Origin of the sequence: Bradyrhizobium sp. WSM1417 (assembly GCF_000515415.1) — a bacterium.
Classification (GTDB): Bacteria; Pseudomonadota; Alphaproteobacteria; order Rhizobiales; family Xanthobacteraceae; genus Bradyrhizobium.
The window spans coordinates 668,375-781,713 of record NZ_KI911783.1; the positions used below are offsets into that span (position 1 = coordinate 668,375).

The window sequence follows — 113,339 nt, forward strand, 5'->3', positions numbered from 1 at the left end:
AGCGAGATGCCGCGATGGAGGGAGGAATCAATCATGGCCGCTCCGGGATCTGCACGCACCTCATTGCGAGGAGCCCTTGCGACGAAGCAATCCAGAATTCTTCCGCGGAGAGATTCTGGATTGCTTCGCTTCGCTCGCAATGACGAAGGAAGCGCCCCGGCCTTCTCATCGTGCCGCCTCCTGCGCGCCGTTCACCCTTCCGCGCGCGACGTCCAGAAACACCTCTTCCAGCGTGGTGCGGTTATAGCGCGCCATGATGGCTTCGGGCGTATCGTCGTCCTCGATACGGCCGCGCTTCATGATGATGACGCGGTCGCAGAGCCGCTCGACCTCGAGCATGTTGTGCGAGGCCAGGAGGATGGTGGCGTTGTTCGCCTTGCGATAACGCTCCAGATGGCCTCGGACCCAGTCGGCGGTGTCGGGATCGAGCGAGGCGGTCGGCTCGTCCAGCAACAGCAGCTCGGGCTGGTTGATCAGCGCCTTGGCAAGCGCAACGCGCGTCTTTTGTCCTGCGGAGAGCTTGCCGTTGGCGCGGTCGATGAACTCGGTGAGATCGAGGTCGCAGGCCAGCTCAGCGATGCGGTCGGAGAGGTTCTTCACCGCATAGAGCTTGCCGAACACGGTGAGGTTCTGACGCACCGTGAGCCGCATGGGCATGTCGACATAGGGGCTCTCGAAATTCATCCGCCCCAGCACGGAGGCGCTGTCCTCCGGCATTCGATGCCCGAGCACCTGCACGCGGCCGGAGGTCGGCAGCACCAGGCCCATGATCGTCGCGATTGTCGTGGTCTTGCCGGCGCCGTTACCGCCAAGCAGCCCGGTGATGCTGCCGCGCGGAAGCGAAAAGGAGATGTCGTCGACAGCGCGGGTCTGCTTGTACACCTTGACGAGGTGATCGACCGCGATTGCCGCGGAGAGGCTGCGATCCGCGACAGTCGGCCAGCTTGAAGCCTTGTCATTCTCGGTCATGCTGGGCGTTCTTCTGCTATTGCAGCGGAGAGCGCAAGGCTTGTAATCCGGTGGTTCCGTGAGCCGCGCGCTTGTGATCGAGAAGGCACCGCCCCATTGGCCGAAATGACCGAACTTGCCGCTTCCGACTTTCGCCCCGCGCAGCGGCATATCCGCCTGGATACCATCCTGCGGCTGCGCTGGCTCGCGGTGCTGGGCCAGCTCGCCGCGATCTTCATCGTGGCGCAGGGGCTGGAATTCAACGTCGAGATCGTCCCCTGCGTCAGCATCATCGCGCTGTCGGCGGCGCTCAATCTGGGGCTCCAGACCGTGTCCAATCCGCTGCAGCGGCTGGAGCCAATGCAGGCGGCCGGACTGCTCGCGCTCAACATCGTGGAGTTGGCGGGTCTCCTGTTCTTCACCGGTGGACTCCAGAACCCGTTCTCGTTCCTGTTCCTCGCGCCCGTGCTGATCTCGGCGACCGCGCTGCCGGCCCGCTTCACCTTCGGCCTCGGCGTGCTGGCTGTCGCCTGCGCCTCGGTGCTGTTCTTTTTCCATCTGCCGCTGCCCTGGGATTCCGACGATCCGCTGGTGCTGCCGCCGGTCTATCTCGTCGGCGTCTGGCTTTCGATCGCGCTCGCGATCGGGGTCACCAGCCTCTACTCGTTCCAGGTCACCGAAGAGGCGCGCAAGCTCGCCGACGCGCTGGCCGCGACCGAGCTGGTGCTGACGCGGGAGCAGCATCTGACCCAGCTCGACGGCCTGGCTGCGGCCGCAGCGCACGAGCTCGGCACGCCGCTCGCGACGATCTTCCTGATCTCGCGCGAGCTGGAGAAGACGGTGAAGGAGCCGAACTTTGCCGCCGACCTGAAGACCTTGCGCGAGCAGACGCAGCGTTGCCGCGACATATTGAGCAAGATCACCCAGCTCTCCGCCACCGGCGCGCCGTTCGACCGCATGAAGCTGTCGGAGCTGATCGAGGAAGTGGTGGCGCCGCACCGCGATTTCGGCGTGGATATCAAGGTGCGTATCGCCGTCGCCATCGTGGCCGAGCCGGTCGGCTCGCGCAATCCGGCGATCCTCTACGGGGTCGGCAACATCGTCGAGAACGCGGTCGATTTCGCCCGCACCACCGTCGAGGTGAATGCGTGGTGGAACAAGGACACGATCGAGCTCGTGATTTCCGACGATGGTCCCGGTATTCCGCCTGACATCCTGAACCGGATCGGCGAGCCCTATTTGTCGCGGCGGCGCAGCCAGGACGAAGGCGGCGGCCTCGGGCTCGGCGTGTTCATCGCGCGCACTTTGCTGGAGCGCACCGGCGCCAAGGTCTCGTTTACCAACCGCACCTTTCCGGACCATGGCGCAGTGGTCCAGATCACGTGGCCGAGAGAGCGTTTTGAGGCTATCGAGACCTTCGAAGAAACAATAGGATAGCCGCGACCTTGCGTCGCACAACGGGGCCGATCGACTATTGGCGCCCTTGGCACCGCCCGATTGCGCCGCCATATGTAGAAGCGCTGGAGAGAGGACGAAACCTTGAACGCCATCGCCGAACTGAACGAACAGACCGACCGCTCGCTCCTGATCGTGGAGGACGACAAGCCGTTTCTGGAGCGGCTGTCGCGCGCCATGGAAACGCGCGGCTTTGCGGTGACGTCATGCGACACAGTCTCGGACGGTCTGGCGCAGATCGGCAAGGCGGCTCCCGCATTCGCCGTGGTCGATCTGCGGCTCGGCGACGGCAACGGTCTCGACGTGGTCTCGGCACTGAAGAAGAAGCGCCCCGACGCCCGCGCAATCGTGCTGACCGGCTATGGCAACATCGCCACCGCCGTCACCGCGGTGAAGATGGGCGCGGTCGATTATCTCTCAAAGCCCGCGGATGCCGACGACGTCGTCGCGGCGCTGCTGTCGACCGGCTCGGACAAGTCCGAATTGCCGGCGAACCCGATGTCGGCCGACCGCGTGCGCTGGGAACACATCCAGCGCATCTATGAGATGTGCAACCGCAACGTTTCGGAGACGGCGCGGCGGCTGAACATGCACCGGCGTACGTTGCAGCGGATTTTGGCGAAGCGCGCGCCGCGATAATCCAGGTCATTACCCATGGCGCGCAGAGGTCGGCCTCGAGGCTAAGACGGCGGTATTCTGCTCGGTCAACGCATTGCTGCGTTTGACCCCGGAACAGCCAATTGCCGGAGCAGCCTGCAACGTCGCTTTTACACGCTGTGAATGTAACCGAGACCACGCGCCGAATCTGGCAACATCGCCGTTCGGCAGAAAGCGCGGGCGGTCTATTCGTGACCATAGTAGCGCTGGTTGCACTGGTGGCGGCCCCGCTCGTAACTCGCCTCTCGGTACGCGGGCCCTTTCATGACGCTACTTACGTCGGCGAGCATCCGCGCGTTCTTAAGGCACTCCACGTAGGGTTTGTTTGAAAGCCAATCGAGGCCGAGTCCGCCAGCATAGGATGACTGCGTCGAGGTCACGAACGAAGTCAGTCCGGCTAGTGCGGCAAAGGTAAAGAGAGCGGTGCGGAAGATCTTCATGGCACATTCCTTGTGGCCGGTTAGTTGCGGAACAAGGGGTACCGTGCCGTAGGCCTGAAGTATGTGCGGCCCGTCACGTCCGCTGCCGCTCATAAAAGAACGAAGCGTCCACGTCGCTGCTTGATCTTCATGTTGCCGAACAAGAGTTCGGGGTGGTGGCGTGGGGAGAGACATCCGGACGGAGCCTACTCCCAAAGCTCCGCATGCCCCTGCGGATCGACCAGCCGGTTGATCCGCAATGCCGCCGCCATGCCAAATCGCACCGTCATCTGCTTGCGCGTGGCCGCAGCGAGCTTGTGCTCGGGCGCCTCACACTGCAGGTGCGCGCCATAGGCGTCCGCGATGATCAGGCCGGTATCTTGCGGAAAGATCTCGCAAGGCAGGTCCTGCGTGAAGGCGAAGAACAGCCGATCACAATGCGCCCGGTATTCGTGCCATTTCTGATCGGCGCGCAAATCCTCCACCGACGATTTGATCTCGACGATCCAGATCTCGCCCCGCTCGTTCAGCGCGACGAGATCGGCGCGCCGCCCGGAGGGCAGCGGCAATTCGCTGATGCAGGTGAAGCCGAGCGAGCGCAACAACCGCGCCGTGCCGCGCGAGATCGCCAGCGCCGTCTCGGATTGACGGCGGTCCGGCGGTGGCACGAGGGCAATGCGGGCGGTGTTGTCCATGGGGGGAGGATAGCCGATTCCGTCATCACTGTCGTCCCGGCGTAGGCCGGGACGACCCGTAGCGCGGAACCTCCCCTCCCTTACGCACTTATCACGCAGCCGCCGCACCTCGGCGGAACCACCGAGGCTGCGCGCGCATGATCGACGATCTCTGGTACAAGAACGCCATCATCTATTGCCTGTCCGTCGGCACCTATATGGATGCCAATGGCGACGGTATCGGCGATTTCAAGGGCCTGCTGCGCCGGCTCGATTATCTGCACGGCCTCGGCATCACCACGATCTGGCTGATGCCGTTCCAGACCTCGCCCGGCCGCGACGACGGCTACGATGTCGCGGATTATTACAGCGTCGATGCCCGCTACGGCACGCTCGGCGATTTCGTCGAGTTCACCCATGGCTGCAAGCAGCGCGGCATTCGCGTCATCATCGATCTCGTCGTCAACCACACCTCCGACCAGCATCCCTGGTTCAAGGCGGCGCGGAGCGACAGGAATTCGCCCTACCGCGACTGGTATGTCTGGTCCGACAAGAAGCCGGCCAACGCCAATCAGGGCATGGTGTTTCCCGGCGTTCAGAAATCGACCTGGACGCGCGACAAGGAAGCCGGCGCCTGGTACTTCCACCGCTTCTACGATTTCCAGCCCGATCTCAACACCTCGAACCCGCGCGTGCAGGCCGAGATTCTGAAGATCATGGGCTTCTGGATCCAACTCGGCGTCTCAGGCTTCCGCATGGATGCCGTGCCTTTCGTCATCGCGACCAAAGGCGCCAAGGTGAAAAAGCCGGCCGAGCAGTACGACATGCTGCGGACGTTTCGTGAATTCCTGCAATGGCGGCAGGGCGATGCCATCATCCTCGCCGAGGCCAACGTGCTGCCAAAGACGGACATGGAATATTTCGGCCGCGATGCCGACCGCATGCATATGATGTTCAATTTCCAGGTGAACCAGCATCTGTTCTATGCGCTGGCCTCATCCGATTCCCGCCCGCTGGCGAAAGCGCTGAAGGCGACCAAGCCGCGGCCCGCCTCGGCACAATGGGGCCTGTTCCTGCGCAATCACGACGAGCTCGATCTCGGCCGATTGACCAAAGCGCAGCGCGACACCGTGTTCAAGAGCTTCGGTCCTGACAAGGACATGCAGCTCTACGACCGCGGCATTCGTCGTCGGCTGGCACCGATGCTGGGCGGCGACCGCCGGCGGCTCGAGCTCGCCTACAGCCTGATGTGCACACTGCCGGGAACGCCGGTGATCCGCTATGGCGACGAGATCGCGATGGGCGATGATCTTTCGCTGCCGGAACGCAATTGCGCGCGCACGCCGATGCAATGGTCGACCGAGCCGCATGGCGGCTTCACCACCAGCGACAAGCCGGCCTTGCCCGTCATCGACGAAGGACCGTACGGCTATCCGCACGTCAACGTCGCCAAGCAGCGGCGCGATCCCAACTCGATGCTGAACTGGACCGAGCGCATCGTCCGCATGCGCAAGGAGGTGCCGGAGATCGGCTGGGGCGATTTTTCGATCATCGCGACGCGCGATCCCGCCGTGTTCATCATGCGCTACGACTGGCGCAACAATTCCGTGCTGTTCGTGCACAATCTCGACGAGAAGCCGCGCGAGATCGCGTTCTCGACGGGGCTGCCGGGCGAGGCCGGCGCGCATCTGATCAATCTGCTCGCGGAGGACCACAGCCACGCCGACAAGCGCGGCCAGCACCGCGTCGTGCTGGAGCCCTACGGCTATCGCTGGTACCGCGTCGGCGGATTGGACTATCTGCTGAAGCGCAGTGATATCGACAAGACGGTGCGGGGCAACAAGCATCCGGGGTGATGTCGTCCCGGCGAAGGCCGGGACCCATAACCCCAGGAGGTAGTTTGGCGAAGACTTGTCGTTCGGTACGCCTTCCGACCACAGCTGCTAGATCACGCGGTATGGGTCCCGGCCTTCGCCGGGACGACAGCTAAGGCGGCATCACCACCACCCCCTCGTTGCCGCGCAGATCCAGCACGCCTTCGATCCGCTCTCCTTCGCGATCCAGGAATGTCGACAGCAGAATCTCGCTGCCGAACCTGATCGCGCTCGTGGTGACCGCGATCGGCTCGGGGCCGAGATTAAGCACCACAACCACCGCCCTGCCCTCGGCCTCGCGGCGATAGATCAGGAGATCGCCTTGTGCGGCGACCGGATGATAGTCGCCCGCAACCAGCGGCGGACAGCCCTTGCGCAACGCGATCAGGCGCTTGTAGAGCGTCAGGATCGAACGTGAATCGGCGTCGAGATCGACGACGTTGTTGCGGATGTGATCCTCCGGCAGCGGCAGCCATGGCCTGACGTCCGAGAAGCCGGCGAAGTTGGAGGAATCCCACTGCATCGGCGTGCGGCAGCCGTCGCGGCCGACACCGATGCCGGGCACATTCTTCTCGAAGGGGTCGCGCACGTCCTCAGGTGCGATCGCGAGCTGATGCATGCCGATCTCGTCGCCATAATAGAGCGTCGGCGTGCCGCGCAGCGTCAGCAGCAGCATCGCGGCGATGCGGGCCTGCTCCGGCCCGACGCGGCTTGCGACGCGCGGGCGATCGTGATTGCCGAGCACCCAGTTCGGCCAGGCGCCCTTCGGCAGCGCCTTCTCGTAATCCTCGACGATCTTCTCGATCGAGCGCGCGCTCCAGAAGGTCTGGAGCAGCGCAAAATTGAACGGCATCTGCGCACCGGTGAGGTCGTTGCCGTAATAGGCCATCAGGCGATGCAGCGGCAGATAGATCTCGCCGATCAGGACGCGGGCATCATAGGCATCCGTGACGCGCCGCATCTCGGCAATGACGTCGTGCACCTCCGGCTGGTCGGTGGAATATTGCGTCAGTATCTTTTCGTTCGGCGGCCGGCTCTCGATATAATGCGGATTGGGCGGGTTGTCGCGGAACTCGGCGTCCTTGATCAGGTGCCAGATCACGTCGACGCGAAAGCCGTCGACGCCTTTCTCCAGCCAGAACCGCATCACGTCGTAGATCGCCGCGCGGACATCGGGATTGCGCCAGTTGAGATCCGGCTGCTGGGCGAGGAAGGCGTGATAGTAGTATTGACCGGTGGTCTCGTCGAACTGCCACGCACTGCCGCCGAACTCGGACAGCCAATTGTTCGGCACGCCGCCACCCTCGGCCGGGTCGCGCCAGATGTACCAATCGCGTTTGGGATTGTCGCGCGAGGAACGGCTCTCGACGAACCAGGGATGCTGGTCCGAGGTGTGGTTCGGCACGAGGTCGAGGATCAACTTGAGGCCGTTGTCATGCGTGGCGGCAAGCAGCGCATCGAAATCCGCCATCGTGCCGAACAGCGGCTCGATGCCGGTGTAGTCGGAAATGTCGTAGCCGAAATCGGCCATTGGCGATGGGAAGATCGGCGACAGCCAGATCGCGTCGACGCCGAGCGATTTCACATAAGGCAGCCGCTGTAAAATGCCGGCGAGATCGCCGACACCGTCACCGTTTGAATCCTGAAAGGAGCGCGGATAGACCTGATAGAAGATGCCGTCGCGCCACCAATTGCTGCCGCTCTGAGCCATGCGGGAAATCCATCCAAAAACTGCTTGTCGCGCGGGAGAACGCGGAAGGAGCGCCCCGGTTCAAAACAGCAGGCGAATTGGGACGGCCGTGTGACGATGTCCGCGGCTGTTCCCGAACCCCGAGGACAAATCTTTTGCTTGGCGGCATGGCAAAAATCGGCATTGTGGCGCCATGACAGAGCAAAACGAGACACAAGCCCAGGCAGGCGCGAAGGCGGGCGCGATCATCGTTCCCGTGACGCTGTTCGAGCAGAATTGCACCATTATCTGGGACGAGCCTTCCAAGAAGGCCGTGGTGATCGATCCCGGCGGCGACGTGCCGAAGATCCTGGACGCCATCAAGCAGACCGGCGTCACCGTGGAGAAGATCTGGCTCACTCACGGTCATATCGACCATGTCGGCGGCGCGGACGAACTGCGCGACGCGCTGAGGGTGCCGATCGAGGGCCCGCACGTCGCGGACAAATTCCTGCTCGACAACGTGGTCGAGAGCGGCGCCCGCTTCGGCATGACGGGGGTGCGCAATTTCGAGCCGGACCGCTGGCTCGACGAAGGCGACAGCGTGGCTATCGGCGATCTCCAGTTCGAGATCTATCATTGCCCCGGCCACTCGCCCGGCAGCGTGGTGTTCTTCAACAAGGACCTGCGCTTCGCCCATGTCGGCGACGTCCTGTTCGCCGGCTCGGTCGGGCGCACCGATCTGCCCGGCGGCAGTCATGCGACCCTGATCGACTCGATCAAGACCAAGCTGCTGCCGCTCGGCGACGATGTCGGCTTCATTTGCGGCCACGGCGCCGGCTCGAGCATCGGCCAGGAGCGGATGACCAATCCGTTCATCACCGGCGAGATGTAGGCCCTACTCGGCGGCGTCCGCCAGCACTTGGGGCACACTCAGATTGCGGTCGCCCCAGTCGCGGATCGCGGCGACGACCGGCACGAAGCTCTTGCCCTTGCGGGTGAGGCGATACTCGACTTTCGGCGGCACCTCGCCGAAATCCTTGCGATCAATCAGGCCGCTCGCCGTCAGCGCCTTCAATTCGCGGCTCAGCACGCGCGGGGTGATCTCGGCGCTGCCTTCCGTGCCGCGCAGCAGGCCGCTGCGGATTTCACCATAGCGGCGCGGGCCGTCCTTGAGGTCCCAGACGATGCGCAGCTTGTACTTGCCGCTGATCATCTTCTGAAACGCCGCGACCGGGCAGTTGCGCGCGGGGACTGGCTTTGTCCTTTCCTTCGCCACGTCGTTTCCTCCATGTGCGGGATGAAGAATAGGAGCGACGTCGAAAAAGTCCATACTATCAATTTTGTCCATACTTGCAGGATCGCATCCAGCACGCAGATGATGACGCACAACGCCAACAGGGAGCGTCACATGAAGCATTTCATGATCCGGTACGAATTCAAGAACGGCACGACGGAGGCCTGGCACCAGGAGGTCGGCCGCTTCATCAAGGCGATCGACGGCGATCCGGAACTCAAAGGACGGATCGGCTATCGCGTCCTGAAAAACCGCGACAATGGCAGCTATTTCCATCTCGCCAGCGTCAGCGACGAAGCCGCGCAAAAGGCGCTGCAATCGCGCGACTTCTTCAAGGCCTATCAGGAGATGACGCGCAAGGTCGCCGGCGGCGAGGTGACGGCGACGCCGATCGAATGGATCGGCGCGACGGCCTGAGTTACTTCATCAATCCCGCGGCCGTGAGCGCGCGCGTGATGATCTGGCCGAGATCGAAGCCGCGGGCCTCCTCGCGCTTCGGCTCGGCCGTCGCTTCGGCGACCGCAGCGCGGATCGAGCGTGCCAGATGCGGGGCGGGCGAGCGGGCCGGCGTCGGCTTTGCCTCGGCCTTCTTCGCCGCGTCGGGAATCCAGCCGGTGAGGCCGAAGAATTTGGCAATGTGATAGGACGAGGAGATGCCGGCCTCGATCAGGAACGCGCCTTCCACGCCATAGCGCTGGTCGTTGTCGGCAAGGCCGAGCGGCGTGCCGTGGGCCATGTCGGTGATGGCGTAGGATTCGACGAGGGTCTCGCCGTCCTTGTTCCACCAGGCCTGGCGCGGATAGCCGTCGATGTCAGTTTCCGCCATCGGCGCCTCGGGCAGATCGTGCAGGTCGAGCCATTGCTTGACGATCTCGTTGGCATTGCCGGGATTGACGGTGCGATCGGCGCTGCCGTGCCACACCGAGATCCTCGGCCACGGTCCGCGATGATTCGAGGCCCGCCGCACCAGATCGCCAAGTTCGCGCGCCGGCCGCTCCGGGGAATGAAACATGCCGTCGAGCGCCTCGCGCAGATTGGTCGCGATGCCGTAGGGAAGTCCCGCGATGACCGCGCCGGCCGCGAAGACTTCAGGGTAGGTCGCGAGCATCACCGACGTCATGCCGCCGCCGGCCGACAGGCCCGTGATGAAGATGCGCTTGGGATCGACGCGATGCGTCTCGGTCATATGCGCGATCATCTCGCGAATCGAACACGCCTCGCCGCTGTCCCGCGCCGTGTCTTCCGGATTGAACCAGTTGAAGCAGGTGTTGCTGTTGTTGACGCGCTGCTGCTCGGGCATCAACAGCGCGAAGCCGTAGTGCTCGGCGAGCGTCGACCATCCGGCACCGAGGTCGTAGCTTGCCGCCGTCTGGCCGCAGCCGTGCAGAACGACGACGAGCGCGCGCGGCTTCTGCAGTTGCGGCGGCACGAACGCGAACAGGCGCAGATTGCCGGGATTGTCGCCGAAGCCCGTGACCTCTTGCAACGGACTGGATGCATCGGCGCTCCGGCCAAAGTCGGCGAAGCGCAATCCGTCCAGCTTTGGCAGACGTCTCAAGAGGTCGACATTTCTGGTTAACGACACGGCAGCTCCTGGCAGGCGACGTTCAACGTCCAGCCAAACCAAATAGTTGCTGCAGCGCAAAATAAAAAGACCGTGTGCTGTCGATGAGGTGCTAAATCTCAGGAAAACCTGCAGAAATCCGCACGTATTAACCCCAATGCCTCAACTTCGTGCAGATACGCGGCGCATCCACGCCAGGAATGCGGCGCAGATCATGATTAATGTTGCGAACAGCGCGAGCGAGACGAGAAATCCTGCGCGCGCTGATTGCACCGCTTCGACGGCAAAGAAAACGGCGCCGATTGCGGCCACTCCGGCCGCATTTCCGATCTGCGCCGTGGTGCCGTAAATGCCGGAGGCAGAACCTGCGGCCACAGGCTTCACCGTCGAGAGCACCGCGCCGGACAGCGGAGCCATCACCAGCCCCTGACCGTAGCCGAAGATGATCATGGTGAGCGCGAGCAGGAGCGCGGACGGCGCATCGACAGAGAACGCGACAAGCGCAAGCGCCGCGAGGCCCGCGATCTGAAGCGCGCAGCCTTCGATCAAGACCCTGGTGCCGCGATGGCGCGCCCGTGCGCCGCTATGGCGCGAGGCCACGACGAAAGCGAGCGCGAGCGGAATGAAGGCCATGCCGGCCGCGAGCGGCGGGATGTTGAGGCCTCGCTGCATGAACAGCGTCATGACCAGATAGAACGAGAGATTGGCAGAGAAGAAAAAGAACGCCGCGCCAAGGCCGCGCAAGAAAGCGGCGTCCGCCAGCAGCGAGAGATCGATCAGCGGCATGCCGCCGGCGCGCGCGACCACATGCTCCAGTTTCGGGAATGCCAGGAGAATCATGGCGCCGATCGCCATCACCAGCCACAGCCACGGTGCCCAGCCGACATCGTGACCGAGCAGCAGCGGACCGATCATGCAGAGCAATCCGGCGAACAGGACGATGCTGCCCGCGATATCGAGCCGCGTGCCGGCGCGATGCGGCACCGAGGGCATGATGCGCCAGGCCGCAGCCGCGATGACGAGACCGCACGGCACATTGACGAAGAACAGCGAGCGCCAACCGGTGCCGGCGAGATCAATCGTGACCAGGAGACCGCCGAGCAGAAAGCCCGCGGCACCCGCGAGTCCCAGCACGATGCCGTAGATGGCGAAGGCGCGGTTGCGCTGTTCGTCGGTGAACAGGAGATGCAGCGTCGCCAGCACCTGCGGCACCATCAGCGCGGCGGAGGCACCCTGCGTCAGCCGCGCCACGATCAATTCCGCACCGGATCGCGCCAGTCCGCACCACAGCGACGTCAGGGTGAAGCCGAGCAGGCCAGCCAGGAACACGTTCCTGGTGCCGTGAATGTCACCAAGCCGGCCGCCGGTGACCACCAGCGTGGCATAGGCGATCAGGTAGATCGCGACGACGGATTCGATCTGTGCAGGCGACGCCTTCAACTCGACGGCGATGGTCGGAATGGCGACGTTGACCACGAAAGCGTCGACGCCGAACATGAACTGGGCGGCCACGACGATCGCCAGCACCCACCAGCGACGCGACGTATCGAGAGGCTTTGTGACGGTTTGATGCATCGGCGCGCGATCCTTCGGATGTCGTTGCCGATCATCGCAGGCCTCATGCGGCGCCGCGATTACCTCGGAGGTAGGATCCTCGCGCGTTCCGCCACTCTCTGCGTGCCACGGAGAGGGAGACGACACACGCATGGCTGCATTCCGCCGCGCGGGACATCGCGCGATTGCGTTCGCTGCCTCCAGCACGTAGCTTCGCGCCACAAACAAACAAAAAATGTAAGCTGGAGAGAACGCCATGGCGCGCCTGAAGTTCGGAGCCTTCCTTGCCCCGCATCATCCGATCGGGGAGCATCCGATGCTCCAGTTCCGGCGCGATCTCGACCTGGTGGAGCAGCTCGATGCGCTGGGCTATGACGAGTTCTGGTGCGGCGAGCATCATTCCTCCGGCTGGGAGATGATCGCCTCGCCGGAGATGTTCCTGGCTGCGGCCGGTGAGCGCACCAAGCGGATCAGGCTCGGGACCGGCGTGGTGTCGCTGCCCTATCACCATCCCTACAACGTCGCGCAGCGCATGGTGCAGCTCGATCACATGACCGGCGGCCGCGCCATCTTCGGCTCCGGTCCTGGCGCGCTCGCCTCCGACGCGCATACGCTCGGCATCGATCCGATGACGCAGCGCGACCGTCAGGACGAGGCGATTGGGGTGATCCGCCGTCTCTTCAACGGCGAGCGCGTCACCGCGAAGAGCGACTGGTTCACCATGAACGACGCCGCGCTGCAGCTCCTGCCGTTGCAGGAGGAGATGCCGTTCGTGGTGGCCTCGCAGATCTCGCCCTCCGGCATGACGCTCGCCGGAAAATACGGCATCGGCATCATCTCGCTGGGTTCGATGACGACGCAGGGGCTGATGTCGTTGCAGCAACAATGGCAGTTCGCCGAGGACGCGGCGAAAAAGCACGGCACCAAAGTCGATCGCGCGAACTGGCGCGTGCTGCTGACCTGGCACATCGCCGAGACCCGCGAGCAAGCCCGCCGCGAGGCCGGCGCCGGGCTGATGCGCTGGCACAACGAATATAATGTCGGCACGCTGCAACGGCCCGGGTTGACCGCGTTCGCCTCGCTGGACGAGGCCGTGGATAAGACCGCTTTCGTCGACGGCGCGGCCTCGGTCATCGGCACACCCGACGACCTCGTCAAGATGATCAAGAACGTGATGCAGGTCTCCGGCGGCATCGGCGCCGTCATCGGCTTCGTGCACGACTGGGCCAATCCGGAGAACACGCGCCGGAGCTGGGACATGGTCGCGCGCTACGTCGTGCCGGAGATCAACGGCTACATCGACGGCTTGCGCAAGTCGCAAAAATTCGTGATCGAGAACCGCGCGATCTTCGAACGCGCGGGACAGGCCGTGATGGCCAAGATCATGGAAAACGAGAAGGCCGCCGAGGCCTTGAAGGTGACCGGCGCCGGCCGCGTCGCGATTCCGGCCGTCAACGCGCCGGATTTGCAGAAAGAAGCGGCGAAACGGTAAGCGCAGAGTCATCCTAGCCGGATTGTGCTATGTTGGCGGCAAGCCAACCGGAGCAATCGTCATGTCGATGCAGAATGTGGCCGCCCCTGCGCTCGGCTTCACTCCGCCCAAGCGCAATGAGCTGACCCACATCCCCGGCGACGAAGGCTGGCCGATCATCGGCAAGACCTTTCAGGTGCTCGCCGACCCCAAGGGGCATATCGAGGCGAACGGCGCCAAATACGGTCTGGTCTATCGCACGCATTTCTTCGGCGAGACCAATGTCGTGCTGCTGGGCCCCGAGGCCAACGAGCTCGTGCTGTTCGACCAGCAAAAGCTGTTCTCCTCGACCCATGGCTGGAACAAGGTGCTCGGCCTGTTGTTTCCGCGCGGATTGATGCTGCTGGATTTCGAGGAGCACCGGCTGCACCGCAAGGCGCTGTCGGTCGCATTCAAGTCCGGACCGATGAAATCGTATCTGAGCGATCTCGACCGCGGCATCGCCGCCCGCGTCGCGCAGTGGAAGGCAAAGCCCGGCGAGATGCAGCTTTATCCGGCGATGAAGCAGCTCACGCTCGATCTCGCCGCCGCGTCCTTTCTCGGCGCCGATATCGGGCCGGAGGTCGACGAGATCAACCGCGCCTTCGTCGACATGGTCGCCGCCGCCGTCGCCCCGATCCGCCGGCCGCTGCCCGGCACGCAGATGGCGGCCGGCGTCAGGGGGCGCAAGCGCATCGTCGCTTACTTCCGCGAGCAGATTCCGCTGCGGCGCGGCAACCATGGCGGCGATGATCTGTTCTCGCAGCTCTGCCGCGCCACTCACGAGGACGGCGCGCTGCTCTCGGAACAGGACATCATCGACCACATGAGCTTCCTGATGATGGCGGCGCACGATACGTTGACCTCGTCGCTGACATCGTTCATCGGCGAACTCGCCGCAAATCCCGACTGGCAGGAGAAGCTTCGCGCGGAGGTGATGGCGCTAGGGCTCGCCCCTGGTGCGCCAAGCAGCTTCGACGACCTCGAAAAGATGCCGCTGTCGGAGATGGCGTTCAAGGAAGCGCTGCGGATCAAGCCGCCGGTGCCCTCAATGCCGCGCCGCGCCATGCGCGATTTCACCTTCAAGGGTTTTTCGATTCCGGCCGGCACCGCGATCGGTGTCAATCCGCTCTACACCCACCACATGAAGGAGATCTGGCCGGAGCCGGACCGCTTCGATCCGCTGCGTTTCACCGAGGAGGCCCAGCGCAACCGCCACCGCTTCGCCTGGGTGCCGTTCGGCGGTGGCGCACATATGTGCCTCGGCCTGCACTTCGCCTACATGCAGGCCAAATGCTTCGCGCGGCACTTCTTGCAGAACATCGAGGTATCGCTGGAGCCCGGCTACAAGCCGGACTGGCAGATGTGGCCGATCCCGAAACCGCGCGACGGATTGCGGGTGCGGGTGAAGGCGGTGTGAGCATCGCTCTCGTCATTGCGAGCGAAGCGAAGCAATCCAGACTGCGTCCGCGGAAGCAGCCTGGATTGCTTCGTCGCTCCGCTCCTCGCAATGACGAAAACTACCCGGCCCCCTGATCGAACGCCTTGCGCAGCGCCACGTAGCCCTGCTGCTGCTGGCTCCAATTGCGGCCGCCGGTCATCGCGCCGTCGATGACGAGGTCATGGCCGTTGATGAAGCTGGATTCGTCGCTGGCCAGGAACACCGCTGCATGGGCGATGTCATCGGGCAGGCCGGCGCGCGGAATCGGCTGCGCGGTCTTGTAGACCTCGCGCATCACCGCCGGCGTCTTCTCCGCCGCGTCGGTCGAAAGCCCGAGCGCCTTGCCGAAAATGCCGGTCGCGATGGCGCCGGGCGAGATCGAGTTGACGCGGACGTTGGATTCGCCGAGCTCCATCGCCACGCATTTGGTGAGGTGGATCACCGCCGCCTTCGCCGCACCATAGACCATCGAGGACGAGAACCCGGCGAGACGGCCGGCGATGCTGCCATTGTTGATGATGCTGCCAAAGCCCTGCTTCTTCATGTGGGGCGCGACGTGCTTCATGCCGAGCATGACGCTGCGCACCAGGGTCGCCATCGCCGCGTCGAAGCGCTCGACCTCGAGGCCTTCGATGCCGCCGGTCTGCGCCGGGCCGCCAGCATTGTTGAACAGGCAGTCGATGCGGCCGAATTTGTCCACCGCGAGCGCGATCAGCGCCTGCATCTGCGCTTCGACCGTCACATCCGTCTGGCGGAAGACGCAATTCTCCCCGAGCTGCTTCGCCAGAGCCTCGCCTTCCGGTATGCGCCGGCCCGCGATCACAATTTTGGCACCTTCGGCAACGAAGACTTCAGCAGTCCGCAACCCGATCCCGCTCGTCGCGCCCGTGATCACCGCGACCTTGCCATCCAGCCTGCCCATGGAATGTCCCTGTTTTCGAACCACTTGACGCCAAATGGCGGACCCGATCAACGACGGCGCCGCGACGGTTGGCGCCGCAGCAGGCACTATTCCTGCCGGCTTCCGACAAGGCAAGCTTTGCTTGGGGCCTGCGACATGCGTAACATTCCTGGCGACCGCTCGATTGTCGAACGCATCTCGCGACCGGACTGCGTATGGGGAAGCTGATCGACGAATTCCGCAAAGGCTGGCAGGGAGTGGCACCGCCATCGCTCGGCCTGAGCCTTGCGTTTGCGGTCGCCTGCCTGCTGGTTGCGACGCTGGCGCGCTGGGCCCTCGCCCATGTGCGGCCCGACGTCTATTTCACGCCGTATTTCCCCGCCGTGTTCTTTGCGGCCGCGTTCGGCGGCTTCCGCATCGGCATCATCACGGCGCTGGTCGGCGGCGTGCTCGGCGTCGTCGTGAATTTCGGGGATGCGCTTGCCGATAACGCGCGATTCGCCCTGCTGGCGCTCTATTGGGCGGTCTGCGCGCTCACCATCTGGGGCGTCGAGCACTATCGCACGCTCCTCGTCGAGCAGCGCCGGATTTCCAGGCGCCTGATCGAGGAAGAAGACTACCGCAAGCTGCTGGTCGACGAGCTCCAGCACCGGCTCAAGAACAAGCTGTCGACGGTGCATGCGGTGCTTCATCAGGTGCTGCACGATCAGCCGCAAATCTGGGCCCGGATCGATCCGCGGCTGCGGTCGCTTGCCGCGACCGACGATTTGATCTCGCGGATCGACAAGGCGGGCTGCGATATTCGCGACCTCCTGATCTCCGAGCTCGGCCCTTACGGCCATGTCCGCTTCACGCTCAACGGCGACCGGCTGTTCCTGCCGCCGAAGCTTGCGGTCACGCTGTCCCTGATGTTTCACGAACTCGCCACCAACGCGGGCAAATATGGCGCGTTCTCCGCGCCACGCGGGTTGTTGCAGGTATCATGGACCGTCAGCGACGACCGTCTGACCGTGACCTGGGATGAGACCGAGGGCCCGAGCGTCGACAAGGTCTCCGAGCCGGGTTTCGGCACCAAGCTGTTGAAGTCGGCGCTGTCGGCCTTCGACGGCAAGACGGAGGTCTCCTATCTCAGGACCGGACTCCATTGCACCATGCAATGCCGCATCCCCAAGGACGGTTAGAGACGGCGCAAACGAAACCCGTTCGCATGCGTCGTTCGCGGTTTCGCCAAGCGCGTTGACGCCCTGTTAATGACGATGGGCTGCGCGCGTCGCATCGCCGCAAAACACCACCGTAATTCTCCGGACCCCTTAACCAAACTTAAGAGGGAACCGCGCAAGATCGCGGCCATTGCAAAAAGCGCGCTGAAACAACAAGATTCATGACTTCTATGAACGACAACAAATATTCCGGCGCGAGTGAAGCCGAACTCGGATTTCTCAAGGAAATCGTTAGAATGCTGCCTGCCGGCCTGACCGTGCAGGACGCGCAAGGCGAACTTCTCCTGGTCAACGATGTCGCGGCCGCCCAGCTCGGCATGGACGGCAGCCGCCCCTCGCGCGATCTCGCGCCCCGCCAGGAAGCCTGCCGACAGGCTCTGATCTCCGGCCGTGCGGTCGTCGCCGAGGAAGCGCTCCACGACGGAGCCGCACGCCAGGTGCTGCTGACCACCCACCGGCCGGTCCGCTTCGACGGACGCGAGCTGCTGATCTCGGCCTCGTCCGACATCACCGAGCAGAAGAATTTCGAGGACCAGCTGTTCCGCTCGGCCTATTTCGACGAGCTGACCGGCCTGCCCTCGCGGCGCGTGATCGAGCATCGCGCCACCGGCCTGCTCGCGCAGGGTCGCGCCAGCGAGCGCTTTGCGCTCGCCTTTCTCGACGTCGACAATTTCAAGCACATCAACGACTATTACGGCCACGCGGTGGGCGATGCCCTGCTGGTCGAGCTGTCGAAGCGGCTTGGACGCGGCTTGCGCGAGTCGGACATGCTGTCGCGCATCTCCGGCGACGAATTCCTGCTGCTGCTGTCGCCGATCCAGAGCCAGGAGGAAGTCGCCGAATTCATGCAATCGACGCTGGAGCGGCTGACGGCGCCGTTCTTCATCGACAATTCGGAAGTGTTCGCCTCGACCTCCGTCGGCATCAGCCTCTATCCCGATCACGGAAGCAGCTTCGAGACCCTGCGTCAGAACGCCGACATCGCGATGTACCGCATCAAGAACGACGGCAAGGGATCGGCGGCCTTCTTCGATTCCAGCATGGAGCGCGAGGCCCTGGCGCGCATGAAGATCGAGCAGTCGCTGCGGCAGGCCATCCTGGAGAAGCGCTTCTGCTGCGCCTTCCAGCCCAAGGTCGACATCCGCACGCAGGATGTGAAGGGCATCGAGGCCCTGGTGCGGCTGCGCGACGACGAGGGCGTGATCCAGGCGCCCGGATCGTTCATCAATCTTGCCACCGAACTCGGGCTGATCGACGAGCTGACCCATCTCGTGCTCGCCGAGATCGTCAAGTCGATCGATCTGATCAACGAGACGTTCGGTGCGGAAGCGACCATCAGCATCAACGTCGCGGCCAAGCAGGCCGGAAACCCCGAATTCATGCGCAGCTTCGCCCAGGCGCTCGACGACACCGGCTTTCCGCAGCGCTTCATGATCGAGGTGACGGAAGACGCCTTCGTCGCCAAGAATCATTTCCAGGCCGAGATCCTGCCGATGTTCCGCAAGCTCGGCGTCGCCATCTCGATCGACGATTTCGGCACCGGCTATTCCTCGCTCTCGGCGCTGGCCGACATCACCGCGGACGAGATCAAGATCGACCGCTCCTTCATCACCGATATCCATAAGCGTCCGCGCAACCAGGGCATCCTGCGCGCGATCGAATCCCTGAGCGAAGCGCTCGGCATGACCGTCATCGCCGAAGGCATCGAATCCTACGAGGAGCTCGCCTACCTCCAGGCTGCGACCAAGATCCGTTACGCGCAGGGCTATTATTTCTCTCGGCCGATCTTCCTGGAGGAGCTGAAGCTCGCAACGCCCATCTCCAGCGAAGCACGCGCCAGCGTCACAAACCGCTCGACGCAACAGAACCGGCAGGGCTATTCCCGCGCGAACGGATACCGGCGATAACCCGGGCCTGATCGTTACTTTGCAAAGCCTGAGTAACCCGTTCCACGGGTGAGGTCACAATTGCATCTGCCGATTTCCTCGGCAGAAGCGATCCGGCGCGGCCGGGCCGGGACAATGTCACACATGCCCGCCGCGTGGTCCGCCGGAAGGTGGAATTGCAATGTCCGCACGGTTGTGCAAATCGCTAGGGCCAAAGCATTTCATCAGGAGGGACCACCGTGCGTCGATCACTCGTCATGGCAACCACCATCCTCGCCCTCGCCGCGGGCACCTCCGCACAGGCCGACGATCTCAAGGTCGCGCTGATCTATGGCAAGACCGGCCCGCTCGAGGCCTATGCCAAGCAGACCGAGACCGGCCTGCAAATGGGTTTTGAATACGCCACCAAGGGCACCATGACGCTCGACGGGCGCAAGATCGTCGTCATCACCAAGGACGACCAGGGCAAGCCCGATCTCTCCAAGACCGCGCTGGCGGAAGCCTATCAGGACGACAAGGCGGATATCGCGATCGGCACGACCTCGTCGGCCGCGGCACTCGCGATCCTGCCCGTCGCCGAGGAGAACAAGAAGATCCTGATCGTCGAGCCCGCGGTCGCGGACCAGATTACCGGCGAGAAGTGGAATCGCTACATCTTCCGCACCGCGCGCAACTCGTCGCAGGACGCGATCTCGAACGCGGTCGCGATCGGCAAGCAGGGCGTCACCGTCGCGACGCTGGCGCAGGACTACGCCTTCGGCCGTGACGGCGTCGCCGCCTTCAAGGAGGCGCTCGGCAAGACCGGCGCGACGCTCGCCGCCGAAGAATATGCCCCGACTTCGACCACGGACTTCACCGCGGTCGGCCAGCGCCTGTTCGACGCACTGAAGGACAAGCCGGGCCGCAAGGTGATCTGGGTGATCTGGGCCGGCGCCGGCAATCCGCTGGCAAAACTCCAGGACATGGATCCGAAGCGCTACGGCATCGAACTGTCCACCGGCGGCAACATCCTGCCGGCCCTCGCCGCCTATAAGGGCCTGCCCGGCATGGAAGGCGCGACCTATTATTTCTACACGATCCCGAAGAACCCGGTGAATGACTGGTTGGTCGCCGAGCACCAGAAGCGCTTCAACGCGCCGCCGGACTTCTTCACCGCGGGCGGGTTCGCCGCCGCGATGTCCGTCGTCGCCGCCGTCACCAAGGCGAAGTCGACCGACACCGAGAAGCTGATCACGGCCATGGAAGGCCTGGAGTTCGACACGCCGAAGGGCAAGATGATGTTCCGCAAGGAAGACCATCAGGCGCTCCAGAGCATGTATCACTTCAAGGTCAAGGTCGATCCGAATGTCGCCTGGGCCGTGCTCGAGCCGGTGCGCGAGCTGAAGATCGAGGACATGGACGTTCCGATCAAGAACAAGCGCTGATCTGTCTTCCTTCACCTCTCCCGCTTGCGGGAGAGGCCGGGAGAGGGCTCTGTCCTCTTGGGGGTTCTCGATTGCTGAGACACCCTCTCCCCAACCCTCCCCCGCAAGCGGGGGAGGGAGCCCAGCGTGATCGCGGAAATACTCTCTCTCATTATTTGCCAGACCCATGACGCTCACCCTCGAAACCCGCGACCTCACCATCCGCTTCGGCGGCCATGTCGCGGTCAACAGCGTCACCTGCAGCTTCCGCCCGGGCGAACTCACGGCCATCGTCGGCCCAAACGGCGCCGGCAAGACCACTTATTTCAACCTGATCTCCGGCCAGCTCCGCGCATCGAGCGGCAGCATTCTGTTCGATGGCATCGACATCACCCAGCATTCCGCGCCGATGCGGACGCGCGCGGGCCTGGGACGCGCCTTCCAGCTCACAAACCTCTTCCCGAACCTGTCGGTGGAGGAAAACATCCGCCTCGCCGTACAGGCCGCCGCCGGCACTCACTATGACATGCTGCGGCCCTGGATGGTCCGCCGCGACCTGATCGCCCGCGCCGATGCTATCCTGGATCAGGTCGCGCTCGGCAGCCGCCGCGGCGTCGCCGCGACCGCACTGTCGCATGGCGACCAGCGCAAGCTCGAGGTCGCGCTGATGATAGCGCTCGAACCGAAGGTTTTCATGTTCGACGAGCCTACTGCGGGCATGAGCATCGACGAGGTGCCGGTCGTGCTGAACCTGATCGCGCAGCTCAAGCAGGACAAGAGCAGGATCATTCTCCTGGTCGAGCACAAGATGGACGTGGTGCGATCGCTCGCCGACCGCATCATCGTGCTGCATAACGGGCAGCTTGTTGCGGACGGTCCGCCTGCCGAGGTGATTGCGTCACCGATCGTGCAGGAAGCCTATCTCGGCGTCGCGCCCAAGACATCTGAAGGGAATAAAGTTGCAGGGGGCGCAGCATGACCGATCTGTTGAAGCTCTCCGGGGTGCACACCCATATCGGCCGCTATCACATCCTCCAGGGCATCGATCTCGCTGTCGCACAGGGGCAGACCACGATGCTGCTCGGCCGCAATGGCGCCGGCAAGACCACGACGTTGCGCACCATCATGGGGCTCTGGCAGGCCTCCTCCGGCGAGATCAGCCTCGCCGGCGAGCGCATCCAGAACCGTGCGACGCCCGACATCGCGCGGCTCGGCGTCGGCTACGTGCCGGAGAGCATGGCGGTGTTCTCGGATCTCACGGTGAAGGAAAACCTGGTGCTGGCGGCGCGCGACGGGCCGCTCGACGACGTGCAGCTCGACTGGATTTTTGGCTTCTTCCCGGCGCTGCGCCGGTTCTGGTTATCGCGCGCGGGAAGTCTCTCGGGCGGACAGAAGCAGATGTTGTCGATTGCCCGCGCCATCGTCGAACCGCGCAAACTCCTGCTGATCGACGAGCCGACCAAGGGGCTGGCGCCCGCGATCGTGATGGCGCTGATCGAGTGCCTGAAGGAGATCAAGCGCAAGGGCGCCACCATCCTGATGGTCGAGCAGAATTTCTTTGCCGCCCGCGAGCTCGGCGACAACGTGCTGGTGATGGACAACGGCACCATCGTTCATCGCGGCGAGATGGCGGCCTTGGCCTCCGACGTGCCGCTGCAGGAGCGGCTGCTCGGCCTGAGCCTGGAGACGCATCAATGACCGAGCTCGCCGCAACCGATCCGCTGCCGAAGCCCAAGCGCGACATCGCGCCGATCCTGCTGCCGATCGCGGTCGCGCTCGTGATGATCCCGCTGATCGGCTCGCCCAGCACCTGGCTGACCCTGACGGCCGCGAGCCTCGCGATGGGCATGATGATCTTCATCATGGCCTCCGGCCTTACGCTCGTGTTCGGCCTGATGGACGTGCTCAATTTCGGCCACGGCGCCTTCATCGCGGTCGGGGCCTATGTCGCGACCCTCGTGCTGGCGCCGTTCGCGGCCTCGCTCCAGGTGGATTCGCTGTGGATCAACCTCGCGGTGCTGGCGCCGGCGGCACTGCTGTCGATGGCGGTGTCCGGCGCGCTCGGCCTCATCGTCGAGCGGGTGCTGATCCTGCCCGTCTACGGCCAGCATCTGAAGCAGATCCTGATGACGACGGGCGGCCTGATCGTCGCCGAGCAGACGCTCTATGCGGTGTGGGGGCCGCAGATCATCCCGACGCCGCTGCCGACGTCGTTGCGCGGCTCCTTCATCCTCGGCGACGTCGCGATCGCGAAATACCGCGTGCTGGCGACGCTGATCGGCCTTGCCGTCTTCATCGCGATCCAGCTCGTGCTCAACCGAACCAAGCTCGGGCTTCTGATCCGCGCTGGCGTCGAGAACCGCGAGATGGTCGAGGCGCTCGGCTATCGCATCCGCCGTCTGTTCCTCGGCGTGTTCATGACGGGATCGGCGCTGGCCGGCCTCGGCGGCGTGATGTGGGCGCTGTATCGCGAGCAGGTCCACGCCTCCATGAGCGACGACCTCACCGTCCTGATCTTCATCGTCGTCATCATCGGCGGCCTCGGCTCGATCGGCGGCTGCTTCATCGGCGCGATCCTGGTGGCGATGATTGCCAATTACGGTGGCTTCCTGGTGCCGAAGCTCGCCCTCGTCTCCAATATCCTGCTGATGGTCGCCATTCTGATGTGGCGGCCGCGCGGCCTTTATGCGGTGACCAGCCGATGATGATCCTGTCAGGCGATCCGCCGCGCAGCCGCGTGCTCACGCTCGTTCTCGTCCTCATCATCCTGGCGCTGGTGGCGACGCCGTTCCTGTTCCCCGGGGCGAAGGCGCTGAACGTCGCGGCCAAGATCTGCGTCTTCGCCGCACTGGTCGCCTCCTACGATTTGCTGCTCGGCTACACCGGCTCGGTGTCGTTCGCTCACACCATGTTCTACGGGATCGGCAGCTACGCGATCGCGATCGCGCTGTACGGGATGGGCCCGCATTGGAGTGCGGTTGCAACCGGCATCGTGATCGGCCTGCCGCTTGCCGCGCTGCTTGCGCTTGCGATCGGATTGTTCTCGCTGCGGGTCGCCGCGATCTTCTTTGCCATGATCACGCTCGCGGTCGCATCCGCCTTCCAGGTGCTGGCCTCGCAACTGTCCTGGCTGACCGGCGGCGAAGATGGCCGCAGCTTTCAGCTGCCCGAGCTGCTCAGGCCCGGCACGGTGCTGATCTCCAGGAACGTGCTCGGATTCGAGTTCAACGGCCGCATCCTGACCTACTATCTGGTGTTCGCCGTCTCGGCCCTGATGATCCTCGCTTTGCTGCGGGTGGTGAATTCGCCGTTTGGGCGCGTGCTGCAGGCGATCCGCGAAAACCGCTTCCGCGCCGAGGCGCTCGGCTTCCGCACCGTCTTCCACCTGAGCTACGCCAACTGCATCGCCGCACTGGTCGCCGCCGGCGCCGGCATTCTCAATGCACTGTGGCTGCGCTATGCTGGCCCCGACACCTCGCTCAGCTTCTCGATCATGCTGGACATTCTCCTGATGGTCGTGATCGGCGGCATGGGCACAATCTACGGCGCGATCATCGGCGCCACCATCTTCATCCTCGCGCAGAACTATCTGCAGGCGCTGATGGGCGTCGCCTCCAAGGCTGCGTCGGAAGCCGGCCTGCCGCTGCTGCCGGGGCTGTTGCATCCGGATCGCTGGCTGCTGTGGCTCGGGCTGCTCTTCATCGCCAGCGTCTACTTCTTTCCGACCGGCGTGGTCGGACGGCTGCGCAATCTCGGCGGCGACAAGAGCGCGGGCAGTTCGCATTAACGCGCGACTCATGATGCGGCGCGGCGGCTCGCTGGACACGACCGCGATCACGCAACGAGATTAACGCTCAGGTAACTGGCTTTCCTAAGCTTTACGCCATTTGTGTGGTGTATCCCTGTCCCTTCAGGGAGGGGGAATGCGCCAGGTCTTTGCAAGGATTGCAGCCGGAATGTTCCTAGCCGCGAAGCACGGCTGGGAGGCAGCGATTCGGCGCGGACCGGTGCTGTGGCTCACCTTGTGCGGCGTGTTGCTGGTCGCCGGCATTTTCGCGGTGACCGCGATGGCCGTCGGCGAATTTCGCGAACGTACCCTGGCCAACCGCGAGCGCGAGCTGGAAAACACGGTACAGCTGATCGCGCGGCACTTCGATCAGCAATTCGAAGATTCCGACGTCGTCGCCGCCGATGTGATCGGGCAGATGAATCTGCCGGAGATCAGTTCGGCCGCGATGTTTCGCGAGCGCATGTCCGGACCCGCGACGAACCAGATGCTGCGGAGCAAGATCAGCTCCGTGTCTTACCTCGGCGACATCGCGATCTACGATGCCGACGGCGAACTGATCAACTGGTCGCGGGCCCAGCCGCTGCCCAAGATCAACATCACCTCGCGCGGATACTTTCAGACGTTCAAATCCAATCCGACGGCCGAACCAGTGATTCTGGAGTCGGTCCGCAGCTTCATCATCGGAAAATGGACCACGGTCGTCGCGCGCCGGCTGAACGGCGCGGACGGCAGCTTCTATGGCGCACTGGTCCGCCGGATCGATCCGGACAGCTACCAGAACTATTTCGCGTCCGTCGCGCTTGCTGAGGGTACGGCGATCTCGCTGTTCGACCGCAATGGCAAGATGCTGTCGCGCTACCCGCATGTCGAAGAGCTGATCGGCAGGGACTTCAAGGACGCGCCGCTGATGCGCAAGATGCTGACCGAAGGTGGCCGGCACACCCTGCGCGTCAAGGGCCCGATCGACGGCGACGAGCGCCTCGGCTCCGGGGCCTCGCTGTCGCATTTCCCGCTGGTCATCGTCGCGACCAACACCACGAAAGCCGCGCTGGCCGACTGGCGGCAGCAGACCGGTTTCATGGTCACCACCGCCGCGCTTTCGGCCACCGTGATTGCGCTGATCCTGTTCCTGATCGTTCGCCAGATCAACCGGCAGAACCGCGAGGCGCAGCAGCGGCTGGAAGCGGAGCGAGGGCGGCTCGACACCGCCTTGAACAACATGTCGCAAGGGCTGATCCTGTACGATGCCGCGGGCTACATCGTCACCTGCAACCGCCGCTACGCCGACATGTTCGGCCTCTCTCACGACGTCATCAAGCCCGGCTGTCACATCCGTGAGGCGATGTATCACCGCAAGGAGCGCGGCGCGTTCGACGGCGATGTCGAGGCATTTTGCGCCGACGTCATGAGGGTCGTCGCGGAGGGCACGGTCTCCACCAGAAGCCATCACTTGCCGAGCGGCCGCGCTTTCCAGGTCATCAACACCCCGCTCGCGCAGGGCGGATGGGTGGCCACGATCGAAGACATCACCGAGCGCCGCAAGCTGGAGCAGGAACGCGATCGCAATTACATGTTCCTGCGCGAGATCATCGACCACATCCCGTCGCAGATCACGGTGAAGGATGCCCAAACGCGGCGATATCTGCTGGTCAACCGGACCGCCGAAGAGCAATTCGGTCAATTGAGTGAAGACATCGTCGGCAAGACTCCCTTCGACATCTACCCGGATGTCTCCGCCAGGATCGTCACCGAGGACGACAGCAAGGCGCTGAAGTCGGGCGGGGGATTGTTCAAGGACGAGCATGCCTGGCAGAGCCAGGCCAAGGGGATGCGCTACATCACCTCGACCCGGATCGGAATCCGCGACGAATCCGGCGAGCCGCGTTACCTGATCAATGTCGTCGAGGATGTCACCGAACGGCGGCGCGCCGACGAGAAGATCGCGCATATGGCGCATTACGATGCGCTCACCGACCTCCCCAACCGGACGCTGTTCCGCGAGCAGATCGAGCGCGAACTTGAGAAGGTCGGCGGCGGCAATCAGTTCGCGCTGCTCTATATCGACGTCGACGAGTTCAAGGGCATCAACGATTCGCTCGGTCATCACGTCGGCGACGAGCTGTTGAAGGGCATCGCGGCGCGCATCCGCGGCTGCCTCGGGCCGGGCGACCTGATCGCGCGGCTCGGCGGCGACGAATTCGCGGTGATCCAGACCGGGATCGAGTCATCCGCCGACGTGGTGTCATTCGTGATGCGGATCTTCGAGGCGATCCGCCGGCCCTATCATTGCTTCGGCCATCAGCTCTCCACCGACGCCAGCATCGGCATCGCGATGGCGCCGCAGGACGGCACCGATCTCGACCAGCTCATCAAGAATGCCGATCTCGCGATGTACGGCGCCAAGGCCGAGGGACGCCGCACCCACCGCTTCTTCGAACCGGAGATGGATGCGAGCGCCAAGGCGCGCCTGAGCCTGGAGCAGGATTTGCGGCAGGCCCTGGTGAACGGCGGCTTCGAGATCCACTATCAGCCGCTGGTGGACCTGCGCACCAACGAGGTCACGGGCTGCGAGGCGCTGCTGCGCTGGCGGCATCCCGAGCGCGGCATGGTGTCGCCGGCAGAGTTCATCCCGATTGCCGAGGACACCGGCCTGATCAACGAGCTCGGCGACTGGGTGCTGCGCATGGCCTGCAACGAGGCCGCGACCTGGCCGGCGCATGTGCGCGTCGCGGTCAACGTCTCGCCGGTGCAGCTCAAATGCGAGACGCTGGCACTGCGGATCGCCGGCGCGCTCGCGGATTCCGGACTTGCCCCGTGCCGGCTCGAGCTCGAAATCACGGAGGCCGTGCTGATCCGCGACGACGAGGCGGCGCTCTCGATCCTGCACCAGCTCCGCGCCATCGGCGTGCGCATCGCGCTCGACGATTTCGGCACCGGCTACTCCTCGCTCAGCTATCTCAAGCGCTTCCCGTTCGACAAGATCAAGATCGACCGCTGCTTCGTCGCTGATATCGCCGAGGCGAGCGGCGCGCCCGTGATCGTGCAGGCCGTGGTGAACATCGCCGCCGCCAGCAACATGACCACGGTTGCGGAAGGCGTCGAGACCGAGGCGCAGCGCGAGATGCTGCGCGCGCTCGGCTGCACGGAGATGCAGGGCTATCTTTTCAGCAGACCGAAGCCGGCCAGCGAAGTGCGACAGCTGTTCGGTCCGAGCCATGCCTTGCCGGTGGCGGCGGTGGCCTGAGATGGCGAAGCCGGGGAAAGCGTCAGCCAAGACGGTCGACGTTGCGGATTCCTACGCCGTGCGGCTGATGCAGCATTTGGTGGTGCCGACCTTCGTGATCGACCCCAAGCGCCGCGTGGTGATCTGGAACAGAGCCTGCGAGCGGCTGACCGGCGTCGCCGCCTCCGAGGTGATCGGTACCAATAAGCACTGGCAGGCCTTCTACGAGACCAGGCGCCCTTGCCTCGCCGACCTCGTGGCGCTCGACCGCCCGGAGCAGCTGCCGGAGTTCTATTCCGAATATGCCGCGCGCGGCCATAACGGGCTCGGCTTCAGCGCCGAGAACTGGTGCGTGATGCCGAAGCTCGGCAGCCAGCTCTATCTGGCCATCGACGCCGGCCCGATCCACGACGAGGCCGGCCATCTGATCGCGGTGGTGGAGACGCTGCGCGACCTCACCGACCAGAAGCGCGCCGAGATGGCCCTGAAGGAGCTTGCCACCAAGGACGGGCTGACCGGCCTGTCGAACCGTCGCGCGTTCGACCAGATGCTGATGAGCGAATGGGCCCGCGCCCAGCGGACGCAGAAGCCGATGGCGCTGCTGTTCGTCGACGTCGATCATTTCAAGCTGTTCAACGACCGCCACGGCCACCAGAGCGGCGACGAATGCCTGCGCGCGGTCGCGTCCGTCGTCAGCCGCTATGCCGTGCGCCCGCTCGATCTCGCCAGCCGTTATGGCGGGGAGGAATTCGCGCTGATCCTGCCGGACATGGATTGCGATACCGCCTGCGTCATCGCCGACGAGATCCGCTGCGCCGTGATGGCCTTGCGGATCACCCACGGCGACATCGGGGCCGGCGACCACGTCACTCTCAGCGTCGGCGTCGCCAGCCACATTCCCGGCGAAACCGACGGCAGCCCCGACCGGCTGCTGGGCGCCGCCGACCAGGCGCTCTATGCGGCCAAACGGCTCGGCCGCAACCGCGTCATATGTGCCGAACGGCTGCTCGCCGAGTTCGCCAAGCTCGGGCGGGACGGCGTACCGGTTCCTGGCCGCGCGGCCCGAAAATCAGCCTAGCCCAAATCAGCCTGGCAGGAGACGGTGGAAGCGGTTGCCCGCCCCTCGCCAATCGGCTAAATGAACCTCGACTAGCACCCGTAGCTCAGCTGGATAGAGCGTTGCCCTCCGAAGGCAAAGGTCACACGTTCGAATCGTGTCGGGTGCGCCAGCGAAATCAAGCACTTGGGCCAATTTCAACGCCGCAATGACTTCGTCGGGTAAGCGCCGGGTAAGCGGCGCGCGAGGAATGATGACGCCGGCGCAGATTTTTTCGAGCTGCAAGATCGGAGCGAGCCCGCTCTACTCTATCGGGACTTTTCATACCATAAAAGGGCGAATTAGTCGTCCGTGAACAAGGCTCTAAGCGATTGAGCAGGAGTCAGTTTTCCGGTTGCGGCGGCATTTGAGATTGCAGGGATTGGGGGCTTGAGGCCGCCAAACCTTGCAATTCTCGTTTGTGGATTCCCATTCGTTGCGGACCATGATTCTGTGGTGCATCGGAGGGGCCGGATGCGACCAAAGAAGCACAGGACGACGGGATTGAACGATCTGTTCCGCGCCAGGCTGGACCAGATCATCAACATGAAGCACGAGCTGGTTCAGCTCGCCGGCAGGGTCGATTGGGATTGGATCGACGGCGAGGTCGCGCCGCTCTACAGCGAGAACGGCCGGCCCGGGATCGAGACCCGGTTCATGATCGGGCTGTTGTTGCTCAAGCACACTTACGGGCTGTCCGATGAGGGCGTTTGCGAGCGCTGGGTTCACGACCCGTATTTCCAGTTCTTCACCGGGGAAGAGTTCTTTCAGCACGCCTTCCCGCACGAACGCTCGGACCTGAGCCATTGGCGCAAGCGGCTCGGCGACAAGTTGGATCTGCTGCTGGCGGAGAGCCTGCGGGTGGCGCACGAGGCCGGCGCGCTACGCGGCCAGGACCTCAAGCGCGTCACCGTCGACACCACCGTGCAGCCGAAGGCCATCACCTTTCCGACCGATGCCAAGCTGCTGCACGCGGCGATCAAGGGGCTCAACCGCCTGGCGAGGAGGCACGGGGTCAGGCTGCGTCAGTCCTATGTTCGCATTGCCAGGACCGCGGCAATGATGGCGGGGCGCTACGCTCATGCCCAGCAATTCAAGCGGCATCAGCGGCAGTTGCGCATTCTGCGCAGCCGGCTCGGCCGGATCATTCGAGACATCCGCCGCAAGATCGAAGGTCAGCCGTGCTCGAGAACGCCTTCGCCCTCCCGCTCGGCAGGGCCTCGCAAATCCGCTCGCAGCAGCAGCGCCAGCGCGGCTGGAAGCTCTATTCCTTCCATGCCCCGGAGGTGGAATGCATCGGCAAGGGCAAGGCCGCCGCGCCTTACGAGTTCGGCGTGAAGGCCTCCATCGTCACCAACAACCGCCGGGCTCCCGGTGGCCTGTTCGTGCTGCACGCCAGGTCGCTGCCCGATAATCCCTACGACGGTCATACCCTGCGGGACGTCATTGACCGCACCGAGGCGCTCACCGGCTGCCCGATCGAACGGGCCTATGTCGACAAGGGATATCGCGGCCACAACACGCAAAATCCCCGTCGCGTCTTCATTTCGGGCCAGAAGCGCGGCGTCTTCGGCGCCATCAAGCGCGAGCTGCGCCGCCGCTCCGCCATCGAGCCCATCATCGGACACCTGAAAGCGGAAGGTCACCTTGGCCGCTGCTACCTCAAGGGCCGCGCCGGCGACGCCGCCAACGTCGTGCTCTCAGCAACCGGCCACAACTTCCGCCGTATCCTCGCCTGGCTCAGAGAACTTTTGTGCCTGTTCCTGATCCAGCTCTCGCGCACGTCCACCTGTCCGGCCCCGTTCAATTCGGGTTCTTAACGGACGACGAATTAATTTTCGCCGCTAGACGGCACGATCCCCTGATTCTGTACGGCAGAAAATCATCTTAAAAGGAACCGATTTTCGGGTTTGCGATAGCTAGTGCCGCTTGCTCACTAACGCTGTAAGTCGGAGGAAAAGCCCGACGGGTTCTAATTTCCTAGCTCAGCAAAGCCTGAATAATCAGTAAGAAGCGTTTTGCCTGACGCGCCAGCATGGATCTTGACCTCAGGCGCATAGCAATTGTGAGGGACTATTCCGTCCACGCCAAATCTCCCCGCAGAATAACAGTTGTCAGTCTGCGAATAATCGCCCTCATCGCCGCCTTTACCGGGATGACCAGGATTGCCATACTTTCCGATCTGACCTGCGTTGCCGCCATTTAAGGAAGTCACGACTTTCCCAAAATTTTGGAGTTCATCGGTAGCAACAAACATAAACAATGTTGCGCCATCGCCACCATCACCTCCGTATCCTGGCCATCCCCCCAAGCCAGCATTGCCGCCGCGTCCACCTTGCCCGGGGCCGCAGGCACAATTTCCAATGCCTAAGACGGTACCACCATCCACGGCGGGTGATCCGCGGTTGCCGTCTGTACCGTCACTTCCATCTCCTCCGTCTCCTCCATTCCCACCGTCTACACCATCTAAATTGAAGACCGCATCAATGTCGGCACCGTTTGCTCGACGCCACCCGCCGGCGCCGTCCTGAACAAACACTCTCTGTGCGATTATGACGACCTGAGGGAGAATTGATCCTCGCAGCCCTTGTCGTCCGGGTAGTCCCATCAATCCGTCGTTGCCAGAAACTCCATCACCTGCAGGTGTTGGAGACGCAGAAGGCGCATTTGCGCCATTAGCGCCATCAAGATTCGGAAGATTGGTTGTGGTGCGTCGTATCTCAAAATGGCCATTCAGATACCAGTCGTCGGCGTAAACAATCCAAAATGGATTATTAGTATCTTCAAATTCCAGGGCCGCGTTGCCTGTCAGATAAATCTCGTTTGCCTTGATGTATGGACCCTTGATTGGATAAGTCCCGAACACCCTCAACTGCGGCGTCTTGTTGGCACCGAGAAGAGTTGTCTTCACAAGATCAAATTGAGGCGGAAGAGAGGGAAGAGGAGCCATGACGCTAATGCCGAAAATATTGCCTAACTAAGAGCGCTAGTCTGGCTGAAGGTGCGTAGGAGTCAATCCTCTCCAAGGGAGTCATCCGTCTTTCTAAGGCCGGCGCTGGCGGGATCCTCGAACGAGGGTCTGCCGATCTTTGCAGTCAGCTGAGCAATCCGCCTGTTGTCCTTCGCCTTGATCGCCTTGCGAAGCTCTTTCAGGTCCTCATGGTTAAATTCAGTGCTTCGGTTCGCCCCTCTGGGGTGAGAAGCCTCGATCGCTGCCGCCAGCCGCTCGCCCAATCTCCGTTTGGGAGTCTGCGGCGGACCGAGATCCACATCATCCCAACTGGCCGCCAACCCCTTCTTCGTTAGCCGAGTTCGCGGCTTTGGCGGCAGCGATGGCCGCTTCAGCTCCTCGAGCGTCTCGATTCCCCGCTCGATCACTCTCTCCGAGAGCATGCCACCGAAGGCTGGCTCTTCGCCAAGCACCTTATGTGCTGCCAGGCGGAGGGCTCCTTGGCGTCGCTAGGCTTTAGGCCGCTCCGCGCTACGGGAGCGCGAGTTGCAGCGCGAACGGCGCGAGGCATTGGCTCTCGATGAGGCTTGCCTATTGAAGAACAATCTTCTGTAGAACCACCGAGGGGCCGCCGGCATTATTCAAAATGGTCCATCGAAAATAGCGATAGGCTCTTGGGCAATTTACGTCGAACAGTTCTGTGGGGCTCTTTTCAGCCCATTGTTGATTTTTTTGAATGTCTAGCAATGTCCAGGTTTGCCCGTCTTCTGATCCATCCAATGTCCAGTCTTTGGGTGCCCGATCAAGCCAAGCTCTAGCAGCAGTCATTTTGTAAGCTTTACATTTAAGTGGATTCCCGGTCAGTTCATAACCGACCCAGCCTTGCTGACCAGATATCTCCCATCCGCGAGAGCTGTCGGAAAACAGGTTAGCAGCTTCGTATCCCGCGACACCTTGTGTGCCTGTGATTTTACGTTCCGTTGATGACGCCGACGCATTTAGGCCTATTTGGTCTTGGCCCGAATCTCGGTCCGATCTACTCGAGATGTTGGGTCGCGATGTAGGCGCGGGTCGCGTGGGCTCCTCCACATTCAGCAGCCTTGTGTTTATAGTCCGTAGGGACTGATCGAGCTGGGGCACAACCGCGTCGAGTTGGACTATCAGGCTGTTCGTGAAGTCCGTCTGTCTTTGAACTAGCGCACGGCGCTGGACCTCTGACAAAACTATGCCGATGCAATTTAAAACGACCAAAGAAATCAAAATTGTGCGCGCGCTAAGTTTCATTGTTTTCATTCGTGTTTGATCTGTCCCGATTTGACAAGTTGATCCGGCTGCATCGAATCCAAAAGTTCGTTCCTCTTGACGGCTGCTCGAAAATCACAGGCGGGTCTTCACGCTGGCGGGCTTGTTCTCGCGTACTTTCCGGTTCTCTACAGCACGGGGGCCTGTGTCCGGTTCGTGTGTTCCATTAGCCGGGCGATCTCCGCTCGGCCTGGCCCCCGGTGATGAGGTGCCGGAGGACGTCTTCGGCATTATCGAGACTGCTTTAAGGTTGTACTATCTCGGTGCTAGATTGGAGCGACCAAAAAAGGGCCTTTAAGCTGGAGGCACGGTGCTGTCGGAGTTTGCTATCTGCTGTTGAACTCTGTCGCGTAGACCTGGGTCACTCTCTTCGAGTTGCCTAACGTACTCGCTCTTTAAGCTCTTGTAGGCGCGACTGAAGTGAGCCAGTCCGTTGATGCCTCCGTTTACTGCCCGGCGCGCTTCGCTCAGTTGGTTATCCCCGAGCGCATCTAAGATCCTCTGTCGGTTTCGCTTGTCCAATACGTAAGCAACAAGGAGCTTCGCAGCGTTGTCTGGCGTAGCTGCCAGTTCAGGGTTTACCGTCAGACCAGGTATGCCGGCCTGCGCGCCATAATGGGAATAGTTTTCTTTGCCGGTGAGCTGAACGTAACCCCGGCCGTAGTAAGTCTGTGCATCATAGAGCGATTGATTCCCGGCCGAGTTTTTGTACTTGTTGAAAGGTACTTTGACAAAATCTCCTGGATTCAAGTACTCGGATTTGAACAATGTCATATTTGCGCTTCCGGGTGATGAGGTATTCGACCAATTGGCAGTCTCATCGTTTTTGGGAGAAAACTTGTCGTTCTCCGCACGCACGGTCGCATAAGTATAATGGCGCAGAGATTCAACTTGATCGTCTGTCAGTTTTGTCCCGTTGCCGGCAAGCCGATTCACCTGTCGATCAAATTCGGCTTCGATAGTTTCGTAGCCACTCTCTACATTCTTCTGAGCTGAACTAGGAAAAATCGCCTTCACATGATTGACGTTCACGCCGGTGGGTTTGTTGTCATTCCGCAACGACCCAGCTTGACTGAAAGGTGTGGTTAGTTTCGGCGAACTGGCCATGATTGCGGTCTCCTTCTAGGAAGAACCTCCGTTCGCATAAACATTACATCTACCGCGCGCTAAAGTCACTGGTGCCGGTAACGGTCCGCGCGCAGCCCTCCGCCAAGTTGCCGAGATGAAGTGAGGTCATCTTCTCACCCTTGCGGCCTCCGGCGCCACAAAGCCGTGCATCGTGATTTATCCGCGATGTGCAAGTCTGCCGTTGTGACGCTTCTAGGCGAGCCCTCCGCTGGTAGAACTACGTCGGCCACAAGCAGGCGCAAGATGGCAGCAACCGGGGCGATGAAGCTTACGTCCCTCGCGCCATCGTAACAGGAGCAAACCCGACACCCGACCGCGATCATCAAAACAGGTGCTCCGCTGGCCGAGGGATGCAGATGCATGTTTGGAAATGGGGCGGCTGACTGAACAACCAGGTGAGCGAGTGTTCCCACGCTTGAAGCAATGCAGCGGGGGTGAAGCCTGCCAGCGAGCGGGAAATGGCAACGCTCGAAGAGATGAAGTCGCTAAACTTCGAGAACAAGTCCCGGCTTGCAGTGAACGTTATGGCGAGCTTTTGCTGTACTCTCGCACCAGAAATCCCGCGGGGGCGCATTCCGGCTAAGCCGTGCGTGCGGTACCCCTTTTTACGCTTGCCTGCCTGCACCTTTAGCAGCAAATTGATCGGATAGCACAACCAATTGGACGAGTTGGCGCCGCAGTAGAAGTTTTCTGCACTGGTTCTTTGGTGAAAATTATTAACCCAAATCACTCGCCAAGAATAGTTGCCGCAGATGAGGGCTTGGTAGATGACGACCTATACGTTCAATCCCACGCTTACCACTCAAAACGCAAACTGGAATGATCCAGCTCGCTGGGTTGGTGGCGTCGTCCCGAATAGTCCAGATGCCGACGTGGTTTTCCAAACGGTGACCCAACAAGACGGCAGCGTTTATTGGTCGAATGTACACATTCTTAATGGTCAAAGTTATGAGATTGGTTCGCTGATTCTTCGAAGCAATTATCTTACTATTGAGGGGGCTCTGACAATCGATCAGAGCGCCACTATTGAAAGCCAAACTGTTCAGCTTAGTGGAGGTTCGCTGAACGCGCAGTTGCTGACGAGTTTAGCCCAAAGCCAAATACAAGGGAGCGGCCAGATCAATGTTTCCGGATCCTACACAAATGCCGGCACAGTGGTCGGGAGCGGTTTGATCCTAAATGCGAACAGTCTCGACAATCATTCAGGGTCACTCATTGCGGCCTCCGGGGACTTGACTGTTCATGTCACATCTGGCGGCAGCTCGACGCTGAGCGATGGCTCATATCAAGCTATCGCAAACAGTCATTTGTTTTTGGACTTCGGCAATACTATCAGCAGCAGCAATGCTAACGTAACCCTTGTCAATGGCGGCGTCATACTGACGTACGATCCCGTCGCAAACAATTACGTCTCCATTCAATCGAGCCTGCATAGTATCGGAGCACTTGGAGTACTGACGCTTGAGGGCCCTCAAACGTACAACTGGGACGCGTTGACGATCGATGGCTTATTGCTTCTAGGATCGAACGAGTTCTCTGGTCCCCAATCACAAGGCGGTTTGATAAAGGCTAATCAACTACACATTCACGCTTCAGGATCCGTGGAAGGACGTGGCGAAATTTCCGGGCCCGTCACGAACGATGGGGTTATTCTTGCGGGCCGCCTTCACCCGACAAACACGAATTTTCCTGACAACAACGACAGTTTAATCATTGATGGACCAATCACCGGCGCCGGCAGTCTAAATATCGCTCCCGCGTTTATCTGGTTTGCAACAGGCGTCCACTACATCGGGTTCACCTTGGAGTTGGCAGGTCCAACTTCGCAGAACGTGGTATTCGGGGATGGGCATGGCACGCTCATTTTGGATGACTATTCGACATTCTCAGGGACGGTTTTGCCAAAGAATACTGGCGATACAGTCATCGTGAAAGGCGTCTCCCTTAATGCAGTCACCGACTATAACTATTCCGGTGATAAAGCCGGTGGCACTCTAACCGTTCACGCTGGGGCTCAGACCGTCTCGTTACACTTACAAGGGTATTTTGATGCTTCGAGCTTTAGTCTTTCTGCCGGTCCGCAGGATTTATCCATGTCGCCCCCGAGCCTCAAGATCACCAATACGACTCAGCTCGCGCCAGCTCTGCAATTCGACTCCAACGCGGTTATTGCGGATTTCACCGGGGATGGTTCGGCAGATATACTGCGCATAGACCATGGTGATGCATGGATTTCCAAATCAACGGGAGATGAATTTCAGCAAGAATACTTCTGGGGAACCGGTCTGACGTCGGCCGATAGACCTCATGACCTCAATGGCGACGGTCGAGCGGACCTTTTTCAGTTTTACAACGGTCGCGCGCTGGTTGCTCTCTCTACGGGATCAAGTTTCGGACCCTGGAAAGATTGGATAACTGGGGCGACCGCGAGCGATGGGCTAACCGATGTCAACGGAGACGGGAAAGCAGATCTCATCCAGTTCTATGGTGGTCGTGAGGTGGTCGCACTGTCGACCGGATCCAGCTTCGGTCCATGGAAAGATTGGGCAACGGGCGCGACGGCGGGCGACAGATTGGTTGATGTAAATGGGGACGGCAGAGCGGATCTTGTGCAATTCTATAGCGGGCGGGAAGTAGTTGCCTTGTCGACGGGATCAACATTCGGCCCGTGGAATGTGGGGGCAACAGGCGCGACCGCTTCAGACGCTTTTTCTGACGTCAACGGGGATGGTAAGCTTGATCTTGTTCAGCATTACAACGGCCGTGAGATTATCGCTCTCTCTACGGGCTCGATCTTCGGCCCTTGGAAGGATTGGGCAGTTGGTGCAACCGCTAATGATACCCTTGCCGACGTCAACGGAGACGGCAAAGCCGACTTAGTTCAATTCTATAACGGCCGCGAAGTTGTAGCCCTTTCGACAGGATCTAGTTTCAGCGCGTGGCAAAATTGGGCAACTGGAGCAACTGCAAGCGATAAGCTTGTCGACCTTAATGGTAATGGCAAGGTGGATCTGCTCCAACTCTATCAGGGGCATGCATATGCAGCCCTATCCAATGGAGCAAACTTTGAGGATTGGCACCTCTGGGGATAAACCAACCGCACTGCACATTGCAGCGATCCTGATGAATCTGTTCACGCCTCTCCCGTGTCTCGGAGCCGATGTTCAGTAAAGCCGCGGCTTTTGTGCCTTTTCGATATTTTGCAAGCCAAGCCCCGTTCGTTTGACACGCTCGCCCTCAGCCGGGCTCGAGACGCCTTTCAACATTCCGAAAGTCAGCAATAGAATTAGGACGCGGCTGTTTCGATCATCGTAAGCGCTGTTTCGGTCCCACCTTCCATTGAAGGCGTCGAGTGAGGAATGATCGATCTCTGATTTGGAGATCGGCTTGTGTCTAAGCTTGACCATATGCTTGAGCCTATGACCTCGGTTCTCGGGTCGAGGTCATCACGGAGATCGGCCGGCGCGCGGGCAGTTCTCGGCCGACGACAAGGCGCGCTCGTATCCATACGCTAGCGCGTTAGCTGGTGAACAGGCTGCCCTATTCAACACGATCGTGGGCGCTCGCCAGCCTTACTAGGACGTGTACTTATAAACGTCGGCTTGCCAACGCAAAGCGGAAGTCTCCCACCTTGGGCGTGATCGGCGGCTTGTGACCCAAGGCGGACCTACAAAAAAACCCCGGACGATGCCGGGGCTCTTCGATTGGCGGTCTGTAAACTGTTCAATATTTGGCGACGACCGGCCCGCCGAAGCGATAATTCACCCGAAACGTCGCCTGATTGACGCTCAACCCCACGTTTAGAGCCGCCGATGTTGTACCTCCAAATTGGTCCGGTATGACAGCATTTACGGACCTCCGGCCGAAGTCCGCATGCCGGTATTCACCGGCAAGGCTCCATTGGTTGGCAAATGCCCATTCAACTCCCGCACCCAACGTCCAGCCCCACCGCGTGCCGGAGCCGCTACTGTTGGAGGATAGATTAGGCGTCACGAGCGGGTTGGTCGTGACCGTGGTTGTGAGTCCGCCGAAATCGGCGACTGCGGCGCCACCGGTCCCGTAAATAAGGACGCGGTCCACAGCCCATCCGAGTCGGCCGCGAATAGAGGCCATCCAGTTCATACGTCCATAGTCGACTGTCACCGTCTGGGTGAGCGGTCCGTTGTAGACGCGCGTCTTAGTCTCAGAAAAACGATCGAAGTTCGTGCCCTGACCGTCTGCCTCAATGCCGAGCACAACCTGCTGAATCTGCCAATTGTAGCCTGCCTGGGCACCGCCTATGAAAGAGTTCTTGTTGCCAGGACCTGCCAACGTGTCTATTTGCCCCGGTATGAGCGTCGGAATGGCAAAAGTGGGCGGCAGAATAAAGATTGCGGGGAATACGGGCCCGTTATAGGCATCGGCGCTGCTATGACTCCAGGCACCACCGACGTTGCCGCCAATGTAAAAGCCAGTCCAGCTAAACACCGGTGCTGGTGCTGCCATCGGCGCTTTCACTGCCATATCTGCGGCCAAAGACATGCTGCCGCTCGCGAGCAACATCGCTGAAACCGAGCCAACAAACGAAATTTGTCCCATCGTACTCGCCCCCAGAATTATTACCAAAGAAAAAGACTACGACTTCGGGTGCCCAGAAGGCTGTAACCGAAAGGCCACACGATGGAACTCCTCATGCTTGCTAGACTATCTATCAGCAGCACGCCGGTTAGTGCGGTGCTCAAGCCCGGCCCGTGAAGTAGCAGCGGCCCCTTTTCGTTGCCGTGATAAGGATCGAGAAATGGGCTAGGTACGTTGCAGGGGAAACTTCGGCTTACTCGTTGAGGCGGCCTTACTGAACTTTCCCCTGCGCTCGCAACCCATCGCACCTGGCTTTCGCCTTTCAATATCGGTGACATCATCCTCGTCGGGATTCAGGGGCAGTTCGATGATCAGGTTGTTCCACGTCACTCTTGGAATGTTGGCCCTTTCCCTGCCGATGATTCCGCAGGGTCGCGCTGCTGAGCGGGTTGCGCTGGTCATCGGCAACTCTGCATATCGCAATGTGCCGGAGCTACCCAACCCGACACGAGATTCCAGCGACGTCGCGGACGCGCTAGAGCGGATGCAGTTTAAGGTTACTCGGCTCCAAAACGCGAGCGCGGCTGAATTGAAGAATGCCGTCATTGAATTGGGCAACTCGGCCGAGGGCGCCAAGATGGTCGTTGTCTTTTATGCCGGCCACGGGATCGAGACGAATGGAGAGAATTGGCTGATACCTGTTGACGCAAACTAGCGACCGAAGCCGACGCATCGAATGAAGCCGTCAGCCTTCGGCTCATCAATGCGCAGGTCGCCAAGGCGGGCCAGCTCGGTCTCGTCATTTTGGACGCCTGTCGAGACAATCCCTTTTCCACCTCGATGCAGCCGATCGAAGCCGTTTCACAGGCTGCAACCGTTGATCGGAAAGTGCTCATGCGCTCCGTGAGTAAGGGGCTGGCCCGGACGGATCCTGCAGCGAATGTACTGGTGGCCTTCTCGGCCAAGGACGGCACGGTCGCGAGCGACGGCGCCGGCCGCAACAGCCCGTTTACGAACGCCCTGCTGGCCAATATGGAGGTACAGGGGCTCGAAATTGCGTCATTGTTTCGAAAAGTGCGAGATGAGGTTATGCGAGCCACCAAGAATGCGCAGCAGCCTTATGTCTATGGATCACTGTCCAATACGTTGATCTATTTAAAGCCGCCTGCACCGGAACTGGTAAAAGCCTATGACGGATTTTGGGATACAAGAGTCGTTTGCGATCCGGTGGGCCAGCAAATGGGCTGGTCGACCCGTCTTCTAAGCACGATAAAAAATGGAGTGCTCGCCGGACAAACAGGTATTCCGGGTAAGCCCGATTCAGCGACTTACGATGGGACGATCGATGCGGACGGGACCATTCGCATCAACCAAAAAGGGTTCACCGGATCCAAAGGTCACGATGGGGGCCGTTCCTCGAGGATCTCCGTCCTTTTGGCGAGCTGCAGGAAGGCTGGAGGGCTCTAGTGGAACTGCTCTTCGCACCAGCGGCAGACGGTGTGTCGTCGAGTTCACCAAGCAAAGTTTCGGGACACACGGGCTAGGCGCACGAAGGCGTCGCTGAAGATTCGGAGCGTGGACGATAAAGGGCTTGCGGTCAGAAGGGTCGGTTTGGCAGCGCTCGCGATGTCCCGTCGTTCATCGGGAAGCGGAATTGCACCGGCAGGGGTGCACGTCAGCTACGGGTCAAAAGCTGCTGACGGAGCAGGCGCAGCTCGGCGCCAAGTACCAGCGAACCCACGGGACGTCACGGCGACTGACGGCTCTCCGGCTCTGCGCCAGAAGGGGGCGCAATAGGTTATCACGTTTTGACTTTGACCCTGCGAGTGCGCAGCCGCAGCAAATGCAGGAGATATATCTAAAGCATTGTTAACTGTGCAGCTCCACCTAAAATCAACCCGTTTGCCTCATGCTTTTGATAGTTGCGCCGGAGGGGCAGGCTGTGTTTAGCAAGGATCACCTAAAAGAAGATTTGCCAGATTGCATCAGAGTCAAGTTGCAAGAAGCTGCATTCACCGAGCCCTCCTCCTATGGAATGTTCGCCGTTGGGCTTGGTCTCGCAACACCATTATTGTGGTCGCAAACGCAGGATACGTGGCTCTTAGCCTTCGGTGTCGGCGCCACAATCCTATCGATCAACAGAATGGTTGTTGGCTTGCTCTTCGCGCGGCTTAATCGTCAGAGCGGTTGGCCGAGCTTGACCACCTGTTGGAAGGTCATATTCGTGACGGGCAGTTTCTTCACACTAGACATAGCAGCATTAGCTATTCGAGCCGCCTGCTTGAAAGACGCGATTTCAATTGAACTAACAGCAATCATCGTGGCTGCATACATGATCGGCCTGGTGACACGCGCAGGCGCGTTCCCCGAAGTGGCGATCCCTCATACTTTGATGCTTTTCATTCCGCTAATTGCAGCCGCTCTGCTAGCAGGTACTGCAGTCCACTTCCTAATTGCATTGATCTTGTCTTATTTTCTGTTCGCTGCTGTCAGGATCATTTTGGTCGTTTACGGAAGGATCAAGGCGCAGCTCCTAGCGGAGCACCGTCTTTCCGTGTTAGCTCGCACGGACCATCTAACTGGTCTCGCAAATAGGTCCGGCTTGGAAGAGCGGGCGCTGGTTGCTTTAGAGAACAGTCGTTCCGGACAGTCCCACTTCGTTATTGCGCTGATTGATCTAGACGGATTTAAGGCTGTCAACGACACGCATGGGCACGGAGCGGGCGATGATCTTTTGAAACAAGTCGGAACGCGCATCGTAAAAGTCGTCGGAGAAAAACACTTCCCCTCTCGCCTCGGAGGTGACGAGTTTGCGATTTTGTTTGATAAGGATACTCGAATCGAGAGGGCTATCTCACTAGCGAGCGAACTTGTGACTGCCCTTAAGCTTCCGTACAAGATTGGTCCGGCTTCGCTACACATTTCAGGTAGTGTGGGCCTCGCATGTTGCGAAGACGGCGCTGACACGTTCGCTGCAGTTCTTGAGCGCGCGGACAAAGCGTTGTATCGAGCCAAACACGCTGGAAAAAATCAGGTGCAGTCGCTAAGAACGAATGTTGTCGGAACGGCTCGCAAAGAAGACGTTCTTCGCTCGACGTATGTCGTCGCGTAGCGGCACGCGCGTTCGCGGCGTCAGCTCGGCGTCGGGATTACTGGCGAGAGTGGACATCGGTGGCTGAGGGCGCTCGTCGCTTCACGTGGATTGGGCTGATGCTTGACCATGGGCATGTTCGAAGAGGGATGACGCGCCAAAAACCAGGTGTCCCCATTGCTACTCTCGTAAATTAACCGGCTGCTCATCTCGAGATAATTGCTGCAAGGCCCGTACGTTCCGCTTCAGGCTTTTGGATCATGAACCCTATAACAGTCCCGCTCCGGCATGCTCTTTGAACAGCTCCGCCTCCTGGATGTACCCAGCCAGCGTGTCCACCGATTTGTGACGGCTCACGTCCTTCATTCGGAAGATGGACTTCCCCGCCGCTGCGGAGGAGGTGAGGAAGCCGCGGCGAAGCGAATGTCCTGAGAACGGGGTAGCATCGAGCCCCGCGCGGCCGGCGTAGCCCTTCACGATAAGAGCAACCGATTGGTCAGTCAGCCGCTCGGCGCCCACTACTCCCGCCTTATTGATGGGCCGGAACACCGGGCCCACTTCGATGCCGGCAGCGTCCAGCCAGTCGCGCAAGGCGACGACGGGGCAAGCTTCAGCGGATCCGGGCGCCACAGCAATAGTGGCGCCCTCCGCCTCCTGGTCCGTTTTGGACTTGGCAATGACGACCAGCAGCCCCTCTGGGGTCTCCTCGATGTTTTCAATGTCGAGTGCGACAAGCTCGGAGCGGCGAAATGCACCGCCGAACCCCAAGAGCAACAGCGCGCGGTCGCGCTTGCCGGCAATGGTCGCGGGGCACGCGGCAACCATGGCCTTCATGCGGCTCGCCACGGCCGGCGCCTTCTTGACCCTTGCCGCGCCAATGGTGCGTCGGATGCCGCGGAGCGTTGCCTTGACGGCCTCGCTGTCGGTTGGCGTCGGCAGGGACGCCAGCTTGTGCGCGTACCGGATCGCGGCAAGGCGCCGGCCGAGTGTGGACGCCTTAGAGCCCTCCTGGACGCCGTGCGCCAGATAAGCCGCCACTGTCTCAGGGAGCGCCGGCAAGGCGCTGGCAGCCTTCTCCTCGCAATAGGTGCGGAACAGCCGGAAGTCGGTCTCATAAGCTCGGCGCGTGGCTGGGGCTTTCTCGGCCTTGGCATAGGAGACGGCTGCGGCCAGTTCGGGAGCAATGGCGACGGGTAGACTGACGGCCTCGGCGAGCACGGGAACGGAAGTCATTGCTTGAGTTCCATAGGTAGTGAGAAGAAGCGTTATCACTACCTATCTGATGCTGTGCTATCACACAAGCACCAAAGCGGTGACTGCGCTCTGTCTGTTGCCGCTCTGTTTTATCAGCCGGCGTCGCGCTAGGGTCGGCGGCCCACCAACCTGCCAGCAGCCGCATCGCGCGCGCTTAGCCGGCGCTACATGAGCCCAGCGTCATGCCTCGCAAGAAAGTCGGTCGTCTGGCCTCCCGCGATCCAGGAGCGTTCAAATCATTGCTGGTCAGGATGAACCCCGAGGGTTGGCGGGCGCTGAGGATCTTGGCTGCAGAATCCGACGCCACGTTGAACGCGCTCGCAATTGAGGCCTTCAACGATTTACTGCGCAAGAGAGGCAAGCGGCCGGTTGTGGCAAACCCGCTGCTGGATGAGGCCTAGGACAGTTTGATTTTTTGATTTCGTTTCAAACCGGCTAGGTGGGTCGAGCGATCAACCTGAGAAAGGGCAATATTTTATGCCTTACATCTCTGACAAGGCTCGGCTTTCAATAACTGACTCGTCCTCACGAACCTTGCTAATTCCTACCATCGCCAAACGCGCGTACTGCGCAGAAATTACGCCAGAGGCGCACAGAAGGCATGGCGCGGCTGTCACTCTATTCACATACTAGAAACAAAGAGAAGCTTCATTGCTTCTCAGCTTCGCGCGCGTCATTGCGTCAGAGGCGCAATTGTCGCCGGGGGGAATGTTGTCATTTGTTGTCATGCCCAAGTTCACATTTGCTCACATGACACCTTGCCAATTCTAGCCTGGAAGCGCTCGCCGCTATATGGGGAAGTCAATATTGTCGATTACTGTTGGCTAGATAGGCGCCCGAGCTACTGCGCGTCCTGGGGGAGCTCTGGGATGTTGTCGCTCAGCAGCGCTGGCAAATATTCATTCTGCGTTTCAGCTGATCTTCATCCGCTTGCTGTCGGGCGTTTTCTTCTTCCCAGGTCATCGCTTTAGATACCGACGAAGATTTTTGCCCCATTGCGTTGGCACGCTTGCGGGTCCGCTGGTTGGTCAGGGAAGTCTCGGGCGGTGGTGGATATAGCCCGTCTGGCCCCGCCGCCCCCTGCTGGGCAATGCAAGCATTTCCGGATGCGCAGCAAATCGCGGCCAGCAATAGACCAGAACGGAAGTTCATGGGTACTCCAAGCGCCAACTCGCGCCGTAAATCGCTTAGTGTCCCCCCCCCGCTTTCGCCCAAACTGGCCCGCAGGTTCAACCTAGGGCGCGCGGCAAATCACGCCGCCGGACTCGAAATGTGCATCCCGGCGGCGTTTATTTCAGTCCAGCCCCGAGACGGGGATCAGCAAAAATCCCGGATACTCATGAGTATGGGGGTGGAGTGTGAAGGTTCAGTTCGCATTGAAAATCGAGGCCCGCCTCACGCTGGCGGCCCGGTTCTAGATAGCTTAGGGATACATGTCGCATCGCCCAAGGAGCTAAGTTCATTTCCCGCACACGGACGATGTCGTGTGTCTACATCTATATCAGTGCAGCAATCTTGGGCATTTACGCCGAGCTATTGGCGCTTCGGGCTGGCGGACCAACCATCAAAGATCGATGTTCCAGCGGGCTAACGCGTACCCCAGCGCCACGTCCAAAGCGATGATCCCTACGACGATCAACCCGCCGATTTCTATCGCATTCATGATCAATCTCCTCTGTTGATTGGACGGATAGAGAGGTCCGGAGGTTCAGATTGTTCCTCGGCAAGCTCGGAATAGTGCCCGACGTCGAGCACAAGGTCTGACCCTCAGCGGCTGAGGCGGTAGCCAATGGGTGCTGCCGGTTCACCCTGGCGATGTCGGATACAGGTTAGCCCGGCCGGGGACCCCCGGTCGCACAGTCCAAACAAACTCCCCGGCCAACTTCCCAACTTCGGAGGGCCTTTTCTTTCGCAATTTACAGAGGTCGCTTTCCCCGTTAGCCTAGTCGTATTGCAAACATTGATTGTGGGTTGCGTCATGTCGAGCGCTATTGAGTTGATTGTGGACGGCTACGCGAGACTAAAGGACCGACAGTCGCTTGAGGATCTGAGGATGCATCGCCGACGCTTGGCAGTTGACCTGAAGGCTAAGACTGGGTTCGATTACGGGCTCTCCATCGCGCAGATCGAGCTGGATATCGCGGCTATAGAGGCAGGCTTGCATACTCTTTCAGGTCCGGTCTGCTGAGGCGGTGCTCGGCCGTCAGGACCTCGCCGCCCAGGTACGCACAGTTCCGCGCCACGACGCGGCGGTCGTGCTAGCTCTTCGCAATACTGCAGGAGACGAAAATGGACCTAAACGGCGGCTGGACGATCTGGACAACCAGCGGCGAGAGGATTCGACAATTTTCGGTAGCCATCGGCAGTGAGGCCGCGGCTCGAGCGCGAGTACGAGCCGACAATCCAGACGTCGCGATACTGTCGTGCTATCCCGTTGCTTCTGCCACCCTCGTACAACTCGGGATGTCGAGCGGCGATATCACGGAATGGGTGCCGCTCGACTGCAAGGTGCGGGTCGTCACTGCCGGTTGGCCAAGTTCGGCTGGTGGACCAAATGGCCGGAATTTTTGAAAGGCTCGCGGCAGTTCGCCGCCCGCCCGACCCATGCGGCGCTGCGCGGGTGCTCTACCAATTGAATGCGGATTTCGCCGGCCCCCAGCTCCATCTGCCGGGCAAGTAATCAGAAGGAGCGTCCGCAGAGTTTGCCGGCTCGGCCACATTGGAAGCGGGCGGATGAGGATGGACCGTACGGGCCTGATCTGCGGCCACCTTCGTGCGGTCTTCGTTCCATTTGCGGCTCTGAGCGAAATCGGATGACATGCTGGGACCTCCGCTAACCGCGCGTGGCTTAGCAACTCCAATCGGCAAATGCTGTAACTGAAGGGCTACATCATTGAGGAATTTCGCGACTGCCGTGTGTTTGTTTCAGCCCTGTATCACAACGTGAATTGCCGCGCCGAGACCCGCTGGAATACTGGTCCCGCTATGGTGGCAGGCTTTTTGGTTGCTGGCGGAATTGCGGTTTTGGCTCTAGCCGCCACATTCGCCTCGGTCTTGTATCTCGACGCTCGGGCTGAGCGGCGGAGAGATTAGGAGCGCAACCCGTCGCTGCGGAACGCGCGCGTGCCGGTTGCCCTTCGGCGCTCCGGGAGAAGGCCCTCCGTGCATCCAACATCGCCCATTAGGCATTGCCGGCGACTGGCAGGCCCTGGCCCTTCAGATCTTCGCGCTGTCTTCGAACAAGCTGCTCCAGCTTGGCTCTAAGGACATCAGCAGGGCTACCTTCGCTCTGTCCCACCATGCGGATCGGTCCCTCGTCAGCACCGGTCAGTCTGTGGGGAGAACCTTGCCAAGAGGGTAAGCGTCGTTCCGCTGCCACCTTCTCGCGGCACATGGGATATGCGTTCGCCGACGTCGACTGGCAGAGCGCGGGGGCCTGATGACGCCGTGATACAGAGCTGAACCGTTCGGGCCGCACATGGTCAGGCCTATTTGGGGCCACCACGGCCCGTTAATCCGCTGCTTCATGCCCGGGAGCATGTCGCGACGACTATCCGCAAGCACGTGTTGGTTATGGAGACGCAGCACGCGAGCGAGGCGCGTTCCTTTCAGCGTCCATGATGCGTTGGTGTAGCTCAAACCCGGAAGCCATGGTGGGCACGGCGGCATGCATCATGCCTTTGTAGGTCAGCGTATCGGCAAAATCGACGGTGCGGCGTCGACCATTGATTTCGAGACCGCCGACGACCCGGAGCACCAATTCCGTCGCGATCGGATGGTGTCCGCCGCAAGCTCGCTGCGTTCTTCAGGCGGACTGCCGTCGTGCGTGAGCGTGCCTTTGGTAACCACATAGGCGCGCTGCTCGCGGATCGCTCTGAAGAGGTCGCATCCGGCACAAGGCACAGCCTTGTCAAACCGAATATGTTAATGCAGTATCCTCGGGTTTTAATCGCATTTTACATACTACTAACATGACTGCCTGTCATCTCCGGGAATTTGATTTCAGCAATTAGGAGCGTGCGATGGTTTCCTCATTGATCCCAAACGTAAATGGACAGACGACCTGGCAAATCTCAGGAAGCTCGGTTAGCAGTTTTACTACGGTGACAAACGCCACGGTTAACAAGCCCGAGGTCTCTTTCTCCGTTACGTTCACCAATTCCCTTCCAATCGATCTGATAGTAACCGATCTGGCGTACGGTGCAGGAGCAACGGATGCTGAGCTGAAAGCTCTGTTTGATCCGGTCATCATCAACAATAGCGGCTCCGACTGGAGTGGATTCCGGATCGACCTCGTCGACGTCGATTCCGCAACAGGAGGAGGCATACACCCCACCTGGGCCCATTTCCACGACAGTACGTTGTCCGGCTGGCTCAATCCCAGCACCGGAGTATTTCCGTACAGTCCGAACGAAGGGTTCGATCGAACTACGCATGTACAGCACACGCCACCAGGAGGCTTCTCTTCTCTTACTGGTGCCAGCGAGCTTCAATTGTCGGGTGGCGTCTTCCAGTCGGGAACATCGGAGACCTGGTCCCACATCGGAGTTCATGAGTGGGGAGCCAGCGTATCGACCGCAAACTCTTTCACCATTGAGCTTACGCCAATAGCCGCAAATCCGGCTGATGACTATCTTGCTTCTACTGCAACCAGTGGACGCCTTGTTGTAAATGGACAGGCTGCAGCAGGGAACATTGAAATTGCCGGCGATCACGATTGGTTTCGCGTATTTCTATGGAGCGACCAGACGTATGCGATCAATGAGCAGGGGACCGCGTCGGGTGTCGGCACCTTGGACGATACTCTCGTTACATTGCGGGATTCATCCGGCGCCGTGCTTACTTCGAACGACGACGGCGGCTATGGCGTAGAATCGCATCTCTTGTTCGTGCCAACAAAGTCTGGCTACTACTATGTCGACGGAGGTGCATTTTCTTCGCATACCGGAACATATAGAGTATCGGTACAAGAGCAGGCGGACGCGTTTTCGCTTGGTCACGTTTGGGAGACCGGAGCAACGAGTCACGATCGCGTTGTTGGAGACTTCAATGGTGATGGAGCTATTGATACGCTCCAAATTGGCAGCAACGGCCTTGTGAAGGTTGGGTTGTCAAGTGAAGTTGGCTTTGGTGCGTACACGCAGTGGGCCACGGGGGCCACAACCTCTGATCAGGTAGCCGATCTCAATTTCGACGGACGTTCTGATCTGCTCCAAATCTACAATGGCAGTGCGTATGTTGCCTTATCGAACGGCGCAAATGGCTTCCAACCATGGAAGCTTGCGACCAGCGGTGCGACATCTAGCGATCACTTAGTCGAGCTTTCTTCTGGGGATAATGTTCTCGCCCAGAACTATAACGGGAATCTTTACTTTGCCCATCCAAACGGTGTGGGGGGGTTCAACGCGTGGAAGCAGGTTGCGACGGGCGCTACAGCTAGCGACCAATTCGCTGACGTCAATGGTGATGGCTACAAAGACATTGTCCAGTATTACAATGGCAAGGAATATGCGGGAATTTATGACGCCGGAGCGCAGAACTTCGGAACATGGACGCAGTGGGCTAGCGGCACTACGTCTTCGGATAGGCTTGCCGATTTCAATGGCGACGGTAAGGCCGATGTGGTTCAAGTCTACAACGGCAACGCCTATGTAGCTCTATCTGACGGTGCTCACTTCGGCAACTGGAGCTTGTGGACACCTGGTGCGCAGTCGACCGACACAGTCGCTGATTTCAACGGCGATGGGAAAGCCGATCTCCTTCAGAATTACAACGGCAAGGATTATGTCGCGCTTTCCAACGGCTCATCATTCGCCTACTACGATGCCTGGGCGACCCAAACGTCAGATCAATTCCAGGTTGCGGATGTGACGCGCGATGGATTGCCCGATATAATTCACTACGAAAATAGTGCGCTGAAGGTCTACGCTTCCATCGCTGCTTCAGGTTCAGAACATATTCTGTGAGTAACGGCTGTGCCGGAAGTTGAACGCCCGTGCTGAAACCGGGCGTTTACTTCATATGCCAGATTACATTGATCGGGGTCGAGACACCGGCATGCTTCGCGATCACGCCGCTTGTCAGGCGAGGGTGTACGCGCCTGAAATGTCGCCCAAGTGGCATCAAGCCCGAGTTTGCCTCGGCTGTTGGATCTGCTCGGTGGTGAAGCGCATGCGGAGCCCGGGCATGGCGGCTTATTAATATTTGAAAGGCAGCCCGAGCTAACCGAAATGGTGCTTCGTCTGGCGTAGAAAGAACAGGTCAGCGAAGGCGCAGATGGTACGAGGTTGCGGATCGCTCTGCACAGACGCGAAGCGTAGAATGCAAGTCCAACTTTGCAAATCTATCGTTTCGAGATCATCTAACAGCTTGGGCTTCATTTATAAGGAACAGACACGATGGAAAAGGTAGTGTTCGAGAACTTTCAAGGACCGATCCCTGCGGGCTATGTTCCGGTTTCTCGGTGGTGCGACGAGAACGAGGTCAAGATCTGGAAAGCGAAGAACAATCGGATACCGCTTGAAATCGGGAGGGGGTTGCACGGAGTTTACGTGACGCTTCCCGGTGCTCCGCAGCCCGGAGGCACCGGGACTTTTAGGATCGATTTCTATGTTCATCAGGCGATGCTTGATAAGACGGCAAACCCCGAGTGGAAGCAGATATTCAAGAATACAGCCGCGAACACTCCAATTTACAATGTCAGAGCTGTAGCTACTCGTTGAGCTGGGCACAGCGGGCGACGGGTTCGAGATCGGGAGTCGCGCTGCCTGTCGCAGGGGCCTAGAGGGGCTGGTCTCGAAGCACCGCGATAAGCCTTATAGCCGCTCTTGCGCTCGCGGCGGCCAGTTTCGCAGACCAACAACTCTCCCACGGGCTAGATACCGATGGGGCACTAGCCATGCTGCGCGAGATCGAGCATTCATTCCACCGATAGCCCCGAGGCGCCGCCAGGTGTGTTCCGGCGCTAACGTCAAACGGCCCGAGGCCTGCCGAGCAGAAGACGTGGTGCCCACCGTCGAAAGGTGGGCGTCCACGTGGAGCTGCGAAACTTGACGCGCTGCTCGAAGACTGTACGGTTATCTTGAGAAAACCGTACAATCCTCAGGTAAGTCCATGTCAGACCAAGAGAAACGCCAAAGAAAGGCCGCCATTGGCTACACGCGAACCAGTTCGGCGGCGAATGTCGGGCCGGAGAAAGATAGCGTCACCCGTCAGCGCAAGGCGATCCAGGCTTACGCTAACCGAGCCGGTTACCGCATTGTCGAGTGGTTCGACGACCCGGCTATTGCCGGCAGCGACACCATCGATACGAGGCCAGGCTTTATGGCCGCCCTCGAATTGATCACCACCAATGGCGTCCGGACAATCATAGTCGAGACAGCCAACCGCTTTGCGCGAGACTTGATCGTTCAGGAGACGGGATGGAAGCGGTTGAACGCAGATGGTGTAACGTTGATCGCCGCTGACTCCCCCGATCAGTTCATGGACGATACTCCGACGGCGGTGCTGATCCGCCAGATCCTTGGGGCTGTGGCACAATTCGATAAGGCAATGACCGTTGCCAAGCTGCGCGGCGCGAGAGAGCGTAAACGTCGAAGGACCGGCGCTAAAGTGGAAGGGCGAAAGAGCTGGACTGAGCGCAAGCCCGCAATGGTCGATGTCGCGAAGCAATTGGGCAAGAACAGATCTTTGCGCGATGTAGCCGCAGAACTGGCTAAGCTCGGGCATTTGAACGAGAGGGGAGCGGCTTTTTCTGCGTCTTCGATCAGGTCAATGCTTCGCTAGTTCATCCGATTTAATCGTCTTCGAAGTGAACACGCTTTTGGACTCGCGATTCGAAATCAGCGACGGCAAATTCCCAGCGCTCCGATCGCATGAGGTTGCCTGGATTGTGTGCCATCGCCCTGGAAAAGAATGGTCGAGCGCTGGGCACCTTCGTCTTGAAAATGTGAAACGGTAGCCCCTCATAGATCCCTTCCTTGAACAACTCATGTTCTCCCAGGTCGTTCATGCTGACGTTCCACTCGACTAACCGATCGCGCGAACCATGATGCATCCATTGGAGAATCGTAAACGGGTTAATAGGAATAACCACATCAGCAAGGGACATCAGTTCGGGACTTGTCTCGTCTGTGTAGCAATGAAGGTGAACTGAAACAGGAGTATCTCGCAGTGCCTCGAACAACGGGAAAAAATCAAGATCACAAGTCATGATGTGCGCCTCGTCCATATTGCGAACTGAGGCATGCTTAAAGACATCTATCGCGAGGAGAATATCAACGCCCTTTTGCTGAAGCACGCGGCGGGTTGATCTGTTTCTAGTAATCCCTTCCCGCGTATGCATGAAAGGGGTCTGGTTTACCCGCGCAAACAGCTTTTCCTTTGCACGGAGCTTGGTTGCAAACACTAGCGGGTCTTCATCGAGTTTTACGGTTGGAGTTGCATCATAATAGAACGTTCGCGCAAAGCCTCCGGCTACGCTGCGATAGTCAATGGGGTAATTTGATAGCGAAACCTCAAAGAATCTCTCTGTTTTTGGCACCATCGATTCGAGAAATCCGCCGTCCACGAACAGATATTTGACCATCTTACGTTCCGGTTTTTGCGGGTGCGCTCGGATATTTCCGAGGCCAAGTCCCATCCCGAGCCCGATCAAGTTTTTTGCCCTCAGCCAATGTGCTGCTAGTCGCCGCCTTCAATGACGCGTACGACACGTGTAACGACGTAACCCTTCGGCTCTCCATCCACCAGCTGAACTTCGGCGTCGATGATGTACGTGGTGTCCGTCAGGGGATTTGTCTGGCCCTGCACCATTTGCTCTTTTAGCCCCGCGTCTTTGACGAAATATACCGGAAGAGCTTTCTCTGAGACCGAGGGGACGATTGCCCTATCGCCTGTACGTCCGGCGCTTTTACCCGCCGCCCTGCTGGCTTGTTGAAAAAACAGCATTGCCTCTTGAATTGTCTTCGTGGACCCAGGCTCTTGAGGCGGCGGAGCCGGCAACGCCGGAGTTGCCAATTCAGCATCGATTGTTAGCGCCGCACGGTTGATCTCCGTCTCGTCGAAGAGATATTCGACAGTAACGCGCTTGTCTCCATCTTGGCGCTCATATCGAGCGTGTGAGATCCCCAACGAAGAACCTTTGCGACCGGTCAAAGGCCTCACAAATTCCCGGATGTCACGCGCGTCGTCTCGTGAAGGTAGCTCAGTGAGCGCATCCGCGGGACTTTCCGTGCCAGAGAAAGCGCGGATTGCCTTCCCCACGCGAGTTGTGAAGTTCGCAACTACAATGGCCTGCTGCATGAATGGAACGGCTTGGCCGAGCATGACGACGTATGGCACGATCTCCGCCACGACGCTTCCGTTTTCGAGCTTGGAGATAAAAAGCCGCGGAGTCGTGTCGGCGTCCTGGGTTTGCCCATGATGCCGGGCGTAAAATCGTGCGAGGGCAGCGAAGCTCGCAGCAAGGCCCTCAAGATCGATTGGGCCGCCAGGATCGAGCCGGATAATCATCCGGTCTTTGCTATCTTCAACGGAGGTGGGGAAAGGCGCGATCATGAGGCGATACTACACGTCGCCGCAACCAATGGAAGATCAGCCGAAACTGGCCAGAACGCGGATCTAGTGCTCAATGGGCGCCCAACATGCTACGGGCGTCGCGGACCAGCGCCGATATTTCCCGCCGCCGAGCGATTGCCTCAGCGGTGTAACGGCCGTGCTTCAGCGCGTGCCGATTGCCCTTCGGGGCGCCAGGAGAAGGTCCCCCGTGCATCCAGCAACGCCCATTACGCATTGCCGGCGATTGGCAGGGCTTCCCGTTCCGACTCTTGGTCCTGGCTTCGCACCTGGGAGCGTTCTGCATATCGAGAAGCATGGGGTTGATTTTCCATAATTGCCTTACCCCCACCCCCGGCCACGTTGCCGACGATCGCCTGCCCGCCGCTGTGGACGTGGACATGCTCGACGGTGACCTTCTGCTGCCCCTTGCCGCGATGGCGGTTCAGGGCCTCCAGGAGGGCCGCATAGGTACGAGAGAGCTTGTTGGCTTGGTTGAGGGCTTCCTGACGCCCGGCAAATGACTGTTCTGGGAACATAGCCCGGCGGTAGCATTCCATGGCCGCGTTGTGAGATCCGATCATCTGAGCCGCCAACATGCCCTCAAACTCGTCCTTGGGGCTGATGCAGATCATCGCCGAAATGACACCATCGAGCTGGTTCTGAGCAGCCTCGGGGTTGCTGCTCTTCCAGATCGTCCTGATAGCTTGATCGGCGATGACCTCATTCCAGTCATCCGCCTTAGAGCCACCCACGGCACGGAGGGCGCCCTTCATCGACTCCACCATGTCGATCGTCACGGTATTGCGCTGTTGAGGGGGCTTGGCTTGAGACGCTGGAACGGCTGACTGCGGCGCGACCTTGGCCACAGCCTTCCTCGACGCTGCCTTCTGCCTGGGGTGGCTTTTCTTGGTCACTTGCCCGAGGCCTCGATACCCAGCCGATCCGCAATGGCGAGGATGAGCGCCCGGTTCTGCTGGTCCGTGGTCATCTGCTCCCATTCGCTGACATAGCGGGTGAGCTTGCTAGCCCTGGTTTCAAGATCCGTGGCGATCAATGCGGCTTCTGCATCCAGCTCGTCATAGCGGGCGAGGGTTGACGGGCCTTGTCGGGCCATCGGGGCATAGCCGCTGGCTCAAGCATCTCCGCGCTGAGCCCGTTGATGAGGTGGAGCCTCCGATTGCCGGCCAGCTTCTCCGTGGCGTCAGCGATCGTTCGCCAGGCCTTCATTGCCCGTTCACGGGTCTTAACTTGCACCATCGTGTCATAGGCTGGCCGATCGGATTTCATGGTCGTCCACCGGGCGAGAGCGCGGACGCGGGTCGATCGAAGCAGGACTAACTGCGCTTCATCGGCGGGCGCCTACAGCTATGTTGAGATTTGCGTCTCACTCGCCTGAGTTCAGCCCATTGGGAAATGGTGCTGGGCGGTCCGGCTGCACGCGCGGCCCCTGATATGGACAGGGAGAACCAATATGCTTGCAATATAGGCGTAATACCGAACGTTGTCATTTAACGTTTCAGTAAAAAAGCGTCCTTTCGCTCGCGAAGTCGTTCCGCAGCTTTGAAATAGGCCCGCTCATCGGTTTCATTCGCCTTGATAGACTCCAAATCGCTTGCAGCAAGGGCTAGCGCCGTCCGCGCTGCATCGACTCTCTCCGACTCGATTAGTCGCTGTTGGCTCGACAAGACCATCTCTAGGATCGCGACAGCATCCATACCGGCAACCTCACCGGTGTCCGCATCCTGGATTTCGTCCGAATCGACCAATTTCGCCTCCATTGTCATGGTTCAATCATCTCCGCCTGGTCGAGTGCCGTCGCCTCTTCGGGTATGAAGGGCTCCAGGATGTGCCAGCGTTCAGTCGGTCTCTGGCAAGCGCTCGCATCATGTTGCATGAACTGTGCCCCTGGTCGCCATTGCAGACTCAGAGGCTGCGTAGATTTGCGAGCGATGCAGTGTGCCCGTGGTCAGGGCACCCAATAAGCTCAGAAAGCGGTGCTTACCGATCTCGTCTGCTATGAGGTTGCCTAGTGCAGCATCCCCCGCGCCAAGCTCCGCAAGTAGCCAAGCCTCAGCAGCAAGTTCGTCCTCTATACTCAATAGAGAGTCTTCCACTGGAGGAGAGATCTTTGAAGGTGTTAGACCGAAGGTGTAACTACTAAGGTGTATGTTCGCCACGGGTGGCGATTCTGCATTGGCCACGGGTGGCGGTTCTAGATTGGCCACGCGTGGCGTATTTGACATTTTGAGATGTGCCACGGGTGGCGTTTCTTGGGGCGCTTTGCGCTTCAATCGACGCTCTTGCCGCAGTTCCTTCAGGAGGATTTGATGGTCAATGACCTGATTGATCTGCTCGCCCCTCGTCCAATAGACGTTGGCCGTTTTAGTGCGGCGCCAGTCGATCCAACCGCATGACCGAAGCGCGTTTCGCGCTCTCAAAACCCAGCGCTTGGGTATTCCCGTCTTATCGGAAATGGTGTCGTCGGACAGAATGGCGACACCATTTTGTGCATTGAGATGTTGAGCGATCTGAAAGCCGACCTCAAACGCTCTCGCGTCTAGGCGGGGGTCGGCGCTTAGGGCAGACAGCCAGTCGAGCTTGTCACCCGTGAACGATCGCAATTGCCCGCGATCCATGTCGCTCATGCTGCGGGGGCCTCGAACAGGTTGGGCTGCGCCAATCGCTCGGCAGCGCGTACAGCGTCCTGTCCGACCAGCAGCGCCGTTGCGACCCAGACGCTTGCTGTCATCGCGCTCCGGTTACGGCGCCGCTCGCTGGTCTTGCGGATCAGTCCGACCTGATGCAGATCGGAAATACGAGGGCGCGCCGAAAACGGAGAAAACTTGAGGTGCGCAGCAACCTCGTCTGCCGTGAAACCTTGCGGAAAGTTCTTGAAGAAAAATTGGGCAATTTGGCCACGCTGATCGGCGGCAACAGGAGCCTTCTGGATGCCTGCTTCCTCCGAACAGCCCCCCCTTTCTTTCGACGGAAGAACGACCTTAGAGCCCCAAAGGGAACGAACCAGTCGAAGGGGATAGTCGTCGGGATCTGGCGATCTCATTTGCCAGCCCTCCCGAAAGAACCAATTCCCAGCAGGTCACAAAGTTGATCAACGAACATTGGGATCAGATCTTGCGACACCTTGATCTGCGCATCGTCATCAGGCCAATTAACCTGCTTGAACCACAGGTCACCGGTTTGACTGTCGATGCGCGCTAGGATGGTTTCCTGGTTCGGCACCAGGCAAACTTCGCCATCGCGGTCATTGCCGGCCAATTGCTCCGCGGATCCCGGAGGCAATGCTAGTTGCTCAATCGCGGTATCCGCAGAGAGGCGCTTCGTGTGATCGCGTTCAGACGCTGTTGTGACTAGGAGGAACTGATCGGGAGTGACAGGTTTGTTCATAGGTCTCTCGAAATTGCAGTGGAAATTGCACCGCTGATTTCAGCTGTAGAGACCGCGCGAACGTTGCTTTTTCGGGAGAACACGATTAGACAGAGGTTCTTCAGGCGCTCTGCAATCAAGTTTCGGGTCCCGTGTGAGCTTCGCTCGCGCGGGCCTTTTTTATGCGGCTGCCTCGGATGTGCTGCGGACCTCTGGCCCAAACTTTGCCAATGCCCAATTATCGAGACCCTGCCGTGAGTAGAGCGGAAACCGTCCAGCCTTCCTGAAGGGAGGCCCCACGGAGCTGACGCAAGCCAGCTTTGCCAAAGTCTTCGGCGAACAGGGAATGCCGAATTTTTCGGTGATGTATTCTGCGGCCTCAGTCCGCCGTAGCGGGCGCTCGTCCATCATATTTCTCCTCGCTGGTTCATGGTCCAATGCGAGGAATATGGACGTAAGCTGGGGCGGCTTTCACGTGGTGGTTCGCGGCAACTGGCGACAGCTCGCGACGGCTAGTCGCCGCCGTCCTTTAACTCTTTAAGTGCCCGTTGGATGGTTCGCTTATGGACGGGGCGTCCGAGAATTGGTTCTATGGCGCGCTGGATCTTGTCGTTTCTAGTCTGTGAACTGGTGCCGGCGGGCAGCCCATCGGGAAACTCCGACTTAAAGGCCTGCTGAATTGCCCGCGTGACCGCCCCCCTTCCATCAGTCACGACCGGCGTTTGCGAGGACAGTTCGGCGAAGCCTGGACTTATAGCCTGTCCTTTCTTGCCTGAGAGCCAGGCTAGAAAAGCTTCCCTTTCTCCAATGCGAACATCGAACCATCTGGCGAGATGCAGGCGGTCGAACCTCACATCATCCTGTAACGGAACACTGGAGGCATCCAATTCGAGCACGTTACTGCCTCGCCCAATTCTATATTCTGCGTCGAAATAGGCCGGCGCTATAGTTTCAACCCTCTCCGAGTTTTCGCCAAGCACCCCCACAAGGGGAAAGGTGCCATCTGCCGCGGCCATGCATAGCGCCCTGCACGCCTGCAAGCGCCGCGCGGCGGCCTCCACTGCGTCCTGAGAGGGCTCGCCAGTACCAAAGGCCATCATATCAATGGCTTTCAGAAGCCAAATCGTTCGCTCTTCCTCGGCTCGCGCAACCGCATCCAGAATAGTCTCGGGCCTCGCCCACGGAGACGATGCTAAGGCTTGCCATCGTTCCAGATCCCCTCGTGCAGCGATCGTTCTTGGATCTTCAGGTGCAGCTTCAAGGGACCCGCCAAAATCGTCTGGGCCGCATGTGCCTTGAGGCAAAGTTGGGAGCTTTGATTTATCTGGCATCAGTTCCTGGCCGCGCCGATTGGCTATGCCCGCCGAAGGGGGGCCACCTTATGTGATTTCCGTCCCCACATGACATCATCAATGTGTCTGGCGATGCGATCGGCTGCCGCTAAGAGCGCCGAATCGATTTTGTGAATATAACCTTCGGTAACGCTTGCTCGAGAATGCCCGATCAGCGCCTTGATGGTTGGGATCGAATAGCCGAGATCCTCGGCCGTCGAGCTGAACGAGTGTCGCAGGCCGTGGCTAGTGATACCCGGCACCTCCTTAGTGGAGACCTTCTTCAGCCACCGGGTGAGGCCGGTGTGATGCTTCAAGTCGGTCGTCACCGAAGGGAAGACGTATTTGGATTTGGACTTTGCTATTGCTGATTTCAGGACCGCAACGACAGCCGGGCCGACCGGGCGGATGCTTTTCCCGGACTTGCTGTCTCCTAAACGAAGAGCCATCCCGACCGGATCGACCTCGGTCTTCAGAAGACCTTCTATCTCGTCCAGGCGGCAGCCAGTCATCGCGGACGTCCGGCTTGCGAGAACGCGCTGCCAGTGTTCGCCGTTTGCCTCGGCCACAGCGAGACACTTTCCAAGACGACGATAGCCGGCGTCGTCCAGGCGCCATTCCCGGGTCTGATCCTTCGGTCGCCTGATGCCATTGATCGGATTGTCCGCCCGGTAACCTTCATCGACCGCGTAGCTGAATATGCCGCCGAGAAGACCCATTGTCCTGGCGGCGGTACCTTTCCCGCCCTTCACGATCGCCCGGCCCCGGGTTTTTGTCTTCACGTCCGCGGCGGACTTACCGGCGATGATATCGCGCTGGAGACCCTTGGCGTCGGTTGAGGTGAAGCCCTTCACGGTCTTCTTGCCCACCAGCTTGATGATGTGTCGCTCGATCCGCCCCTTGTCGCTGTACAGGGTCGTCTGGCTCTTTGTTTCGCCTCGGCGCGTCAGGATCAGGCCGCGTTCGGCCTTGTCCAGGTATTCCCGGCAGAGCTCCTCGATCCTCATGGCGCCGCGGGCGAGCTTTTTGCTCTCGACGGGGTCTGAGCCCCTCACGACGTCCGCCAAGGCAAGCTTAGCGTCCCTGCGAGCTTCCTCTGGCGTCAGAACGCCATACCGGCCCAGCGTCAGCCGGCGGCTCCGGCCGTTCGCATTTCGGTACTGGACGATGAAGGACTTCGCGCCGCTCTTCTTCACCCGCACGCCAAAGCCAGGCAGCTCGTCGTCCCATACAAAGACGTCGGCTCCAGTGGTTTCGGCGGCATCGACCGTGCGTTTGGTGAGTTTTGGCAATTTGTCTTCGGGTAAGCACCGGGTAAGCAGGCGCCGGAAAACGAGGGAAATTCGGAGCGACGACCGTAGCCCCGAAACTGGGCTGATTGCAGCCTATATCTGGAGGTCATCAATTCCAAGAGATTTCGGGTAAGCAGGGGTAATTTCCCCACCTTTGCCCTCCGAAGGCAAAGGTCACACGTTCGAATCGTGTCGGGTGCGCCAGATCTTCCAATGCAGGCTGGAGTCATCGCCGGCTCAACCGAGCCCACCCTCAATTCAGCATCGAGATGATCGCCTGGACTTGGTCGGAAGCCGACGTGACCAGTCCGTCGTATGACGTCTGGCCGTGTGCGGCGGCCTTCAGGATGCATTCGGCGACGGCCGCTTTCAGGCCGAAGACCGACTGATCGGGCGGCACGCTCGCCATCACGGCCTCCAGGGCCTGACGCATCGTTCGAATGAGTTCGGAGCTGTATTGCATGGGCTGTCCTCCGCACGCTCATATTAGATCGCATGCCCATGCTTGCCACTCACAAGCCTGAGATTGCTCTGTGAATCACACATCACCTCGCGCTTCTAATCCCTCGATTGTATCATCTTGCCATGAGCGAATCCGACACGGTGGCCGGCGAGGCCTCGCCCGTCCGCAAGATCATCCATATCGACATGGATGCCTTCTACGCGTCCGTGGAACAGCGCGACAATCCGGAGCTGCGCGGAAAGCCGGTCGCGGTCGGAGGCTCCGCGGAACGTGGCGTCGTCGCGGCCGCCAGCTATGAGGCCCGCGAGTTCGGCGTTCGCTCGGCCATGCCATCGGTTACGGCGAAGCGGCAATGTCCCGATCTGGTCTTCGTCAAGCCGCGCTTCGAGGTTTACAAGGCAATCTCCAGGCAGATCCGCGACATCTTCGCGGAGCATACCCCGGTCATCGAGCCGTTGTCGCTCGACGAGGCCTATCTCGACGTGACGGAAAACCTGCAAGGCATCCCGCTGGCGCGCGACATTGCACTCAGGATCCGCGAGAGGATCAAGGCCGAGACGGGCCTCAACGCTTCGGCCGGCATCTCCTACAACAAATTTCTGGCCAAGCTCGCCTCCGATCATCGCAAGCCCAACGGTCAGTTCGTGATCTCACCGGATATGGGGCCCGCCTTCGTCGAGACGCTTCCCGTCGGAAAATTCCATGGGATAGGCCCGGCCACGGGCGCGAAGATGAACGCGCTCGGCATGTTCACCGGTCTCGATATTCGTCGTCAGACGCTGGAGTTCATGAATGCGAATTTCGGCAAATCGGGCGCCTATTACTACTGGATCTCGCGCGGTGTCGACGAACGGCCGGTCCGGGCCAACCGGGTCCGCAAGTCCATCGGCGCGGAAACCACCTTCTCAAGCGATCTCACCGAATTCGAGGCGCTGGTCGCCGAGCTCAAGCCGCTCGTCGACAAGGTGTGGCGCCATTGCGAGGCGACCGGCAGCCGTGGCCGCACCGTCACCTTGAAGATCAAGTTTGCCGACTTCGAGATCATCACGCGCAGCAGGTCCGCTCTTTCGCGGGTTGCAGGCCGGGACGAACTTGAGCGGCTGGCTTGCGGCCTGCTCGAAGTCGAGATGCCGCTGCCCAAGAGCGTCAGGCTGCTCGGGGTCTCGCTGTCTTCCCTTCAGGCTGGGGACGATGCGGAGCCGCCGCAGCTGACTCTCGGCATCTGAACCAAGCTGACGGGCTTTCGGCGGACGCAGACAGCCACCTAGAGCGCGCTCACCACGCGAATCTACGGTGGCGGGTTTTCAGACTCGCCGCCGAAGGTCGATCCGCTGGGCCCGATCAATGCCTCACGTGCTCGAACACCACGATCACGCCGGTCGGCTCGGGCTCGTGCGCCATCAGGCGTGTCAGCTCGGAATCGCCCCAATCGGCGAGGCTGACGACTTCGCCGCTCTGGCGCTCGGTGCCGGGGGGCGCCGTGGGCTCGACGACCTTCAGCCCGGTCTCATCGACGAAGAAAGTGTGCTCGCCGAACATGCTGTTGAGCTGCGGCATGGCGGGATGCTCGTCGGGCAGCACCTGAGCGCCGAGCTGGTTGACGGTCTGCTTCACCTGTTCGGATGTGAGCTTCATGAGCTGCTCCGTTTCTGTCACGTCGGTTTCATTGAGCTGAGCCAAAGCGAGCGTTCCATGCGCCGATGTTCGCCTGGCCCAATCTCCCGAACAGGTGCTACGCACAAATGTTCCGGAGAAATGCATTTCGTGATCGCGCGTCGCGTCTGCCGCGCTTGCGGCACGAGATCGCCACAGGGCGCACACGATTCGACGTTCCAAGAGCCGAATTACAAGAGCCGAATTCGCTACTCGCTTCTGTTCTCGCCGACCGACAGCGCGCAGATGCGTGACAGATATGTGTAGGACAGCCCGGTCTCCTCGGTCCAGGCGTTGAATTGCGCCTGCACTTTTGCCAGATCGCCCTTCGACTTGACCTCTTCGGCGATGTCGAGACCGGCATCGCGCAGGCACGCCACGACGTCCCTGGACGTCACAAAGCCGTCCCAGCCGACGAACCGCAGCAGCATCTGGCCGGTGTTGCCACCCAACCGGCTGCCACGCTTGCTCAGGAGATCGAGCAGGCCGATCTGGTCCGACGGCGGCCACTTCGCCAGAAACCTGCCGAAGCTGCCGTGCTCTCTTGCGATCTCCTGGACGAAGGCCGCGTTGTCGCGCACCGACATGATCTTGGCACCGTTGCGCACGATGCGCGCGTCGCGCAGCAGGCCCTCCCAATAATCCTCCGGCTGGAAGGTGAGCTTGGCGGGCTGGAAACGCAGGAAGGCGTCTTCAAATCCGTCCCATTTCGTCTCGATCACGCTCCAGGCAAAGCCCGCGCAAAACACACGCTTCGTCATCTCTGCGAGGATGCGATCGTCGCCGCGTTTGGCGAGGCCCTTCAGGTCGGGCTTTTCCGGCATCAGCTTTTCGAGCGCCTTGGGCCCGCCCTTGCGTTTTTCGGCACGCGCACGAATGGTCTTGAAGGAGGTCATGTGGACACACGCGATTGAGGGTGTGCCACGACACCAGAATTCGACGCTCGGGTCCAGCTTGCCCACGTCCGCCGACTTTCGGGTCGCGCTTGCTTGGATTCGCGGCAAGCCCGGCTACCGCCGTAGACGCTTCGCGAGGTGGACCGACTGCCAGTCTCCGAGACCGGTGTCCTCGAACCCTGCTTTCTTCGCAAGGCCGCGCATCTCGGCGTTCACGCGCGCGGTTTCGGCTGCGATCATCTCGTGGCCCAGATCGCTCGCGTGCCTCTCCATCGCTGTCATCATCCGGAGGCCGACGCCCTTGCGCTGAAAGACATCGGCAACGGAGATGGCGAAATCACCATGCCGTGCAGCCGCATTGTAGGCGTATCTGGTTTCGCCGATGATCGTGCCCTGCCCTTCCTGGCTGATCTCGGCGAGCAAGGTGAAATGATCGGGATGGCTGGTCCTGGCGACGCACTCGGCCGCGACCACGGCAATGTCCGCCCGCGCGCCCATGAAGCGCTTGTTGCGCGATGTCGCGGAGAGGCTCGTGAAATAGATTGAGAGGCTCTCGACATCGGACGCGCTGGCCGGCCTGATACGGACCGTCCTTCCTTCGACTGACTCGATATCCAGCAATAACTGTGACATGCGCGAGGCTTTCGGCAGGTTGCATCGAATGCAGACCTAGCCGAGACCGCGCGCTTAGCGCTTGGACGGGGCTGCCAATCTTGCGGCCGAAAGCGAACAGTTTCGTGCCTCAGTGCCGGGCGTCACACGCGAGAGAGTGAAGGCACGTCCTCCGGCACGATCGCCTGGAGCCCGCCGAAGCGGCGCTCGCGGCCGTGGAAGGAGACCAGGGCCGCAGCGAGATCGCCCGCGTCGAATTCGGGCCACATCCGCTCGGTGAAGTGCAGCTCGGCATAGGCGCCTTCCCAGAGCAGGAAGTCCGACAGCCGCTTCTCACCCGAGGTGCGGATGATGAGATCGACGTCGCGCAAACCGGCTTCTCCGGTGACGAGCTGCGAGAACGCCTCGCGTGTGAGAGTCGTCAGCGCCGCCGCCTTCGCCGCCGCGTTGAGGATGGCGTCGCGCGCGGAATAGTCGACGGCAATGCGTAGATGAAGCGTGCTGCCGTGCGCGGTGGCGTCTTCCGCACGCGAAATCGCATTGGCAATGCCGTCGGGCAGACGGTCGCGGCGGCCGATCACTTTGAGGCGCACGCCGTTCTTGACCAGACTCTGCACCTCGTTGGCAAGGTAGAATCTCAGAAGCGTCATCAGCGCGGCGACCTCGGCCTTCGGCCTTCGCCAATTGTCGGTGGAGAAGGCGTAGAGCGTCAGCGTGCCGATGCCCTGCTTGGGCGCGGCTTCGACGATGCGGCGGATCGTCTCGACGCCGGCCTCATGGCCGCGCAGGCGCGACAGGCCGCGCCGCGTCGCCCATCTGCCGTTGCCATCCATGATGATACCGACGTGAAGCTTCTCGTTGCGGGACACAAGGTCACTTTGCATTGCAAAGTCTCCGGTCAAAAAAAGGGGGGAGGATCAGGTCGAGACGATACCGAGACGGCCGAGCGGCGCCGCCTCGCGGCCGGCGGCCTTGGCGGCGTCGCGCACCAGGCGCTCGAGCACGGCGAGATAGTCGAGGAAGCGGCGGCGACCGGCCTTGGTCAGGCGGCAGGTGGTGTGCGGGCGATTGCCCTCATAGCCCTTGGTCACCTCGACGAGGCCGGCTTCCTGAAGCACGGCGAGATGCCGGCTGAGATTGCCGTCGGTGAGGCCGCAGAGCTGCTTGAGATCGGCGAACGCCAGACCCTTCGGATGCGCCATCAGCGAGGTCAGAAGTCCGAGCCTCGCCTTCTCGTGGATCACGCGGTCCAATCCTTCATAAGAGAAGGGTGCGCTGTCAATCTTCGACATCATGGTCTCCGGATGCGAAATACAGAATGCCAGCCATCACCGACTGCCCGATCACGAAGGGCAGGCCCATGGTCCATGGCGACAGCGTGTGGGTCTGGCTCGCGAGCACCACCACCGCAAAACCGGACATGAAATACCAGGCGCCGGCGAGCGCCACGGTGCGCGGCAGCGAGCGGACGGAGGCGAAAATGCCGAGCGACACCAGGATCTGCCACAGGCCCGGCAGCAGCCACAGCGTTTCGCCCGCGAACTTCCACATCACCACCGCAAGCAGCACACCGGCCACGCCTGCAGGCAGGAACTGCTCGACGGCCTGGTGGATCATGGCATCGGCGAGGCCCGAATGATGGCGGCGCGAACGTGCACGCATCTCGATACCGATCGTCAGGCCGGAGAGCGCGGCGGCAATGAACCAGCCGAAGAAGAAACCGAGCGGCTCGCCGGTGGGATCATCGAGCAGCGAGAATTGCAGGATTGCCGTGAGAAGCGCGACCGCGCCGGTTGCAGCCATCGTCGCCGGGCCGTAGCCGCGGAACGCCGTGCCGGCCGCAATCTGGCTGCGGATCGCCACGATGTCGGCCAGTGCCTTGTCGAGATCGCGCATTGGCAACGCCAAAACCTCGTTCCGCCCATGCTTGCCGGGACTATCGGCCCCGTTACTTTGTATTGCAAAGTATATCGGACCGCAAAGTAAAGGCAAGTCCGAACGTCGCCCCGACGACACCCGCCCTCGCCGGACAACTGCCGGTTGCGCGACACCTCCTCCCCCAGATAAGATGCGCACGAATGCGCTCTGGGGGGAAAGTATGTGGCTTAAGTCATTCATCGTTGCGTCTTTATTGCAGCTAAGCGTCGGCAGCGTTGCGCACGCGGCCGGGCCATTCGGCAGCGTCAAAATCGGCAACTGGGTCGGCGGCGCGTTCAGCAATGACGAAACGGGAGCCTTCTCGCATTGTGCCGCGACGGCGCCTTATGCCAACGGCGTTATTCTCGTGGTCGGCCAGAATTCCGGGGGCTCGTGGATATTGAGCTTTGCGAGTCCCAGCTACCGCTTCAAGCAGGGAGAGAACGCCGCGATCGACGTCATCTTTGACGGACAGGAGCAGGCCAGATTGTTCGCCACAGCCAACCAGACCAACATGCTCAGCTCCGTCATGCCTGCCAACGTGGTACGAACGTTTCAGAAGGCGAGCTTGATGGTGGCGACGAGCGGCCGCACCGTCCTGAATTTCGACCTGACCTCGGCCGGGCCCGTGATTGCGGCACTGGCCAATTGCGTCACCAAGGTGAAAGCCGACGGGCTCGACAAGGCCGGAGACTTTACGAAGATTGCGGCAAAGCCGCAGGCGCCCGACAAGCAAGCATCACCGCCGGCCAGCAAGTCCGCCAAAGCCAAAAGCGGTACCGGCTTTGTCGTGAGTGCCAGCGGACATGTCGTCACCAATAATCATGTGATCAATGGCTGCGTCGGCCACATCAGGGGCAATCTCACGGGCGAAGCCGGGATGGTTTTGCGCGTGGTGTCGAGCGACGCCAACAATGATCTCGCGTTGCTGCAGGCGCCGTCGACGACCACGTTCAAGGAGTTCGCCCGGATCCGCGACCGCTCGATTCGCTCCGGCGATTCCGTCGTCGCGATCGGCTTTCCCTTCCATGGGCTGCTGACGTCGGACTTCACCGTGACGACCGGCATCGTCAGCTCGCTCAGCGGCATGCGCAACGATTCGCGTTTCCTGCAAATCAGTGCACCGGTGCAGCCCGGCAATAGCGGCGGCCCGCTGTTCGACACCGCCGGGCAAATCGTTGGCGTCGTTACGGGAAAGCTGGACGGATTACGGGTCGCCGCTGCGACCGGCAACATCCCCGAGAACATCAACTTCGCGATCAAGACCGGCGCGCTGCGCGACTTCCTCGACAACTCCGTGGTGCCCTACCAGACTGCCGAACCGAAGGGCGAGATCAAGACCACCGACATCGCCGGCAACGCGCGGCCGTATACGATGCTGATCTCGTGCAACGGCACGGAGCAGGCCGAGGCGAAGCGGTAGCGGCAACGCCGGCCGATGGAGCGGTTGGGCCTATACGAAGCGCTCTGTCCGGGCTGAAATCAGGCAGCTCGCTAGTACGGCGCGACAAGCCGCGGCCGCCGCGGCTGCCGCGGTTGCGCCGGCGAAACCTGGCTGTAGGCAAAGCGGGGATTGCGATCGCAGTAAAGCAGTCGGCCGGACACGCTAGCCTGACATTGTTCATAGGTGCTGTAGGAGCATTCGCCCGGATAGTCATACTCACCGCCCTGGGCACACCAGGGATAGTCGCGCGCCGCTGCAGGCGTGACGGCGACGAAGCCGGCAAGGAGTGTCGGGCCGAGGCCCAGCAGAGCCAATTGCGTCTTGCGCATAGTCCCAACTCCTATCCTCATAGCGCGAGATACGCGCCCTATAACATCAGGTTTCGCCACGCCGTTTTATTCCAGATCGACGGGCGCTGACACGCAAGAAACCTTGATACGCAAGAAAAAAGCCCTGCCGAACGGGCAGGGCTCCAATCACGGACATCACGAGATCGCTACTCGACCTTCAGGCCGGCGAACTCGACGACCTTCTTCCATTTTTCGGTCTCGGCCTTGATCTCCTCGCCGAACGCCTCGGGCGTCTGCGCCCGCGGCTCGCCGCCGAGCTCGACCAGGCGCTTAGCCATGTCCGGCTCCTTTATCAGCGTGTTGATCTCGCTGTTGAGCTTGGCGATGATCTCCTTGGGCGTGTTCTTCGGCGCCCCCATGCCGAACAGCGCGCTCGCCTCGTAGCCCTTCACGGTCTCGCCGATCGCCGGCACGTCGGGCAGCTGCGGCGAGCGCTCCGCCGTGGTGACGCCGATGGCGCGGAGCGCCCCGGACCGGATGTGCTGGATGATCGAGGGCATGTTGTCGAAGATCACCTGCACCTGGCCCCCGAGCATGTCGGTGATCGCGGGCGCGGCGCCGCGGTAAGGCACGTGCTGCATCTTGCAGCCCGTCAGCGCCATGAACATCTCGCCGGACAGATGCACCGAGGTGCCGTTGCCCGAGGATGCCATGTTGACCTTGCCGGGATTGGCCTTCACATATTCGATGAACTCGGCGACGGTCTTGGCCGGCACGTCCTTGTTGACGGTCATCACGTTCGGCACGCGCTGGAACGAGGCGACGGGCGCGATGTCGCGCACGAAGTTGAACTTCAGGTTGGTGTAGAGCGAGGCGTTGATGTAGTTGGCCGGATTGACCAGTTGCAGCGTATAGCCGTCGGGCTCGGCGTTGACGACCGATTCGGTGGCGATATTGTTGCCGGCGCCCGGCTTGTTTTCGATCACGAATTGCTGGCCGAACTTCTCCGACAGCCGCTGGCCGATTAGCCGCGCCAGGATGTCGGTGGCCCCGCCCGGCGGATAACCGACCACCCATTTCACCGGGTGGGTCGGGTAATCGGCGGCAAGCGCCTTCGACAGCGGGCTGGCTGCAAGCGGACTGGCGGCGAGCAGGCTCAGCGCGGTACGGCGAGTGATCATCTCAAGGGTTCTCCCACGTGTTGTTCTTGAAGCCAGATAGCTTGAAAATGGCGTCGGCGCGGTTGTAACAAAGCTTGCCGCAGGCGGAAAGTGCACGGGGCGCATCACGACGAAAGGATAAGGCATGGCGGTCAAGGTCGAAGCCCTCGATCATCTCGTGATCAACGTCGCGGACGTCGCAGTGACCGCCGCGTGGTACGGCAAGATTCTCGGCATGGAAGTCAAGGTGTTCGACCCCGGCGGCGGCAAAGCGCCGCGGACTTCGTTGCAATTCGGTAACCAGAAGATCAACGTCCGGCCGCGCGATGCCGACAAGGTGGAGTGGTTCACCGCGGACCACCAGACCGCCGGCAGCGAGGATCTGTGCTTCCTCACCTCCGCCAGCCCCGACGAGGTGGTGGCGCATTTGAAGGCACAGGGCGTCGCGATCGAACAAGGCCCGGTTCTCAAGCAGGGCGCGCGCGGCACCCTGCGCTCGGTCTATTGCAGGGACCCGGATGGCAGCCTGATCGAGATTTCGTCGTATGAGGACGGCGGCCAGTAAGGCCAAGCCGCCTGCCCCACGCATCGTCATTGCGAGGAGCCCTTGCGACGCAGCAATCCAGACTGCCTCCGGGAAGGGATTCTGGATTGCTTCGCTCCGCTCGCAATGACGGCGGAGAGAGCAGGAAGACGCAATCATCAAAACGCAGCCGCCAGCAAGATGCAGGCTGCACGGGAGGACAGATGCCGAATTCACAAGCCGCCGCCGGAATCGTGGGCCCGTTCGACGGGCTCGACGTGCCCTGGCTGCTGAAGATGCGGGCCGAGGTGCGCAGCTCACATCCGTTCCTGATCTGGGCGCCGTTCGACGCGCCCGCGCGGCGCTGGAGCTATGGCGAGTTTCACGAGCGGGTCGGCGCGCTCGCGGCGGGACTGGCGAAGCGCGGCGTCAAGCCGGGCGAATATGTGCTCATTCATCTCGACAATTGCATCGAGGCACTGCTGGCCTGGTTTGCCTGTGTCGAACTCGGCGCCATCGCGGTGACCACCAACACGCGCTCGGCACCGGCCGAGCTCGACTATTTTGCCGATCATTGCGGCGCGGTCGCCGCGATCACGCAGCCGGCCTATGCCGAGATCGTCGCCCAGAACTGCCGCAACATCCGCTGGATGGCGGTGACCTCGCATGATGCGGGCGCGCCGCCCGCAAACCCGGTCTCACGCGGCGACAGCTTTGAGGAGTTGTTCGCCGACAGTGCCGACCGTCCCACGCGCCCGATCGATCCGCGCGCGCCGTGCAGCGTGCAATACACCTCGGGCACGACATCGCGCCCCAAGGCGGTGCTGTGGACCCACGCCAACGCGCTGTGGGGCGCCAAGATCAACGCCGCGCACGAGGACCTGCACGCAAGCGACGTGCATCAAGCCTATCTGCCGCTGTTCCATACCAACGCGCTGGCCTATTCGATGCTGGCGACGCTATGGGTCGGTGCCACCTGCGTGATTCAGCCGCGCTTTTCCGCCAGCCGGTTCTGGGGCGTCGCGCGCGAGCACGGCTCGACCTGGACCTCGACGATCCCGTTCTGCATGAAGGCACTGCTCGAGCAGGAGGTCCCGCGCGATCACAAGTTTCGCTTATGGGGCACCGCGATCAACGAGCCGCCGGCCTTCGCCGCCTTCGGCGTCAAGATCATAGGCTGGTGGGGCATGACCGAGACCATCACCCACGGTATCGTCGGCGAGATCGACCAGCCCAACATTCCGATGTCGATCGGCCGCGCCGCGCCGGAATATGAAATCCGCATCACCGACGATGACGGACGGCCGACCGAGGTCGGCGACACCGGCAATCTCTCGATCAAGGGCATTGTCGGCCTGTCGCTGTTCGCCGAATATCTGCACAACGAGAAAGCGACACGCGAAAGCTTCGACGAGCACGGCTTCTTTCTCACCGGTGATCGCGTGGTGCGGCTGGAGAACGGCTACATCCGCTTCGCAGACCGCAGCAAGGACATGCTCAAGGTCGGCGGCGAGAACGTCGCGGCGTCCGAGATCGAGCAGGTGATCGCACTCGTCCCCGGCGTGCGCGAGGCCGCCGTGGTGGCGAAGATGCATCCGATGCTGGACGAGGTGCCGGTCGTCTTCATTATCCCGCAGGGTGGCGTCGCCGCTGCGCGGCCTGATCTGCACGAGGCCGTGATGGCCGCCTGCCGCGCCGGCCTCGCCGACTTCAAGATGCCGCGCGAGATCCGCTTCGTCGACGACATGCCGCGCTCGACGCTGGAGAAGGTGGCGAAGGCGGAGCTGAGGAAGATGGTGGGGTAGTTAGCTCGGGCGATTACCACAACGTCGTCCTGGCGAAAGCCAGGACCCATACCGCGTGATCTATGCAATGGGCCGGATGGTCGTTGCTACAGTCTTCGCCGAACGAGCGCTCGGGGTAATGGGTCCTGGCTTTCGCCAGGACGACGCCTAAATCAGAACGACCCCAGCGCCACCGGGCGGAAGGCCTGCAACAGCTGCTGGTCCAGCTTGCCGCCCATGCCTTCCATCATCGTAAACGCGCGCGAGTGGGTGAATGGCATGCGATAGGCGCGCTTCTCCACGAGTGCCGCGTAGATGTCGACGATCGTCGTGACCCGCACGATATCGCTGATTTGGTTCGACGAGAGATTGTTGGGATAACCGGAGCCGTCGAGGAATTCGTGGTGATGCAGCACGACGTCGAGCATCTCCGGCGGGAAGCCGCCTTGGGCTGCGAGCGCGTCATAGCCGCGGCGCGGATGCTGGCGGACTTCGGCCATCTCCTCGTCGGTGAGCTTGCCGGGCTTGTCGAGCAGCGCGGATGGAACGAAGGCCTTGCCGACGTCGTGCAGCAGCGCGGCACGGGTCAGCCGGCGCTGGTCGTCCTCGCGCATGCCGAGATGCTGGGCGAAGGAGACCGCAAATCCGGTCACGAACAGGCAGTGGCGGTAGCTGCCGACATGGTGGCAGCCGACCGTGGTGAGCCACTCGCGCAGCGAGGAATGCTTGATCGCCTTCAGGATCTTGCTCTCGGCAGCGATGACGTCGTCGAAGGTCAGCGGCACCCCGAGCGGCAGCTTCTCGAACATCTTCTTCAGCACCGCATGCGCGGCCTCGACGCCGCGATTGAGCGTCTTGCCGCGATCGGTGGCGTCGTAGACGGCGGTGTCGGGGAAGGCCGCACGGATGCGCTGCAGGATGTCCTCGGGCTGAAGCGGCCGCGAGATGGTGTCGGTGGCGCCCAAGGCCCAGGCCTGCATGGTGCCGTGATGCAGGGCGTCGGCAAGCACGAACAGACGAGGCATCGCGCGATAGGCATCGCCACGCAGCTTGTTGCGCACCCGCTGCACGCTGTCGGGCGAACGCAGATTGATGTCGACCACGAGACCGGAGAGATCGCGCGAGGGCTGCTCGGGGAGCTCCTGCGTCGTCACTGTCGCGACGTCGCCGACCGCCCTGAGGATGCTGGCAAGCTCGCTGCTCTCGTCGCTCCGGTCGGAGGCGAGCAGGAGCCGGCGTTTGGCGGCTGGTTTGGCTGAGGCGTTCATGGCTTCCCCAAGAGCACGGGCGTGTTTCGGGCCAAAGCCTAAGCCGGATCAGGTTCTCCGGCCCTTAAGAGGCGTGCTCAATGGAACCCTGCGGAATCAGTGACAATTTTACGGAGTTCGCCTCTCCGGGCGGTTCCAATCAAAAACCTCGAAAACAACCCCATGCACAGTAGAATGGTCATTGATAACAAAGGGAAATTTTGGGCACGGCCCCGCCCCACCCACTGCCGTCATCGCCCGGCTTGACCGGGCGATCCAGTACTCCGAGACGGCGCGGCTAGAACCGAGAAGCCGCGGCGTACTGGATGCCCCGCTTTCGCGGAGCATGACAGCGAATATGCGGATGCGGTGTATCACGCTCAAACGAATCCGCCGGGGGCTGCCCCCCGGCGGATCAGGTCAGATCAACAATCGCAACCAGCCTTACGCCTTCATCGCGCTCTTCACGGCCTCCGCCGTGATCGGCAGGGCCCGGACGCGGGCGCCGGAGGCGTTGAAGATGGCATTGCCGATGGCGGGGGCAATCACTGTCACCGCGGGTTCGCCGACGCCGGTGGCCTTCTCGCCATTGGCGATCACGGCGATCGCGACCTCGGGCACCTGGCTCATGCGCAAGGGCGTGTAGCTGTCGAAATTGGTCTGCTCGATGCCACCGTCCTTCAGCGTCGCCTTCTCGTACATTGCCAGCGACAGGCCCCACAGCGCCGCACCCTCGACCTGGGCGCGGATGTTGTCGGGATGCACCTGCGTGCCGACGTCAGTGGCGACCGTGAGCTTCTTCACGGTCACGTTGCCCGACGGCGCGACGGCGACGTGGGCGACGCAGGCCGTCCAGCTTGCAGTCGCACGTTCCTGCGACGAGACGCAGGCCACGCCCATGCCCTCACCTGTCGGCAGCTTCCTGGTGCCGTAGCCGGCAAGGCCCATCGCGGCGAGCAGTGTGTTGCGCAGCCGCTGCGCGCCGCCGTCGTTCTTGCCGGCGCCGTCGAGCAGCGAGATGCGGAACTGGGCGGGGTCCTTGCCCGCCGCAGCCGCGATCTCGTCGATCATGCTTTCGACCGCCCAGAAGGTCCAACCCGGCGCGACCGAGCGGAGCTGGCCGGACGGCGTGGCGTTGTGCGCCATCTCGTTCTTGATCGCGCGCACATGATGGTTGGGCACGGTGTAGAAGAAGTCGGCCCCGTTCACAGTGAAGGAGTCGAGTGGACCCTTCTTGTCCACCGATGGCGTCAGGAAATCAGGGATTCCCCAGCGCGCAGTCGGCCAGGCCGAAACCACGTCGTGGCTGAGCGCGACGAGCTTGCCGTCGCCGTCCACGCCCGCCTTCACTTTTTGGTAGGTGAGCGGACGCGAGAAATCCATCGTCATGTCGTTCTCGCGCGTATAGATCACCTTCACCGGCTTGCCGATGGCCTTCGCCGCCTGCACCGCCGGAATCATCATGTCGGCATCGAGCCTGCGGCCAAAGCCGCCGCCGAGCCACATCTGATGCATGACGACGAATTTTGGATCGATCCCAGCCGCGCCCGCCGCGATCGCGCCGGAGCGCGTCGCGAACTGGTTGCCGGAATAGATGTGCAGGATCTCGCCCTTGAACTCCGCCGTGGCGTTCATTGGCTCCATCGGCGCATGGATGTTGATGCTGGTGGTGTACTCCGCCTCGAGCACCTTGGCCGCCGTGCCGAACGCCGCCGCGGGATCGCCGTCCTTGACGAAGAACTGGCCGGAATCCTCCTGCTTCTGAAGCCGCATGGCCTCGTCGAGCAGCGACTGGCTCGACACTTTCGCGTTCGGACCGCCGTCATAGGCGATCTTGAGCGCCTGCGCCGCCTTCTTGGCATTGGCATAGGTGCCGGCGACCGCGACGACCCAGCCCGAGGTCGTTCCGGTCTTGTCGTCGAGGGTGACGGCCTTGATGAAGCCCGGCACTTTCTTGGCGGCGCTGTCGTCGACCGACTTGACCGTGGCGCCGAAGCGCACCGGCGGTGTCACCACCGCGCCATAGGCCATGCCCGGAATCATCACGTCGATGCCGTATTTGGCCGTGCCATTGGTCTTGGAGGGGATGTCGAGTTGCGGCACCGACACGCCGATCATGGTGTATTGATCCGGCGTCTTCAGCTTGATCGCCTTGAGCTCGTCCGGCGTAAAAGTTTTGGTCGCCTTGCCGCTCTTGACGATGTCGGCGAACGACATCGATTTCTTCGACTTCGGATGCGAGACCATGGAGTCGCGCACCACCAGCTCGTCCTTGAAGTAAGGCGGCAGGCCCATGGCGGCTGCGGCCGCTTCCGTCAGCGCGATGCGGCCCGCGGCGCCGGCCCGGCTCATGGCCTCGAAGTTCATCATGGTCGACCAGCTTCCGCCGGTGATCTGCGCGCCGAGCACGGGATCGTTGAACTTCGGATCGTTGGAGGCAAGCTGCACGCGCATGTCGCTCCATTTGGCCCCTAACTCTTCGGCCACGATCTGCGCCATGGTGGAGGCGATGTGCTGGCCCATGTCGGCCTTGCCGCAGGTGACGGTGACGAGACCATCGGGCGCGATCGCGTACCAGACACTGGGCTCGAAGTTCTGGGGCGCCGCGAGCGCCTCACCGATGCCGGGCACGCCGGCATAACCGAGCACGAGGCCGGTGGCCGCGGTGCCGACCAGGAAGGAGCGGCGGCTGAGATCTGTGGTTTCGGCTGTGACGCTCTTGATGTGGTTATTCATGTGGGCCTCCGCTCGTTGCCGGAGGCGGATGCGGTGCGCATCTCGGTTGCGGCGCGCATGATTGCCTTCTGGATCCGCGAATAGGTCATGCAACGGCAGAGATTGCCGTCCATATGCGCCACGACCTCTTCCTTGGTCGGGTTGGGATTTTTCGCCAGCAGCGACGCGGCCTGCATGATCTGCCCGGACTGGCAGTAGCCGCATTGCGGAACCTGCTCGGCGATCCACGCCTTCTGCAAGGGATGGTCGCCCTTGGCGGCGAGGCCTTCGATCGTGGTGATCTTCTTGCCGGCGACATCGCCGACCATGGTCTGGCACGAGCGCACGGCTTCGCCGTTGACGTGCACGGTGCAGGCCCCGCAAAGCCCGGCACCGCAGCCGAACTTGGTGCCGGTCATCTGCAATTGCTCGCGGATCGCCCAGAGGAGCGGCGTGTCGTTCGCCGCATCCACGGACATACTCCGCCCGTTGATGGTGAGAGTTGGCATAGGCGTCTTCCCCTGCCGGTGCATGAAGCCGCTTACGGCGGCAACTTGTGTTGACGGACGCCCACCGGGCCGGCGCCAGCCTTGATCGCAAGAATGATCGCGTTCAGGCGCGGAGGCAAATGCAATTTGGAATCGATCGAACAAACGCGGCGCGCGTATCTTGTGCGTTGCGAGAACAGCAATCATGCAGCGACTGGACGCAACAGAGTGCACGCCAAACATGCAGGCCATCGCGGCACGGCGGTTTCCTCCGAGTAACCCGGCGCGCTAGGATGGGTGAAGAAACGAGATAACAAGAGGCATGCAATGGCTGGGATCGATCGGGACGGCGTCAAAATCTACTACGAGGTTCATGGCGAAGGCCCGCCGCTGCTGCTGACCCACGGCTACTCATCGACCTCGGCGATGTGGCATGGGCAGGTCGATGCGCTCGCGAAGGACCACAAGCTGATCCTGTGGGACATGCGCGGTCACGGCCAGTCCGACTATCCCGACGATCCCGCCGCCTACAGCGAAGCGCTCACGGTCGGCGACATGGCGGCGATCCTCGATGTGGTCGGCACTGAGCGCGCCATCATCGGCGGGCTGTCGCTCGGCGGCTACATGTCGCTGGCCTTCGCTCGCGCGCATCCAAAGCGCGTCCGCGCGCTGCTGATCATCGACACCGGCCCGGGCTTCAAGGAGGACGACGCACGCGAGGCCTGGAATGCGCGGGCGCTCGCCACTGCCGACAAGTTCGACCGCGAAGGGCTCGACGTGCTGAAGGCGGCGACGCGCGAGCGCGCCACCGCGAACCACCGCAATGCCAGGGGATTGGCGCTCGCCGCACGCGGCATGCTGACCCAGCGCGATGCGAAGGTGATCGAGCTGCTGCCGGAGATCAAGGTGCCTAGCCTGATCGTGGTCGGCGCCGACGACACGCCGTTCCTCGCCGCGTCGGACTACATGGCCGCGAAAATTCCCGGCGCGGAAAAGGTCGTGATCCCCGCCGCCGGACATGCCGTCAACATCGACCAGCCGCAGGCTTTTGTTGACGCGGTGCTGCCTTTCCTGAAGAACTTGCCGGAATAGGACGATCGGACGGGAACAGTGGCAATGAAGCGAGCGATGTTGGCTGCGGGCGCGGTGTTGCTGTCGATGTCTGCGCAAGCCGAGCAGTTCGGCGGGACACCACCCCGCGTGCCCTTCGTCGCGACCTTGTCGAACAACACGCCGCTCGCCTTCGGCATGGATGCCGGGCAGACCGCGCGGGCGCTGGGGCAACCGCTGCAATATGTGCGCGGGCGTCCCGGCAACGAGATCTATCTCGCGCTTCGCAACATCGGCGGCAGCGGACTGATCCCCTACCGTCACCGCCTGTTCCTGCAGTTCCGTCATGGCCGGCTGGCGGGATGGAAGGAGGACTATGGCGAGAACTGGATGTGGGAGTGATTGCCCCTCCTCATGGTGAGGAGGCGCGAAGCACCGTCTCGAACCATGCAGGCCCGGCTGTTGCATCTCGGCCTCTATTCTTCGAGACGCGCGCAAGAGCGCGCTCCTCAGTATGAGGAGAAAGAGTGAATTCGTGACAACCAACAAGGACAACCCGCGTGGGACAAGACATCAAGCTGACGACCTCCGACAATTTCCAGCTCAGTGCCTATCGCGCTGATCCCGCGGGCACGGCGAAGGGCGCGGTGGTGGTGATCCAGGAAATTTTCGGGGTCAACCATCACATCCGCTCGGTCTGCGATCGCCTCGCCGGGGAAGGCTATGTCGCGATCGCCCCGTCGATCTTCGACCGGACCTCGCCGGGTTTCCAGTCCGGCTACACGCCTGACGAGATCGCGGAAGCGCGCAAGTTCGTCGCCAGTCCGGATTGGGACGCGATGCTGCGCGACACCCAGGCGGCGATCGATGCGGTGAAGAGCGTCGGGCCGGTCGGCATCATCGGCTTTTGCCTGGGCGGCAGCGTCGCCTTCGTCGCGGCGACACGGCTGTCAGGCCTGAAGGCCGCGATCGGCTATTACGGCGGCGCAGTCGTGCGCTTTGCCGACGAGACACCCAAGGTGCCGACGCAGCTGCATTTTGGCGAGAAGGATGCCGGCATTCCCCTGACCGACGTCGAAACCATCAAGACGAAGCGGCCGGACGTGGAGGTCTTCGTCTATCCGGGCGCGCAGCACGGCTTTCATTGCGACGAGCGGGCGAGCTACGACAAAGCCAGCGCCGACGTCGCCTGGCCGCGCAGCATGGGATTTTTCGCGAGGCATTTGAAATAGAAGCGCGCGCGGCTGTCTTCGCTGTCATTTCGGGCTCGTGCTTCGCGCCCCGGAATGACGAGCAGGAATCGGGTGGCTGCATCCTGCCGCACGGCGATAGAGCTGGCCGATAAAGCCAACCCACGCCGGGAGATCGTGATGCAGCAAGCCAATACGAACATCGTCATCCGCAATCCGTTCGGCACCATGGACGTGCCCGCGCCTGATGATCGCGACGTCATGGATTATGCCGCAACCGCCACGCTTGCCGGCGATGCCGCCGACGTCAACGCGGCGGCGTGGGCAAAAATCGCGGCACAGTCAGACCCGCTCGACGGCATCTGGGCCAGCCGCTGGAATGGCGGCGCAGATCCGACCATTGCCGGCGATACGCCGCAAGCATGGAAAGAAGGACGCGCTGAGGTGCGGGTCACAGGCGAGCGCATCTTCCTGCGCTTCGACTGGGACCATGGCCGCCGGCACGGGCTGATCGATGTGGCGCGCGACGGCGGGGATCGCCTGGTCGGGAAATATATCAACCTGACCAATCCGGCGATCACACGGCCATGGGTTGGGCTGGTGGTCGATGCCACCAGGATCGACGGATGTTTTCCGAACGGGCGGCTGGATTTCAGAAGGTGAGCTAGAACCAGCGCTCGCCGACGAACACGGTGTCTCCGGGGCTCAAGGGGGTGCCGAGCGGCACCACAGCGCGCATGGCGCCGCCGGCTTCAGTGTGCGTGACGGTGACCACATCGCGCTTGGCGCGGGGCGAGAAGCCGCCGGCAATCGCAACGGCGCTTTCGACCGTCATGTTCGGCACATACGGATACTGGCCGGGCGCGGAGACTTCGCCGAGAATGAAGAACGGGCGATAGGCTTCGATCTCGACGGCAACCGAGGGCTCGCGGATGTAGCCGTTGCGCAGCCGCGCGGCGATCTCGCCGGCAAGGCCCGCCGGGGTACGGCCGCGTGCCGGCACGCCGCCGATCAGCGGCATCGTGATGGAGCCGCCGGCGTCGATCGCGTAGCTGTTGGTGAGACCTTCCTGGCCATAGACCACGACGCGCAGCCTGTCGCCAGCGTCGAGATGGTAGGAGGAATCGTAGCGGACCGGCGCCGCCATCGGTGCGGCATAACCGACCGGCATGGGCGCAGGCGAGGCAAAGGAATTGCTGAGTGCTGCGATGGCACCGCCGCCACTGCCGACGACGACCGGCTGCGGCGCGTTGTACGGCTGGCCATAGGCCATCGAATCGAGATCGGCGCGCGGCTGCACATACGCGACGGGACCAGCGGTTTGCATGCAGCCGCCAAGGGTCAGCGCGGCGGACGCTGCCAGGGACGCTGCCGAGATCGACCATCGAAACGCGCGTGCAACCGGCACCGGACTTATCCCTCGAAACGAGACAGCTTCAGTGATGCACCGGTTATGGTTAATAAAGCGTTGAGGGGCGTGGGTGGCGCGACGATGCGGCTACGGGCGCAGTGCGCCCCCTCTCCCGCCTGCGGGAGAGGGTTGGGGAGAGGGTGCCTCCACGACGGGACAATCCCCTCGAGGAGAGAACCCTCACCCGGCGCGCGGGACGATGCTTCGCATCGCCCGGGACGCGCCGACCTCTCCCGCAAGCGGGAGAGGTCGCACCACCTTCGCGGCTAGCTTACGCGCTCACACCGACACCGATCGGGCAGGACACGCCGGTGCCGCCCAGGCCGCAATAGCCGGCGGGATTCTTGGCCAGATATTGCTGATGATAGTCCTCGGCAAAGTAGAATTCGCCGGCGGGTGCGATCTCGGTGGTGATGGTGCCGAGACCTTTTGCAGCAAGCGCCTTCTGATAGAGCGCCTTCGATTGATCGGCCGCTGTCTTCTGCGCGTCTGAAGTGGTGTAGATCGCGCTTCGGTATTGCGTGCCGACGTCGTTGCCCTGACGCATGCCCTGCGTCGGGTTGTGGCTCTCCCAGAAGGTCTTCAACAGCTTCTCGTAAGACACCTTGTTCGGATCGAACACGACCAGCACCACTTCGGTGTGACCGGTGCGGCCCGAGCAGGTCTCTTCATAAGTCGGGTTCGGCGTGTGGCCTCCGGCATAGCCGACAGCCGTTGTGTAAACGCCCTCGCCGAGCTCCCAGAACTTGCGCTCGGCGCCCCAGAAGCAGCCGAGCCCGAACACCGCCTGCTCGAGACCGGCGGGATAAGGCGGCTGCAACTTGGCACCGTTGACGAAATGGGTGGTCGCGGTCGGAATGGCTTGCGCACGGCCGGGCAGCGCTTCCGTGGCGCTCGGCAATGCAGTGGTCTTGCGCATGAACAGCATGGACGGATCTCCAAGAACGAGCTGCCCGTCGCCTGGGACAAGCTATTGAGCCAAGGCGATGAGCCAAGCGCTCAGGCGGCGTGCTCGCGATCAGTTGGGAATATAGGTCTTTACGCGCAAAGGGGCAGCCCTGTTACGCCGCGCGCGGGTCGGTTCAAGTCGCGAATTGAAAGCTCAATCCCGGGAATAGCCGATCAGCGGCTTGCGCGGGCGGAACAGGATCATCAGGAGGATGCCGAGAATGCCGAGGACGGCGAAAACCGGCTGATCCAGCACCAGCCGGATCACCGAGGTCCAGAGCCAGGGCGCCTTGGCCTCGACCCAAGTCCGGAATGCCGTCTGGCTGGCCTGATTGATGTCGTTCCAGAACTGGCCGAAGCGGGTGAACCGAAGGGTCTGGTCGGCGACCCAGCGGGCGCCGTCATAGACCATGAAGATGAACCCGCCGGCGAGCAGCAACAGCCCAATCAGTCGGAAAAAGCCGCGGATCATGCCTCACCCTCTATAGTCGTCCGATCGGACGACCCTCGGAACGCCGCCAGCCAATACAAGGGAGACGGCAGAAATTCAACCTCTTCAGGGCGTTACAGCATTCATCCGCGCCCTGAGGGGTTGCTTTTGCAGCCCCGGAAAGCGTTGACGGTGCCAAAGACCCTCTCTATAAGGGCGCCAACTGGCGGCGGGCGCAATCCTGCCGCCGCTGTTCTTTGAGCAGATGCAGGCTCCTTGGGCTGAGAAGCTCCCTGGGCCTCAGAGACGGCCCGCAAGGCTGTCGCTCGTGTTCCAGGAACAGCCTAGCAACCGAACACCCTAATTCCGAGCGTCGATTACGCGGTCAAGCAAGCCGGCGCTACCCGACCAAGACGCGACCGGTACCCGCAAAGGACATTGAGACCATGGCCAATACCACTTCCGCCAAGAAAGCGACGCGCAAGATCGCCCGCCGCACCGCCGTCAACAAGTCGCGCCGCACCCAGATGCGCGGTGCCGTGCGTAACGTCGAAGAAGCGATCAAGACCGGCGACCGCGCCGCAGCCGTGACGGCGCTGGCGAACGCCGAGCCCGCCTTGATGCGCGCCGCGCAGCGAAACATCATTCATAAGAACAATGCCAGCCGCAAAGTCTCGCGGCTCACCGCGCAGATCGCCAAGCTCGCCAAGTAAGCTCGCAAAGTAACCTCGCGAGTGATCTAGCAGCATTCGTTCGATCGGACGATCCGGTCGCACATCGCATACGTCAAACAGCCCGGCATCACGCCGGGCTTTTTTGTTGCCTGTCATATTCACGCAAGCAGTCACGCCTCGAGCGACCTTCGATCGGAGGATTGCGACGTTTGCACCATGATGCGTCCCGTAGTTTTACCTGCGAATGGTTTTGCAACAGCGGAAACTTCCACCGCGGTGCAAAAAGTCCTTGCGAGGCGGGCTCAAGTTGAGTTCGCGGCACCTGCGAGTTCTGCACACCGTAGTTTCCCCGGATCGCGTTACGCGATGGAGTTACCCTGTCAAACGAGACTCAAAAAACGATGTCTCGCTAATCACTTATCGACATAGTGAGGCCAAGCATTTGGAAAAATCGCCAGCGCGTCGTGCGCGTGACGCTTTTGCAAAAAATTTTTGGCGGTGGCGGAGAATTGTCACATGAAACGTGGCGTCTTCGATTCTGTGCACGAATCCAAAAACTTGCTCTGAAGCCTGTGCACAAGTCCGCGTGGCGTTAACGCAGATCAAGATTTTTGATGCCTCAAGTGTGAATCAATTCCGTTGCGAGTCTTCCCGCATAGTGTATTCCTTAAGAGGTCAGCGGCGCCCACGATCTTGAGACCAGCGCGGTATCGGAAACGGGGCGAGCGTGCAAATCGGCGGCGATGTGCACGTAGGCGGCGCTTCAACAAGCGATTGTCGGATCAAAACCCACAGCAATGTGGGAACGGTAGCTCTTTGTCTGAATGTCTCCAAGCGGGATCTTTCTCTCGCGCTTAAGAGACATCTTGAAAGCTGCCCCGACAGGCATGATGGCGAGGCCGAGCGGACGAGTACACGGGCAGGCATCCGATGACGACGCGGGTGTCGTTTGGACACGCAGGACCTTGTCGTGAGCAATCACGGCAGGATGGGGAGGTATCATGTCTTACGAACTCAACGCGGTATTGAAACACATTTCGACTTCCAGCATTTCGACTTCCAGCGATGCCGTTTTAGATTCGTCGGACACCAAGCCTCCCGCGTGTCACGGAGCGCCGAGTACGCGCTGACCTCGCGACCCCTCCACCTCTAGACATTGCTGATCGGACGCGGCGTTTCCGCCGAACGGTCGAGCCATGCCTGCAGGTGAAATCGCTTGAGGTCCCGCCATTGCAAATAATCCTGGGCAGGTATTGCTGGCAGGAACTCTGCATGGCGCTCACCACGCAACCTTATCTCTCAAGAAAAGTTCTCAAATGATGACAACCCCGGAACAGGATCGCTGGTCACGCGTGAAGAGTCGGCTGCGCTCGAACGTTGGCGAAGACGTCTATACGAGCTGGTTTGCGCGCATGGATCTGGAAGGCGTCCAGGACGAGAGCGTGCGCCTGTCGGTGCCGACCCGCTTCCTGAAGAGCTGGATCCAAGCCCATTATGCCGAGCGCGTGCTGTCGTGCTGGCAGGCGGAGATGCCCGAAGTGCATCGCATCGATCTCACCGTGCGCACGGCGGTGCGCCCCGTGGTTCAGCAGAAGGAAGCGCCCGCGCCGGTCGAAACGCGCCGCTCGCCCGCTCCGGAGCTGCGCTCGACCGCGACGGCGCCGGTCTCGGCCAATCATGATGCGCTCGGCGGCTCGCCGCTCGATCCGCGCCTGACCTTCGCAAGCTTCGTCGTCGGCCGTTCCAACACGCTGGCGCATGCGGCTGCGCGTCAGGTCGCCGAGGGGCGTCGCGGCGATCCCGTCATGTTCAATCCGCTCTACATCCATGCGGGCGTCGGTCTCGGCAAGACGCATCTCTTGCAGGCGGTGACCTGGGCCGGCAATTCCGGCAACGAGCGCAAGGTGCTTTATCTCACCGCCGAGAAATTCATGTACGGCTTCGTCGCCGCGCTGAAGACGCAGACGGCGCTCGCCTTCAAGGAAGCCTTGCGCGGCATCGACGTGCTGGTGATCGACGATCTCCAGTTCCTGCAGGGCAAGTCGACCCAAGCCGAGTTCTGCCACACGTTGAACGCGCTGATCGATGCCGGCCGCCAGGTCGTGATCGCGGCCGACCGTCCGCCGTCCGATCTCGAAAGCCTCGACGACCGCGTGCGCTCGCGCCTGGCCGGCGGACTCGTGGTCGAGATGGCCTCGCTCGGCGAGGAGCTGCGACACGGTATTCTCAAGTCGCGCGTCGCAGCCGCCCGCGCCCATCATGCGACCTTCGAGGTGCCGGAGGAGGTGCTGACCTATCTGGCCCGCGCCATCACCCACAACGGCCGCGATCTCGAAGGCGCGATCAACCGCCTGCTCGCGCATTCGAAGCTCAACAACCGGCCGGTGACGCTGGAGATGGCGGAGCACGAGGTGCGCGACCTGATCCGGCCGCAGGAACCGAAGCGGATCAAGATCGAGGACATCCAGCGCGTGGTGGCGCGGCAGTATAACGTCAGCCGCTCCGACCTCCTGTCCTCGCGCCGGACCGCCAACGTGGTCCGTCCGCGCCAGGTGGCGATGTATCTCGCCAAGACGCTGACCCTGCGATCGCTCCCCGAGATCGGCCGCCGCTTCGGCGGGCGCGACCACACCACCGTGCTGCACGCGGTCCGTAAGATCGAGGCCCTGGTTTCCAAGGACACGGCGCTGTCGGACGAGGTCGAATCGCTCAAGCGCCAGCTTCAGGAATAAACGCCCGGGTCTTTCCCCTTCCCTCCCGCCGCCCCGGCCATGCCTGGGCGGCGGTCTTGGTCCAGCTGGGCGCCGGCCCCGTCTTTGCCGGTAAATCGTGGGGAACTGTCGCGCAATCCCTTGAAACGGATGACTTTACACGCCACCTTGCGCGACCCTGACGGCTTTGGTCATATCGGCTGGATGACCCGGCCTTCCGGGGATTTCGGTGCCGTGGCGCGCGTCCCGCCGCCCGGCTTTTCCAGATTTGTGTTTCCTTGGGGATCGGGCGAGTAGTGCAATGAAGGTTACGGTCGAACGCGCGCAACTCCTGAAGTCGCTGGGCCACGTCCACCGCGTGGTCGAGCGCCGCAACACGATTCCGATCCTCGGCAACGTGCTTGTTAGGGCCGAGAACGCGAAATTGTCGCTGAAGGCGACCGACCTCGATCTCGAGGTCACCGAAACGCTCGCGGCGGAAACCGCGACCGCGGGCTCCACCACCGTTCCGGCGCACATGTTCTACGACATCGTGCGCAAGCTGCCGGACGGTTCGCAGATCGTGCTCGAGGCCGACGGCGACCGCGCCGTGCTGGCGATCCGCGCCGGCCGCTCCCGCTTCACGCTGCAGACCCTACCGGAGAATGATTTTCCGGATCTCGCCGCCGGCGACATGTCGCATTCGTTCAGCCTCGCCGCCAAGGACGTCAAGCGGCTGATCGACCGCACCCAGTTCGCGATCTCCACGGAGGAGACCCGCTATTATCTCAACGGCATCTATCTGCATGCCGCGGGCTCCGCCAAGGCCGCGACCCTGCGCGGCGTCGCAACCGACGGCCACCGCCTCGCCCAGCTCGACCTGGTCCAGCCCAAGGGCGCCGAGGGCATGCCCGGCGTGATCGTGCCGCGCAAGACGGTCGGCGAGGTGCAGCGCCTGATCGAGGACAACGAGGCCGAGGTCACGATCGAGCTGTCGCAGGCCAAGATCCGCTTCACCATCGGCAATGTGGTGCTGACCTCTAAGCTGATCGACGGCACTTTCCCCGACTACGGCCGCGTGATCCCGCAGGGCAACGACAAGGAGCTCGTCGTCGACAAGAAGGATTTCGAGAACGCGGTCGACCGCGTCTCGACGATTTCCAGCGAGCGCGGGCGCGCCGTGAAACTCTCGCTGTCACCGGGCAAGCTGGTGCTGTCGGTGACCAATCCGGATTCCGGCAGCGCGACCGAAGAGCTCGAAGTCGAATACGCCTCCGACGCCCTCGATATCGGCTTCAACTCCCGCTATCTGCTCGATATCGCCGCCCAGATCGAAGGCGACGTCGCAACCCTCCGGCTCGCCGACCCGGGCTCGCCGACCCTGGTGCAAGACCGCGACGACAAGAGCGCACTCTACGTGCTGATGCCGATGCGGGTGTGAGGAGTCCTCTCGCGATACCATCGATGTGGAGACAACCCCTCACCCGGCTTCGCTGCGCGAAGCCACCCTCTCCCACAAGGGGAGAGGGTGAAGCGGCAGCTACTCTTCTCGAGACGAGCGCAATGCACCTTGCTGCGCCCTCTCCCCTTGTGGGAGAGGGCTACTCCGCTGGTAGATGCACAGTCAGTCGGGTGAGGGGTTAGTGCCGCGGGAGCCGTCCCATCGGCCGGTCCCCAAGCGTCTCCGCCAGTTCGCGAAGAACATGCGGCATGAGCCGACGGATGCGGAAGCCGCAATGTGGCGCCTGCTCAGGGATCGTCGATTATCCGCCTACAAGCTTCGCCGACAAGTTCCGTTCAAAAGCTACATTCTCGATTTCGTCTGTTTCGAAAAGCGCCTCGTGATCGAGATCGACGGCGGTCAGCATGCGGAATCGCAACGCGACGCGGCTCGGGACGCAACACTCTCCGCTGAAGGCTTTGTCATCGCGCGCTACTGGAACAATGACGTGTTGCAGCAGCCCGCTTCTGTATTGGAGGACGTCCTTGCAAAGCTCGCCCTGCGGTAACATACCCCTCACCCGTCGCCTCACTTCGTGAGGCGCCACCCTCTCCCACAAGGGGAGAGGGGACGCACCGCCCGGCACGACGAGCACAATGACCCCCTCCCGCATTCATCGCCTGACGTTGACGCATTTTCGCAATTACCGGGCGGCGGGGCTCGAGGTGAAGGCTGACATGGTGGCGCTGGTCGGGCCGAACGGAGCGGGCAAGACCAATTGCATCGAGGCGATCTCGTTCCTGTCGCCGGGACGCGGGCTGCGGCGCGCGACGCTGGACGACGTCGCCGACAACCAGGGCGACGGCTCCTGGGCGGTGTCGGCACAGGTCGAGGGCGCGCTGGGCCTTGCCACGCTCGGCACCGGCATCGATCCGCCGCACGCAGATAGCCCGGTCAGCCGGCGCTGCCGCATCGATCGCGAACCGGTCAATTCGGCGGCGGCGTTCGGCGACCACATCCGCATGGTGTGGCTGACGCCGGCGATGGACGGGCTGTTCATGGGAGCGGCGTCCGAGCGCCGGCGCTTCTTCGACCGCCTGGTGCTTGCCATCGACAGCGACCATTCCAGCCGCATCTCCGCGCTCGAACGTTCGCTGCGTTCGCGCAACCGCCTGCTCGAGACCCGCAATTACGACGACCATTGGTGTGACGCGATCGAGCGCGAGACCGCGGAGCTTGCGGTCGCGGTCGCCGCGACCAGGGGCCAGACCGCGGCGCGGCTGACCGGCATGCTGAATGCACGTGCGCAGGCCTCCGCCTTCCCCTCGGCGCAGATCGCGCTCGACGGCTGGATGGAGAATGCGCTGCTCCAGGAGACCGCGACGTCGGTCGAGGACCGCTACCGCCAGATCCTGCGCGACAACCGTCCGCGTGACGCCATCGCCGGCCGCACCACGGACGGTCCGCATCTCACCGATCTGCAGGTGATCTACGCGCCCAAAAGCATGCCGGCGCGCGATGCCTCGACCGGCGAGCAGAAGGCGTTGCTGATCGGGCTGGTGCTGGCGCATGCGAGCCTGGTCGCCGAGATGACCGGCATCGTGCCACTGCTGTTGCTCGACGAGGTCGTCGCGCATCTCGATCCCGGCCGGCGCGCGGCGCTGTTCGACGAGCTGCGCAAGCTTGGCGCGCAGGTGTGGCTGACCGGCGCAGACCCCGCCGCCTTCGCCGAGATCGGCGCCGGGGGCGAGATCTTTGACGTCGAAAGCGGACAGGTATCGGCCCGGCGCTAGTCGCCGCCGTTGAACCAGCCCCATTTCTGCCGCGACTAGTTGCCGGAGGCAGCGCCGACGGCGTCGCAGCCGTTTTTGCAATCGCGCAATGACATCACGCGCGAACCCCTGGAGAGTGAGATGCGGACGGCAAGGTCCGGGGCGCGAGTCCCGGCACGATGGCGGGCGTTTGCGTGCGGCCTCGTCTTGCTCGCGACGTGCATGCTCGCGGCAAGCGCCGGCGCCTGGATGCCGCAGCCGCTGTTTTCGGCCGATCTCACGCCGGACCCCGATGCCAGGCTGCCCGCACCGACCCGCTACAGCTTTCGAGGAATCCACACCACCCTGATGCGGGGCGTCGAAGCGCCGCTTCGCGTCAAGCTCGAAGCCACCGTGCCCGCCGAGCTCGGCGACGTCCTCGCTTTCTACCGCAAGGAACTCGGAAAGCTCGGCTGGCAGGAGCAGCACGATGGCGCCGTCGTCTCCGTCGATCACGTCCAGCTCGCGTTCGCATCTCCGCTCGGGCCGGCCATGCTGGAGCTCGGCCGCAAGGACAGCAGCACCTTGGTTCATCTCGTGCAGAAGAACTCGGATACTGCAACCCGGGCCAACGTCATGCCCGAACCGGGCCAGGCGAAGCTGGTGTTCAGCAATATCGGCGAGACGGAAGCCGTGCTCGGGATCGACGCGCGGATCATCAAGCGCGCCGCCGGCGCTAACGCTGTCTCGCTGGATCTGGCGCCCGGCAAATATGCCTACGAACTGAGCGTGCCCGGCCGTCCGGCCCACACTGACATCCTTAACCTCGCGGCCGGCGACGCCTGGGAGCTCACCGTCGGGCGCGACGGCGAGGCATGGTCGCCGCTCCAACTGTATTGACTAGTTCGGGATATTTGAACCTCCCCGGTTCCTGCCGCGACTTCTGGTCTGAGGCCCGCCGACGGTGTTGCAGCCGTTGTAATCGCGCGCGCCAAAGCGCCGCGCGGCATCCTGGAGAACTAACGATGGCGATGACCCCGCGCGGGACGCAAATCCCGGCACGATGGCGGCTGCTTGCATGCGGTCTCTTCCTGATGGCGAGCTGCTCGATCGCGGCCGGCGCCGATGAGGGTGTCGTCGACGTCCACGCGCTGCCGCAGCTCGAAGGTGCGGTGGAAGACATTTCGCGCCCCGATCCCTATCGCGTCGAATATCGCGTACCGACGCGGCAGGCGGTGACACCGCCCGCGGTCCAAAAGCTCCTGAGCGACAACGGCTGGGTGCCCTATGTGATGCCGCTTGAGGAGAAAAGCACCCTGCTGAAGTTTAGGAAGGGACGACAGGGCCTTTCCGTTCATTTCACGCAGGCGCCCGGCCGGCCCGACCAGTCCGTGGTTTATTACACGACCGACCGGATCTACGGGAACGTGCCGTTTCCGGAAGGCGCAAGCGACATCGTGTTCGACGGGACGAGGCCCTATCTCGGCTGCGTCTCGCCGACGCCGCTCGATGCAACGTCGGATTTTTATGCCAGCCAGATGGCTGCGATTGGCTGGCAGAAGCTCACGCCGGAAACCGCCGCACGCTGGACCACCAGCCTGAATGAAACCGTTCCCAACGGCGTGCGCGCGTTCTACGCGCACGCCGATAGCAAGGAGACCGGCTTCTATCAGCAGAAGCCTGTGATGCTGACGCTGACGCGCCGCGACGATGGCCGCACCAATATCGATATTCGGGTCGCGCCCTTCGCGCTGCCCAGCGAGCTCAAAGCCGATAGCGATCTGGCCGGCCTGCCGCGGCCAAGCCCGACCAAGACGGCCAGGGGTCTCGGCGGCGAGAGCGACAACAAGCGCGAAATGTCGGCGGCCGCGATGGCCGAGCTGCCCGCCGTGCTCGCCTTCTATCACCGCGAGCTCGCCGCGCGTGGCTGGCGGGAGGACGGCAGCGCGCCGCTCGCGCCCGGCGACGAGGTCGCGATCAAGATCTCTTCGGCGGAGGAAACCGGCATGCTGCGGCTCGGCCGCAAATATGATTTCACCATGGTCAGCCTGACGGCGCAGGTGAAGGACTCCGCGCTTGCCGCCCGCGCGAAGGCGAAGAAGGAGGCCGACGACAAGTTCCTTGGGGATGCGTTAGGTGCGGCCAAGCAGCTCATCACCGCCGACGAAGCAAGGCGCAAGGTGCAGGCGGCCGCATTGTCCGACGCGCCGCTGAATGCGCTGGCCGACAGCAAGACGCCGGTGCCGCTGCCTGAAAACGCCGAAGGCGTGAAGTTCGAGGGCGACGACGGCCAGCTCGAATTCTCCTCGACATCGAGCGTGAAGGCGCTCACCGCGTTCTATCGCGCATCGCTCAAGCCGGCGGGCTGGAAGGAGCAGCCCTCCGTCATCAATCAGCCGAACATGGCGGTGATGGAGTTCGCAAAGAACGGCAAGTCGATCTCGATGACCGTGATGCAGATGGGGCCGAAGGTAAACGTTAGCGCCAACGGCTCCGGTCTTGTTATCGCCGCGGCGAAGCCCGTCGAGGCCAAATCAACCCAAGCCAAGGCGGTCCAGACCAAATCGAAGGAGCCGCTCACGCCCGATCCCGATTCCGCCCTGCCGGTGCCGACACAGCACAGCTCGACCGGATTAAGCTCCACCAAATTCCCCGGCAGCGACCAGTCGTTCCGGACCGAGCTCGAAGCCAGCATCCCCGCCGAGCTTGGCGAGGTCCTCGCCTTCTATCGCGCGGAGCTGACCAAGCGGGGCTGGCAGGAGAAGGCCGACGGCGCGACTGTGACCGCCGAGAAGGCGGAGCTCGCGTTCACCTCGCCGGAGGGACCGGCCGTGCTGAAGCTCGGCCGCGCCAGGGACGAGACCACTGTCAGCCTGATGCAGCGGAATCCGCAGGCCGCAGCCAAGGCTGACATCATGCCGAAGGCGGGACAGGCGAGGCTGATGCTCGGCAATATGGGACCAAAGGAAGCATCGCTGACGATCAACAATCAAACCGTGAAGATCGCGGCCGGCGCCGGCGGTCCGCAATCGCCGAAAGGGCCGATGCTCGATCTACCGCCCGGCAAGTACCAGTACGCGCTGCGTCTGCCGGGACGCCCTGCTCGCACCGAGACCCTCACCGTGGCCGCCGGCGATGCCTGGGGCCTCCTGGTGGGGCCAAGCGGAGACGTGCTGCCGCTTCAGATGTATTGAGCTGCAAGGCCGTTCCGGGGCGTTCCAGGCGCCCCGGAACGCCCCTCCTCCCCGCAAAATCCACGCCTTCCAGAGCCCGAAACGGCGTCTCGAATCGCGCTTTTTCCAAGCCGCCGAATCGGCCTTCGAAGGCCTTGAAAATCGGCCGAAAAATCCCATCTTATCAAAGACTTGCAGGGAGATACTTTGCGCTAGGCGCAATCCGTCTTTCATGGCACAAATAGCCCGCATATCAGCGCCTTTTGCGCGGCTGATTCGGGCGACATCTCGAAGGCCTCTCATGACAGAACCTGCTCGGCAGACGCCTGCCGAAAACGAACCCTCAAATCCGAGCGATTACGGGGCGGAATCGATCCGCGTGCTCAAGGGTCTCGACGCCGTCCGCAAGCGCCCCGGCATGTATATCGGCGACACCGATGACGGCTCGGGCCTGCATCACATGGTCTACGAGGTCGTCGACAACGCGATCGACGAAGCGCTCGCGGGCCATGCCACCCGCGTCGACGTCGTGCTCAATGCCGACAATTCCGTCACCGTGCGCGACGACGGCCGCGGCATTCCGGTCGACATCCATAAGGGCGAAGGTATCTCGGCGGCCGAAGTCATCATGACCCAGCTCCATGCCGGCGGTAAGTTCGACCAGAATTCCTACAAGGTTTCCGGCGGCCTGCACGGCGTCGGCGTCTCCGTCGTCAACGCGCTGTCGAGCAAGCTCGGCTTGCGCATCTGGCGCGACAACAAGGAACACTACATCGAATTCGCCCATGGCGATGCGGTCGCGCCGCTCAAGGTGGTCGGCGATGCGCCCGGCAGGCGCGGCACCGAGGTGACGTTCCAGGCCTCGACGGAAACCTTCAAGAACATCGAGTATGATTTCGCCACGCTGGAGCACCGGCTGCGCGAGCTCGCCTTCCTCAATTCCGGCGTCAACATCGCCCTCTCCGACATGCGTCACGCGGTCGAGAAGCGCGAGGAGATGCATTATTCCGGCGGCGTCGAGGAATTCGTCAAATATCTCGACCGCAACAAGAAGGCGATCGTGCCGGCGCCGATCATGGTGCGCGCCGAAGCCAACGGCATCGGCGTCGAGGCCGCGTTGTGGTGGAACGACAGCTACCACGAGAACGTGCTGTGCTTCACCAACAACATCCCGCAGCGCGACGGCGGCACCCATCTCGCCGGTTTCCGCGGCGCGCTGACGCGCCAGGTCAACGGCTATGCCGAGGCCAATGCGAAAAAGGAAAAGATCGCGCTCACCGGTGATGATTGCCGCGAGGGCCTCACCGCCGTTCTCTCGGTGAAGGTACCCGATCCCAAATTCTCGTCGCAGACCAAGGACAAGCTGGTGTCCTCGGAAGTGCGCCCCGTGGTCGAGAACGTGCTCAACGAGGCGCTGCAGGCCTGGTTCGAGGAGCATCCGTCCGAAGCCAAGATGATCGTCGGCAAGGTGATCCAGGCGGCAGCTGCCCGCGAAGCCGCGCGAAAAGCGCGCGAGCTGACGCGCAAGAGCCCGCTCTCGGTCTCCTCGCTGCCCGGCAAGCTCGCCGACTGCCAGGAAAAGGATCCGGCCAAGTCCGAGCTCTTCATCGTCGAGGGTGACTCGGCAGGCGGCAGCGCCAAGCAGGGCCGCAACCGCGAATTCCAGGCCGTGCTGCCGCTGCGCGGCAAGATCCTCAATGTCGAACGCGTACGTCCCGACAAGATGCTGGGCAGCGAGCAGATCGGCACGCTGATCACCGCGCTCGGAACGAGCATCGGCGACGAATTCTCGATCGAGAAGCTGCGCTATCACAAGATCATCGTGATGACGGACGCCGACGTCGACGGCGCTCACATCCGCACGCTGCTGCTGACTTTCTTCTACCGGCAGATGCGCGAGATCATCGACGGCGGCTATCTCTACATCGCCCAGCCGCCGCTCTATAAGGTCAACCGCGGCAAGTCCGAGCAATATCTGAAGGACGAGCGGGCGCTGGAAGATTATCTGATCGATACCGGACTGGACGACTGCGTCTATATCCCCGGCACCGGCGGCGATCGTACCGGCCGCGACCTGCGCTCGCTGGTCGACGACGCCCGCGCCGTCCGCGGCATCCTGCGCAGCCTGCACACCCGCTACAATCGCAAGGTGATCGAGCAGGCCGCCATCACCGGTGTCCTCAATAAGGCGATCTACGGCGATCCGGAGAAGGCCGCCGCGGCCGCGCAATACATCGCCGCCCGCCTCGACACGCTCGCCGACGAGGTCGAGCGCGGCTGGATCGGCCAATACGTGGAAGGCCAGGGTTTCCAGTTCGAGCGCACCGTGCGCGGCGTCAAGGAAGCCGCCCTCATCGATGACGCGTTCCTGGGCTCGGTCGAAGCCCGCAAGCTCGACGAGTACACGGTGAAGCTCCAGGACGTTTATGCCCGCCCCGGCAAGCTGCGGCGCAAGGACACCGAGCACATGGTCTACGGCCCGGTCGATCTGTTCGAAGCCGTCACCGACGCCGGCCGCAAGGGCGTCTCGCTGCAGCGCTACAAAGGGCTGGGCGAGATGAATCCGGAGCAGCTCTGGCAGACGACGCTGGACGTCAATGCACGATCACTGCTCCAGGTGAAGGTCAAGGAGGTCGACGAGGCCGACGACATCTTCACCAAGCTGATGGGCGACGTGGTCGAGCCGCGCCGCGACTTCATCCAGGAACATTCGCTGAGCGCGACGATCGACATCTAAGGGCCGTTGGCTTTGGATCTCGAACTGCTGGCCAAGCGCTCGCTGCAACCTCTCCCGCTTGCGGGGGAGGTCGGCGCGAGGCGCCGGGTGGGGGCTTTCTCCTCGCCGGGATACGTTCCGTAAACTTCGACAATCCCATCGCGGAAGCACCCCCTCCCCAGCCCTCCCCCGCAAGCGGGAGAGGGAGCGCACCTGTATCGGGGCTGCGACGCGAAATCGAGCCGCAACAAGTGCAGAATTGCTCCCACGGTCAATTCTCGGTAGTTTCCGCCTCGAAAACCCGCCCCCCACTCAACACGATAGCGAGAGACCCCGTGACGCCCATCCAGTACATTGTCGAGGGCGGTCACCGGCTCTCGGGCTCGATCGAGCCGTCCGGCAACAAGAATGCGGCCCTGCCGATCATCGCGGCAGCCCTGCTCACCGAGCATCCGGTGACCTTGGAAAACGTGCCGCGGATCCGCGACACCGAGACGCTGGTCGAGCTGATCCGCTCGGTCGGCGCGGCGGCGGAATGGACCGCCCGCAACACGCTTCATATTCACGCCAAGAGCATCCGCGCCGCAGATCTCGATCCGGAGCTATGCGTGCGCATCCGCGCCTCGATCCTGCTCGCGGGCCCCCTGCTCGCCCGCTGCGGCGAAGTGATGCTGCCGCCGCCCGGCGGCGACGTCATCGGCCGCCGAAGGCTCGACACGCATGTGCTCGCGCTCGAGCAATTGGGAGCCAAGGTCACCGCGACCGACCGGCTCGAATTCCGCGCTTCGAAACTGACCGGCGCCGACGTGTTCCTGGACGAGCCCAGCGTGACCGCGACCGAGAACGCGCTGGTCGCAGCCGTCGCCGCCGAAGGCACCACCTATTTGCGCAACGCCGCGTCCGAGCCGCATGTGCAGGACCTCGCCAACTTCCTGGTCGCGCTCGGCGCTGGGATAGAGGGCATCGGCACCAACACCATGATCGTGCACGGTCCGGCGACGCTGGGCGGTACGACCTACCGGATCCAGCCCGACCATATCGAGGTCGGCTCGCTGATCGGGCTTGCGGCCGTGACGCGTTCGCCGCTTCGCATCGCGCGCGCGGGCGTCGAGCATCTGCGCTCGATCCGGATGGGGTTCGAGCGGCTCGGCATCGTCTGCCGCATCGAGGGCGACGATCTCATCGTGCCATCGAACCAGACGCTGAAGATCCAGGACGATTTTGGCGGCCACGTGCCGAAGCTGGAAGACCAGCCCTGGCCGGCCTTCCCCGCCGATCTGATGTCGATCGCGATCGTCACCGCCACGCAATGCGAGGGCGTGATCCTGATGTTCGAAAAAATGTTCGAATCGCGGATGTTCTTCGTCGACAAGCTGATCGCGATGGGCGCGCGCATCGTGCTGTGCGACCCGCATCGCGCCATCATCGCCGGTCCAAGCCGGCTGCACGGCGCGACGATGACCTCACCCGACATTCGCGCCGGAATGGCCATGTTGCTCGCGGCCGTCTGCGCCGAGGGCACCTCCACGATCAACAACGCCGACCAGATCGAGCGCGGCTACGAGCGCATCGACGAACGGCTGAATGCGCTCGGCGCGAAGATCAGGCGCGTGCCTGAACGAAAGGGCTGAGGCGGTCGCTTTCACCTCGCCCCGCCTGCGGGGAGAGGTCGGAATTTGCGCAGCAAATTCCGGGTGAGGGGGAGCCTCCGCGAGTCCGACTGTCACTATTTTTGCGGAAGCAGCCCCTCACCCCGACCCTCTCCCCGTAAGAACGGGGAGAGGGAGAGAACGATCGAGCCATGTTTTCGTCGCTCGGCTGTGCTATTGACCCGCCATGCTCGACACCGTCCAGCCTCGTTCGCAGCCGCAAGCCGGCGTGCCGCCAAATTCTCTCGCCGACGAATTCATCGAGACGCTGCGGCTGGCGGTGCCGATGATGCTGACGCAGCTCGGGCAGATCGCGATGATCACGACCGATCTCGCACTGATCGGGCGGCTCGGCGAGAGCGCGGTGGCAGCAGCAGCGCTGGCGCATACGGTCTATTTCGTCAGCTTCACGTTCGGGCTCGGATTGATGGCGGCGGTGTCGCCGCTGGTCGCGCAAGCCTTCGGCGCCGGCGATGTCAGGCGCATCCGCCGCTCCTTGCGCGTCGGCTTGTGGGTCGCGCTGCTGATCTCGCTGCCGATGATGGCCTCGCCGCTCTATGGCGAGCACATCCTGGTTGCACTCGGTCAGGCGCCGCGCTCGGCCGCGCTCGCCCAGCGCTATCTGAATGGGCTGGCCTGGGGCATCGCGCCGGCGCTCGGCTTCATCGCGCTACGCAGCATGATGAGCGCGGTGAACCGGCCGCAGGCGCCGCTGTGGATCACGCTCGCGGCGATCCCCGTCAATGCCGCGCTGGTCTACGTCCTGATCCACGGCCTGTTCGGCCTGCCGGAGCTCGGCCTGTTCGGCGCAGGGCTTGCGACCACGCTGGTCAATCTCGGCACTTTTGCCGCCACGCTCGCCATTGCGGGGCTGCGCAAGCCGTTCGCGGACTATCGTCCGCTTGCCCATCTCTGGCGGATCGACTGGCCCCTGATGGGCAAGCTCATCGCGATCGGCGCCCCGATCTCGTTCTCGCTGCTGCTGGAATATGGCCTGTTCTCTTCGGCGGCGCTGCTGATGGGGTTGATCTCGACCACGGCGCTCGCGGCGCATCAGATCGCGCTCCAGGTCACCGCGGTGCTGTTCATGGTCCCGCTCGGCATCGGCATGGCGGCCACCGTGCGGGTCGGTCACGCCTTCGGCCGCGGCGAGCCGCTTGCGGTGAAGCGCGCAGGTCTCGTTGCAGCCGTGATCGGGATCGCGTTCGTCTCGGGTCTGACTGTCGCGATCATCTTCGGCCGCTATCAGCTCGGCCGACTGTTCTTCGGCAGCGGCGAGGCGAGCATGGCGACCGTCGAGCTGACCGCAACGCTGCTGCTGGTCGGCGCGACCTTCTTCATCGCCGATGCGATCCAGACCATCATGGGCGGCGCGCTGCGCGGCATCAATGACACCAGAATGACGCTGGCATTCGCCGCGATCGGCTATTGGTGCGTGGGCTTTCCCATTGCTTGGTGGCTCGCTTTTCACGCCGATCTCGGCGCGGTCGGTGTCTGGATCGGACTGTCGATCGGATCGTTCGTCTATGCCGGACTTCTGATCTTGCGCTTCCGGATGCTGACGCGCAAACTGGCGGGATGACGCTCTCCGTCGACCTCTTCTACTCTTTTCGCAGCCCGTTCAGCTATCTGGCGCTGCCTAAGACGCTGAAGCTCGTCGAAGCCTACGATCTGGCGGTGAATTTGCGGCCGGTCTATCCGCTCGCCGTCCGTGTGCCCGGGTTTTTCAAGAAGGCCAGCCCGAACTTCATTCGCTATGTGGTGCTCGACAGCACGCGCGTGGCGCAGCACGAGGGCATTCCGTTCCGCTTTCCGAGGCCCGATCCGATCGTACAGGACAAGGTCACGTTCGACGTCGCGGCGGAGCAGCCCTACATCCACCGCCTGACCCGGCTTGGTGCCATGGCGCAGCTCGAGGGACGCTCGCTCGCATTCACCGATGCGATCGCCCGGGTGCTGTGGGACGGCTCGGTGGCGGGCTGGAACGAAGGCGATCATCTCGCGCGCGCCGCAGACAAGGCCGGCTTCGATCTCGCGGCGATGGATGCCGCGATCACCGCGGACCCGGATCGCTACGAGCAGGTGATCACGGAGAACGCGAAGGACCATGCGGCCTCCGGCCATTGGGGCGTGCCGACCTTCGTGTTCGACAACGAGCCGTTCTTCGGCCAGGACCGCATCGATTTGCTGGTCTGGCGCATGGAGAGCAAGGGCCTGATGCGGCGCTAGCTCACTCCGCCATGCGCGCGGGCTTGTCGGTCGCGGCCTCGGACCATTCGCCGACGACGCGATCGAGGTCGCAGAGATTCTGGTGCATCTGCTCCAGCGAAAAGCCGAGCGCGAAGAAGCGCTCCGCGGTGTCGCTGGGCTGCCCCCGGATCAGGCCGTCCTGGCGCACAGCGGCGACCGCTTCGGCATAATGCTGGAGCGCGACATGCACGGGATGGATCGGCGGCGCGCCGGCGCCTTCACGCAACGCCGCGGCGGCCGAACGCAGGAAGCGTGCGATCACCGTCGAGACTTCCGTCAGCGGTGCGGCAAGCCGTGTCTGCACCTCGGCCGGCAACGGCACCACGGTCGAGCGGCCGATCATCACGACGTCATGGCGCAGCCGCAAGATCGTGCGCAACAACGGGCCGGTGTCCGGACCGCTCGACAATCGCGCAGAGCGCTCGCGCTCGGCTTCGGCGCCAATGGTATTCATGCCGACCATGGCGGTGCCGATACCGTCCTGAATCCGATGCAGCGCGTCATTGTCCCGGCCGCGCGTCAGGCCCGCGAGCAATTCGGTGAAGGCCTCCGCGATCAATTCGAGCAGCTTCGCCGCGCTGGCGCGGATTTGCCGCACAGCGCGCGATGGCAGCACCAGGAACGAGACGAGCAGCCCGGTCACCGCGCCGACCGAAACTTCGCTGACGCGATCGATCGCCGAGGCCATGGGATCGGCATGATGCATCGACGGAAGCACGAGCACGATCACGGCCGTCACCGTTGCAGAGCTCAGATTCGGATAGATCGATGCGACAAAGGCAAGCGGCGCCACGGCCAGCACCAGCAGACCCAGCAGGCCCAGTTCGCCGGAATAAGGGATCAGGATCGCGATGGCGCCGCCATAGATCGCGCCGCCGATGGTGCCGAGCATGTAGTCGCGTGTCGCCTTCAGCGAGCGCCCGACGCTCATCTGGGTGACGATGATGGAGGTGAGGACGGCCCAGAGCGGTAACAAGAGATGCAGCGCGGTGGCGAGCGCGTAGGCGCCGGTGGCCGCCACCGTGACCCGGATCGCCAATCCCAATTGGGTCTTTCGCGACCACACCCGGTCGAACAGCTCGCCTGCGAATGCCATGGTCGCGTATCCCGGTCCGATCCTCGCAAAGCCAGCCAAAAGCATAGCTGATCCCCGCGGCCCCGAGGCCGCTTGAAAGGCCAAATCAGCCCGCCTAACTTGCGCGCCAAAACGAGGAAACACGATGGCTCACGAAACCGCAACGCTCGCCGCCTATGTCGCCAACCTGAAATTCCAGGATATTCCGGCGGAGGTGCTGGATCGCGCCAAAGTGCTGACGCTGGACTTCCTCGGCAGCGCCATCCGGGCCCGCAGCGAAGCGGAATCGACCCCCTCGATCCTGAAGATGCTGGAGGCGCTCGCGCTCGACACCAGGGGCGAATCCACCGTGTTCGGTGACAGCAAGACCTGGACGCCGGCGGTCGCGGCGCTGCTCAACGGCGCCCTCGGCCATTCGCTCGACTTCGACGACACGCATGCGGACTCCTCGCTGCATCCGAGCGCGCCGGTGGTCCCGGCCGCCTTCGCCATCGGCGAGATGGTCGGCGCTTCGGGCCGCGACGTGCTGACCGCGATCGTTGCGGGCTATGAGGTCTGCTGCCGGCTCGGCAACGCGCTCGACCCGACCTCGCATTATGCCCGCGGCTTTCACCCCACCGCCACCGCCGGCACCTACGGCGCAGCCGCGGCCGCCGGCAAGCTGTTCGGCCTCTCCGAGCAACAGCTCATCGCCGCCTTCGGCGTCGCCGGCAGCCAGGCCGCGGGCTCGCTGCAATTCCTGGTCAATGGCGCCTGGAACAAGCGTTACCAGGTCGGCGCCGCCGCGATGAACGGCGTGATCGCCGCGACGCTGGCGCGCAACGACTTCGTCGGCGCCACGGAATCGGTCGAGGGTAAGCACGGCCTGCTCGCCGGCTACACCGACGATGCGCATCCGGACAAAGCGGTCGCCGAGCTCGGCAAGACCTACGAGACCATGAAGATCGGCGTCAAACCGTATCCGAGCTGCCGCTATACCCACGCCGCAATCGACGCACTGATCGCGATGCGGCGCGAGCACAATCTGACGCCCGACCAGGTCAAGCGTGTCGAAATCGGCCTGCATCGCAACGGCATCACGCTCACCGGCGACGCCGCGACCAAGCGCCACCCGACCTCGATCGTCGGCGGCCAGTTCTCGATGTTCTTCACCGGCGCGCTCGCGCTCGACCAGGGCTCATTTGGCTGGGACGACTACACCCGCCTCGGGGACACAGCCATCGACGCGCTCGCCGACAAGTTCGACGTGGTGCAGGACGACCGCCTCGAAATCGGCCGCACCCATCCGTTCGGCGCGCGCGTGAGTATCACGACGGACGACGGCGTGCATGAGCGGCTCTATGCCGATCCCTCGGGAGAGCCGACCTCGTTCCCGGATGCACAAGCGATGCAGCAGAAGTTCTTGACGTTGGCCCGCCCGGTGCTGAACGCGCGCGCGGAGAAATTCGCGGACGCGATCATGACGCTGGAGCGGTTCGACCGCGTGGCGAAGGCGACGGAGCTGGGAAGGTAGGAGGTCTCTTCACCTCTCCCCGCTTGCGGGGAGAGGTCGGAATCCAAGCCCAGCTTGGATTCCGGGTGAGGGGGACTCTCCGCGAATCCAACTCTCACCTCCCTTGCGGAGGCTCCCCCTCACCCCAACCCTCTCCCCGCAAGCGGGGCGAGGGAGAAGAGGCCAGGCGCGTTGCCGCGACCACGTCGCGCACCAGATCGAACACGCCATCCGCTTCCGGCGGTGCGTTCGGCGAACGGCCTAACCGCACGATCACCAGACGCTCCGACGGAATCACGATCGTGTATTGCCCGATCGTACCCTTGGCGAAGAAGGCATCGCGCGGCCAGCCGTGCTTGACGCGGAAGGTCGCGCCAAAGCTGTCGCCCTGGTTGGTCCAGAAGCCGGCGCCGATGCCGACCCATGCATTGGGCGTCGCCGACACCGAGTAATTCACCCAGCCCTCGGGCAGGATGCGCCTGCCGCCGGCGACGCCGTCATTGAGATAGAGCTGACCGAAGCGCGCCCAGTCGCGCGCGGATGCGAGCATCTCGCTCGACCCCTTGATCGTGCCGGCGCCGTCGAGCTGGAGCGTGACGTGGCGCATGCCGAGCGGCGCGAACAATTCGCGGCGTGCGAAGGCAAGCGCATCCGCAGGATTGCCGCCGGCAGCGTTGCGGATCAGATGCGCCAGCATGATGGTGTTGCCATCGTGATAATTCCACACGGTGCCCGGCGCGGTCGCAAGCGGCATGCTCGCGGCATAGGCGGCCATGTCGGCCTCCACGAATTTCATGCGATTGACCGGCTCGAACGCGGAGCCGAGCGAGGCCTGAAGCGAGCTGCCGAGCGCCAGGCCCGCGGTGTGGCGCAGCAATTGATCGACGGTGATGGCGTGACGGGGATCGTCCGGATTTGTCCAGGCGGCGACCGATGCGGGCCCCTCGAGTTTCAGTCGGCCCTGACGCACGAGAATCCCGATGAGAGCCGAGATCACGGACTTCGTCATGGAGAAGCCGAGCAGCGGCGTCTCCGGTCCGATGCCGTCGGCGTAGCGCTCCGCGATGATGCGGCCCGACTTCATGACGACGATCGCGCGGGTGCGGCGGTATGGCGCCGATGTCGGCTCGGCGAAGGCGCGATCAAGCGCGGCTGACAGCTCCGGGCTCTGTGGCGACACGAGCGCGGGGCCGGCAATCTCGGGCAGCAACGCCGGTTGCCTGTCGTCAGGCGGGAGCCTGACCTCGGCGATATCAGTGCCGTGCTCGAGCGTGCAGCCGAGGCCCTCGCGATAGACGGCATGGCTGCGGCCGATGCCGAACAGCGTCACCGTGACGTCCTTGCGCGCGCGATCGACCTGATAGTCCATCGCCCAGGTCAGCAGACCGGCGCCCGGCATCGCATCAATGGTCTCGATCAAATTACGCCTGACATCGAGGCCCGAGACAAACGTCTCCGCGCAGAGCAAATCGGCGATGAAGCCGGTGGCGACCTTGGGCACGTCATGGGCGCGAACCGCGCCGAGCGCGAGGCCGGCAAAGGCGACCGTGGTGGTGAGAAGGACGATCTGGCGGCGGCGGGTCACGGGCTTGCTCCGGCTTGAGGCGCGTGCCGGAGACGAAGCGGCATTCACGCCCTACCCGCTCGCCGGATTTGGAAAACGGCGTAGCTGAATCCCGCGAGACGCTCGCCGATTCCAAAATAGCCTAGATAATACAGTACCCTAAAGATCAGACGGCATTCACCTTGAGCCGCCGGTATTCCGTCGGCGTCACGCCGGTCACGGCCTTGAAGGCGCGGTTGAACGGGCCGAGCGACTGGAAGCCGGAATCCATCGCGATGGTGATGACGGGGACCTCGGCCTGGGCGGGATCGGCCAGCGCGGCCTTGGCCTCCTCGATCCGGTGGTTGTTCAGGAACACATTAAAATTGCGGTAGCCGAGCCCCTGGTTGATCAGCCGGCGCAGCCGGTATTCGGGAGTTTTCAGCCGGCCCGCCAGCACGCCGATGCTGATGTTCTCCTGGCGGTAGATCCGTTCGTCCGCCATCAGCCGCATCAGGGCGTCGATGAGCTTTTGGTCGGCGGCGTCCTCGCCCACAGGCTGGCTCGCCGCGATCGCCGGCGCAGGCTCCGCGGCGGCCGGAAACAGGTCGGCGCCATCGACGCGCATCATCGCATAGGCGATGGCCGCGACGATGCTGGCGAGCACGCCTGTATTGACGGTGTTGGCGACATCGCCGACCTCGTTGCCGACGACAAGGATCTGGAGCAGCGCGTTCAATCCGCCATAGAGCGCGGCCGCACAGATGATGAAGACACGAACGCGGCGGCGGCGCTCGACCAGATCGGCCGACCATGAGCCGATCGTCTGCATGATCGCGAGCGCAATGAAGCCGAGCACGATCAGGTTCACCGCGGTGACGGCGAACCGGACATGTCCGCCGGGTGCGATCCAGAGACAGCTGACGAAGCTGAAGGCTGTCACCACCCCCCAGGTCAATCCGTGCCACCGGCGCAGGCGAAACTCGTCGTCGAACAGCGCGCGCGTGAACAGCCAGAACACCACGATATTGCCAGTCGAGAGCGCGATCAGCGGCGCATGCCATGCCGGGACCAGCGACGATATTCCGACGGAATAGCTCGCGGCATGAGCGGCCGAGCCGAGCGCAAAGGCCGCGCCGAGCCGGGCTGCCAGCACATTGCGGAAATCGCTGACAAGCGATGCCGCCAGCACTGATAGCAACGCCACAGAAGCGGCGCGGAATGCGAGTTCAAGGGCGGCTGACGTCATCAGATGCTGTGGCCATCGGTATGGGCGAGCCGAACATCGTCCGTCGGGTTTAGTTTTTCAAGCACCATCCGCACCGCAGCTGTCATCGTCCGGCTTGACCGGGCGATCCTGTACTCCGAGACGGCCGTGATTGAACCGATAGGCCGCGGCGTACTGGATGCCCCGCCTTCGCGGGGCATGACGGCGGGCTTAGCCGCGACGCTGGCGCGGAATCCTGCTAGGATCGAGCCCAAGCAATTCAGACGGAGTTTTCCCATGAGCTGGCAACCCTCGAACGATCCCGTGCTCGGCGATCCCATGTCCTGCGATGCGCTCGATCTCGTCATCGTGCCGCGCACGCGCGATCTCGGCGACGGCTTCGCGGTACGCCGCGCGTTGCCGCACGGCAAGCGGCAGATGGTCGGACCCTTCATCTTCTTCGACCATTTCGGGCCAGTGCAATTCGTCTCAGGCAAGGGCATGGACGTGCGGCCGCATCCACATATCGGGCTTGCTACCGTCACCTATCTGTTTGACGGCGCGATCATGCATCGCGACAGCGAGGGCAACATCCAGGAGATCCAGCCCGGCGCGATGAATTTGATGACAGCCGGCCGCGGCATCGCGCATTCCGAGCGCACGCCGGACGTACAACGCGCCTCGGGGCAGAAGATGCTGGGCCTGCAAAGCTGGATTGCGCTGCCGGCGGGATCGGAAGAGATCGCCCCGTCATTCCAGCACTACGGCGCGGGTGACCTGCCGATGGTCACCGAGCGCGACTTCACCGCGAAAGTGATCGCGGGCTCGGCCTTCGGCGTCACCTCGCCTGTTTCGATGGTGTCGCCCTGGTTCTACACCGAGGTCACGGCGGTGGCAGGCGCGACCGTGCCGCTCGATCCCGATCATGAGGAGCGCGCCATCTACGTCGTCGACGGCGAGGTCGAGATCGCGAACGAGCGCTACGAAGGGCCGCGACTGCTGATCTTCCGCCCGGGCGACCGCATCACGGTGAAGGCGCTCAAGGCCACGCGGATGATGTTTCTGGGCGGCGACGCCCTGGAAGGCCCGCGCCACATCTGGTGGAATTTCGTCTCCTCCAGCAAGGAGCGGATCGAGCAGGCCAAGCAGGACTGGAAAACCGGCCGCTTCGCCGCAGTTCCGCAGGAACATGAGTTCATTCCGCTGCCGGAATAGGCTATCCCGGTCTCCGGTCGCGCGATCAGGCGCGGCCGGATGTCTTGTCGCAAGGCCTTGCTCCGAAAGTTCTGCCGATGACCGCCATGCTCTCCAGCGACCTGCCCCTGCCCAAGATCGGGCGCGGCAAGGTGCGCGATATCTACGCCGTCGACGACGACCGCCTGCTGCTCGTCACCACCGACCGCATCAGCGCCTTCGACGTCGTAATGGGCGAGACCATTCCGATGAAGGGCGCGGTGCTGACGCAAATCAGCGCGTTCTGGTTCAACGAGCTCGAAGGCGTGGTGCCGCATCACATGATCAGCGCCGACACCGACGAGATCATTGCCGCCGTGCCGGCCTTGAAGCCGCATCGCGCCGAAATTCTCGGCCGCGCCATGCTGTGCCGCCGCACCACGGTGTTTCCGATCGAATGCGTGATCCGCGGTTATCTCTCGGGCTCGGCCTGGAAGGAATATGCAGCCAGCGGCACGCTGGCCGGCGAGAAGCTGAAAGCAGGTCTGGTCGAGAGCGAGAAGCTGGAGCCTTCGATCTTCAGCCCGGCCACCAAGGCCGAGACCGGCCATGACGAGAACATCACGATCGCGAAGATGCGCAAGGTCGTCGGCGACGAGACGGCCTACACGCTCGAGAGCATGACGCGCGCGATCTACACGCTCGGCGAGGAGCTCGCCCGCGAGCAGGGCATCATCATCGCCGACACCAAGTTCGAATTTGGCCGCGACAACGACGGCCGCATCATCCTGATCGACGAAGTCATGACGCCGGATAGTTCGCGGTTCTGGGCCGTCGACGCCTACAAGCCCGGCCAGCCGCAGGCGAGCTTCGACAAGCAGCCCTTGCGTGACTATCTCGACGTCGAACGCCGCGCCGGTCGCTGGAACGGCGACGCCCCGCCGCCGCCTTTGCCGGCAAGCGTGGTGGACGCGACCAGCAAGCGGTATCTGGAAGCATATCGCCGCGTGACGGGGCAGGATTTGAAGATCTAGCCCCACTCGGCGCCTCTCGCTCCGTCATTGCCGGCCGGCTCGATGCCTCCCCGGCGTCGTCCTGGCGAAAGCCAGGACCCATACCGCGAGGTCTATCGAGTACGTTCGGTGCAAATCCCGAATGCACAGACTTCGCCAAACTGCTCCCTGGGGTAATGGGTCCTGGCTTTCGCCAGGACGACGACGAATGGCGGCGCTTCGGTTCTTCCATCCGGCTTGCAAGAATCCTGTTGCGCTAGGCTCGCAGTCGTCTACCTCTCGGAAGCGGAATATTCACGAGCGAGTGTCACGGCGTGACAGATCCAGCAATTGGCTTCACTCCGTCGGCCGGGCTCACTCCGGCCCTCAAGCGTGCGCTGACTGATATATTGGGCGGGAGCGCCGCCAGCGTCCTGACCGTCACATTCGGACTGTCCTACTCGCTGCTGATCTTCGCGGGGCCGTTGTCGCCCTATCTGTCCTACGGCATCACGGCCACTTTCGTCAGCTCCGCGGTGCTTGCGGCCGTCGTCGGGCTCGGCAGCTCCCTGCCCTTCGCGATTGCAGCCCCTGACAGCTCGACCGCCGCGGTGACGGGTATCCTGGCGGCCTCGGTGGTCGAACGCATCGAGACGGCGCACCTGTCGGCGCCGTTGCTGTCACCAGTCCTGATCACGCTCGGCCTGTCGACGATGCTGACAGGCTTGGTGCTGTGTGGGCTGGGCCTGACGCGGCTTGGCCGCGCCATCCGCTACGTGCCTTATCCGGTGGTCGGCGGCTTCCTGGGCGCAACCGGACTTCTCATCGTCATGGGTGCGGTCCGGGTGATCACCGACCACCCGCTGCAACTGGCGACACTGTCGCACTTCGCCAACCGCACCATCCTGCTGGAGCTAGGTGCCGCCTGCGCGATGGCGCTGGTGCTGTATCTCACCTGGCACCGCTCGCGCAGCCCGTTCGGACTGCCGATCATCCTGGTCGGCGGCGTGCTCACCGCGCATCTGGCGTTCTGGATCACCGGCGTCTCCTCCGATGAGGCGCGCACATTGGGCTGGACCTTTCAGTCCCCACCGCAAGCGGTCTTCGTGCTGCCCTGGCACACCGACGATCTCGCCCGCTATCCCTGGTTTGCCATACCGGACCTGCTCGGCAACGTCGTCGCGGTCATCTTCGTCACGGCCTCCAGCACGCTGTTCAACACCACCGGCATCGAGGTGGCCACGCATCGCGAAGCCAATCTGGAGTGTGAGCTGAACGTTACGGGCGCCGCCAATATTCTGACCGGCATGCTGGGCGGCTACCCCGGCTGCAGCTCGACCAGCCGCTCGATGCTTAATTTCTCCAGCGGCGGCCGCGGGCGCCTGTCCGGCCTCACTGCCGCAGCGCTGTCGCTGCTGGTGCTCGCCGTCGCACCCGAGCTGCTCGGCTTCATCCCCAAATTCGTGCTCGGCGGCCTGTTGCTCTATCTCGGCGCCGACCAGCTGCACAAATGGATCATCGAGTCGCGCAAGCGGCTGTCGAAGCTCGAATATCTGTCGCTGATCGCCATCATCGCGATCATCGTCGCCTGGGGCTTTGTGCCGGGCATCCTGATCGGCGTCATCATCGGCTGCGCGACGTTTGCGTTCAGCGCCGCACGGGTGGAGTCGATCAAGTACAGTTTTGACGGCTCGGAGTACCGCTCCTCGCTCGACCGCTCGCGCGACGATCAGGACGTGCTGCTGGCCCATGGCGGCAAGATCCAGGGCCTCAATCTCCAGAGCTATCTGTTCTTCGGCTCCGCCAACCGGCTCTACCAGCACGTCAAGCAGCTGCTGCAGGAACGCCCCGAATGCCGCTATCTGCTGTTCGACTTCAAGCTCGTCACTGGCGTCGATTCATCGGCCGCCTATAGCTTCGCCCAGATCAAGCGTAGCGCCGGCGATCTCGGCGTCGAGCTGATCCTGGTGCATCTGTCGGCCACGGCCGAGAAGGTGCTGCGCTCCAGCGACTTCGTCGGCGAGGGCGTCACCATCATCCCCGAACTCGATCGCGCGCTGGAATGGTGCGAGAACGAGCTCATCGCGCAGCATCAGGAGCTGGCGCAGGAAGAAGCCAGCCTGCGCGACTGGTTCACGCGCATGCTCGGCAGCGAGGACGGCGCCGACGAGCTGATCCGCCGCTGCCAGCGCATCGAGGTCGAAGCCGGCGAGGTCATCGTGCAAGCCGGCGACCCCGCCGATTCCATGCATTTCATCCTCGAGGGCCGCGTCGGCATCATGATTCCGGCCGACGACGACCGCAGCACGCGCGTGCGCAGCCTCGGCCGTTACACCACGATCGGCGAGATGGGGTTGGTGTCACAGACACCGCGCAGCGCCACCATCCAGGCCGAGGTCGAGAGCGTGCTCTACGTGCTGAACACGCACCAGTTCGAAGCCATCAAGACCGAGGATCCTGCGCTCAGCCACAAGCTGCTGACCTATTTCATATCGGTGATGGCGGAGCGGCTGACCTTTGCGAACCGGACGATCGCGGTGCTGAGGCGGTAAGCTGCCATCACGGCACTGACCTGCCACATACTCCGATGTCGTCCTGGCGAAGGCCAGGACCCATAACCACCGGCCATAGTTCTCGCGAAGACTCGTGGTTACCAGCTTCGCGCCATAACCCCTCCCTGGGGTAATGGGTCCTGGCCTTCGCCAGGACGACCAGGAAATGGCGAGCCCTACACCCCCGCCATCATCACGTATTTGATCTCGACATATTCTTCCATGCCGTGATGCGAGCCTTCGCGGCCGAGGCCGCTCTCCTTGACGCCGCCGAAGGGTGCGACTTCGGTCGTGATCAGGCCGGTGTTGACGCCGACCATGCCGGATTCCAGCGCCTCGGCGACTCGCCATACGCGGCCGAGATCGCGGGAGTAGAAGTAGGAGGCGAGACCGAACGGCGAGGCGTTGCACATCGCGATCACGTCGGCCTCGTCCTTGAAGCGGATCACCGGTGCGAGCGGGCCGAAGGTTTCCTCCTGCGCCACCAGCGAGTCCGGCTTGACGTCGGAGAGCACCGTCGGCTCGAAGAACGAGCGTCCGAGCTCGCTGCGCTTGCCGCCGGTGACAACCTTGGCGCCGCGCTTCACGGCGTCCGCAATGTGGCGCTCGACCTTGTCGACCGCTTTCAAATTGATCAGCGGGCCCTGCGTGACGCCGGTTTCCGTGCCGTCGCCGATCTTCATCGCCGCGACCTTCTTCGACAGCTTCTGCACGAACTCGTCGTAGATCTTGTCCTGGGCGTAGAGGCGGTTGGCGCAGACGCAGGTCTGGCCCATGTTGCGGTATTTCGAGACGATCGCGCCTTCGACAGCCGCATCGATATCGGCGTCGTCGAACACCACGAACGGCGCGTTGCCGCCGAGCTCGAGGCCGAGCCGCTTCACGCCGACGGAGGCCTGCCGGTAGAGAATCTTGCCGACCGCCGTCGAGCCGGTGAAGCCGACGAAACGCACGGCCGGATGCTCGCACAGCACCTTGCCGATCGGCGCTGCATCGCCGGTGACGATGTTGAACACCCCCTTCGGCACGCCGGCTTTCTCCGCGAGCGCGGCCAGCGCCAGGGCCGAGAGCGGCGTTTCATTGGCGGGCTTCAGCACCACGGTGCAGCCGGCCGCAAGCGCCGGCGAAACCTTTCGCGTGATCATCGAGTTCGGGAAATTCCACGGCGTGATCGCGCCACAGACGCCGATCGGCTGCTTGATCGCGAGCAAGCGCGCATCCGGCCGCTGCGTCGGGATGGTCTCGCCATAGACGCGGCGGGCCTCCTCGGCGAAAAATTCGACATAGGCGCCGCCGATGTCGACTTCGCCGAGGGCTTCGGCAAGCGGCTTGCCCTGCTCGGAGGTGAGGATCAGCGCGAGGTCCTCGCGGTTGGCGATGATCAGCTCGAACCATTTGCGCAAGATATTGGAGCGCTGCTTCGCGGTGTGCTTGGCCCAGGCCGGAAAGGCGCGCTCGGCCGCTTCCACCGCCCTGGTGGCGTCATCGGCCGAAAGCTGCGGAACCTTTGCGAGCTCGACGCCGGTCGCTGGATTGTTGACGGCGAAGACCGGCGAGCCGACCCAGGCGCCGTCGATGTAGCAGGCCTCCTTCAGAAGCGACGGGTCCTTCAACCGGTCGCGCAGATTGGACGTGGCGTGCTGAGCACGTGCGGCGGCGGTCGGGGTCATGGCGTTGCTCCTGCGGGGCTTTTGCGGGCTGTTCCGGTTCGGCCGGAATATAGGGAGAAGCGGCGCGCAATGCACCGTCCCGCAACGCACATCTGCTGGGAGCTAGGCTCGGAGCGGCGGAGTTAGGCCGCGCCGCTCAGATAGGTCTCGCGCCGCCCGATCATGCGCTCGGCGGCGGCTTTGGCGTCGGCCTTCGAGGAGGTCGCGCAGGTCCGGTATTCGAGATCAGGGACGTCGGACGCGTTGCGGCGGCCGAACCAGGACTTTGAACCGACCGGCAGCAGCGCCAGCGCCTGCGCCAGATTGTCGACCGCGCCGAACGAATAGAGCGCACCGGTGCCGGCGATGCGGACCTCGTAGATGCCGGGCGCGATCGGCGCTTCGAGATTTTCGCCCCGTCCGGGACGGGGATAGCGCTTCCATTCGCTCCAGGTCGAAATCATCTGAGGTCCCCCTCGCGGCCGGTGGGCGGCCGCCAATTTGCATCAAGTCTTAGCGTTGGCCGTCGATCGGCCGAGAGCTGAACGCCGCAGCTCACAAAATGTTTCAAGTGCTTCAAACAGTCGAAACATATGGCCAGCACCCATCCACGGTGACCACTGGCTGCGGCCATCCACCGCAGATTGTGACGGAGTGTTGTCGTTCAGCCGCCTTGTCGTCGTGCGCGGGGAGCCGACCGTCAAGTCACGACATCGCGACCACGGCAGGTACGCGGATGTGCTTGCCGTGCGGCGGACGCGGGAGGACAATCGATCGCTTCCAACAATAATCAAACCGGAGGAAACGCGGATGCAAGGCAAAGCTGAGATCGAGCAGATTCTGCGCCAGAAGAGCGAAGCCGGGGAGATACCCGGCGTCGTCGCCATCGCCGCCAGCGGTACCGACGTGCTGTATCAGGGCGCGTTCGGCAAACGCGACCTGTCCAAGCCGGATGCGATGACCGCCGACAGCGTGTTCTGGATCGCATCGATGACGAAGGCGGTGACATCGGCGGGCGCGATGCAGCTCGTCGAGCAAGGCAAGCTGTCGCTGGATGCGCCGATCGGCGAGGTGTTGCCCGATCTCGCCAAGCCGCAGGTGCTCGAAGGTTTCGATGCCAAGGGCGAAGCCAAGCTGCGGCCGGCCAAGGGACCGATCACACTGCGCCAGCTCATGACCCACACGGCCGGCTTTGCCTACAACATGTGGAACGGCGATCTCGCGGTCTATCTGGACAAGAACGGCGTCCCCGCCATCACCACCTGCCAGAACGCGGCGTTGAAGACGCCCATCATGACCGACCCCGGCACGCGCTGGGAATACGGCACCAACATCGATTTCGTCGGCAAGGCCGTGGAAGCCGTCAGCGGCAAACGCCTCGATGCCTATCTGCGCGACAATCTGTTCGCACCGCTCGGCATGAGCGATACCGCTTTCAAGATCACCGCCGACATGCGCAAGCGCCTGGTCGGCATGCATGCGCGCGGCGAGGATGGCCAGCTCGCTGCGATTCCGTTCGAGCTTGAGCAGGAGCCGGAATTCCACATGGGTGGCGGCGGCCTTTATTCGACCGCGGCCGACTACATCAAATTCACTCAGATGATCCTGAACAAGGGTCGCGGCAACGGCAATCAGGTTCTGAAGGCCGAGACCATCGCGACGATGGGGCAGAACCACATCGGCGATCTCGCCATGGGCAAGATGACCACGGCGGCGCCGATGTACACCAATGACGTCGATCTCTATCCGGAGCAGGTGAAGAAGTGGGGCCTCAGCTTCATGATCAACACCGCCAAGACCGCCGAGGGCCGCAGCGCGGGCAGCCTCGCCTGGGCGGGCCTCGCCAACACCTACTACTGGATCGACCCGGCGCGCGACGTCACCGGCGTGATCCTGATGCAGCTGCTGCCGTTCGCCGACGCAAAATGTCTCGAGGCTTTTGCTGGCTTCGAGCGCGGCGTCTATGCTGGGCTCGATGCCGGCAGCGGGCAGAAAGCGGCCTGAGGCGCGCCTAGCTCTCACAACGCGTGACGGCCGGGCTTGTTGTCCCGGCCGTCCACGCACCTGACTGGAGGACACGATCTTGGCAGACAAAGCCGACAGTTACGTTTGCGGCATCTCCGACACGCCGCTGCTCGGCAACACCATCGGGCGCAGCCTCGATCAGGCCGCGCGCCGCTGGGGCGATCGCGAGGCGCTGGTTTCGCCCAGCCACGGCGTGAGATGGACATGGACGGAGTTTGCCGCGCGGGTCGACGCGCTCGCCGCCGGCTTTGTTGCGCTCGGTCTCGAACGCGGCGCACGGATCGGCATCTGGTCGCTGAACCGGCCGGAATGGACGCTGACCCAGTTCGCTGCCGCCAAGGCCGGTCTCATCCTGGTGACGATCAATCCGGCCTACCGGCTGAGCGAGCTGGAATTCGCGCTCCACAAGGTCGGATGCCGCGCCATCGTCACCGCGACGGCGTTCAAGACCAGCAACTACATGGACATGCTCAACACGCTGTTGCCGGAGCTCGCGAGCGCCAAGCCCGGGCAATTGCACGCCGCGCGGCTACCGGCCTTGCGCATCGTGATCCAGATCGGCGGCCCCGCCTGTCCGGGCACGATCCCATTCGACGAAGTCGCCGGCATGGCCGGACCCCTGCACCGCGAGCAGCTCGCCGCGCTCGGTGCCTCCCTGCAATTCGACGATGCCGTCAACATCCAGTTCACCAGCGGAACGACGGGATCGCCCAAGGGCGTGACGCTGACCCATCACAACATTCTCAACAACGGCTATTTCGTCGGCCGCGCCATGCGCCTGACCGAAGCGGACCGCATCTGCATTCCGGTGCCGCTCTATCATTGCTTCGGCATGGTCATGGGCAACCTCGCCTCCGTCACGCTCGGCGCGACGATGGTCTATCCCGGCGAGGGGTTCGATCCGCTCGCGACGCTGCGGACGATCGAGCAGGAAAAATGCACCGCGCTGTACGGTGTGCCGACGATGTTCATCGCCCAACTCGACCACGGCGAATTCTCAAACTTCGATCTGACATCGCTGCGCACCGGCATCATGGCCGGCGCACCCTGCCCGATCGAAGTGATGAAGCGCGTCAATAGCGAGATGAACATGGGCGAGGTCACGATCGCCTATGGCATGACCGAGACGAGCCCGGTCAGCTTCCAGAGCGCCGTCGACGATCCGCTCGATCGCCGCGTCTCCACAGTCGGGCGAATCCATCCGCATGTCGAGGTCAAGGTCGTCGATCTCGACGGCAAGATCGTCAAGCGCGGCGAACGGGGCGAGCTCTGCACCCGCGGCTACAGCGTGATGCTGGGCTATTGGGAGGAGGCGGAGAAGACCGCGGACGTACTCGACGCCAATGGCTGGATGCATACCGGCGACATCGCCATCATCGACGACCAGGGTTATTGCAACATCGTCGGCCGCATCAAGGACATGGTGATCCGCGGCGGCGAGAACCTCTATCCCCGCGAGATCGAGGAATTTCTCTATCGCCACCCCAAGATCCAGGACGTGCAGATCTTCGGCGTTGCGGATACCCGCTACGGCGAGGAGCTCTGCGCCTGGATCCGCGTCAGGTCCGGCGAGAAGCTGACGATGGAAGAGGTGCGCGCCTTCTGCGATGGCCAGATCGCCCACAACAAGATTCCGCGTTACGTGGAATTCGTCGACGAGTTTCCGATGACCGTGACCGGAAAGATCCAGAAATTCCTGATGCGCGACGACGTGGAGCAACGGCTCGGGCTGAAAGCCGCGAAGACTGCGTGAGCCGCCTGTCATTCCCCGCGAAGGCGGGGAATCCAGTACGCCGGAGCCTCTCGATTGATCACAACCGTCTCGGAGTACTGGATCGCCCGGCCAAGCCGGGCGATGACAGCGAGGATGAGGCTATTCCCCTTAAACCGTCAACCCGCGCTGCCCTGCGAGTTCCTTCAGCGACACCTGCGGACGCGCGCCGATGTGCTGGATTACTTCGGCGGCCGCGAGCGCACCGAGCTCGCCACACTGCTTGTAAGGCAGGTTGCGCGCCAGACCGTACAGGAAACCTGCGGCGAAGAGGTCGCCGGCGCCGGTGGTGTCGACCAGCCGGGCGATGGGGAATGCAGGCGCGGCGACGGCGTCTTCCACTGACACCACCATGCAGCCCTTTTCGCTGCGGGTGACCACGCCGAGGTTGACGTCATTGCGCAGCTGCTTGAGCGCGGTGTCGAAATCCGAGGTCTGGTAGAGCGAATGCAGCTCGGACTCGTTGGCGAAGACGATATCGACGGTGCCGTTGCGCATCAGCCCCAGGAACTCGTCGCGATAACGATCGACGCAGAAGGAATCCGACAACGTCAGCGCCACCTTGCGCTTGGCATCATGGGCGATCTTGGCCGCCTTGACGAAGGCGTCCTTGGCGTTCTTGGGGTCCCAGAGATAGCCCTCGAGGTAGACGATGCCGGCCGCTGCGATCTCGGCCGGGTCGATGTCGGCGGGCGACAAATCCTGCGCGGCACCGAGATAGGTGTTCATGGTGCGCTCGCCGTCATCGGTCACCAGGATGTAGGAGCAGCCGGTGGCAGGGCCGTCCTTCGCTGCGGGCGTGTTGAAGGCGACGCCGGCCGCGCGGATGTCGTGGACGTAGAGCTTCCCGATCTGGTCGTCCTTGACCTTGCCGACATAGGCGGCGCGCGCCCCGAGGCTGCCGATGCCGACGATGGTGTTGGCAGCCGAACCGCCGGAAACTTCCGTCGCCGGGCCCATGTCCTTGTAGATGGCGGCGGCCCGCGCCTCGTCGATCAGGGACATGCTGCCCTTGGTCATGCCGTGCTTGCCCAGAAAGGCTTCGTCGGTCTTGACCAGCACGTCGAACAGCGCGTTGCCGATGCCGAGAACGTCATATTTCACGTCAGCCATTCACCTTGATCCTGTTTGGCGGATTGCGATACCCGCGGAAATCCGCTTCCTGTCGGTCTGAAATCTGGCTCGCGGCCTATCACGACCGGCCCTTCACGGGCAAGCAACGGTATTATGCAGTTCCGATGATCCGCTCCTTCCTGACCGTCTCGACGGGGACACTGGCTTCACGGCTGCTGGGCTTTGCACGCGATTCCCTGATCGCGGCGCTGCTCGGCACCGGCGCCGTGGCGGACGCGTTTCTGGCGGCATTTCAGCTCGTCAATGTGGTGCGGCGCCTGCTCAGCGAGGGCGCCTTGAATGCGGCGCTGATCCCGGCCTGGCTGCGCGTTCGTGACCACGAAGGCGAGGCGGCTGCGGCGGCGTTCGCGGGACGCGTGCTCGGCACCGTGAGCGTGGGCCTGATCGCAATCTCGGTCGTGATTGCACTTTTGATGCCGCTGATCATCATGATCATCGCGCCGGGCTTCGTCGGCAGCGCATCGCTCGATCTCGCCGTCCAAAATGCGCGGCTGATGCTGCCTTATCTCGCCTTCGCGGGACCCGTCACGGTGCTGATGGGCCTGCTCAACGCGCAGGGTCGCTTCGCACTTACCGCGTTCTCGCCGCTGCTGTTCAATATCGCGCTGATCGCCGCGATCGCAGCACTCCTGCTGTGGCACGCCGATGCGACCTTCGCCGCGTGGATGCTGGCGGCCACCGTCGGCATCGCCGGCCTGTTGCAGCTCCTGATGCTGCTGTCGCAGAGAAGTGCGCGTCTGGCGACACCGTTGCGCGTGAGCTTCGACAAGGAGATGCGCAGCTTCTTCGCCAAGGCGATCCCGGGCATGATCGCAAGCTCCGGCCCGCAATGGCTGATGGTGGCCGGCGCGATCATCGCCTCCGCCACGCCTGCCGCGGTCTCCTGGCTCTATTTCGCCAACCGCCTGATCGAGCTGCCGCTTGGTATTGTCGGCGTCGCCATGGGTACCGTGCTGGTGCCGGAGCTGACGCGCGCGGTGAGGAGCGGCGATCGTGATGCGGTTGCGCATGCGGAATCGCGCGCGCTGGAACTCGCGACCGGACTGGCATTGCCGGCGACGCTCGGCCTGATCGTGCTGGCGGAGCCGATCGTGCGGCTGCTGTTCGAGCACGGCGCCTTTGGCGCGGAGGACAGCGCGGCCACGGCGCGCGCCCTGATGTGGCTGGCGCTGGGGCTGCCGGCTCATGTGCTGATCAAGGCGCTGTCCCCGGCCTATTTTGCCCGCGGCGACACGATGACGCCGCTGCTTGCGACTGCCAAAGGGTTCGTGGTCGCGGTCGCGCTCGCGATCCTGCTCGGTCATTTCTTCGGCGCGAGCGGGATCGCCGCCAGCATCGCCGCCGGCGCCTGGAGCAGTGCGATCTCGCTGCTCCGGAAAGGCACGCGTGAATTCGGCTTCTCGGTCGATGCCGCCGCCCGCAAGCGGCTGCCGCGGATCGTGCTCGCCGCGCTCGCCATGGGCGGCCTGCTGTGGCTGACCGCGGGCCTCTTGCCTTCACAGGCCCATGGCCTCATCCGCTTCATTGCGCTGGGATCACAGATCGCCGCCGGAATCATCGTCTATGGCTTGCTCCTGCAAATCCTCCGCGTCGCGTCCTGGCGCGAGGCGGCCGGTGCCTTGAAGCGCCCTACCCAGCCCGATCCCGGCGCCTGAGGTCAGCGAAATTCCCTTGACGGGGCAGCGCCGCTGTTGGAAACGACGCCCCGTATCTTGCAGGGAAGCTGCCATGCC

General features: G+C 62.4%; 99 protein-coding genes, 1 tRNA gene and 2 pseudogenes (2 of these 102 running past the window's edge). 54 read left to right on the forward strand and 48 right to left on the reverse strand.

The genetic code is table 11. The features are described 5' to 3' along the window. Both BRA1417_RS0103235 and BRA1417_RS0103240 read right to left on the reverse strand, forming a co-directional pair. On the reverse strand, window positions 1–35 hold the 5' portion of the coding sequence (locus tag BRA1417_RS0103235; RefSeq protein ID WP_027514590.1) for an ABC transporter permease. Its footprint begins 784 nt before the window's first position; the window shows 35 of its 819 coding nt (coding positions 1–35); its start codon is at window positions 33–35; its stop codon lies beyond the left edge, outside the window. A 130-nt stretch (window positions 36–165) separates the two neighbouring features. Beyond that, window positions 166–969, reverse strand: a complete 804-nt coding sequence (locus tag BRA1417_RS0103240) for an ABC transporter ATP-binding protein (RefSeq protein ID WP_027514591.1) — start codon at window positions 967–969, stop codon at window positions 166–168. 105 nt (window positions 970–1,074) lie between these two features. Between BRA1417_RS0103240 and BRA1417_RS0103245 the strand changes: the two genes are divergently transcribed. Next, window positions 1,075–2,385, forward strand: a complete 1,311-nt coding sequence (locus BRA1417_RS0103245) for an ActS/PrrB/RegB family redox-sensitive histidine kinase (protein ID WP_027514592.1) — start codon at window positions 1,075–1,077, stop codon at window positions 2,383–2,385. 102 nt (window positions 2,386–2,487) lie between these two features. Beyond that, window positions 2,488–3,042 carry an ActR/PrrA/RegA family redox response regulator transcription factor gene (locus tag BRA1417_RS0103250; RefSeq protein ID WP_007598178.1) on the forward strand — a complete coding sequence of 185 codons (555 nt, stop codon included), beginning with the start codon at window positions 2,488–2,490 and terminating at the stop codon, window positions 3,040–3,042. A gap of 203 nt (window positions 3,043–3,245) precedes the next feature. On the opposite strand, the gene BRA1417_RS0103255 is transcribed toward BRA1417_RS0103250, so the two are convergent. Both BRA1417_RS0103255 and BRA1417_RS0103260 read right to left on the reverse strand, forming a co-directional pair. Then, the gene (locus BRA1417_RS0103255) at window positions 3,246–3,500 is read right to left on the reverse strand and encodes a hypothetical protein (protein WP_063628403.1); all 255 of its coding nucleotides are present in this window, start codon (window positions 3,498–3,500) and stop codon (window positions 3,246–3,248) included. A gap of 185 nt (window positions 3,501–3,685) precedes the next feature. Beyond that, entirely contained in the window at window positions 3,686–4,174 is a 489-nt protein-coding gene (locus tag BRA1417_RS0103260; protein ID WP_027514594.1) for an MmcB family DNA repair protein, read from the reverse strand. Between the two features lie 137 nt (window positions 4,175–4,311). On the opposite strand from BRA1417_RS0103260, the gene BRA1417_RS0103265 reads away from it, so the two are divergent. Then, the gene (locus tag BRA1417_RS0103265) at window positions 4,312–6,009 is read left to right on the forward strand and encodes an alpha-amylase family protein (RefSeq protein WP_027514595.1); all 1,698 of its coding nucleotides are present in this window, start codon (window positions 4,312–4,314) and stop codon (window positions 6,007–6,009) included. Window positions 6,010–6,139: 130 nt separating this feature from the next. On the opposite strand, the gene BRA1417_RS0103270 is transcribed toward BRA1417_RS0103265, so the two are convergent. Further along, on the reverse strand, window positions 6,140–7,738 hold the full coding sequence (locus BRA1417_RS0103270) for an alpha-amylase family glycosyl hydrolase (RefSeq protein ID WP_027514596.1): 1,599 nt from the start codon (window positions 7,736–7,738) through the stop codon (window positions 6,140–6,142). 172 nt (window positions 7,739–7,910) lie between these two features. On the opposite strand from BRA1417_RS0103270, the gene BRA1417_RS0103275 reads away from it, so the two are divergent. After that, window positions 7,911–8,591 (forward strand): MBL fold metallo-hydrolase, encoded by a 681-nt coding sequence (locus tag BRA1417_RS0103275; protein WP_027514597.1) that lies wholly within the window; start codon window positions 7,911–7,913, stop codon window positions 8,589–8,591. Between the two features lie 3 nt (window positions 8,592–8,594). Here the strand turns inward: BRA1417_RS0103275 and BRA1417_RS45255 are convergent, their stop codons facing one another. Further along, entirely contained in the window at window positions 8,595–9,116 is a 522-nt protein-coding gene (locus BRA1417_RS45255) for a helix-turn-helix domain-containing protein (RefSeq protein ID WP_245286134.1), read from the reverse strand. Between BRA1417_RS45255 and BRA1417_RS0103285 the strand changes: the two genes are divergently transcribed. Then, window positions 9,108–9,410: a hypothetical protein gene (locus BRA1417_RS0103285; protein ID WP_245286135.1), complete on the forward strand. Its 303-nt coding sequence runs from the start codon at window positions 9,108–9,110 to the stop codon at window positions 9,408–9,410. The genes BRA1417_RS45255 and BRA1417_RS0103285 overlap by 9 nt on opposite strands. Window position 9,411: 1 nt before the next feature. Here the strand turns inward: BRA1417_RS0103285 and BRA1417_RS0103290 are convergent, their stop codons facing one another. Together BRA1417_RS0103290 and BRA1417_RS0103295 are read right to left on the reverse strand one after the other, a co-directional pair. Beyond that, window positions 9,412–10,578 carry a PHB depolymerase family esterase gene (locus tag BRA1417_RS0103290; RefSeq protein ID WP_027514600.1) on the reverse strand — a complete coding sequence of 389 codons (1,167 nt, stop codon included), beginning with the start codon at window positions 10,576–10,578 and terminating at the stop codon, window positions 9,412–9,414. 141 nt (window positions 10,579–10,719) lie between these two features. Then, on the reverse strand, window positions 10,720–12,132 hold the full coding sequence (locus tag BRA1417_RS0103295; RefSeq protein WP_027514601.1) for an MFS transporter: 1,413 nt from the start codon (window positions 12,130–12,132) through the stop codon (window positions 10,720–10,722). Window positions 12,133–12,367: 235 nt separating this feature from the next. Between BRA1417_RS0103295 and BRA1417_RS0103300 the strand changes: the two genes are divergently transcribed. Together BRA1417_RS0103300 and BRA1417_RS0103305 are read left to right on the forward strand one after the other, a co-directional pair. Continuing rightward, window positions 12,368–13,603, forward strand: coding sequence for an LLM class flavin-dependent oxidoreductase (locus BRA1417_RS0103300; RefSeq protein ID WP_027514602.1), 1,236 nt, complete (start codon window positions 12,368–12,370; stop codon window positions 13,601–13,603). A 61-nt stretch (window positions 13,604–13,664) separates the two neighbouring features. Then, window positions 13,665–15,041, forward strand: a complete 1,377-nt coding sequence (locus tag BRA1417_RS0103305; RefSeq protein WP_027514603.1) for a cytochrome P450 — start codon at window positions 13,665–13,667, stop codon at window positions 15,039–15,041. 100 nt (window positions 15,042–15,141) lie between these two features. On the opposite strand, the gene BRA1417_RS0103310 is transcribed toward BRA1417_RS0103305, so the two are convergent. After that, window positions 15,142–15,984 carry an SDR family NAD(P)-dependent oxidoreductase gene (locus tag BRA1417_RS0103310; RefSeq protein WP_027514604.1) on the reverse strand — a complete coding sequence of 281 codons (843 nt, stop codon included), beginning with the start codon at window positions 15,982–15,984 and terminating at the stop codon, window positions 15,142–15,144. A gap of 194 nt (window positions 15,985–16,178) precedes the next feature. Between BRA1417_RS0103310 and BRA1417_RS0103315 the strand changes: the two genes are divergently transcribed. The 11 genes and pseudogenes from BRA1417_RS0103315 (at window position 16,179) to BRA1417_RS39465 (ending at window position 30,401) form a co-directional block, all read left to right on the forward strand. Then, entirely contained in the window at window positions 16,179–17,144 is a 966-nt protein-coding gene (locus tag BRA1417_RS0103315; RefSeq protein WP_027514605.1) for a sensor histidine kinase, read from the forward strand. Window positions 17,145–17,353: 209 nt separating this feature from the next. Further along, window positions 17,354–19,090: a bifunctional diguanylate cyclase/phosphodiesterase gene (locus BRA1417_RS0103320; protein WP_027514606.1), complete on the forward strand. Its 1,737-nt coding sequence runs from the start codon at window positions 17,354–17,356 to the stop codon at window positions 19,088–19,090. Between the two features lie 236 nt (window positions 19,091–19,326). Then, complete coding sequence (locus BRA1417_RS0103325; RefSeq protein WP_371260014.1) at window positions 19,327–20,493, forward strand: substrate-binding domain-containing protein; 1,167 nt, start codon at window positions 19,327–19,329, stop codon at window positions 20,491–20,493. 166 nt (window positions 20,494–20,659) lie between these two features. Continuing rightward, window positions 20,660–21,451 (forward strand): ABC transporter ATP-binding protein, encoded by a 792-nt coding sequence (locus tag BRA1417_RS0103330; RefSeq protein ID WP_027514608.1) that lies wholly within the window; start codon window positions 20,660–20,662, stop codon window positions 21,449–21,451. Continuing rightward, window positions 21,448–22,170: an ABC transporter ATP-binding protein gene (locus BRA1417_RS0103335; protein WP_027514609.1), complete on the forward strand. Its 723-nt coding sequence runs from the start codon at window positions 21,448–21,450 to the stop codon at window positions 22,168–22,170. Before BRA1417_RS0103330 ends, BRA1417_RS0103335 begins: the two co-directional genes overlap by 4 nt. Then, window positions 22,167–23,177 (forward strand): branched-chain amino acid ABC transporter permease, encoded by a 1,011-nt coding sequence (locus tag BRA1417_RS0103340; protein ID WP_027514610.1) that lies wholly within the window; start codon window positions 22,167–22,169, stop codon window positions 23,175–23,177. Before BRA1417_RS0103335 ends, BRA1417_RS0103340 begins: the two co-directional genes overlap by 4 nt. Further along, window positions 23,174–24,259 (forward strand): branched-chain amino acid ABC transporter permease, encoded by a 1,086-nt coding sequence (locus BRA1417_RS0103345; RefSeq protein ID WP_027514611.1) that lies wholly within the window; start codon window positions 23,174–23,176, stop codon window positions 24,257–24,259. The genes BRA1417_RS0103340 and BRA1417_RS0103345 overlap by 4 nt, the downstream gene beginning before the upstream one ends. Before the next feature lie 136 nt (window positions 24,260–24,395). Beyond that, window positions 24,396–27,506, forward strand: coding sequence for an EAL domain-containing protein (locus BRA1417_RS0103350; RefSeq protein ID WP_027514612.1), 3,111 nt, complete (start codon window positions 24,396–24,398; stop codon window positions 27,504–27,506). A gap of 1 nt (window position 27,507) precedes the next feature. Further along, the gene (locus tag BRA1417_RS0103355; protein ID WP_027514613.1) at window positions 27,508–28,563 is read left to right on the forward strand and encodes a diguanylate cyclase; all 1,056 of its coding nucleotides are present in this window, start codon (window positions 27,508–27,510) and stop codon (window positions 28,561–28,563) included. Window positions 28,564–28,637: 74 nt separating this feature from the next. Beyond that, a tRNA-Arg gene (locus tag BRA1417_RS0103360) sits at window positions 28,638–28,714 on the forward strand. Between the two features lie 341 nt (window positions 28,715–29,055). Continuing rightward, window positions 29,056–30,401 (forward strand): annotated as a pseudogene (locus tag BRA1417_RS39465) (IS5 family transposase). Window positions 30,402–30,553: 152 nt separating this feature from the next. Here BRA1417_RS39465 and BRA1417_RS43565 read toward each other — a convergent pair. The 3 genes from BRA1417_RS43565 to BRA1417_RS43570 form a co-directional block, all read right to left on the reverse strand. Continuing rightward, window positions 30,554–31,531, reverse strand: a complete 978-nt coding sequence (locus tag BRA1417_RS43565; RefSeq protein ID WP_156948567.1) for a hypothetical protein — start codon at window positions 31,529–31,531, stop codon at window positions 30,554–30,556. 62 nt (window positions 31,532–31,593) lie between these two features. Next, window positions 31,594–32,004, reverse strand: coding sequence for a hypothetical protein (locus tag BRA1417_RS0103385; RefSeq protein WP_156948568.1), 411 nt, complete (start codon window positions 32,002–32,004; stop codon window positions 31,594–31,596). 1,123 nt (window positions 32,005–33,127) lie between these two features. After that, window positions 33,128–33,940, reverse strand: a complete 813-nt coding sequence (locus tag BRA1417_RS43570) for a hypothetical protein (protein WP_156948569.1) — start codon at window positions 33,938–33,940, stop codon at window positions 33,128–33,130. A gap of 788 nt (window positions 33,941–34,728) precedes the next feature. Between BRA1417_RS43570 and BRA1417_RS41600 the strand changes: the two genes are divergently transcribed. Then, complete coding sequence (locus BRA1417_RS41600) at window positions 34,729–37,053, forward strand: VCBS repeat-containing protein (protein WP_084462109.1); 2,325 nt, start codon at window positions 34,729–34,731, stop codon at window positions 37,051–37,053. A 631-nt stretch (window positions 37,054–37,684) separates the two neighbouring features. Here BRA1417_RS41600 and BRA1417_RS0103410 read toward each other — a convergent pair. Continuing rightward, entirely contained in the window at window positions 37,685–38,539 is an 855-nt protein-coding gene (locus tag BRA1417_RS0103410) for an outer membrane protein (RefSeq protein WP_027514617.1), read from the reverse strand. Window positions 38,540–38,885: 346 nt separating this feature from the next. On the opposite strand from BRA1417_RS0103410, the gene BRA1417_RS45930 reads away from it, so the two are divergent. The 3 genes from BRA1417_RS45930 to BRA1417_RS0103425 all read left to right on the forward strand — a co-directional run bounded on the left by BRA1417_RS45930 (window position 38,886) and on the right by BRA1417_RS0103425 (window position 41,630). After that, window positions 38,886–39,233, forward strand: coding sequence for a caspase family protein (locus BRA1417_RS45930; RefSeq protein WP_027514618.1), 348 nt, complete (start codon window positions 38,886–38,888; stop codon window positions 39,231–39,233). Window positions 39,234–39,277: 44 nt separating this feature from the next. Next, a complete protein-coding gene (locus BRA1417_RS45260; protein ID WP_084462110.1) occupies window positions 39,278–39,985 on the forward strand; it encodes a caspase family protein in 708 nt (235 codons plus the stop codon). A 475-nt stretch (window positions 39,986–40,460) separates the two neighbouring features. Next, complete coding sequence (locus BRA1417_RS0103425) at window positions 40,461–41,630, forward strand: GGDEF domain-containing protein (protein WP_198034785.1); 1,170 nt, start codon at window positions 40,461–40,463, stop codon at window positions 41,628–41,630. Window positions 41,631–41,876: 246 nt separating this feature from the next. On the opposite strand, the gene BRA1417_RS0103430 is transcribed toward BRA1417_RS0103425, so the two are convergent. Then, entirely contained in the window at window positions 41,877–42,842 is a 966-nt protein-coding gene (locus BRA1417_RS0103430) for a site-specific integrase (RefSeq protein ID WP_027514621.1), read from the reverse strand. Window positions 42,843–43,045: 203 nt separating this feature from the next. On the opposite strand from BRA1417_RS0103430, the gene BRA1417_RS43575 reads away from it, so the two are divergent. Beyond that, on the forward strand, window positions 43,046–43,264 hold the full coding sequence (locus BRA1417_RS43575; protein WP_156948570.1) for a ribbon-helix-helix domain-containing protein: 219 nt from the start codon (window positions 43,046–43,048) through the stop codon (window positions 43,262–43,264). A 478-nt stretch (window positions 43,265–43,742) separates the two neighbouring features. Here the strand turns inward: BRA1417_RS43575 and BRA1417_RS43580 are convergent, their stop codons facing one another. Continuing rightward, complete coding sequence (locus BRA1417_RS43580) at window positions 43,743–44,015, reverse strand: hypothetical protein (RefSeq protein WP_156948571.1); 273 nt, start codon at window positions 44,013–44,015, stop codon at window positions 43,743–43,745. An 826-nt stretch (window positions 44,016–44,841) separates the two neighbouring features. Between BRA1417_RS43580 and BRA1417_RS45265 the strand changes: the two genes are divergently transcribed. Continuing rightward, window positions 44,842–45,051, forward strand: a complete 210-nt coding sequence (locus BRA1417_RS45265) for a hypothetical protein (protein WP_027514622.1) — start codon at window positions 44,842–44,844, stop codon at window positions 45,049–45,051. Window positions 45,052–46,469: 1,418 nt separating this feature from the next. Here the strand turns inward: BRA1417_RS45265 and BRA1417_RS45270 are convergent. Next, a pseudogene (locus tag BRA1417_RS45270) lies at window positions 46,470–46,771 on the reverse strand (FAD-containing monooxygenase EthA); the annotation flags it as partial. A 114-nt stretch (window positions 46,772–46,885) separates the two neighbouring features. Here BRA1417_RS45270 and BRA1417_RS0103460 point away from each other — a divergent pair. The 3 genes from BRA1417_RS0103460 to BRA1417_RS0103470 all read left to right on the forward strand — a co-directional run bounded on the left by BRA1417_RS0103460 (window position 46,886) and on the right by BRA1417_RS0103470 (window position 50,648). Continuing rightward, window positions 46,886–48,829: a VCBS repeat-containing protein gene (locus BRA1417_RS0103460; protein WP_084462111.1), complete on the forward strand. Its 1,944-nt coding sequence runs from the start codon at window positions 46,886–46,888 to the stop codon at window positions 48,827–48,829. A 432-nt stretch (window positions 48,830–49,261) separates the two neighbouring features. Further along, entirely contained in the window at window positions 49,262–49,585 is a 324-nt protein-coding gene (locus tag BRA1417_RS0103465; protein ID WP_027514625.1) for a hypothetical protein, read from the forward strand. Window positions 49,586–49,976: 391 nt separating this feature from the next. Then, window positions 49,977–50,648, forward strand: a complete 672-nt coding sequence (locus tag BRA1417_RS0103470) for a recombinase family protein (RefSeq protein ID WP_027514626.1) — start codon at window positions 49,977–49,979, stop codon at window positions 50,646–50,648. Between the two features lie 10 nt (window positions 50,649–50,658). On the opposite strand, the gene BRA1417_RS0103475 is transcribed toward BRA1417_RS0103470, so the two are convergent. The 12 genes from BRA1417_RS0103475 to BRA1417_RS0103530 form a co-directional block, all read right to left on the reverse strand. Beyond that, window positions 50,659–51,450: an NYN domain-containing protein gene (locus tag BRA1417_RS0103475; RefSeq protein ID WP_027514627.1), complete on the reverse strand. Its 792-nt coding sequence runs from the start codon at window positions 51,448–51,450 to the stop codon at window positions 50,659–50,661. A 95-nt stretch (window positions 51,451–51,545) separates the two neighbouring features. Further along, on the reverse strand, window positions 51,546–52,421 hold the full coding sequence (locus BRA1417_RS0103480) for a hypothetical protein (RefSeq protein ID WP_027514628.1): 876 nt from the start codon (window positions 52,419–52,421) through the stop codon (window positions 51,546–51,548). A 70-nt stretch (window positions 52,422–52,491) separates the two neighbouring features. Then, a complete protein-coding gene (locus BRA1417_RS46095) occupies window positions 52,492–52,737 on the reverse strand; it encodes an HGGxSTG domain-containing protein (protein WP_371259971.1) in 246 nt (81 codons plus the stop codon). After that, on the reverse strand, window positions 52,649–53,287 hold the full coding sequence (locus tag BRA1417_RS39480; protein WP_245286136.1) for a hypothetical protein: 639 nt from the start codon (window positions 53,285–53,287) through the stop codon (window positions 52,649–52,651). Before BRA1417_RS39480 ends, BRA1417_RS46095 begins: the two co-directional genes overlap by 89 nt. Before the next feature lie 44 nt (window positions 53,288–53,331). Continuing rightward, entirely contained in the window at window positions 53,332–53,535 is a 204-nt protein-coding gene (locus tag BRA1417_RS43585; protein ID WP_156948572.1) for a hypothetical protein, read from the reverse strand. 394 nt (window positions 53,536–53,929) lie between these two features. Further along, window positions 53,930–54,205: a hypothetical protein gene (locus tag BRA1417_RS0103500; RefSeq protein WP_156948573.1), complete on the reverse strand. Its 276-nt coding sequence runs from the start codon at window positions 54,203–54,205 to the stop codon at window positions 53,930–53,932. A gap of 99 nt (window positions 54,206–54,304) precedes the next feature. Then, window positions 54,305–55,066: a hypothetical protein gene (locus BRA1417_RS0103505; RefSeq protein WP_027514631.1), complete on the reverse strand. Its 762-nt coding sequence runs from the start codon at window positions 55,064–55,066 to the stop codon at window positions 54,305–54,307. Beyond that, window positions 55,063–55,482, reverse strand: coding sequence for a hypothetical protein (locus BRA1417_RS41615; RefSeq protein ID WP_051448267.1), 420 nt, complete (start codon window positions 55,480–55,482; stop codon window positions 55,063–55,065). Before BRA1417_RS41615 ends, BRA1417_RS0103505 begins: the two co-directional genes overlap by 4 nt. Next, on the reverse strand, window positions 55,479–55,826 hold the full coding sequence (locus BRA1417_RS0103515) for a hypothetical protein (RefSeq protein ID WP_027514632.1): 348 nt from the start codon (window positions 55,824–55,826) through the stop codon (window positions 55,479–55,481). Before BRA1417_RS0103515 ends, BRA1417_RS41615 begins: the two co-directional genes overlap by 4 nt. A gap of 491 nt (window positions 55,827–56,317) precedes the next feature. Next, a complete protein-coding gene (locus BRA1417_RS0103520) occupies window positions 56,318–56,821 on the reverse strand; it encodes a hypothetical protein (protein ID WP_156948574.1) in 504 nt (167 codons plus the stop codon). A 338-nt stretch (window positions 56,822–57,159) separates the two neighbouring features. Further along, window positions 57,160–58,428 (reverse strand): integrase arm-type DNA-binding domain-containing protein, encoded by a 1,269-nt coding sequence (locus BRA1417_RS0103525; protein ID WP_027514634.1) that lies wholly within the window; start codon window positions 58,426–58,428, stop codon window positions 57,160–57,162. 253 nt (window positions 58,429–58,681) lie between these two features. Next, window positions 58,682–58,891: a hypothetical protein gene (locus BRA1417_RS0103530; RefSeq protein ID WP_007598219.1), complete on the reverse strand. Its 210-nt coding sequence runs from the start codon at window positions 58,889–58,891 to the stop codon at window positions 58,682–58,684. Window positions 58,892–59,013: 122 nt separating this feature from the next. Here BRA1417_RS0103530 and dinB point away from each other — a divergent pair, with 122 nt between their 5' ends. Continuing rightward, the gene (gene dinB / locus BRA1417_RS0103535) at window positions 59,014–60,117 is read left to right on the forward strand and encodes a DNA polymerase IV (RefSeq protein WP_027514635.1); all 1,104 of its coding nucleotides are present in this window, start codon (window positions 59,014–59,016) and stop codon (window positions 60,115–60,117) included. 115 nt (window positions 60,118–60,232) lie between these two features. Here the strand turns inward: dinB and BRA1417_RS0103540 are convergent, their stop codons facing one another. The 6 genes from BRA1417_RS0103540 to BRA1417_RS0103565 all read right to left on the reverse strand — a co-directional run bounded on the left by BRA1417_RS0103540 (window position 60,233) and on the right by BRA1417_RS0103565 (window position 63,948). Then, window positions 60,233–60,526 (reverse strand): hypothetical protein, encoded by a 294-nt coding sequence (locus BRA1417_RS0103540; protein WP_007598221.1) that lies wholly within the window; start codon window positions 60,524–60,526, stop codon window positions 60,233–60,235. Window positions 60,527–60,753: 227 nt separating this feature from the next. Next, a complete protein-coding gene (locus BRA1417_RS0103545) occupies window positions 60,754–61,440 on the reverse strand; it encodes a DNA-3-methyladenine glycosylase I (RefSeq protein ID WP_027514636.1) in 687 nt (228 codons plus the stop codon). A 114-nt stretch (window positions 61,441–61,554) separates the two neighbouring features. Beyond that, window positions 61,555–62,073, reverse strand: a complete 519-nt coding sequence (locus tag BRA1417_RS0103550; protein WP_027514637.1) for a GNAT family N-acetyltransferase — start codon at window positions 62,071–62,073, stop codon at window positions 61,555–61,557. Between the two features lie 122 nt (window positions 62,074–62,195). Then, window positions 62,196–62,936 (reverse strand): di-trans,poly-cis-decaprenylcistransferase, encoded by a 741-nt coding sequence (locus tag BRA1417_RS0103555; RefSeq protein WP_027514638.1) that lies wholly within the window; start codon window positions 62,934–62,936, stop codon window positions 62,196–62,198. Window positions 62,937–62,969: 33 nt separating this feature from the next. Continuing rightward, window positions 62,970–63,344, reverse strand: a complete 375-nt coding sequence (locus BRA1417_RS0103560) for a transcriptional regulator (RefSeq protein ID WP_007616058.1) — start codon at window positions 63,342–63,344, stop codon at window positions 62,970–62,972. Continuing rightward, window positions 63,331–63,948 carry a hypothetical protein gene (locus tag BRA1417_RS0103565; protein WP_027514639.1) on the reverse strand — a complete coding sequence of 206 codons (618 nt, stop codon included), beginning with the start codon at window positions 63,946–63,948 and terminating at the stop codon, window positions 63,331–63,333. The genes BRA1417_RS0103560 and BRA1417_RS0103565 overlap by 14 nt, the downstream gene beginning before the upstream one ends. Before the next feature lie 202 nt (window positions 63,949–64,150). On the opposite strand from BRA1417_RS0103565, the gene BRA1417_RS0103570 reads away from it, so the two are divergent. Continuing rightward, entirely contained in the window at window positions 64,151–65,392 is a 1,242-nt protein-coding gene (locus BRA1417_RS0103570) for a S1C family serine protease (RefSeq protein ID WP_027514640.1), read from the forward strand. Window positions 65,393–65,463: 71 nt separating this feature from the next. On the opposite strand, the gene BRA1417_RS0103575 is transcribed toward BRA1417_RS0103570, so the two are convergent. Continuing rightward, window positions 65,464–65,742, reverse strand: coding sequence for a DUF3551 domain-containing protein (locus BRA1417_RS0103575; protein ID WP_027514641.1), 279 nt, complete (start codon window positions 65,740–65,742; stop codon window positions 65,464–65,466). A gap of 167 nt (window positions 65,743–65,909) precedes the next feature. After that, window positions 65,910–66,884, reverse strand: a complete 975-nt coding sequence (locus tag BRA1417_RS0103580; protein ID WP_027514642.1) for a tripartite tricarboxylate transporter substrate binding protein — start codon at window positions 66,882–66,884, stop codon at window positions 65,910–65,912. Between the two features lie 124 nt (window positions 66,885–67,008). Between BRA1417_RS0103580 and BRA1417_RS0103585 the strand changes: the two genes are divergently transcribed. After that, window positions 67,009–67,428, forward strand: a complete 420-nt coding sequence (locus tag BRA1417_RS0103585) for a VOC family protein (RefSeq protein WP_027514643.1) — start codon at window positions 67,009–67,011, stop codon at window positions 67,426–67,428. A gap of 182 nt (window positions 67,429–67,610) precedes the next feature. Continuing rightward, window positions 67,611–69,191 (forward strand): ATP-dependent acyl-CoA ligase, encoded by a 1,581-nt coding sequence (locus BRA1417_RS0103590; RefSeq protein ID WP_027514644.1) that lies wholly within the window; start codon window positions 67,611–67,613, stop codon window positions 69,189–69,191. Window positions 69,192–69,343: 152 nt separating this feature from the next. Here BRA1417_RS0103590 and BRA1417_RS0103595 read toward each other — a convergent pair whose 3' ends face one another. The 3 genes from BRA1417_RS0103595 to BRA1417_RS0103605 form a co-directional block, all read right to left on the reverse strand. Next, a complete protein-coding gene (locus tag BRA1417_RS0103595; RefSeq protein WP_027514645.1) occupies window positions 69,344–70,438 on the reverse strand; it encodes an HD-GYP domain-containing protein in 1,095 nt (364 codons plus the stop codon). Between the two features lie 423 nt (window positions 70,439–70,861). Next, a complete protein-coding gene (locus tag BRA1417_RS0103600; RefSeq protein ID WP_027514646.1) occupies window positions 70,862–73,153 on the reverse strand; it encodes a molybdopterin cofactor-binding domain-containing protein in 2,292 nt (763 codons plus the stop codon). After that, window positions 73,150–73,641: a (2Fe-2S)-binding protein gene (locus tag BRA1417_RS0103605; RefSeq protein ID WP_027514647.1), complete on the reverse strand. Its 492-nt coding sequence runs from the start codon at window positions 73,639–73,641 to the stop codon at window positions 73,150–73,152. The genes BRA1417_RS0103600 and BRA1417_RS0103605 overlap by 4 nt, the downstream gene beginning before the upstream one ends. A 306-nt stretch (window positions 73,642–73,947) precedes the next feature. Here BRA1417_RS0103605 and BRA1417_RS0103615 point away from each other — a divergent pair, with 306 nt between their 5' ends. The 4 genes from BRA1417_RS0103615 (at window position 73,948) to BRA1417_RS0103630 (ending at window position 76,523) form a co-directional block, all read left to right on the forward strand. Next, window positions 73,948–74,712: an alpha/beta fold hydrolase gene (locus tag BRA1417_RS0103615; protein ID WP_027514648.1), complete on the forward strand. Its 765-nt coding sequence runs from the start codon at window positions 73,948–73,950 to the stop codon at window positions 74,710–74,712. Window positions 74,713–74,736: 24 nt separating this feature from the next. Then, window positions 74,737–75,072, forward strand: coding sequence for a hypothetical protein (locus tag BRA1417_RS0103620; RefSeq protein ID WP_027514649.1), 336 nt, complete (start codon window positions 74,737–74,739; stop codon window positions 75,070–75,072). A gap of 158 nt (window positions 75,073–75,230) precedes the next feature. Beyond that, complete coding sequence (locus tag BRA1417_RS0103625) at window positions 75,231–75,902, forward strand: dienelactone hydrolase family protein (RefSeq protein WP_027514650.1); 672 nt, start codon at window positions 75,231–75,233, stop codon at window positions 75,900–75,902. A 138-nt stretch (window positions 75,903–76,040) separates the two neighbouring features. After that, window positions 76,041–76,523, forward strand: coding sequence for a hypothetical protein (locus BRA1417_RS0103630; protein WP_027514651.1), 483 nt, complete (start codon window positions 76,041–76,043; stop codon window positions 76,521–76,523). A gap of 1 nt (window position 76,524) precedes the next feature. Here BRA1417_RS0103630 and BRA1417_RS0103635 read toward each other — a convergent pair whose 3' ends face one another. From BRA1417_RS0103635 to BRA1417_RS0103645, 3 genes are all read right to left on the reverse strand, one after another. Then, the gene (locus BRA1417_RS0103635) at window positions 76,525–77,268 is read right to left on the reverse strand and encodes a polysaccharide biosynthesis/export family protein (protein WP_027514652.1); all 744 of its coding nucleotides are present in this window, start codon (window positions 77,266–77,268) and stop codon (window positions 76,525–76,527) included. Between the two features lie 274 nt (window positions 77,269–77,542). Continuing rightward, entirely contained in the window at window positions 77,543–78,199 is a 657-nt protein-coding gene (gene msrA / locus BRA1417_RS0103640) for a peptide-methionine (S)-S-oxide reductase MsrA (protein WP_027514653.1), read from the reverse strand. Between the two features lie 174 nt (window positions 78,200–78,373). Further along, window positions 78,374–78,691 carry a hypothetical protein gene (locus BRA1417_RS0103645; RefSeq protein WP_007616084.1) on the reverse strand — a complete coding sequence of 106 codons (318 nt, stop codon included), beginning with the start codon at window positions 78,689–78,691 and terminating at the stop codon, window positions 78,374–78,376. Window positions 78,692–79,095: 404 nt separating this feature from the next. On the opposite strand from BRA1417_RS0103645, the gene rpsT reads away from it, so the two are divergent. From rpsT to BRA1417_RS0103700, 11 genes are all read left to right on the forward strand, one after another. After that, complete coding sequence (rpsT, locus tag BRA1417_RS0103650; protein WP_007598259.1) at window positions 79,096–79,362, forward strand: 30S ribosomal protein S20; 267 nt, start codon at window positions 79,096–79,098, stop codon at window positions 79,360–79,362. A gap of 1,280 nt (window positions 79,363–80,642) precedes the next feature. Continuing rightward, on the forward strand, window positions 80,643–82,055 hold the full coding sequence (gene dnaA, locus BRA1417_RS0103655; RefSeq protein ID WP_027514654.1) for a chromosomal replication initiator protein DnaA: 1,413 nt from the start codon (window positions 80,643–80,645) through the stop codon (window positions 82,053–82,055). 280 nt (window positions 82,056–82,335) lie between these two features. Next, window positions 82,336–83,454: a DNA polymerase III subunit beta gene (dnaN, locus tag BRA1417_RS0103660; RefSeq protein WP_007598262.1), complete on the forward strand. Its 1,119-nt coding sequence runs from the start codon at window positions 82,336–82,338 to the stop codon at window positions 83,452–83,454. Window positions 83,455–83,656: 202 nt separating this feature from the next. Continuing rightward, complete coding sequence (locus BRA1417_RS0103665; protein ID WP_027514655.1) at window positions 83,657–84,022, forward strand: endonuclease domain-containing protein; 366 nt, start codon at window positions 83,657–83,659, stop codon at window positions 84,020–84,022. Window positions 84,023–84,110: 88 nt separating this feature from the next. Next, on the forward strand, window positions 84,111–85,247 hold the full coding sequence (recF, locus tag BRA1417_RS0103670; protein ID WP_027514656.1) for a DNA replication/repair protein RecF: 1,137 nt from the start codon (window positions 84,111–84,113) through the stop codon (window positions 85,245–85,247). Between the two features lie 120 nt (window positions 85,248–85,367). Continuing rightward, complete coding sequence (locus tag BRA1417_RS0103675; protein WP_027514657.1) at window positions 85,368–86,105, forward strand: hypothetical protein; 738 nt, start codon at window positions 85,368–85,370, stop codon at window positions 86,103–86,105. Between the two features lie 125 nt (window positions 86,106–86,230). Further along, on the forward strand, window positions 86,231–88,399 hold the full coding sequence (locus BRA1417_RS0103680; RefSeq protein WP_027514658.1) for a hypothetical protein: 2,169 nt from the start codon (window positions 86,231–86,233) through the stop codon (window positions 88,397–88,399). Between the two features lie 280 nt (window positions 88,400–88,679). After that, window positions 88,680–91,115 (forward strand): DNA topoisomerase (ATP-hydrolyzing) subunit B, encoded by a 2,436-nt coding sequence (gene gyrB / locus BRA1417_RS0103685; RefSeq protein ID WP_027514659.1) that lies wholly within the window; start codon window positions 88,680–88,682, stop codon window positions 91,113–91,115. A gap of 314 nt (window positions 91,116–91,429) precedes the next feature. After that, window positions 91,430–92,725 carry a UDP-N-acetylglucosamine 1-carboxyvinyltransferase gene (gene murA / locus BRA1417_RS0103690; protein WP_027514660.1) on the forward strand — a complete coding sequence of 432 codons (1,296 nt, stop codon included), beginning with the start codon at window positions 91,430–91,432 and terminating at the stop codon, window positions 92,723–92,725. A gap of 205 nt (window positions 92,726–92,930) precedes the next feature. Beyond that, window positions 92,931–94,325, forward strand: a complete 1,395-nt coding sequence (locus BRA1417_RS0103695; RefSeq protein ID WP_027514661.1) for an MATE family efflux transporter — start codon at window positions 92,931–92,933, stop codon at window positions 94,323–94,325. Next, window positions 94,322–94,972 (forward strand): 2-hydroxychromene-2-carboxylate isomerase, encoded by a 651-nt coding sequence (locus tag BRA1417_RS0103700; RefSeq protein ID WP_027514662.1) that lies wholly within the window; start codon window positions 94,322–94,324, stop codon window positions 94,970–94,972. The genes BRA1417_RS0103695 and BRA1417_RS0103700 overlap by 4 nt, the downstream gene beginning before the upstream one ends. Window position 94,973: 1 nt before the next feature. On the opposite strand, the gene BRA1417_RS0103705 is transcribed toward BRA1417_RS0103700, so the two are convergent. Next, entirely contained in the window at window positions 94,974–96,089 is a 1,116-nt protein-coding gene (locus tag BRA1417_RS0103705) for an aromatic acid exporter family protein (RefSeq protein ID WP_027514663.1), read from the reverse strand. Between the two features lie 124 nt (window positions 96,090–96,213). Between BRA1417_RS0103705 and BRA1417_RS0103710 the strand changes: the two genes are divergently transcribed. Continuing rightward, complete coding sequence (locus tag BRA1417_RS0103710; protein ID WP_027514664.1) at window positions 96,214–97,581, forward strand: MmgE/PrpD family protein; 1,368 nt, start codon at window positions 96,214–96,216, stop codon at window positions 97,579–97,581. Between the two features lie 94 nt (window positions 97,582–97,675). Here BRA1417_RS0103710 and BRA1417_RS0103715 read toward each other — a convergent pair whose 3' ends face one another. Together BRA1417_RS0103715 and BRA1417_RS0103720 are read right to left on the reverse strand one after the other, a co-directional pair. Further along, complete coding sequence (locus tag BRA1417_RS0103715) at window positions 97,676–99,145, reverse strand: serine hydrolase (protein ID WP_027514665.1); 1,470 nt, start codon at window positions 99,143–99,145, stop codon at window positions 97,676–97,678. A 145-nt stretch (window positions 99,146–99,290) separates the two neighbouring features. Further along, window positions 99,291–100,352: a helix-turn-helix domain-containing protein gene (locus BRA1417_RS0103720; protein ID WP_027514666.1), complete on the reverse strand. Its 1,062-nt coding sequence runs from the start codon at window positions 100,350–100,352 to the stop codon at window positions 99,291–99,293. A 255-nt stretch (window positions 100,353–100,607) separates the two neighbouring features. On the opposite strand from BRA1417_RS0103720, the gene BRA1417_RS0103730 reads away from it, so the two are divergent. The 3 genes from BRA1417_RS0103730 (at window position 100,608) to BRA1417_RS0103740 (ending at window position 105,027) form a co-directional block, all read left to right on the forward strand. Further along, window positions 100,608–101,525 (forward strand): pirin family protein, encoded by a 918-nt coding sequence (locus BRA1417_RS0103730; RefSeq protein ID WP_027514668.1) that lies wholly within the window; start codon window positions 100,608–100,610, stop codon window positions 101,523–101,525. A 77-nt stretch (window positions 101,526–101,602) separates the two neighbouring features. Further along, the gene (locus BRA1417_RS0103735; RefSeq protein ID WP_027514669.1) at window positions 101,603–102,517 is read left to right on the forward strand and encodes a phosphoribosylaminoimidazolesuccinocarboxamide synthase; all 915 of its coding nucleotides are present in this window, start codon (window positions 101,603–101,605) and stop codon (window positions 102,515–102,517) included. Window positions 102,518–102,810: 293 nt separating this feature from the next. Continuing rightward, the gene (locus tag BRA1417_RS0103740; RefSeq protein ID WP_027514670.1) at window positions 102,811–105,027 is read left to right on the forward strand and encodes an SLC26A/SulP transporter family protein; all 2,217 of its coding nucleotides are present in this window, start codon (window positions 102,811–102,813) and stop codon (window positions 105,025–105,027) included. Window positions 105,028–105,203: 176 nt separating this feature from the next. Here the strand turns inward: BRA1417_RS0103740 and BRA1417_RS0103745 are convergent, their stop codons facing one another. Continuing rightward, a complete protein-coding gene (locus BRA1417_RS0103745) occupies window positions 105,204–106,697 on the reverse strand; it encodes an NAD-dependent succinate-semialdehyde dehydrogenase (protein WP_027514671.1) in 1,494 nt (497 codons plus the stop codon). Between the two features lie 122 nt (window positions 106,698–106,819). Continuing rightward, window positions 106,820–107,140, reverse strand: a complete 321-nt coding sequence (locus tag BRA1417_RS0103750) for a hypothetical protein (protein ID WP_007603877.1) — start codon at window positions 107,138–107,140, stop codon at window positions 106,820–106,822. Window positions 107,141–107,486: 346 nt separating this feature from the next. On the opposite strand from BRA1417_RS0103750, the gene BRA1417_RS0103755 reads away from it, so the two are divergent. Both BRA1417_RS0103755 and BRA1417_RS0103760 read left to right on the forward strand, forming a co-directional pair. Further along, window positions 107,487–108,680, forward strand: coding sequence for a serine hydrolase (locus tag BRA1417_RS0103755; protein ID WP_027514672.1), 1,194 nt, complete (start codon window positions 107,487–107,489; stop codon window positions 108,678–108,680). Window positions 108,681–108,759: 79 nt separating this feature from the next. After that, on the forward strand, window positions 108,760–110,454 hold the full coding sequence (locus BRA1417_RS0103760; protein WP_027514673.1) for an AMP-binding protein: 1,695 nt from the start codon (window positions 108,760–108,762) through the stop codon (window positions 110,452–110,454). A 129-nt stretch (window positions 110,455–110,583) separates the two neighbouring features. On the opposite strand, the gene BRA1417_RS0103765 is transcribed toward BRA1417_RS0103760, so the two are convergent. Continuing rightward, on the reverse strand, window positions 110,584–111,585 hold the full coding sequence (locus BRA1417_RS0103765; protein ID WP_027514674.1) for an adenosine kinase: 1,002 nt from the start codon (window positions 111,583–111,585) through the stop codon (window positions 110,584–110,586). 125 nt (window positions 111,586–111,710) lie between these two features. On the opposite strand from BRA1417_RS0103765, the gene murJ reads away from it, so the two are divergent. Both murJ and trpS read left to right on the forward strand, forming a co-directional pair. Further along, on the forward strand, window positions 111,711–113,261 hold the full coding sequence (gene murJ, locus BRA1417_RS0103770; RefSeq protein WP_027514675.1) for a murein biosynthesis integral membrane protein MurJ: 1,551 nt from the start codon (window positions 111,711–111,713) through the stop codon (window positions 113,259–113,261). 73 nt (window positions 113,262–113,334) lie between these two features. Continuing rightward, window positions 113,335–113,339, forward strand: the start of a protein-coding gene (gene trpS / locus BRA1417_RS0103775; protein ID WP_027514676.1) for a tryptophan--tRNA ligase. Its footprint extends 1,048 nt past the window's final position; only the first 5 of its 1,053 coding nucleotides appear in the window; its start codon is at window positions 113,335–113,337; its stop codon lies beyond the right edge, outside the window.

What these genes read in the sequence shown, in the direction of transcription:
- BRA1417_RS0103240 (WP_027514591.1), bottom strand. Translation starts at nt 969, where the DNA reads ATGACCGAGAATGACAAGGCTTCAAGCTGGCCGACTGTCGCGGATCGC.
- BRA1417_RS0103245 (WP_027514592.1), top strand. Translation starts at nt 1,075, where the DNA reads ATGACCGAACTTGCCGCTTCCGACTTTCGCCCCGCGCAGCGGCATATC.
- BRA1417_RS0103255 (WP_063628403.1), bottom strand. Translation starts at nt 3,500, where the DNA reads ATGAAGATCTTCCGCACCGCTCTCTTTACCTTTGCCGCACTAGCCGGA.
- BRA1417_RS0103260 (WP_027514594.1), bottom strand. Translation starts at nt 4,174, where the DNA reads ATGGACAACACCGCCCGCATTGCCCTCGTGCCACCGCCGGACCGCCGT.
- BRA1417_RS0103265 (WP_027514595.1), top strand. Translation starts at nt 4,312, where the DNA reads ATGATCGACGATCTCTGGTACAAGAACGCCATCATCTATTGCCTGTCC.
- BRA1417_RS0103270 (WP_027514596.1), bottom strand. Translation starts at nt 7,738, where the DNA reads ATGGCTCAGAGCGGCAGCAATTGGTGGCGCGACGGCATCTTCTATCAG.
- BRA1417_RS0103275 (WP_027514597.1), top strand. Translation starts at nt 7,911, where the DNA reads ATGACAGAGCAAAACGAGACACAAGCCCAGGCAGGCGCGAAGGCGGGC.
- BRA1417_RS0103285 (WP_245286135.1), top strand. Translation starts at nt 9,108, where the DNA reads ATGAAGCATTTCATGATCCGGTACGAATTCAAGAACGGCACGACGGAG.
- BRA1417_RS45255 (WP_245286134.1), bottom strand. Translation starts at nt 9,116, where the DNA reads ATGCTTCATGTGACGCTCCCTGTTGGCGTTGTGCGTCATCATCTGCGT.
- BRA1417_RS0103295 (WP_027514601.1), bottom strand. Translation starts at nt 12,132, where the DNA reads ATGCATCAAACCGTCACAAAGCCTCTCGATACGTCGCGTCGCTGGTGG.
- BRA1417_RS0103300 (WP_027514602.1), top strand. Translation starts at nt 12,368, where the DNA reads ATGGCGCGCCTGAAGTTCGGAGCCTTCCTTGCCCCGCATCATCCGATC.
- BRA1417_RS0103305 (WP_027514603.1), top strand. Translation starts at nt 13,665, where the DNA reads ATGTCGATGCAGAATGTGGCCGCCCCTGCGCTCGGCTTCACTCCGCCC.
- BRA1417_RS0103310 (WP_027514604.1), bottom strand. Translation starts at nt 15,984, where the DNA reads ATGGGCAGGCTGGATGGCAAGGTCGCGGTGATCACGGGCGCGACGAGC.
- BRA1417_RS0103315 (WP_027514605.1), top strand. Translation starts at nt 16,179, where the DNA reads ATGGGGAAGCTGATCGACGAATTCCGCAAAGGCTGGCAGGGAGTGGCA.
- BRA1417_RS0103320 (WP_027514606.1), top strand. Translation starts at nt 17,354, where the DNA reads ATGAACGACAACAAATATTCCGGCGCGAGTGAAGCCGAACTCGGATTT.
- BRA1417_RS0103325 (WP_371260014.1), top strand. Translation starts at nt 19,327, where the DNA reads ATGGCAACCACCATCCTCGCCCTCGCCGCGGGCACCTCCGCACAGGCC.
- BRA1417_RS0103330 (WP_027514608.1), top strand. Translation starts at nt 20,660, where the DNA reads ATGACGCTCACCCTCGAAACCCGCGACCTCACCATCCGCTTCGGCGGC.
- BRA1417_RS0103335 (WP_027514609.1), top strand. Translation starts at nt 21,448, where the DNA reads ATGACCGATCTGTTGAAGCTCTCCGGGGTGCACACCCATATCGGCCGC.
- BRA1417_RS0103340 (WP_027514610.1), top strand. Translation starts at nt 22,167, where the DNA reads ATGACCGAGCTCGCCGCAACCGATCCGCTGCCGAAGCCCAAGCGCGAC.
- BRA1417_RS0103345 (WP_027514611.1), top strand. Translation starts at nt 23,174, where the DNA reads ATGATGATCCTGTCAGGCGATCCGCCGCGCAGCCGCGTGCTCACGCTC.
- BRA1417_RS0103350 (WP_027514612.1), top strand. Translation starts at nt 24,396, where the DNA reads ATGCGCCAGGTCTTTGCAAGGATTGCAGCCGGAATGTTCCTAGCCGCG.
- BRA1417_RS0103355 (WP_027514613.1), top strand. Translation starts at nt 27,508, where the DNA reads ATGGCGAAGCCGGGGAAAGCGTCAGCCAAGACGGTCGACGTTGCGGAT.
- BRA1417_RS43565 (WP_156948567.1), bottom strand. Translation starts at nt 31,531, where the DNA reads ATGGCTCCTCTTCCCTCTCTTCCGCCTCAATTTGATCTTGTGAAGACA.
- BRA1417_RS43570 (WP_156948569.1), bottom strand. Translation starts at nt 33,940, where the DNA reads ATGGCCAGTTCGCCGAAACTAACCACACCTTTCAGTCAAGCTGGGTCG.
- BRA1417_RS41600 (WP_084462109.1), top strand. Translation starts at nt 34,729, where the DNA reads ATGACGACCTATACGTTCAATCCCACGCTTACCACTCAAAACGCAAAC.
- BRA1417_RS0103410 (WP_027514617.1), bottom strand. Translation starts at nt 38,539, where the DNA reads ATGGGACAAATTTCGTTTGTTGGCTCGGTTTCAGCGATGTTGCTCGCG.
- BRA1417_RS45930 (WP_027514618.1), top strand. Translation starts at nt 38,886, where the DNA reads ATGATCAGGTTGTTCCACGTCACTCTTGGAATGTTGGCCCTTTCCCTG.
- BRA1417_RS0103430 (WP_027514621.1), bottom strand. Translation starts at nt 42,842, where the DNA reads ATGACTTCCGTTCCCGTGCTCGCCGAGGCCGTCAGTCTACCCGTCGCC.
- BRA1417_RS43575 (WP_156948570.1), top strand. Translation starts at nt 43,046, where the DNA reads ATGCCTCGCAAGAAAGTCGGTCGTCTGGCCTCCCGCGATCCAGGAGCG.
- BRA1417_RS43580 (WP_156948571.1), bottom strand. Translation starts at nt 44,015, where the DNA reads ATGAACTTCCGTTCTGGTCTATTGCTGGCCGCGATTTGCTGCGCATCC.
- BRA1417_RS45265 (WP_027514622.1), top strand. Translation starts at nt 44,842, where the DNA reads ATGTCGAGCGCTATTGAGTTGATTGTGGACGGCTACGCGAGACTAAAG.
- BRA1417_RS0103460 (WP_084462111.1), top strand. Translation starts at nt 46,886, where the DNA reads ATGGTTTCCTCATTGATCCCAAACGTAAATGGACAGACGACCTGGCAA.
- BRA1417_RS0103465 (WP_027514625.1), top strand. Translation starts at nt 49,262, where the DNA reads ATGGAAAAGGTAGTGTTCGAGAACTTTCAAGGACCGATCCCTGCGGGC.
- BRA1417_RS0103470 (WP_027514626.1), top strand. Translation starts at nt 49,977, where the DNA reads ATGTCAGACCAAGAGAAACGCCAAAGAAAGGCCGCCATTGGCTACACG.
- BRA1417_RS0103475 (WP_027514627.1), bottom strand. Translation starts at nt 51,450, where the DNA reads ATGGTCAAATATCTGTTCGTGGACGGCGGATTTCTCGAATCGATGGTG.
- BRA1417_RS0103480 (WP_027514628.1), bottom strand. Translation starts at nt 52,421, where the DNA reads ATGATCGCGCCTTTCCCCACCTCCGTTGAAGATAGCAAAGACCGGATG.
- BRA1417_RS46095 (WP_371259971.1), bottom strand. Translation starts at nt 52,737, where the DNA reads ATGCTTCTCGATATGCAGAACGCTCCCAGGTGCGAAGCCAGGACCAAG.
- BRA1417_RS43585 (WP_156948572.1), bottom strand. Translation starts at nt 53,535, where the DNA reads ATGGCCCGACAAGGCCCGTCAACCCTCGCCCGCTATGACGAGCTGGAT.
- BRA1417_RS0103500 (WP_156948573.1), bottom strand. Translation starts at nt 54,205, where the DNA reads ATGACAATGGAGGCGAAATTGGTCGATTCGGACGAAATCCAGGATGCG.
- BRA1417_RS0103505 (WP_027514631.1), bottom strand. Translation starts at nt 55,066, where the DNA reads ATGAGCGACATGGATCGCGGGCAATTGCGATCGTTCACGGGTGACAAG.
- BRA1417_RS41615 (WP_051448267.1), bottom strand. Translation starts at nt 55,482, where the DNA reads ATGAGATCGCCAGATCCCGACGACTATCCCCTTCGACTGGTTCGTTCC.
- BRA1417_RS0103515 (WP_027514632.1), bottom strand. Translation starts at nt 55,826, where the DNA reads ATGAACAAACCTGTCACTCCCGATCAGTTCCTCCTAGTCACAACAGCG.
- BRA1417_RS0103520 (WP_156948574.1), bottom strand. Translation starts at nt 56,821, where the DNA reads ATGGCCGCGGCAGATGGCACCTTTCCCCTTGTGGGGGTGCTTGGCGAA.
- BRA1417_RS0103530 (WP_007598219.1), bottom strand. Translation starts at nt 58,891, where the DNA reads ATGCAATACAGCTCCGAACTCATTCGAACGATGCGTCAGGCCCTGGAG.
- dinB (WP_027514635.1), top strand. Translation starts at nt 59,014, where the DNA reads ATGAGCGAATCCGACACGGTGGCCGGCGAGGCCTCGCCCGTCCGCAAG.
- BRA1417_RS0103540 (WP_007598221.1), bottom strand. Translation starts at nt 60,526, where the DNA reads ATGAAGCTCACATCCGAACAGGTGAAGCAGACCGTCAACCAGCTCGGC.
- BRA1417_RS0103545 (WP_027514636.1), bottom strand. Translation starts at nt 61,440, where the DNA reads ATGACCTCCTTCAAGACCATTCGTGCGCGTGCCGAAAAACGCAAGGGC.
- BRA1417_RS0103550 (WP_027514637.1), bottom strand. Translation starts at nt 62,073, where the DNA reads ATGTCACAGTTATTGCTGGATATCGAGTCAGTCGAAGGAAGGACGGTC.
- BRA1417_RS0103555 (WP_027514638.1), bottom strand. Translation starts at nt 62,936, where the DNA reads ATGCAAAGTGACCTTGTGTCCCGCAACGAGAAGCTTCACGTCGGTATC.
- BRA1417_RS0103560 (WP_007616058.1), bottom strand. Translation starts at nt 63,344, where the DNA reads ATGTCGAAGATTGACAGCGCACCCTTCTCTTATGAAGGATTGGACCGC.
- BRA1417_RS0103565 (WP_027514639.1), bottom strand. Translation starts at nt 63,948, where the DNA reads ATGCGCGATCTCGACAAGGCACTGGCCGACATCGTGGCGATCCGCAGC.
- BRA1417_RS0103570 (WP_027514640.1), top strand. Translation starts at nt 64,151, where the DNA reads ATGTGGCTTAAGTCATTCATCGTTGCGTCTTTATTGCAGCTAAGCGTC.
- BRA1417_RS0103575 (WP_027514641.1), bottom strand. Translation starts at nt 65,742, where the DNA reads ATGCGCAAGACGCAATTGGCTCTGCTGGGCCTCGGCCCGACACTCCTT.
- BRA1417_RS0103580 (WP_027514642.1), bottom strand. Translation starts at nt 66,884, where the DNA reads ATGATCACTCGCCGTACCGCGCTGAGCCTGCTCGCCGCCAGTCCGCTT.
- BRA1417_RS0103585 (WP_027514643.1), top strand. Translation starts at nt 67,009, where the DNA reads ATGGCGGTCAAGGTCGAAGCCCTCGATCATCTCGTGATCAACGTCGCG.
- BRA1417_RS0103590 (WP_027514644.1), top strand. Translation starts at nt 67,611, where the DNA reads ATGCCGAATTCACAAGCCGCCGCCGGAATCGTGGGCCCGTTCGACGGG.
- BRA1417_RS0103595 (WP_027514645.1), bottom strand. Translation starts at nt 70,438, where the DNA reads ATGAACGCCTCAGCCAAACCAGCCGCCAAACGCCGGCTCCTGCTCGCC.
- BRA1417_RS0103600 (WP_027514646.1), bottom strand. Translation starts at nt 73,153, where the DNA reads ATGAATAACCACATCAAGAGCGTCACAGCCGAAACCACAGATCTCAGC.
- BRA1417_RS0103605 (WP_027514647.1), bottom strand. Translation starts at nt 73,641, where the DNA reads ATGCCAACTCTCACCATCAACGGGCGGAGTATGTCCGTGGATGCGGCG.
- BRA1417_RS0103615 (WP_027514648.1), top strand. Translation starts at nt 73,948, where the DNA reads ATGGCTGGGATCGATCGGGACGGCGTCAAAATCTACTACGAGGTTCAT.
- BRA1417_RS0103620 (WP_027514649.1), top strand. Translation starts at nt 74,737, where the DNA reads ATGAAGCGAGCGATGTTGGCTGCGGGCGCGGTGTTGCTGTCGATGTCT.
- BRA1417_RS0103630 (WP_027514651.1), top strand. Translation starts at nt 76,041, where the DNA reads ATGCAGCAAGCCAATACGAACATCGTCATCCGCAATCCGTTCGGCACC.
- msrA (WP_027514653.1), bottom strand. Translation starts at nt 78,199, where the DNA reads ATGCTGTTCATGCGCAAGACCACTGCATTGCCGAGCGCCACGGAAGCG.
- BRA1417_RS0103645 (WP_007616084.1), bottom strand. Translation starts at nt 78,691, where the DNA reads ATGATCCGCGGCTTTTTCCGACTGATTGGGCTGTTGCTGCTCGCCGGC.
- rpsT (WP_007598259.1), top strand. Translation starts at nt 79,096, where the DNA reads ATGGCCAATACCACTTCCGCCAAGAAAGCGACGCGCAAGATCGCCCGC.
- dnaA (WP_027514654.1), top strand. Translation starts at nt 80,643, where the DNA reads ATGACAACCCCGGAACAGGATCGCTGGTCACGCGTGAAGAGTCGGCTG.
- dnaN (WP_007598262.1), top strand. Translation starts at nt 82,336, where the DNA reads ATGAAGGTTACGGTCGAACGCGCGCAACTCCTGAAGTCGCTGGGCCAC.
- recF (WP_027514656.1), top strand. Translation starts at nt 84,111, where the DNA reads ATGACCCCCTCCCGCATTCATCGCCTGACGTTGACGCATTTTCGCAAT.
- BRA1417_RS0103675 (WP_027514657.1), top strand. Translation starts at nt 85,368, where the DNA reads ATGCGGACGGCAAGGTCCGGGGCGCGAGTCCCGGCACGATGGCGGGCG.
- BRA1417_RS0103680 (WP_027514658.1), top strand. Translation starts at nt 86,231, where the DNA reads ATGGCGATGACCCCGCGCGGGACGCAAATCCCGGCACGATGGCGGCTG.
- gyrB (WP_027514659.1), top strand. Translation starts at nt 88,680, where the DNA reads ATGACAGAACCTGCTCGGCAGACGCCTGCCGAAAACGAACCCTCAAAT.
- BRA1417_RS0103695 (WP_027514661.1), top strand. Translation starts at nt 92,931, where the DNA reads ATGCTCGACACCGTCCAGCCTCGTTCGCAGCCGCAAGCCGGCGTGCCG.
- BRA1417_RS0103700 (WP_027514662.1), top strand. Translation starts at nt 94,322, where the DNA reads ATGACGCTCTCCGTCGACCTCTTCTACTCTTTTCGCAGCCCGTTCAGC.
- BRA1417_RS0103705 (WP_027514663.1), bottom strand. Translation starts at nt 96,089, where the DNA reads ATGGCATTCGCAGGCGAGCTGTTCGACCGGGTGTGGTCGCGAAAGACC.
- BRA1417_RS0103710 (WP_027514664.1), top strand. Translation starts at nt 96,214, where the DNA reads ATGGCTCACGAAACCGCAACGCTCGCCGCCTATGTCGCCAACCTGAAA.
- BRA1417_RS0103720 (WP_027514666.1), bottom strand. Translation starts at nt 100,352, where the DNA reads ATGACGTCAGCCGCCCTTGAACTCGCATTCCGCGCCGCTTCTGTGGCG.
- BRA1417_RS0103730 (WP_027514668.1), top strand. Translation starts at nt 100,608, where the DNA reads ATGAGCTGGCAACCCTCGAACGATCCCGTGCTCGGCGATCCCATGTCC.
- BRA1417_RS0103735 (WP_027514669.1), top strand. Translation starts at nt 101,603, where the DNA reads ATGACCGCCATGCTCTCCAGCGACCTGCCCCTGCCCAAGATCGGGCGC.
- BRA1417_RS0103745 (WP_027514671.1), bottom strand. Translation starts at nt 106,697, where the DNA reads ATGACCCCGACCGCCGCCGCACGTGCTCAGCACGCCACGTCCAATCTG.
- BRA1417_RS0103750 (WP_007603877.1), bottom strand. Translation starts at nt 107,140, where the DNA reads ATGATTTCGACCTGGAGCGAATGGAAGCGCTATCCCCGTCCCGGACGG.
- BRA1417_RS0103755 (WP_027514672.1), top strand. Translation starts at nt 107,487, where the DNA reads ATGCAAGGCAAAGCTGAGATCGAGCAGATTCTGCGCCAGAAGAGCGAA.
- BRA1417_RS0103765 (WP_027514674.1), bottom strand. Translation starts at nt 111,585, where the DNA reads ATGGCTGACGTGAAATATGACGTTCTCGGCATCGGCAACGCGCTGTTC.
- murJ (WP_027514675.1), top strand. Translation starts at nt 111,711, where the DNA reads ATGATCCGCTCCTTCCTGACCGTCTCGACGGGGACACTGGCTTCACGG.